The sequence below is a fragment of the Pseudoduganella sp. HUAS MS19 genome, from assembly GCF_053615455.1.
In genome coordinates, this window is record NZ_CM132133.1 from 2,210,014 (window position 1) to 2,324,694 (window position 114,681).

At 62.8% G+C, this 114,681-nt stretch carries 98 protein-coding genes, 2 tRNA genes, 3 rRNA genes and 2 riboswitches (2 of these 105 cut by a window edge); of the genes, 36 read left to right on the forward strand and 67 right to left on the reverse strand.

All coding sequences use genetic code 11. The annotated features are described in order from the left end of the window. The 6 genes from ACWBU6_RS10120 to ACWBU6_RS10145 form a co-directional block, all read left to right on the forward strand. A 16S ribosomal RNA gene (locus ACWBU6_RS10120) occupies positions 1–898 on the forward strand; it begins 633 nt to the left of the window's first position. A 67-nt stretch (positions 899–965) separates the two neighbouring features. Further along, positions 966–1,042: transfer RNA gene (locus ACWBU6_RS10125), tRNA-Ile, on the forward strand. A 3-nt stretch (positions 1,043–1,045) separates the two neighbouring features. Continuing rightward, positions 1,046–1,121, forward strand: a tRNA-Ala gene (locus ACWBU6_RS10130). A gap of 174 nt (positions 1,122–1,295) precedes the next feature. Further along, positions 1,296–4,167, forward strand: a 23S ribosomal RNA gene (locus tag ACWBU6_RS10135). 81 nt (positions 4,168–4,248) lie between these two features. Further along, positions 4,249–4,361, forward strand: a 5S ribosomal RNA gene (gene rrf / locus ACWBU6_RS10140). The 16S, 23S and 5S rRNA genes sit together here with 2 tRNA genes alongside, the layout of an rRNA operon. A gap of 246 nt (positions 4,362–4,607) precedes the next feature. Further along, complete coding sequence (locus tag ACWBU6_RS10145; protein ID WP_452648671.1) at positions 4,608–5,690, forward strand: SEL1-like repeat protein; 1,083 nt, start codon at positions 4,608–4,610, stop codon at positions 5,688–5,690. A gap of 46 nt (positions 5,691–5,736) precedes the next feature. On the opposite strand, the gene ACWBU6_RS10150 is transcribed toward ACWBU6_RS10145, so the two are convergent. Further along, entirely contained in the window at positions 5,737–6,318 is a 582-nt protein-coding gene (locus ACWBU6_RS10150; RefSeq protein WP_452648672.1) for a C39 family peptidase, read from the reverse strand. Positions 6,319–6,331: 13 nt separating this feature from the next. Then, on the reverse strand, positions 6,332–6,976 hold the full coding sequence (locus ACWBU6_RS10155) for a hypothetical protein (protein WP_452648673.1): 645 nt from the start codon (positions 6,974–6,976) through the stop codon (positions 6,332–6,334). Between the two features lie 154 nt (positions 6,977–7,130). Further along, positions 7,131–7,225, reverse strand: a riboswitch (glycine riboswitch). 170 nt (positions 7,226–7,395) lie between these two features. Here ACWBU6_RS10155 and ACWBU6_RS10160 point away from each other — a divergent pair. The 8 genes from ACWBU6_RS10160 to ACWBU6_RS10195 all read left to right on the forward strand — a co-directional run bounded on the left by ACWBU6_RS10160 (position 7,396) and on the right by ACWBU6_RS10195 (position 17,651). Then, a complete protein-coding gene (locus ACWBU6_RS10160; protein ID WP_452648674.1) occupies positions 7,396–8,619 on the forward strand; it encodes an ABC transporter substrate-binding protein in 1,224 nt (407 codons plus the stop codon). A 16-nt stretch (positions 8,620–8,635) separates the two neighbouring features. Then, positions 8,636–9,454, forward strand: a complete 819-nt coding sequence (locus ACWBU6_RS10165; RefSeq protein ID WP_452649549.1) for a carbohydrate ABC transporter permease — start codon at positions 8,636–8,638, stop codon at positions 9,452–9,454. After that, positions 9,451–10,296 (forward strand): carbohydrate ABC transporter permease, encoded by an 846-nt coding sequence (locus tag ACWBU6_RS10170; protein WP_452648675.1) that lies wholly within the window; start codon positions 9,451–9,453, stop codon positions 10,294–10,296. Before ACWBU6_RS10165 ends, ACWBU6_RS10170 begins: the two co-directional genes overlap by 4 nt. Positions 10,297–10,300: 4 nt before the next feature. Beyond that, positions 10,301–11,395 carry an ABC transporter ATP-binding protein gene (locus ACWBU6_RS10175; RefSeq protein WP_452648676.1) on the forward strand — a complete coding sequence of 365 codons (1,095 nt, stop codon included), beginning with the start codon at positions 10,301–10,303 and terminating at the stop codon, positions 11,393–11,395. 16 nt (positions 11,396–11,411) lie between these two features. Continuing rightward, positions 11,412–12,443: a LacI family DNA-binding transcriptional regulator gene (locus ACWBU6_RS10180; protein WP_452648677.1), complete on the forward strand. Its 1,032-nt coding sequence runs from the start codon at positions 11,412–11,414 to the stop codon at positions 12,441–12,443. Between the two features lie 76 nt (positions 12,444–12,519). Next, positions 12,520–13,893 carry a GH1 family beta-glucosidase gene (locus tag ACWBU6_RS10185; protein ID WP_452648678.1) on the forward strand — a complete coding sequence of 458 codons (1,374 nt, stop codon included), beginning with the start codon at positions 12,520–12,522 and terminating at the stop codon, positions 13,891–13,893. Between the two features lie 11 nt (positions 13,894–13,904). Next, entirely contained in the window at positions 13,905–16,385 is a 2,481-nt protein-coding gene (locus ACWBU6_RS10190; protein ID WP_452648679.1) for a glycoside hydrolase family 3 N-terminal domain-containing protein, read from the forward strand. Further along, positions 16,386–17,651: a sugar MFS transporter gene (locus tag ACWBU6_RS10195; protein ID WP_452648680.1), complete on the forward strand. Its 1,266-nt coding sequence runs from the start codon at positions 16,386–16,388 to the stop codon at positions 17,649–17,651. On the opposite strand, the gene ACWBU6_RS10200 is transcribed toward ACWBU6_RS10195, so the two are convergent. From ACWBU6_RS10200 to ACWBU6_RS10215, 4 genes are all read right to left on the reverse strand, one after another. After that, positions 17,609–19,132 (reverse strand): tryptophan halogenase family protein, encoded by a 1,524-nt coding sequence (locus ACWBU6_RS10200; RefSeq protein ID WP_452648681.1) that lies wholly within the window; start codon positions 19,130–19,132, stop codon positions 17,609–17,611. The two genes, ACWBU6_RS10195 and ACWBU6_RS10200, sit on opposite strands and share 43 nt — an antisense overlap. 12 nt (positions 19,133–19,144) lie before the next feature. Continuing rightward, positions 19,145–20,176, reverse strand: a complete 1,032-nt coding sequence (locus ACWBU6_RS10205; protein ID WP_452648682.1) for a cupin-like domain-containing protein — start codon at positions 20,174–20,176, stop codon at positions 19,145–19,147. After that, positions 20,160–20,867 carry a SapC family protein gene (locus ACWBU6_RS10210; RefSeq protein ID WP_452648683.1) on the reverse strand — a complete coding sequence of 236 codons (708 nt, stop codon included), beginning with the start codon at positions 20,865–20,867 and terminating at the stop codon, positions 20,160–20,162. Before ACWBU6_RS10210 ends, ACWBU6_RS10205 begins: the two co-directional genes overlap by 17 nt. 66 nt (positions 20,868–20,933) lie before the next feature. Next, on the reverse strand, positions 20,934–23,852 hold the full coding sequence (locus tag ACWBU6_RS10215; RefSeq protein WP_452648684.1) for a TonB-dependent receptor: 2,919 nt from the start codon (positions 23,850–23,852) through the stop codon (positions 20,934–20,936). Between the two features lie 402 nt (positions 23,853–24,254). Here ACWBU6_RS10215 and ACWBU6_RS10220 point away from each other — a divergent pair, with 402 nt between their 5' ends. Genes ACWBU6_RS10220 through ACWBU6_RS10235 form a run of 4 tightly spaced genes read left to right on the forward strand, consistent with a single transcriptional unit; the run spans position 24,255 to position 28,074 of the window. Further along, on the forward strand, positions 24,255–24,674 hold the full coding sequence (locus tag ACWBU6_RS10220) for a glycoside hydrolase family 16 protein (protein WP_452649550.1): 420 nt from the start codon (positions 24,255–24,257) through the stop codon (positions 24,672–24,674). 15 nt (positions 24,675–24,689) lie between these two features. After that, positions 24,690–25,178: a hypothetical protein gene (locus ACWBU6_RS10225; RefSeq protein WP_452648685.1), complete on the forward strand. Its 489-nt coding sequence runs from the start codon at positions 24,690–24,692 to the stop codon at positions 25,176–25,178. Next, complete coding sequence (locus ACWBU6_RS10230; RefSeq protein WP_452648686.1) at positions 25,178–26,584, forward strand: DUF2868 domain-containing protein; 1,407 nt, start codon at positions 25,178–25,180, stop codon at positions 26,582–26,584. Before ACWBU6_RS10225 ends, ACWBU6_RS10230 begins: the two co-directional genes overlap by 1 nt. Further along, positions 26,581–28,074 carry a DUF3482 domain-containing protein gene (locus tag ACWBU6_RS10235; RefSeq protein WP_452648687.1) on the forward strand — a complete coding sequence of 498 codons (1,494 nt, stop codon included), beginning with the start codon at positions 26,581–26,583 and terminating at the stop codon, positions 28,072–28,074. The genes ACWBU6_RS10230 and ACWBU6_RS10235 overlap by 4 nt, the downstream gene beginning before the upstream one ends. Here the strand turns inward: ACWBU6_RS10235 and ACWBU6_RS10240 are convergent. Next, positions 28,026–28,754, reverse strand: coding sequence for an SDR family oxidoreductase (locus tag ACWBU6_RS10240; protein WP_452648688.1), 729 nt, complete (start codon positions 28,752–28,754; stop codon positions 28,026–28,028). The genes ACWBU6_RS10235 and ACWBU6_RS10240 overlap by 49 nt on opposite strands. 102 nt (positions 28,755–28,856) lie before the next feature. Here ACWBU6_RS10240 and ACWBU6_RS10245 point away from each other — a divergent pair, with 102 nt between their 5' ends. Together ACWBU6_RS10245 and ACWBU6_RS10250 are read left to right on the forward strand one after the other, a co-directional pair. Beyond that, positions 28,857–29,780, forward strand: coding sequence for a LysR substrate-binding domain-containing protein (locus ACWBU6_RS10245; protein WP_452648689.1), 924 nt, complete (start codon positions 28,857–28,859; stop codon positions 29,778–29,780). A 51-nt stretch (positions 29,781–29,831) separates the two neighbouring features. Beyond that, complete coding sequence (locus ACWBU6_RS10250; RefSeq protein ID WP_452648690.1) at positions 29,832–30,755, forward strand: exopolyphosphatase; 924 nt, start codon at positions 29,832–29,834, stop codon at positions 30,753–30,755. Between the two features lie 59 nt (positions 30,756–30,814). Here ACWBU6_RS10250 and ACWBU6_RS10255 read toward each other — a convergent pair whose 3' ends face one another. Together ACWBU6_RS10255 and ACWBU6_RS10260 are read right to left on the reverse strand one after the other, a co-directional pair. Then, positions 30,815–32,074, reverse strand: a complete 1,260-nt coding sequence (locus ACWBU6_RS10255) for a nitronate monooxygenase (RefSeq protein ID WP_452648691.1) — start codon at positions 32,072–32,074, stop codon at positions 30,815–30,817. A gap of 13 nt (positions 32,075–32,087) precedes the next feature. Beyond that, positions 32,088–32,573 (reverse strand): YajQ family cyclic di-GMP-binding protein, encoded by a 486-nt coding sequence (locus ACWBU6_RS10260; protein WP_452648692.1) that lies wholly within the window; start codon positions 32,571–32,573, stop codon positions 32,088–32,090. Positions 32,574–32,707: 134 nt separating this feature from the next. Here ACWBU6_RS10260 and murB point away from each other — a divergent pair, with 134 nt between their 5' ends. Further along, complete coding sequence (gene murB, locus ACWBU6_RS10265; protein WP_452648693.1) at positions 32,708–33,733, forward strand: UDP-N-acetylmuramate dehydrogenase; 1,026 nt, start codon at positions 32,708–32,710, stop codon at positions 33,731–33,733. Between the two features lie 84 nt (positions 33,734–33,817). Here murB and ACWBU6_RS10270 read toward each other — a convergent pair whose 3' ends face one another. From ACWBU6_RS10270 to ACWBU6_RS10330, 13 genes are all read right to left on the reverse strand, one after another. Next, positions 33,818–34,834, reverse strand: coding sequence for a diguanylate cyclase (locus tag ACWBU6_RS10270; RefSeq protein WP_452648694.1), 1,017 nt, complete (start codon positions 34,832–34,834; stop codon positions 33,818–33,820). Positions 34,835–34,843: 9 nt separating this feature from the next. Beyond that, positions 34,844–35,872: a chemotaxis-specific protein-glutamate methyltransferase CheB gene (cheB, locus tag ACWBU6_RS10275; RefSeq protein WP_452648695.1), complete on the reverse strand. Its 1,029-nt coding sequence runs from the start codon at positions 35,870–35,872 to the stop codon at positions 34,844–34,846. Further along, on the reverse strand, positions 35,869–38,154 hold the full coding sequence (locus ACWBU6_RS10280) for a hybrid sensor histidine kinase/response regulator (protein ID WP_452648696.1): 2,286 nt from the start codon (positions 38,152–38,154) through the stop codon (positions 35,869–35,871). The genes cheB (ACWBU6_RS10275) and ACWBU6_RS10280 overlap by 4 nt, the downstream gene beginning before the upstream one ends. Continuing rightward, on the reverse strand, positions 38,151–38,822 hold the full coding sequence (locus ACWBU6_RS10285) for a chemotaxis protein CheW (protein WP_452648697.1): 672 nt from the start codon (positions 38,820–38,822) through the stop codon (positions 38,151–38,153). Before ACWBU6_RS10285 ends, ACWBU6_RS10280 begins: the two co-directional genes overlap by 4 nt. Before the next feature lie 15 nt (positions 38,823–38,837). After that, positions 38,838–40,196: a CheR family methyltransferase gene (locus tag ACWBU6_RS10290; protein ID WP_452648698.1), complete on the reverse strand. Its 1,359-nt coding sequence runs from the start codon at positions 40,194–40,196 to the stop codon at positions 38,838–38,840. Beyond that, positions 40,193–40,651 carry a chemotaxis protein CheW gene (locus tag ACWBU6_RS10295; RefSeq protein WP_452648699.1) on the reverse strand — a complete coding sequence of 153 codons (459 nt, stop codon included), beginning with the start codon at positions 40,649–40,651 and terminating at the stop codon, positions 40,193–40,195. The genes ACWBU6_RS10290 and ACWBU6_RS10295 overlap by 4 nt, the downstream gene beginning before the upstream one ends. Then, the gene (locus tag ACWBU6_RS10300) at positions 40,648–42,459 is read right to left on the reverse strand and encodes a methyl-accepting chemotaxis protein (protein ID WP_452648700.1); all 1,812 of its coding nucleotides are present in this window, start codon (positions 42,457–42,459) and stop codon (positions 40,648–40,650) included. The genes ACWBU6_RS10295 and ACWBU6_RS10300 overlap by 4 nt, the downstream gene beginning before the upstream one ends. Before the next feature lie 96 nt (positions 42,460–42,555). Next, positions 42,556–43,788 (reverse strand): argininosuccinate synthase, encoded by a 1,233-nt coding sequence (locus tag ACWBU6_RS10305; protein WP_452648701.1) that lies wholly within the window; start codon positions 43,786–43,788, stop codon positions 42,556–42,558. A gap of 7 nt (positions 43,789–43,795) precedes the next feature. Next, on the reverse strand, positions 43,796–44,737 hold the full coding sequence (gene argF, locus ACWBU6_RS10310; RefSeq protein WP_452648702.1) for an ornithine carbamoyltransferase: 942 nt from the start codon (positions 44,735–44,737) through the stop codon (positions 43,796–43,798). Positions 44,738–44,782: 45 nt separating this feature from the next. Then, entirely contained in the window at positions 44,783–47,617 is a 2,835-nt protein-coding gene (locus ACWBU6_RS10315) for an ATP-binding protein (protein ID WP_452648703.1), read from the reverse strand. A gap of 10 nt (positions 47,618–47,627) precedes the next feature. Next, on the reverse strand, positions 47,628–48,527 hold the full coding sequence (gene rsgA / locus ACWBU6_RS10320; RefSeq protein ID WP_452648704.1) for a ribosome small subunit-dependent GTPase A: 900 nt from the start codon (positions 48,525–48,527) through the stop codon (positions 47,628–47,630). Next, entirely contained in the window at positions 48,524–48,865 is a 342-nt protein-coding gene (locus ACWBU6_RS10325; protein ID WP_452648705.1) for a 4a-hydroxytetrahydrobiopterin dehydratase, read from the reverse strand. The genes rsgA and ACWBU6_RS10325 overlap by 4 nt, the downstream gene beginning before the upstream one ends. Next, complete coding sequence (locus ACWBU6_RS10330) at positions 48,862–50,133, reverse strand: M48 family metallopeptidase (RefSeq protein WP_452648706.1); 1,272 nt, start codon at positions 50,131–50,133, stop codon at positions 48,862–48,864. The genes ACWBU6_RS10325 and ACWBU6_RS10330 overlap by 4 nt, the downstream gene beginning before the upstream one ends. Before the next feature lie 58 nt (positions 50,134–50,191). On the opposite strand from ACWBU6_RS10330, the gene orn reads away from it, so the two are divergent. After that, complete coding sequence (gene orn / locus ACWBU6_RS10335; protein ID WP_207232874.1) at positions 50,192–50,779, forward strand: oligoribonuclease; 588 nt, start codon at positions 50,192–50,194, stop codon at positions 50,777–50,779. Between the two features lie 105 nt (positions 50,780–50,884). Here the strand turns inward: orn and ACWBU6_RS10340 are convergent, their stop codons facing one another. The 6 genes from ACWBU6_RS10340 to ACWBU6_RS10365 all read right to left on the reverse strand — a co-directional run bounded on the left by ACWBU6_RS10340 (position 50,885) and on the right by ACWBU6_RS10365 (position 57,317). Continuing rightward, positions 50,885–52,240: a DUF3526 domain-containing protein gene (locus tag ACWBU6_RS10340; RefSeq protein WP_452648707.1), complete on the reverse strand. Its 1,356-nt coding sequence runs from the start codon at positions 52,238–52,240 to the stop codon at positions 50,885–50,887. Continuing rightward, a complete protein-coding gene (locus ACWBU6_RS10345; RefSeq protein ID WP_452648708.1) occupies positions 52,241–53,674 on the reverse strand; it encodes a DUF3526 domain-containing protein in 1,434 nt (477 codons plus the stop codon). After that, positions 53,671–54,396 (reverse strand): ABC transporter ATP-binding protein, encoded by a 726-nt coding sequence (locus ACWBU6_RS10350; protein WP_452648709.1) that lies wholly within the window; start codon positions 54,394–54,396, stop codon positions 53,671–53,673. The genes ACWBU6_RS10345 and ACWBU6_RS10350 overlap by 4 nt, the downstream gene beginning before the upstream one ends. Before the next feature lie 17 nt (positions 54,397–54,413). Beyond that, positions 54,414–56,519: a TonB-dependent siderophore receptor gene (locus ACWBU6_RS10355; RefSeq protein WP_452648710.1), complete on the reverse strand. Its 2,106-nt coding sequence runs from the start codon at positions 56,517–56,519 to the stop codon at positions 54,414–54,416. Between the two features lie 59 nt (positions 56,520–56,578). Further along, entirely contained in the window at positions 56,579–56,917 is a 339-nt protein-coding gene (locus ACWBU6_RS10360; RefSeq protein WP_452648711.1) for a hypothetical protein, read from the reverse strand. A 67-nt stretch (positions 56,918–56,984) separates the two neighbouring features. After that, on the reverse strand, positions 56,985–57,317 hold the full coding sequence (locus ACWBU6_RS10365; RefSeq protein ID WP_452648712.1) for a hypothetical protein: 333 nt from the start codon (positions 57,315–57,317) through the stop codon (positions 56,985–56,987). Positions 57,318–57,464: 147 nt separating this feature from the next. On the opposite strand from ACWBU6_RS10365, the gene ACWBU6_RS10370 reads away from it, so the two are divergent. Further along, positions 57,465–59,021: a hypothetical protein gene (locus tag ACWBU6_RS10370; protein ID WP_452648713.1), complete on the forward strand. Its 1,557-nt coding sequence runs from the start codon at positions 57,465–57,467 to the stop codon at positions 59,019–59,021. Between the two features lie 29 nt (positions 59,022–59,050). On the opposite strand, the gene ACWBU6_RS10375 is transcribed toward ACWBU6_RS10370, so the two are convergent. The 10 genes from ACWBU6_RS10375 to ACWBU6_RS10420 all read right to left on the reverse strand — a co-directional run bounded on the left by ACWBU6_RS10375 (position 59,051) and on the right by ACWBU6_RS10420 (position 71,193). Continuing rightward, the gene (locus ACWBU6_RS10375) at positions 59,051–59,416 is read right to left on the reverse strand and encodes a response regulator (protein WP_452648714.1); all 366 of its coding nucleotides are present in this window, start codon (positions 59,414–59,416) and stop codon (positions 59,051–59,053) included. Continuing rightward, a complete protein-coding gene (locus tag ACWBU6_RS10380) occupies positions 59,401–62,292 on the reverse strand; it encodes a response regulator (RefSeq protein ID WP_452648715.1) in 2,892 nt (963 codons plus the stop codon). Before ACWBU6_RS10380 ends, ACWBU6_RS10375 begins: the two co-directional genes overlap by 16 nt. Further along, positions 62,289–63,374: a chemotaxis-specific protein-glutamate methyltransferase CheB gene (cheB, locus tag ACWBU6_RS10385; RefSeq protein ID WP_452648716.1), complete on the reverse strand. Its 1,086-nt coding sequence runs from the start codon at positions 63,372–63,374 to the stop codon at positions 62,289–62,291. Before cheB (ACWBU6_RS10385) ends, ACWBU6_RS10380 begins: the two co-directional genes overlap by 4 nt. Then, positions 63,371–65,431, reverse strand: coding sequence for a hybrid sensor histidine kinase/response regulator (locus tag ACWBU6_RS10390; RefSeq protein ID WP_452648717.1), 2,061 nt, complete (start codon positions 65,429–65,431; stop codon positions 63,371–63,373). Before ACWBU6_RS10390 ends, cheB (ACWBU6_RS10385) begins: the two co-directional genes overlap by 4 nt. A gap of 5 nt (positions 65,432–65,436) precedes the next feature. Next, positions 65,437–66,912, reverse strand: a complete 1,476-nt coding sequence (locus ACWBU6_RS10395) for a methyl-accepting chemotaxis protein (protein WP_452648718.1) — start codon at positions 66,910–66,912, stop codon at positions 65,437–65,439. Between the two features lies 1 nt (position 66,913). Then, positions 66,914–67,429, reverse strand: a complete 516-nt coding sequence (locus ACWBU6_RS10400) for a chemotaxis protein CheW (protein ID WP_452648719.1) — start codon at positions 67,427–67,429, stop codon at positions 66,914–66,916. Next, positions 67,426–68,925 carry a CheR family methyltransferase gene (locus tag ACWBU6_RS10405; protein ID WP_452648720.1) on the reverse strand — a complete coding sequence of 500 codons (1,500 nt, stop codon included), beginning with the start codon at positions 68,923–68,925 and terminating at the stop codon, positions 67,426–67,428. Before ACWBU6_RS10405 ends, ACWBU6_RS10400 begins: the two co-directional genes overlap by 4 nt. Next, on the reverse strand, positions 68,922–69,395 hold the full coding sequence (locus tag ACWBU6_RS10410; protein WP_452648721.1) for a chemotaxis protein CheW: 474 nt from the start codon (positions 69,393–69,395) through the stop codon (positions 68,922–68,924). The genes ACWBU6_RS10405 and ACWBU6_RS10410 overlap by 4 nt, the downstream gene beginning before the upstream one ends. 177 nt (positions 69,396–69,572) lie before the next feature. After that, positions 69,573–70,394 carry a crotonase/enoyl-CoA hydratase family protein gene (locus ACWBU6_RS10415; protein WP_452648722.1) on the reverse strand — a complete coding sequence of 274 codons (822 nt, stop codon included), beginning with the start codon at positions 70,392–70,394 and terminating at the stop codon, positions 69,573–69,575. A gap of 109 nt (positions 70,395–70,503) precedes the next feature. Then, on the reverse strand, positions 70,504–71,193 hold the full coding sequence (locus ACWBU6_RS10420) for a UPF0149 family protein (protein WP_452648723.1): 690 nt from the start codon (positions 71,191–71,193) through the stop codon (positions 70,504–70,506). Between the two features lie 66 nt (positions 71,194–71,259). Here ACWBU6_RS10420 and ACWBU6_RS10425 point away from each other — a divergent pair, with 66 nt between their 5' ends. Together ACWBU6_RS10425 and ACWBU6_RS10430 are read left to right on the forward strand one after the other, a co-directional pair. Further along, a complete protein-coding gene (locus ACWBU6_RS10425; protein WP_452648724.1) occupies positions 71,260–72,237 on the forward strand; it encodes a serine/threonine protein kinase in 978 nt (325 codons plus the stop codon). A gap of 165 nt (positions 72,238–72,402) precedes the next feature. Continuing rightward, complete coding sequence (locus ACWBU6_RS10430; protein ID WP_452648725.1) at positions 72,403–74,691, forward strand: hypothetical protein; 2,289 nt, start codon at positions 72,403–72,405, stop codon at positions 74,689–74,691. Positions 74,692–74,758: 67 nt separating this feature from the next. On the opposite strand, the gene ACWBU6_RS10435 is transcribed toward ACWBU6_RS10430, so the two are convergent. The 3 genes from ACWBU6_RS10435 to ACWBU6_RS10445 all read right to left on the reverse strand — a co-directional run bounded on the left by ACWBU6_RS10435 (position 74,759) and on the right by ACWBU6_RS10445 (position 77,918). Beyond that, a complete protein-coding gene (locus tag ACWBU6_RS10435) occupies positions 74,759–76,435 on the reverse strand; it encodes a response regulator (RefSeq protein ID WP_452648726.1) in 1,677 nt (558 codons plus the stop codon). Positions 76,436–76,524: 89 nt separating this feature from the next. Then, positions 76,525–76,887 (reverse strand): hypothetical protein, encoded by a 363-nt coding sequence (locus tag ACWBU6_RS10440; protein ID WP_452648727.1) that lies wholly within the window; start codon positions 76,885–76,887, stop codon positions 76,525–76,527. Next, positions 76,887–77,918, reverse strand: coding sequence for a DUF475 domain-containing protein (locus tag ACWBU6_RS10445; protein WP_452648728.1), 1,032 nt, complete (start codon positions 77,916–77,918; stop codon positions 76,887–76,889). Before ACWBU6_RS10445 ends, ACWBU6_RS10440 begins: the two co-directional genes overlap by 1 nt. 66 nt (positions 77,919–77,984) lie before the next feature. Here ACWBU6_RS10445 and ACWBU6_RS10450 point away from each other — a divergent pair, with 66 nt between their 5' ends. The 5 genes from ACWBU6_RS10450 to ACWBU6_RS10470 all read left to right on the forward strand — a co-directional run bounded on the left by ACWBU6_RS10450 (position 77,985) and on the right by ACWBU6_RS10470 (position 87,963). Then, positions 77,985–78,407, forward strand: coding sequence for a divergent PAP2 family protein (locus tag ACWBU6_RS10450; protein ID WP_452648729.1), 423 nt, complete (start codon positions 77,985–77,987; stop codon positions 78,405–78,407). Between the two features lie 224 nt (positions 78,408–78,631). Continuing rightward, positions 78,632–79,816 (forward strand): efflux RND transporter periplasmic adaptor subunit, encoded by a 1,185-nt coding sequence (locus ACWBU6_RS10455; RefSeq protein WP_452648730.1) that lies wholly within the window; start codon positions 78,632–78,634, stop codon positions 79,814–79,816. Between the two features lie 33 nt (positions 79,817–79,849). Next, positions 79,850–83,065, forward strand: a complete 3,216-nt coding sequence (locus ACWBU6_RS10460) for an efflux RND transporter permease subunit (protein WP_452648731.1) — start codon at positions 79,850–79,852, stop codon at positions 83,063–83,065. A 70-nt stretch (positions 83,066–83,135) separates the two neighbouring features. Continuing rightward, positions 83,136–86,348 carry an efflux RND transporter permease subunit gene (locus ACWBU6_RS10465; protein WP_452648732.1) on the forward strand — a complete coding sequence of 1,071 codons (3,213 nt, stop codon included), beginning with the start codon at positions 83,136–83,138 and terminating at the stop codon, positions 86,346–86,348. Positions 86,349–86,511: 163 nt separating this feature from the next. Continuing rightward, entirely contained in the window at positions 86,512–87,963 is a 1,452-nt protein-coding gene (locus ACWBU6_RS10470; protein WP_452648733.1) for an OmpP1/FadL family transporter, read from the forward strand. Between the two features lie 51 nt (positions 87,964–88,014). Here ACWBU6_RS10470 and ACWBU6_RS10475 read toward each other — a convergent pair whose 3' ends face one another. Together ACWBU6_RS10475 and ACWBU6_RS10480 are read right to left on the reverse strand one after the other, a co-directional pair. After that, positions 88,015–88,341: a hypothetical protein gene (locus ACWBU6_RS10475; protein ID WP_452648734.1), complete on the reverse strand. Its 327-nt coding sequence runs from the start codon at positions 88,339–88,341 to the stop codon at positions 88,015–88,017. A gap of 41 nt (positions 88,342–88,382) precedes the next feature. Beyond that, positions 88,383–88,487: riboswitch (SAM-I-IV-variant riboswitch) on the reverse strand. Positions 88,488–88,642: 155 nt separating this feature from the next. Beyond that, positions 88,643–89,284: a GNAT family N-acetyltransferase gene (locus ACWBU6_RS10480; RefSeq protein WP_452648735.1), complete on the reverse strand. Its 642-nt coding sequence runs from the start codon at positions 89,282–89,284 to the stop codon at positions 88,643–88,645. Positions 89,285–89,468: 184 nt separating this feature from the next. Here ACWBU6_RS10480 and ACWBU6_RS10485 point away from each other — a divergent pair, with 184 nt between their 5' ends. Beyond that, positions 89,469–91,769, forward strand: coding sequence for a glycogen debranching protein (locus ACWBU6_RS10485; protein ID WP_452648736.1), 2,301 nt, complete (start codon positions 89,469–89,471; stop codon positions 91,767–91,769). Positions 91,770–91,817: 48 nt separating this feature from the next. Here ACWBU6_RS10485 and ACWBU6_RS10490 read toward each other — a convergent pair whose 3' ends face one another. The 16 genes from ACWBU6_RS10490 to ACWBU6_RS10565 form a co-directional block, all read right to left on the reverse strand. After that, on the reverse strand, positions 91,818–92,165 hold the full coding sequence (locus ACWBU6_RS10490; protein WP_452648737.1) for a hypothetical protein: 348 nt from the start codon (positions 92,163–92,165) through the stop codon (positions 91,818–91,820). Positions 92,166–92,180: 15 nt separating this feature from the next. Further along, positions 92,181–92,540 carry a hypothetical protein gene (locus tag ACWBU6_RS10495; protein ID WP_452648738.1) on the reverse strand — a complete coding sequence of 120 codons (360 nt, stop codon included), beginning with the start codon at positions 92,538–92,540 and terminating at the stop codon, positions 92,181–92,183. Positions 92,541–92,554: 14 nt separating this feature from the next. Beyond that, a complete protein-coding gene (locus tag ACWBU6_RS10500) occupies positions 92,555–93,481 on the reverse strand; it encodes an NAD(P)H-hydrate dehydratase (protein ID WP_452648739.1) in 927 nt (308 codons plus the stop codon). After that, entirely contained in the window at positions 93,478–94,242 is a 765-nt protein-coding gene (locus tag ACWBU6_RS10505; RefSeq protein WP_452648740.1) for a histidine phosphatase family protein, read from the reverse strand. Before ACWBU6_RS10505 ends, ACWBU6_RS10500 begins: the two co-directional genes overlap by 4 nt. 153 nt (positions 94,243–94,395) lie before the next feature. Then, a complete protein-coding gene (locus ACWBU6_RS10510; RefSeq protein ID WP_452648741.1) occupies positions 94,396–94,578 on the reverse strand; it encodes a hypothetical protein in 183 nt (60 codons plus the stop codon). A 172-nt stretch (positions 94,579–94,750) separates the two neighbouring features. Then, positions 94,751–95,104 (reverse strand): hypothetical protein, encoded by a 354-nt coding sequence (locus ACWBU6_RS10515; protein WP_452648742.1) that lies wholly within the window; start codon positions 95,102–95,104, stop codon positions 94,751–94,753. Continuing rightward, the gene (locus ACWBU6_RS10520; protein WP_452648743.1) at positions 95,101–95,394 is read right to left on the reverse strand and encodes a hypothetical protein; all 294 of its coding nucleotides are present in this window, start codon (positions 95,392–95,394) and stop codon (positions 95,101–95,103) included. The genes ACWBU6_RS10515 and ACWBU6_RS10520 overlap by 4 nt, the downstream gene beginning before the upstream one ends. Before the next feature lie 200 nt (positions 95,395–95,594). Then, positions 95,595–96,032 carry a hypothetical protein gene (locus ACWBU6_RS10525; RefSeq protein WP_452648744.1) on the reverse strand — a complete coding sequence of 146 codons (438 nt, stop codon included), beginning with the start codon at positions 96,030–96,032 and terminating at the stop codon, positions 95,595–95,597. Beyond that, complete coding sequence (locus ACWBU6_RS10530; protein ID WP_452648745.1) at positions 96,020–96,364, reverse strand: DUF440 family protein; 345 nt, start codon at positions 96,362–96,364, stop codon at positions 96,020–96,022. The genes ACWBU6_RS10525 and ACWBU6_RS10530 overlap by 13 nt, the downstream gene beginning before the upstream one ends. 53 nt (positions 96,365–96,417) lie before the next feature. Then, positions 96,418–97,065, reverse strand: a complete 648-nt coding sequence (locus ACWBU6_RS10535; RefSeq protein ID WP_452648746.1) for a hypothetical protein — start codon at positions 97,063–97,065, stop codon at positions 96,418–96,420. A gap of 728 nt (positions 97,066–97,793) precedes the next feature. Beyond that, on the reverse strand, positions 97,794–98,282 hold the full coding sequence (locus ACWBU6_RS10540) for a hypothetical protein (protein ID WP_452648747.1): 489 nt from the start codon (positions 98,280–98,282) through the stop codon (positions 97,794–97,796). Positions 98,283–98,605: 323 nt separating this feature from the next. Next, complete coding sequence (locus tag ACWBU6_RS10545; protein WP_452649551.1) at positions 98,606–98,833, reverse strand: DUF5958 family protein; 228 nt, start codon at positions 98,831–98,833, stop codon at positions 98,606–98,608. Positions 98,834–98,848: 15 nt separating this feature from the next. After that, positions 98,849–99,310 (reverse strand): hypothetical protein, encoded by a 462-nt coding sequence (locus ACWBU6_RS10550; RefSeq protein ID WP_452648748.1) that lies wholly within the window; start codon positions 99,308–99,310, stop codon positions 98,849–98,851. A gap of 227 nt (positions 99,311–99,537) precedes the next feature. Then, entirely contained in the window at positions 99,538–99,987 is a 450-nt protein-coding gene (locus tag ACWBU6_RS10555; protein ID WP_452648749.1) for a type II toxin-antitoxin system RatA family toxin, read from the reverse strand. A gap of 36 nt (positions 99,988–100,023) precedes the next feature. Next, positions 100,024–100,509, reverse strand: coding sequence for a GNAT family N-acetyltransferase (locus ACWBU6_RS10560; RefSeq protein WP_452648750.1), 486 nt, complete (start codon positions 100,507–100,509; stop codon positions 100,024–100,026). Positions 100,510–100,604: 95 nt separating this feature from the next. Continuing rightward, positions 100,605–102,002: an L-cystine transporter gene (locus ACWBU6_RS10565; RefSeq protein WP_452648751.1), complete on the reverse strand. Its 1,398-nt coding sequence runs from the start codon at positions 102,000–102,002 to the stop codon at positions 100,605–100,607. 108 nt (positions 102,003–102,110) lie between these two features. Here ACWBU6_RS10565 and ACWBU6_RS10570 point away from each other — a divergent pair, with 108 nt between their 5' ends. Then, positions 102,111–103,742 carry a methyl-accepting chemotaxis protein gene (locus ACWBU6_RS10570; protein WP_452648752.1) on the forward strand — a complete coding sequence of 544 codons (1,632 nt, stop codon included), beginning with the start codon at positions 102,111–102,113 and terminating at the stop codon, positions 103,740–103,742. Here ACWBU6_RS10570 and ACWBU6_RS10575 read toward each other — a convergent pair. From ACWBU6_RS10575 to ACWBU6_RS10590, 4 genes are all read right to left on the reverse strand, one after another. Continuing rightward, positions 103,661–103,858: a DUF2970 domain-containing protein gene (locus ACWBU6_RS10575; protein ID WP_452648753.1), complete on the reverse strand. Its 198-nt coding sequence runs from the start codon at positions 103,856–103,858 to the stop codon at positions 103,661–103,663. The two genes, ACWBU6_RS10570 and ACWBU6_RS10575, sit on opposite strands and share 82 nt — an antisense overlap. 82 nt (positions 103,859–103,940) lie before the next feature. After that, positions 103,941–104,693 carry a hypothetical protein gene (locus ACWBU6_RS10580; protein WP_452648754.1) on the reverse strand — a complete coding sequence of 251 codons (753 nt, stop codon included), beginning with the start codon at positions 104,691–104,693 and terminating at the stop codon, positions 103,941–103,943. Between the two features lie 58 nt (positions 104,694–104,751). Beyond that, a complete protein-coding gene (locus tag ACWBU6_RS10585; protein ID WP_452648755.1) occupies positions 104,752–105,627 on the reverse strand; it encodes a GGDEF domain-containing protein in 876 nt (291 codons plus the stop codon). A gap of 121 nt (positions 105,628–105,748) precedes the next feature. Beyond that, the gene (locus tag ACWBU6_RS10590) at positions 105,749–106,345 is read right to left on the reverse strand and encodes an IMPACT family protein (RefSeq protein WP_452648756.1); all 597 of its coding nucleotides are present in this window, start codon (positions 106,343–106,345) and stop codon (positions 105,749–105,751) included. A 96-nt stretch (positions 106,346–106,441) separates the two neighbouring features. Between ACWBU6_RS10590 and ACWBU6_RS10595 the strand changes: the two genes are divergently transcribed. Beyond that, positions 106,442–108,055 (forward strand): hypothetical protein, encoded by a 1,614-nt coding sequence (locus tag ACWBU6_RS10595; protein WP_452648757.1) that lies wholly within the window; start codon positions 106,442–106,444, stop codon positions 108,053–108,055. After that, positions 108,045–109,160, forward strand: coding sequence for a sterol desaturase family protein (locus tag ACWBU6_RS10600; protein WP_452648758.1), 1,116 nt, complete (start codon positions 108,045–108,047; stop codon positions 109,158–109,160). The genes ACWBU6_RS10595 and ACWBU6_RS10600 overlap by 11 nt, the downstream gene beginning before the upstream one ends. Here the strand turns inward: ACWBU6_RS10600 and ACWBU6_RS10605 are convergent. Both ACWBU6_RS10605 and ACWBU6_RS10610 read right to left on the reverse strand, forming a co-directional pair. Then, positions 109,072–110,403 carry an APC family permease gene (locus tag ACWBU6_RS10605; protein ID WP_452648759.1) on the reverse strand — a complete coding sequence of 444 codons (1,332 nt, stop codon included), beginning with the start codon at positions 110,401–110,403 and terminating at the stop codon, positions 109,072–109,074. The genes ACWBU6_RS10600 and ACWBU6_RS10605 overlap by 89 nt on opposite strands. Beyond that, a complete protein-coding gene (locus tag ACWBU6_RS10610) occupies positions 110,387–111,451 on the reverse strand; it encodes an aromatic ring-hydroxylating oxygenase subunit alpha (RefSeq protein ID WP_452648760.1) in 1,065 nt (354 codons plus the stop codon). The genes ACWBU6_RS10605 and ACWBU6_RS10610 overlap by 17 nt, the downstream gene beginning before the upstream one ends. A 71-nt stretch (positions 111,452–111,522) precedes the next feature. On the opposite strand from ACWBU6_RS10610, the gene ACWBU6_RS10615 reads away from it, so the two are divergent. Then, positions 111,523–111,912: a hypothetical protein gene (locus tag ACWBU6_RS10615; RefSeq protein WP_452648761.1), complete on the forward strand. Its 390-nt coding sequence runs from the start codon at positions 111,523–111,525 to the stop codon at positions 111,910–111,912. Positions 111,913–111,946: 34 nt separating this feature from the next. Here ACWBU6_RS10615 and ACWBU6_RS10620 read toward each other — a convergent pair whose 3' ends face one another. Further along, complete coding sequence (locus ACWBU6_RS10620) at positions 111,947–112,522, reverse strand: hypothetical protein (protein ID WP_452648762.1); 576 nt, start codon at positions 112,520–112,522, stop codon at positions 111,947–111,949. A 25-nt stretch (positions 112,523–112,547) separates the two neighbouring features. Then, entirely contained in the window at positions 112,548–113,114 is a 567-nt protein-coding gene (locus ACWBU6_RS10625; protein ID WP_452648763.1) for a hypothetical protein, read from the reverse strand. A 213-nt stretch (positions 113,115–113,327) separates the two neighbouring features. Between ACWBU6_RS10625 and ACWBU6_RS10630 the strand changes: the two genes are divergently transcribed. Beyond that, a protein-coding gene (locus ACWBU6_RS10630) for a TonB-dependent receptor (RefSeq protein ID WP_452648764.1) crosses the window boundary here: on the forward strand, positions 113,328–114,681 show its start. Its footprint extends 1,385 nt past the window's final position; the window shows 1,354 of its 2,739 coding nt (coding positions 1–1,354); the start codon lies at positions 113,328–113,330; its stop codon lies beyond the right edge, outside the window.

The window sequence follows — 114,681 nt, forward strand, 5'->3', positions numbered from 1 at the left end:
AGACTGCGAGGCTAGAGTTTGGCAGAGGGGGGTAGAATTCCACGTGTAGCAGTGAAATGCGTAGAGATGTGGAGGAACACCGATGGCGAAGGCAGCCCCCTGGGTCAAAACTGACGCTCATGCACGAAAGCGTGGGGAGCAAACAGGATTAGATACCCTGGTAGTCCACGCCCTAAACGATGTCTACTAGTTGTTGGGTCTTAATTGACTTAGTAACGCAGCTAACGCGTGAAGTAGACCGCCTGGGGAGTACGGTCGCAAGATTAAAACTCAAAGGAATTGACGGGGACCCGCACAAGCGGTGGATGATGTGGATTAATTCGATGCAACGCGAAAAACCTTACCTACCCTTGACATGGCAGGAATCCTGGAGAGATCTGGGAGTGCTCGAAAGAGAACCTGCACACAGGTGCTGCATGGCTGTCGTCAGCTCGTGTCGTGAGATGTTGGGTTAAGTCCCGCAACGAGCGCAACCCTTGTCATTAGTTGCTACGCAAGAGCACTCTAATGAGACTGCCGGTGACAAACCGGAGGAAGGTGGGGATGACGTCAAGTCCTCATGGCCCTTATGGGTAGGGCTTCACACGTCATACAATGGTACATACAGAGGGCCGCCAACCCGCGAGGGGGAGCTAATCCCAGAAAGTGTATCGTAGTCCGGATTGTAGTCTGCAACTCGACTACATGAAGTTGGAATCGCTAGTAATCGCGGATCAGCATGTCGCGGTGAATACGTTCCCGGGTCTTGTACACACCGCCCGTCACACCATGGGAGCGGGTTTTACCAGAAGTAGGTAGCTTAACCGTAAGGAGGGCGCTTACCACGGTAGGATTCGTGACTGGGGTGAAGTCGTAACAAGGTAGCCGTATCGGAAGGTGCGGCTGGATCACCTCCTTTCTAGAGTCGGCATCAGACTCAAACGTTCACACTTATCGGCTGTTGGCATATAAAGAACAGCAATGTTGGGGCTGTAGCTCAGCTGGTTAGAGCACCGTGTTGATAACGCGGGGGTCGTTGGTTCGAGCCCAACCAGCCCTACCAAATGGGGGATTAGCTCAGCTGGGAGAGCACCTGCTTTGCAAGCAGGGGGTCGTCGGTTCGATCCCGTCATCCTCCACCAATTACTGTTCAAACGTAAGCGAATAGACGTTTAGGTTTGAGTAGTACCGTTCTTTAACAATCTGGAAGAAGTAAAAGTTTTATTAAGCGATATCGAAAGATATTACTTAGGGTAGTAGTAAAACTCATCAAACACAGTAGTAAGTGCTTGAACTTATAGCCGTCAAGGTTATAGGGACAAGTGAATAAGTGCACATGGCGGATGCCTTGGCGATTACAGGCGATGAAGGACGTAGAAGTCTGCGATAAGCTTCGGGGAGCTGACAAACAAGCTTTGATCCGAAGATTTCCGAATGGGGAAACCCGGCCTTTTAGGTCATCACTCACTGAATACATAGGTGTGTGAAGCGAACGCGGCGAACTGAAACATCTAAGTAGCTGCAGGAAAAGAAATCAACCGAGATTCCCAAAGTAGTGGCGAGCGAAATGGGAAGAGCCTGTACGTGATAGTCGTTTGGATAGTGGAAGCCTCTGGAAATAGGCGCCATAGCGGGTGATAGCCCCGTACACGAAATCCAAGCGGTGGTACTAAGCGTACGACAAGTAGGGCGGGACACGAGAAATCCTGTCTGAACATGGGGGGACCATCCTCCAAGGCTAAATACTCGTAATCGACCGATAGTGAACCAGTACCGTGAGGGAAAGGCGAAAAGAACCCCGGGAGGGGAGTGAAATAGATCCTGAAACCGTGTGCATACAAACAGTCGGAGCCTCGTAAGGGGTGACGGCGTACCTTTTGTATAATGGGTCAGCGACTTACATTCAGTGGCGAGGTTAACCAGATAGGGGAGCCGTAGAGAAATCGAGTCCGAACAGGGCGCCAGTCGCTGGGTGTAGACCCGAAACCAAGTGATCTATCCATGGCCAGGTTGAAGGTGCGGTAACACGCACTGGAGGACCGAACCCACTAATGTTGAAAAATTAGGGGATGAGCTGTGGATAGGGGTGAAAGGCTAAACAAACTTGGAAATAGCTGGTTCTCTCCGAAAACTATTTAGGTAGTGCCTCAAGTATCACCGACGGGGGTAGAGCACTGTTATGGCTAGGGGGTCATCGCGACTTACCAAACCATTGCAAACTCCGAATACCGTTGAGTGCGAGCTTGGGAGACAGACATCGGGTGCTAACGTCCGGTGTCAAGAGGGAAACAACCCAGACCGCCAGCTAAGGTCCCAAAGATTGGCTAAGTGGAAAACGAAGTGGGAAGGCTAAAACAGTCAGGATGTTGGCTTAGAAGCAGCCATCATTTAAAGAAAGCGTAATAGCTCACTGATCGAGTCGTCCTGCGCGGAAGATGTAACGGGGCTAAGCCAGTCACCGAAGCTGCGGATATCCGCAAGGATATGGTAGGAGAGCGTTCTGTAAGCCTGCGAAGGTGTCTTGTAAAGGATGCTGGAGGTATCAGAAGTGCGAATGCTGACATGAGTAGCGATAATGCGGGTGAAAAGCCCGCACGCCGTAAGCCCAAGGTTTCCTGTTCAACGTTCATCGGAGCAGGGTGAGTCGGCCCCTAAGGCGAGGCAGAGATGCGTAGCTGATGGGAAGCAGGTTAATATTCCTGCACCGTCGTATGATGCGATGGGGGGACGGATCGCGGAAGGTTGTCTGCCTGTTGGAATAGGCAGTTCCTGGTTCATAGAAGGCGCTTAGGCAAATCCGGGCGCGTAATTCAAGGGACTGGGACGAGCGGGCTTGCCCGTGAAGCAATCGGAAGTGGTTCCAAGAAAAGCCTCTAAGCTTCAGTCATACGAGACCGTACCGCAAACCGACACAGGTGGGCGAGATGAGTATTCTAAGGCGCTTGAGAGAACTCGGGAGAAGGAACTCGGCAAATTGGTACCGTAACTTCGGGATAAGGTACGCCTCGGTAGCTTGACCACTTTACTGTGGAAGGGCGAAAAGGTTGCAATAAACTGGTGGCTGCGACTGTTTAATAAAAACACAGCACTCTGCAAACACGAAAGTGGACGTATAGGGTGTGACGCCTGCCCGGTGCTGGAAGATTAAATGATGGGGTGCAAGCTCTTGATTGAAGTCCCAGTAAACGGCGGCCGTAACTATAACGGTCCTAAGGTAGCGAAATTCCTTGTCGGGTAAGTTCCGACCTGCACGAATGGCGTAACGATGGCCACACTGTCTCCTCCCGAGACTCAGCGAAGTTGAAGTGTTTGTGATGATGCAATCTACCCGCGGCTAGACGGAAAGACCCCATGAACCTTTACTGTAGCTTTGCATTGGACTTTGAACCAATCTGTGTAGGATAGGTGGGAGGCTTTGAAGTGAGGACGCCAGTTCTCATGGAGCCATCCTTGAAATACCACCCTGGTTTGTTTGAGGTTCTAACCTTGGTCCGTGATCCGGATCGGGGACAGTGCATGGTAGGCAGTTTGACTGGGGCGGTCTCCTCCCAAACGGTAACGGAGGAGTTCGAAGGTACGCTAGGTACGGTCGGACATCGTGCTAATAGTGCAATGGCATAAGCGTGCTTAACTGCGAGACCGACAAGTCGAGCAGGTACGAAAGTAGGACATAGTGATCCGGTGGTTCTGTATGGAAGGGCCATCGCTCAACGGATAAAAGGTACTCTGGGGATAACAGGCTGATTCCTCCCAAGAGTTCATATCGACGGGGGAGTTTGGCACCTCGATGTCGGCTCATCACATCCTGGGGCTGTAGCCGGTCCCAAGGGTATGGCTGTTCGCCATTTAAAGTGGTACGTGAGCTGGGTTTAAAACGTCGTGAGACAGTTTGGTCCCTATCTGCCGTGGGCGTTGGAAATTTGAAGGGGGCTGCTCCTAGTACGAGAGGACCGGAGTGGACGAACCTCTGGTGTACCGGTTGTCACGCCAGTGGCATTGCCGGGTAGCTAAGTTCGGAAGAGATAACCGCTGAAAGCATCTAAGCGGGAAACTTGCCTTAAGATGAGATTTCCCGGAGCCTTGAGCTCCTTGAAGGGTCGTTCGAGACCAGGACGTTGATAGGTCAGGTGTGGAAGTGCAGTAATGCATTAAGCTAACTGATACTAATTGCCCGTACGGCTTGTCCCTATAACCTTGACGGTTATATAGCACTTACCGTGTTTGAGAACACTACCCACTTTACTTCTTCCCGATTGTTAACAAGTCATGCCTGATGACCATAGCAAGTCGGTCCCACCCCTTCCCATCCCGAACAGGACCGTGAAACGACTCTGCGCCGATGATAGTGCTGCAACCAGTGTGAAAGTAGGTTATCGTCAGGCTCTTATTAGAAAAGCCCGCTAGGCATGTGCCAGCGGGCTTTTTGCTTTGAGCGGGTCTGACCCTGCGGGTCAGACCCTGGTTTGCCGGTTTTAGAGCCCCTTCCTGTTGCGCAAACGCATCAATGTTTTCATTTATATTATGTTGCTTAATAGAAAATTCATATAATTTGTATTTTCCACCTAGCAAAACATAATATGGCGTCGAAGTTTCGGTACGTAGCACTTTTAGCTTGTCTGCACTTCCCCGTGCAAATCGCACATGCGCAGGCTTTTTCCCGCACCCCTAACGAAGAGTACGCAAAAGGCAATTATGCGCGCGCCTTCCGTGGCTTCTTTGAACAGGCAACCCGCAGCAACGATCCTAATGTGCAGTTCAACCTGGGCATGATGTATGAGCGTGGCCAGGGCACTGACCAGAACGACACAGAGGCCGTGAAATGGTACACGCGCGCGGTCGACCAGGGACATGTCCCTGCGATGCGCCAGCTGGCAGGCCTGATGGCAGCCGGCCGGGGCACCAGGCAGGATGGTGCTGGCGCCCTGGGCCTGTTGCGCAAGGCTGTCGAGCAGAACGATGTCGGTGCGATCGAGCAAGTGGCCGGCATGTATCTCGAAGGCCGGGGCGTGCCGGCGGACCAGGCGCAGGCCAAGCAGTGGTACCAGAAGGCACTCGCCGCGGGCAGCAAAAATGCGCAGGAGGCTCTGAACCTGATTGCTGCGATGGAGCGCCAGGCCGCCGGCCCGCTCGCGCCGATACGCAAGCGTGCAGTGGCCGGCGATGCCAACGCCCAATACGACCTGGCTGTGGCCTACCACACCGGCAATACGGTGCCGAAGGATGCGGCCCAGGCGCTGGAGTGGTACCTGAAGGCGGCCGAACAAGGGCATGCAATGGCGCAGTTCTACGCGGGCCTGCTGTATTCCAGCGGCGATGGCGTTGCGGAGGACCAGGCACTTGCCCGCGCATGGTTCACCAAGGCTGCGGCGCAGGATAACAAGGATGCCGCCACCAACCTCGCCGTGATGCTGGACCTGGGCAAGGGCGGTCCGGTTGACCTGGCGCAGGCTGCGGTCGTGTACCAGCAGGCGGCAAAGCTGGGCAGCGCGCAGGCGCAGGTAAGGCTGGCCGGCATGTACTGGATGGGCCAAGGCGTCAAGAAAGATTACAGCCAGGCTGCAAGCTATTATCGCCAGGCGGCGGAGCAGGGCGATGCGACTGCGATCCGCAAGCTGGTCTACCTGCTTGAAAACGGCGTCGGCACCGCCCGCAATGTCGAGGAGTCGAAGAAATGGGCCGCCCGGCTTGAGCAATTGGGTGGCAGCAACTAAGCAATGACAAGAAGCCCGCCAGCCCAGTGCCGGCGGGCTTTTATGCTCAAGGGCTGACGTTCATGCGCTGCGTATGTGTCCAATTGTGGTCGTATGCACTGACGGCAGAAGCAAAGGTGCGGTACGTCTGGCCTTCGCCTGGCCACGGGTTCATGATGTAAATGTAGTTGGTTCCGTTATAGGTCTCATAGCCGCGTCCGACCATGATATGGCCGCCTCCATTGGTCCAGCCGTAGCGGATCACGAAGGGACGGTTGCCGTTGATCTCATTTACCACCGAATTCCACGACAGGTAGTTATTGACCGCAGTATTTGGCACCCCCCAGTTGTACAGGATGTTCTGCACACTGCCGGAAGTGCCGTACATATTGTTCGGGCGATTGGCGTAGCTGTTCCAGTTGAAGGTGCTGTTGCCGCAAGCGTAGTTGATGCCGTAGGCCCAGTTCACGATCTGGCACTGGCTTGGCGTCCGGTTGTAAAAATTGAGGACCGCTTTGCTGGACGCGGACCAGCACCACTGGCTGTGCTCCTGGATGGTCAACGGAACATTCAAGGTGCGCCATTGCGCAAAGGCGGAGGGAAGGGCCAGCACCAGCGCTGCACCGGCCACGATTTTTGCGATTTTCATAGTCGGTTTCTCCTTAGCGGAATGCTTCGATATTGGCTTTGACCGCGGCGCGCAATGGCTCCAGCAAATCCGCGCCTTCCACCAGCTGGTTGCCGTTCTTTTGAAGCAGCAGCGATTCCCGAGCCGAATGCAGGGGAGCGAACTTGGCACGATCCACCTCCAGCAAGTCGGCGCGCGCTTGGTAGATTCGGATGAAGCGCAGGTTGGAACGCGCACTGTTGCCGTGAACGCTCATGGCAGCGTCCACGTCCTTCGCCAGCACGGAGGCGCCATAGGCGACGGTTTCATAGCGGCCATTTACTTGTTGCACAGTTGCCAGTCCGATCGGCTTGCCGTGCAAGGAAATGACGAAGCGCCACTCGCCCGTTGGCTTGGCCAGCGACGCCAGATCGCCGCGTGCCAGCAGCTCTTTTGGATTCACGGAATATACTTCGAAGCCATGGCTTACCTTTGCCTGCTTCAAATCGCTGACGTCAGTGACATCGAGCGGGAAGTCGACCGGTGCGCTGCCGGGACGGATCGCCTGCTGATGCTCGGCGAATTGTGCGAGTCCGCGTTTGGCGGCCTGCAGTGCCGCGCCGTTGTCTGCTTGTGCCAGGAACGGGGCGGCCATCATCGCTGCGCAGGCAATGCGCAGCCAGAGTCGATGCGTATGCATGTGACTACTCCTCTGAAGGTTGATCAGATTTTCTTTGAGGTGCGAGGTGATTGCCCCCTCTGTGCTGGACCTGAGAGTTTCACAGGCGTTGGCGGCCTGCTTGCTCCTTCGGTGCGCCAGCGATACTTTGCCGGCGGCTCTTCAGAGTTTTGAAAACGCGCGACCGGTCCTTTGGCCTGAGAGATTCCGGGGGCGGCTTGCTCCTTCGGCGTTGTCCATGGGTGGGACAAACTCTCCCGATCACGCGACCGGTGTGCACCGGCAGCGAATTCAGGATATCCCAGGGATTTATACGATTTCAATCGTTTTCCGATACACGTTGCGTTTTCGCCAAGGGGACCTTTCCTGTTATTCTGTTGACACCCGCCCGGGAAATTGGTAACGTTTCCAAAAATAAGCGGCACACGACAGGAGACGGGATGTTTAAGCAGTTATTGGCTGGCGCAATAGCGCTTGGCGCCGCGTCCGCGCAGGCGGCCGGGCCGAGCGCAGAAGTGATTCACTGGTGGACTTCGGGGGGCGAATCGGCGGCCGTCAAACAGCTCGCGAATGCCTACCGCGCGGCTGGCGGCACTTGGATTGATACGGCGATCGCCGGTGGCGAGCAGGCCCGCGCGGTAACGCTCAACCGCATGGTTGGAGGCAAGGCGCCAACTGCGGCGCAGTTCAATATCTCCAAGCAGTTCCTCGACATCGTGGACCAGGAAATGCTGGTGCAACTGGATGATGTTGCGCGCCAGGAGCGCTGGGAATCCACGCTGCCGGAACCCATCGTCAACACCATCCGTATCGACGGCCATTATTACGCAATGCCGATGAACATCCACATGCAGACCTGGATCTGGTATTCCAAACTTGCATTCAAGAAGGCCGGCATCGTAAAAGAACCCGCAACAGTCGATGAACTGTTTGCTGCGCTGGACAAGCTGAAGGCCGCCGGACTGGTTCCGTTGGCGCACGGCGGGCAAGCCTGGCAGGAGCACATCCTGTTTGCATCGCTGCTGGCCAATATGGGCGGGCGCCAGCTCTACCTGCAGGTGATGCGCGACCGTGACCAGCGTGCCATCACCTCCGAGCCGGTGCGCAAGGTGCTGCTCGCATACAAGCGCCTGCAAACGTACGTCGATCCAGCATCGCCTGGCCGCAACTGGAATGATGCCACTGCGATGCTGGTCAGCGGCAAGGCTGGCGTGCAGATTATGGGTGACTGGGCCAAGGCGGAATTCAGCAATGCGAGAATGGCGCCTGGTGTCGATTACGGTTGCATCCCGGGCCTTGGTGCAAACTCGCCGTACCTGATCCAGGGCGACGCGTTCGTTTTTCCTCGCTCGGATCGCGCGGAGGTGCAGCAGGCACAGAAGCTGATGACGAAAGTGCTCCTGGCACCTTCGACCCAGGTGAGCTTCAATAAGCTGAAAGGCTCGGTGCCGCCGCGCGCCGATGCCGATACAAGCCAGCTCGATGCCTGTGCCCGGGCCGGCGCCGACATCATGCGCGATCGCAATCGCCAGGTCGGCGCGCCGGAGATTTACCTGACACCTGACCAGAACGGTGCCGTGCAGGATGCGCTGACCGCTTACTGGAACACGCCAATGCCGGTTGAAAAGGCGCAGAAGTCGCTGGCCGCGGCGCTGAGGAATTAAAACGGTGGGTCGAGCCATGTCCTATGCGGCGCTGGTGCCGATGCTGCTGACGGTCTGCGTGGGCTACCTTGGTTCATTCGCCTGGACGTTCTACGTTTCCCTCACCAGTTCGCGCAGCATCGCGACCAACAGGCTGGTCGGCTTGGCGCAGTATGAACGCCTGTTCGACAATGAGCGCTGGCTGTTGTCGCTGCATAACCTGGCGCTGTTCGGCGTATTGTTTGTGCTGGCATGCATGCTGATCGGCTTCCTGCTGGCGGCGGCGATCGATCGCCAGGTGGCGGGCGAAGGGGCGTTGCGCACGGTCTTCCTCTATCCCTATGCGATGTCGTTCGTCGCAACGGGGCTGGTGTGGCAGTGGATCCTGACACCCGGCGGCATTCCAGGCGTGGAAATCGACTGGCTTGTCGACCAGGACATGGTGCTCTACACGGTCGTGCTGGCCTCGGTCTGGCAGGCATCGGGTTTCGTGATGGCGCTGATGCTGGCCGACCTGCGCGGCGTCGACCCGGAAATCTGGAAGGCTGCACGCCTGGATGGCATTCCGGCGTGGCGGGTTTACGTCTCCATCGTGTTGCCGATGCTGGCGCCGACGCTGGCGACGGTTTTCATCCTGCTGGCGACCATGGTGGTGAAGCTGTACGACGCCGTTGTGTCGATGACCCAGGGCGGACCTGGCACGGCAAGCGAGGTACCGGCGAAGTTCATCATGGATCATTTGTTCCTGCGTGCGAATATCGGACTGGCTTCGGCCGGTGCCGTGGTATTGCTGCTGACGGTGCTGGCGTTGCTGGCACCCTGGGCCTATGCCCGCAGCCGGAAGGGCGCGGCATGAAGGCTCCACGTATCGGCCTGTACGCCTTTTTGGCCAGCGCGGCGCTGTTCTTCCTGCTGCCGCTCTACGTGATGCTGGTGACGTCGTTGAAACCGATGGATGAAATCCGGTCGGGAAATATCTTTGCGCTGCCGCTGGCGCCAACGCTGGAAGCCTGGCGTGCTGCCTGGAGCGAGGCTTGCACTGGTGCTGCCTGCGAGGGCGTGCAGGGCGGGTTCTGGAATTCCGTACGGATTGCCATACCAAGTACCGTGCTGCCCATTGCGCTGGGCGCGCTCAATGGATACGCCTTGTCGTTCTGGCGGCCGCGCGGCGCCAACCTGTTGTTCGGCATCCTGCTGCTGGGCGCCTTCGTGCCGGTGCAAGTGATGATCTACCCGCTGGTGCGCATGATGGCCGGGCTGGGTGTTTTTGGTTCGCTTCCGGCAATCGTGCTCGTGCACCTGGTATTCGGCATGCCGGTATTGACGCTCCTGTTCCGCAATTACTATGCCGCGCTGCCGCGGGAGCTGTTCCATGCGGCGCGTATCGATGGCGGCGGTTTTTGGCGCATCTTCTGGCATGTGATGCTGCCTTTGTCGGTGCCGATGCTGGTGGTGGCGGCCATCATGCAGCTTACCGGCGTATGGAACGACTATATTCTTGGCCTGGTTTTTGCGGGGCGAGAAAACCTGCCAATGACCGTTCAGCTGAATAATGTGATCAATACGACGACGGGCACCCGTCTTTACAACGTCAATATGGCAGCCACGATCCTGACGGCGCTGGTGCCGTTGGCGATCTATTTCCTGTCTGGCCGCTGGTTCGTGCGCGGCATCGCCGCAGGTGCCGTGAAAGGTTGAACCGATGTCGAATGTAAGCCTGAAGAAGCTGGACATTACCCTGGGCGGCAACGCCATCATCCGCGGCCTCGACCTCGAGGTGGAAGAGGGGGAATTCCTCGTCCTGCTGGGGCCTTCCGGTTGCGGCAAGTCGACCCTGTTGCACAGTATCGCGGGATTGGCGGAAACCAGCGGCGGATCCATCGAGATCGGCGGCAAGGACATGTCGCGCACCGATCCGAGCGAGCGCGGAATAGGCATGGTATTCCAGTCTTATGCGCTGTATCCGACCATGACGGTCGAAATGAATATGTCATTCGGCCTGCGCATTGCTGGCGTGGCGAAGGCGGAGATCAGGTGCCGCGTGGAGCGCGTGGCCGAAATGCTGCACCTGGGCGAACTGCTTGGCCGCAAGCCAGCCGCGCTGTCAGGCGGCCAGCGGCAACGGGTGGCGATCGGCCGTGCGCTGGTGCGCGAAGCCGGCGTCTACCTGTTCGACGAGCCGCTCTCCAACCTCGATGCAAAGCTGCGTACGGATTTGCGGCGCGAGCTCAAGCTGCTGCACCAGCGCCTTGGCGCGACCATGATTTACGTGACGCATGACCAGGTAGAGGCGATGACGCTTGCCAGCCGCATTGTCGTGATGCGGGCGGGACAGGTACAGCAGGTCGGCACCCCCGGCGAGGTATATGAGCGGCCTGCGAACCTGTTCGTTGCCGGTTTCCTGGGGGCGCCAGCCATGAACTTCATCGAAGGCGAAGTCGATGCCGCCGGCATGTTCTCCGGTGGCTGCCTGCGTCTGGCGATGGGCGACGCCGCGTCGGCTGGCGGCGGGCGCAAGGCCGTGCTGGGCGTGCGTCCGGAACACATTTCGCTGGCGCCTGGCGGTTCGATGCAGGGCAGGGTAACGCTGGTGGAACCGATGGGCGCCCACCGCGTGGTGTGGCTGGATTGCGCCGGCAAGCAGCTTTCCTGCATTGTGCAAGGCAGCCGTGCGATTGCGCCGGATGATACGGTCGCATTCGAGATTGATGCACAACGCGTTTCGCTGTTCGATCCGGGCAGCGGCAAGCGCTTTGAATTGGCGGGCGCTTCAAGTATGCTCGCGATGACGTTATAAGAAGAAAAGGATTCCAGTGGCCACTATCAAAGACGTAGCCCGCCTGGCGGGCGTAGGACTGGGCACCGCCTCCCGCGTAGTCAGCGGCAAAGGTTCGGTGTCGCCGGCCACGCTTGAAAAGGTAAAGAAGGCGATCGACGAACTGGGATTCCGGCCGTCGCATGCTGCGCGTACGCTGCTGACCGGCACCAGCCAGATGATCGGCGTTTATATCCCGGTCCTGAGCGGCACTTTCTACACGCCTATCCTGCAGATTATCGACACCGAACTGCGCGCCGCCGGCCTGCATATGGTGGTTGCCTTCGGTGTCGGCCTGGGCGATGAGCGCAAGCAGGCCAAGGACGGCATCCAGTTCCTGATGGAACGCGGCTGCGACGGCCTGATCGTCATGACCAGCGCCTTGCTGGATGAAGACATCGCGGCGCTGGGCACGCAGCAGGGCAGGATCGTGGTGCTGAACCACAGCCTGGCCAGCATTCCGGACCAGTGCTTCACCGTGGACCACAAGCTGGGCGGCCGTCTGGCGGCGCGCGCGCTGCTGGACCACAAGCACCGCGATATCGCCGTGGTGGCCGGTCCGTCGCGCCTCGCCGACAACGTGGCGCGCATCGAAGGCTTCATGGAGGAACTGCAGGATGGCGGCGTCGACACCAGCCGCATGTGGGTTGCCGAAAGCGATTTCTCGCCGGCCGGCGGCTGGGCTGCGGCCAAGGAGCTGGTGGAGTCGGGACATCGCTGCACGGCCCTGTTTTGCGCCAACGATGAAATGGCAGTTGGTGCGCTGTCCTATTTCCAGGAGGCGGGCATCCGCGTGCCGAACGACCTGTCCGTTATCGCTTACGACGATACGCCCAGTGCGGAATTTTCGGCGCCGCGCCTGACTACCGTCCATATGCCATGGCGAGAAATGACGATGAATGGCTTGAGTGCGCTGTTGAACCGCTGTTATGACCTGCGGCGCACGGTGACGCGCAGCTTCCCGGTGACGGTAACGCTGCGGGCGTCCCTGGCCAAGGCGGCAAGCGCGAAGCGCAAGGCCGCTGCATGAACTGAACCGGGAAAGAGGGCGCTTGCGCCCTTTTTTTCGGCTGAATGTGGAAACCTTTCCAAATCCTGTACACTTAATGACTATGACTATTCCAGACCAGACTGAACCAGGCGCCCCGGTGCGCAGCGACTTTGCCCGCGATTTCCTGTGGGGCTGCGCCACCTCGTCATACCAGATCGAAGGAGCCGGACGCGAAGACGGGCGGGCGGAATCGATCTGGGACCGCTTTGCCGCCACACCAGGCAAGGTGCGCGACGGTTCCAGCGGCTTGGTGGCGTGCGACCATTACCACCGCTGGCCGGAGGATCTGGATATCGCCCGCGACATGGGTTTGAATGCCTACCGCTTTTCCATTGCCTGGCCGCGCATTGTGTCCCAGTGCGGAGCGGTGCCCAACAGGAAAGGCCTGGATTTCTATTCGCGCCTGGTGGACGGCATGCTGGAACGAGGCATCCAGCCATGGGCTACCTTGTACCACTGGGATCTGCCGCAATACCTGCAGGACCGGGGCGGCTGGGCCGAGCGCGATACGGTGCAGCGCTACCTCGAGTTCGTGGATGCCGTAACGCGCCGGCTGGGCGATCGGGTCCAGCATTGGATCACGCACAACGAACCGTGGTGCACCGCCATCCTGGGCAACTTCGAAGGCCTGCACGCACCAGGCCTGACCGATTTCGGCACCGCGCTGCAGGTGTGCCATCACGTCTTGCTCTCGCACGGCAAGGCCGTGCCGCTGATCCGCGAAAATGTGCCCGGCGCAAGGGTCGGCATTTCCCTCAGCCTGCACCCGCTGCGCGCCGCCAGCCCGAACGAAGCGGATCGTGCTGCATGCGAGCGCCACGACGGCCTGCGTTACCGCTGGTTCCTCGATCCGCTGCATGGCCGGGGTTATCCGGCGGCGACCCTGGGTCAGGTTGGGGCAGCGGCGCCGGTGGTGCACGAGGGCGATATGGAGGCGATCGCGGCAGCGACCGATTTCATGGGCGTGAACTACTATTTCCCCGAAACGGTTGCGGACGCGCCCGGCCACGTGCCGCTGGATGCGCGCGTGCTGCCGCCGCCGGCCGGCGCGGAAACGACCGCGATGGGCTGGGAAGTGGCGCCGGAAGGCATGAGCGAGCTGCTTGTCCGCATTCATGCCGACTACGCGCCGAAGGAGTTGTACATCACCGAGAACGGCTCCTGCTACGACGATGAAGTGCTGGCTGACGGCTGCGTGGCCGATGCAGGCCGCCGCCGCTACCTCGCGCGCCACCTGGGAGCGATGAGGGATGCGATCGCAGCCGGCGTGCCGGTGAAGGGCTACTTCGCCTGGAGCCTGGTCGACAACTTTGAATGGGCGGAGGGCTACCTGCGCCGCTTCGGCCTGGTCCACATCGATTACACAACGCAAGAACGGCGGCTGAAGGAAAGCGGAAAGTGGTACCGCGCTTTCCTGCGACAGCCATAAAAGGAGACAGGATGAAACAGTATTCCCTGCTGATTGCGGCAGTTGCGATGGCGCTTCCCGCCGCGGCGGCGCCGCTGGCCGACTGGCCCCGCGTAAGCAGCGCAATCAAGACCGACCCGGCGCTTGAGAAGCGCGTTGCCGACATCGTCGGCAAAATGACCCTGGAGCAGAAAATCGGGCAAATGACCCAGCCCGAGATCAAGACCACCACGCCGGATGACGTGCGGCGCTATTACCTTGGCTCGGTGCTGAACGGAGGAGGCAGTTGGCCGAATGGGAACAAGCGCGCCAATGCGGCGGAGTGGCTGGCCTTGGCGCAGAGATACCACGATGCTTCGATGGCGACCGATATGGCGGTCAAGGTGCCTGTGGTGTGGGGCATCGACGCTATCCACGGCAACAGCAATGTCTTCGGCGCTACCCTGTACCCGCATAATATCGGCCTCGGTGCGGCGCACAACCCGAAGCTCGCCTACGAGATCGGCGCGGCGACCGGCAAGGCCGTGCGCGCGACCGGCATCGCTTGGGTCTTTGGCCCGACCATCGCAGTGGTACGTGACGACCGCTGGGGACGGACTTATGAAAGCTTCTCGGAGGACGGCAGGCTGGTGGCGCAGTATGCAGGCGAATACGTGAAAGGCCTGCAGGGGTTCTTCAGGACTGACGCCAATGTGCTGGCCAGCGCCAAGCATTTTGTCGGCGACGGCGGCACCGAGCAGGGCAAGGACCGGGGCAACAACAAAGCTTCGCCGGCGGACATGGTCAACATCCACGGCATCGGCTATGTGCCGGCGCTGGCGGAGGGGGCGCAGACGGTCATGGCTTCGTTCAACAGCTGGAACGGGGTGAAGGTACACGGCAGCCGAGAGTTGCTGACCGATGTCCTGAAGGCCAGGATGGGCTTCGACGGTTTCGTCGTCAGCGATTGGAACGGCATCGCCGAAGTGCCGGGCTGCCGCAACGACAGCTGCCCGCAGGCCATCAATGCCGGCATCGACATGGTCATGGTGCCTGACGACTGGAAAAGCTTTATCGCCAACACCATCGCCCAGGTGAAAGCGGGAGAAATCCCGATGTCGCGCATCGACGATGCAGTCACCCGCATCCTGCGCGTCAAGCTGCGCGCAGGCCTGTTCGGCAAGAGCCCATCGCAGAACACCTACGCCGGCAAGGATGCAGCCTTGCAGGATCGAGAACTGGCGCGCCGCGCCGTGCGTGAATCGCTGGTGCTGCTTAAAAACGAGGGGCCGGCGCTGCCGCTGGCGCGCGGCAAAAAGATCCTGGTGGTAGGCAAGAGCGCCGACAATATCCCGAACCAGACCGGGGGCTGGTCGCTGACCTGGCAGGGCACCGACAATACCAATGCCGATTTTCCGAACGCCGACAGCATCCTGGCCGGCATCGGCGCGGCGGCGGGAGCAGGCAATGTGGAATTCAGCCTCGACGCGAAAGGTGTTGACCTGGCCCGTTTCGATGCCGTGATCGCGGTCGTCGGCGAGCGCCCCTATGCGGAAGGCGATGGCGATATCGGCCCTTCGGGAACGTTGCGCCACAGCAGCCGCTACCCGGAAGACCTGGCGGTTCTGGAAGCGGTGGCCGGCAAGGGCAAACCCGTGATTACCGTATTCGTTGCGGGCCGTCCGCTGTTCGTGAACGACCTGCTCAACCTGTCCGACACCTTTGTTGCCGCATGGCTGCCGGGCACCGAGGGCAAGGGCGTGTCGGACCTGCTGGTGGCCGGCCCGCGCAGCTATGACTTTCGCGGCAAGCTGTCCTTCTCCTGGCCCAAGTCGGCCTGCCAGACGCCTTTGAACGTTGGCGATGCCGGCTATGCGCCGCTGTTTGCGCTGAACTACGGCTTGCGCAAGGAACAGCGCACGAAGCTGGGCCGGCTGGACACTTCATACGCTCCCGGCGGCTGTGGCGCCAGCAATACCGTGCCCGTGCACGGCCAGGCCGACCGCGCCAGCTTCCCTCTTGTGATCCGCAGCGGCAGCGAACAGTTGGCGCTTGGCGCGGACCTGAACGCGACGTTCCGCCTGCCAGGCATCACCGTGCAGACGGCGCAGGTGAATACGCAGCAAGATGCAAAGTTGTTGACCTGGTCGGCCGATGCACCGCCGGCCGCCGGCCTTGTTGCTCGCGGCGCCAAGCCTATCGTGTTGCCTGCTGCCGCCGTACGTGATGGGGCCCTGCAATTTGATGCGATCGTCGCTGCTGCGCCACAAGGGAAGGTCACGCTGGCTATGCAGGACACCCAGTTGGATGGAACCCGGCTGTTCACGCGCCTCGCCGGCCAGGGCAAGCGGAGCATCAAGCTGCCTTTGGCCTGTTTCACGGCGCGCGGCCTGCAGCTTGAGCGCATGGACGCCCCCTTCGCGATCAGTGCCAGCGCTCCGTTTGCAGTCGCTATCGCCAACATCGAAGTCGCAGGCGGTGCCGCTTCGGCACCTGACGCGGTTAATTGCCAGGAACTGGCTCAGGAGAATTAAATGGCAAGCATCGCACCGAACTCCCCGATGGCCTCCAAGCAGGATGCGGCAGGCACCGCGCATGGCGCTACCAACACCAGCGCATTGGTGATTGTCACCATCCTGTTCTTCATGTGGGGCTTGATCACTTCGCTGAACGACGTCCTGATTCCGCACCTGAAATCGATCTATGCGCTGACTTACCTGCAGGCCATGCTGGTGCAGTTCTGCTTCTTTGGCGCGTATTTCATCATATCGTTGCCGGCGGGGGCGCTGATTCGGCGCATCGGCTACCAGAAAGGCGCGGTGGCCGGCTTGCTGATTGCCGCCGGCGGCTGTGCGCTGTTCTATCCCGCATCATTCGGCGGTTATGGCTTGTTCCTGTTGGCTCTCTTCGTGCTGGCTTCGGGCATCACTGTCCTGCAGGTGGCTGCCAATCCCTATGTAACCGTGCTTGGGCCGGCGCGCACCGCGTCGAGCCGGCTGACGCTGACCCAGGCCTTCAACTCGCTCGGCACGACCATTGGGCCTGCCGTTGGCGGCTTGCTGATCTTGTCGGCTGCCGGCGCAGGTGCCGGCGCGGCGGCCGATGCCGCAACCGTCCGCGGACCGTACCTGGGATTGGCCGCTGCGCTGGCGCTGCTGGCTGTGCTGTTCCTCGCCGCCAGGCTGCCGCAGATAGCGGATAGCGAAGATACCGTGCTGCCGGGCGAGGGCCAAGGTTCGGCGTGGGCACACCGTCACCTGGTGCTGGGCGCCATCGGCATCTTCCTGTACGTCGGCGCGGAAGTGAGCATCGGCAGCTTCCTGATCAACTTCCTCGGCGAATCGCATATTGCCGGACTGTCGCATGCCGATGCTGCGCACTATGTCAGCATCTATTGGGGCGGCGCCATGGTGGGGCGCTTCATCGGTTTCGCCGTGATGCGTGTGGTAAGCCCGGGAAAAACGCTGGCCTTCAATTCCATGCTGGCGATCGCGCTGGTGCTGGCGGCAGTATTCGGCAAGGGCAGCGTGGCAATGTGGGCAATCCTGGCGGTCGGCTTGTGCAACTCGATCATGTTCCCGACCATTTTCAGCATGGCCCTGAATGGACTGGGAAAGTACACCGGGCAGGGCTCGGGCATCCTGTGCATGGCAATCGTCGGCGGTGCACTGGTGCCGTTTGCGCAGGGAGCGCTGGCTGATTGGACCGGCGTACAGGCTTCCTTCGTGTTGCCGGCCGCCTGCTACGGCTTCATTCTCTACTTTGGCGCCAAGTACTCTTCCATGTATGCGGCGCAGTAGTTCTCAACGTACTGCTGGTGCGGCGGCAGCTGCGCCACGGTGCGCGCTACGTTATCGCGGATGCTGTCGAGGAAGTAAGACAGCTCCGCGTCCCCCATCAGGTCCGCGGAAGGATGGTGCTGCAGCGGTGTGATGCCCTGGCCCAGCATGACCTGGACCCAGGAGTTCTCCGCAAACAGTTCGTTCGACAGGCGGAACACGCGGCCTGTCTCGCGGAACATATCAATTCGGTGCCGCAGCGATGCCGGCACCTCCATTTCGGCGCAGTGGCGCCAAAAGGGGGCGTCGCGGCGCTTGGTGACCTTGTAGTGCAGGATGATGAAGTCCCGGATATGCTCAAGCTCTGTCCAGGCCTGCCTGTTGTATTCGTCGATCTCGGACTGGAAAATGCCGGCGGAAGGGAACATCTGCATCAGGCGGATGATGCCGCGCTGGATCAGGTGGATGCTGGTCGACTCAATCGGTTCCAGAAAGCCGCTGGCGAGACCGATCGCCACGCAGTTCTTGCTCCACACCTTGCGGCGCTGGCCGGGCTTGAAGCGGATCACGCGCGGTTGCACGAGCTGCTCGCCGGTGATATTCGACAACAGCCTGGCGCGGGCGGTATCGTCATCGATGAACTTGCTGGAGAAGACCATGCCGTTGCCGACGCGATGCTGCAATGGAATGCGCCATTGCCAGCCCCATTCATGGGCAATGGCTCGCGTGTAGGGCAGGGCCGGTCCGGTGGAAGAGGTCTGTACTGCGATCGCGCTGTCGTTGTGCAGCCATTGCGACCAGTCTTCGAAGCTTTCGCCCAGTGTTTCGCCGATCAGCAGGGCGCGGAATCCCGTGCAGTCGATGAACAGGTCGCCTTCGAGCATGGCCCCTGAGTCGAGCTGCAATCCTGTGATATGCCCGCCGGCGCGGTCGGTGTGGACCTTTGCGATCTTGCCCTCGATACGTCTGGCTCCGTAGCCCTCCGAATACTTGCGCAGGAAGCGGGCGTAGGCGCCGGCGTCGAGGTGGTAGGCGTAGTTGATCCCTTCGCGCGGCAGGTGGCCGAAGCGGTTCAGCTGGGCTGCTTTCAGCTCCAGGCAGTAGTCGCCATAGTCGCCGGCCAGTTTGCGTTCACGGCCCTTACGCCAGAAGTGGTTGAAGCCGGCGGTCCAGTGGTCGGTGCCGGTCATTCCGAAGGAGTGGATATAGTCTTCGTTGATGTTGCGCCAGTTCTCGAAGCTGATACCCAGCTTGAAGGTGGCTTTGGTCGCGGCCATGAAATCCTGTTCATTGATCTCCAGCAGCCGGTGGAAGTTCAACAGACTCGGGATGGTTGCCTCGCCAACGCCGACGGTGCCGATCTCGTCCGACTCCACCAGCCTGATGTCGAGGACTTTGCCAAGGCTGCGGGAAATCGCTGCCGCAACCATCCAGCCTGCGGTGCCGCCACCTGCAATGACAACGCGCCGCACAGGGCGGCGCTGGGACTGTTCATCTCTCACTTCGGTCTCCGTTTAGCGGTTGAACTTCTTGAGAACCAGGGCGCGCAGCATGCGCGCTGCATTGTCGTCGATGGGGCCGAGCACGCGCCTTGCACTTGCGGGAATGTGGCCTGCCGTCTGCTCGTCGGCCTCGAATACGTAATGGCGGAAGATATTCTGCCACGCGCGGCGCTGCGCGGGAGGCAGGTCGCGGATAGAAAGCAGCGACAGCATCAGTGCATTGGCTGGCGCGTCCATGTAGGCGGGCGACTGGCGCCACCAGTAATTGACCAGTACATTGAAACACTCCAGTGCTTCGACATGATGCCACCACATGCTGGGGATGAAGATCGCGTCGCCCGGCCCCAGTTCGGCTGCTTGCGCATGGCGTATCGCTTCGCTGAAGCGGGGAAAGCGCTCAAGATCCGGCTGGTGCAAGTCGACCAGGCTGATTGGCTGGCCGGCTGGCGTAAAGTCCAGTGGGCCGACGTACAGGTTTTCCAGCTGATCCGGGGGGAATAGCGTGAACCTGCGCCTGCCAGTGGTCACGCAGGCCAGGTTGTCGGGCAGGTCGTAATGGGCGGGAATGCGGACCCGGTTGCCGATCCAGACGCTTGCTAGTGCGTCGCGCGGGCCCAGGTCAAGCGGATTCTCCTCGATGTATCCGGGCAGGGCCGTTTCTGCCGTCGTGGCGCCGACGTAAATGGCGGGCGGGCGCGGATTGTCGCGGTGCGCAGCCAGCTCCATCAGCACATGGTCGAGGCGCGTCTGGACGGAGGCGAAATTGAAGCCGCTGAGGTCTTCGTTATAGAAGAGGCGGCCGCCGATGTCCGGGTTGCCCAGCATGGCGATTACGGTGGCATCGCGGCAGAAGCGGTACAGGTAAGCATGGGCGCTGGCTGCGCGTGCAATAGCGTCGGCGCCGTTGCGGCCGGCCTGCACGGCAGGCCAGCCTGCGACCAGTCCGCGCAGTACCATCGGCTCAGTGGACGCCAGGATTTGGTCGCAAAGGCCAGACGGCGTTACGCCGTGCAGCTCCCGGATCGGCTCAGCACTGGCCAGCATGGACACGGTTCTTGCGATCGATCAGGGTGCGGAAGTTGGACATGGATGCGATCACCATGTAGACGGGGTGCAGGTACCCGGCCCGGTTAAGGCGTTCCAGCACGCTGCCCGGCAGCGTGGACAGGCGTTCCTCATTGATGGTGTAAAAGCCGGCCAGGCGGTACTGCGAGCCGTCATCGAGCCCGATATCGAATGTAAAGGACTCGAGAAGCTGGTGTTCCAGCAGCGCCGCCACGAAGCCGCGCGCCTGCTGCATCCCATGGTGGATGGCAAGCAGGGTGGAGTTGACGCGTTCCAGGTACGCGGAGGTCCCGCCGTGCTGCAGGAAGACGCGTTCACCGTTCGTATTGCTGACGCGCGGATTTTCCAGGTCCACATGTACGGTCAATTCGTCGCCGTTGACGCCGATCAGGAAAGGCTGGCGCTCAATTGCCAGCGGAATATACGGCGCCTCCCAGCCGTGCAAACCGAGGAAAAGGTTCTCACCTTCCTGGAAACCGAACAGCGCGTGCGCCTCGAAGCCGCCGTCGATCGCCCTGCGGAACACGATCGGGTAGCAGGACTGTACGTCGCGGAATTCGGACGGGAAGGTGAGGGCCGACATGACGTTGTCGCCGAAGTGCGCGCCGCGTCCGGTCTGCACGTACAGGTCCTTGTGGTCGATATTATTGAGAAGTACTGGTCTGGCCATAGCGATCCTTGTATGGGCGGCAGGCCGGGCCGGCAGTGCGCCGCCCGGCCGGGCCGCCGCCGGTCATCAGAACTTGTAGCGCGCACCCAGCATGTAACGCGGCCCGGATTGGGTAACGAAGAGGGCCATCGATTCGGCGCGTCCGTGCACGCGCTGGATCTCGTTGGTCAGGTTGATCGCTTCAAACTGCACGCTGAGCTTTTCGTTAAAGGCATAGCCGATGCTCACGTCAAGCTGGCCGTAGGCCTCGGTATAGTTCGGGTTGGGCCCTGCACCATCGAAGGTCGAAGACAGGAATTTGTCGCGCCAATTGTAGGCTGCGCGGATCGACCAGTTCTTGTCCTCGTAGATGCCGACCAGGTTGGCCGAGTTGCTCAGGCCGACCAGCGCGAACTGCTCGCCGATCTTGAAGTTGTCGTACTTCAGGCCTGAATCCACCCAGGTGTAGTTGGCCGAAAGTCCGAAACCGGAATTGCCGAACATATGCTGCACATTGATCTCGGCGCCTTTCAGCTTTTCGTTCTTCTGATTGGCGAAGGAATTGATTTCGAACGACATGACCGGATCGTTCGGCTGGCCGACGATAGTGCCGGTTGCGTTGCCGCTTGCATCGTCCGGACCGCGCGTCACACCAGGGGCTGTGGGGTGGTTGCGGAAGATGTAGTTGCGGATGCAAACCCGGTCGGTGCCGCAGTTGCCTTGCTGGACTGCTTCGTTCCACAGCGCGCCGCCAACCGGCGTGTGCAGGTTGAACGGAGTGGCCGTGATCTTCGACTGGCCGGCGTAGTTGCTCAGGTCCTTGTGGAACAGGCCGACGGAGGCGAAGCTTTGCTGACCGTAGTACCACTCCCACGACAGGTCCAGGTTCTTCGACTTGACAGGCTTGAGCTGCGGGTTGCCCTGGCTGCCGGTGCCGCCGAAATCGCGCGCCAGGCGGTCCAGCGTCGTGCCGCCCTGGATCTGGTCATAGCGCGGCCGACCGATGGTCTCGCCATAGCTGGCGCGCAGCTTCATGTCTGAACGGATGTCGGCATCCCAGTCCACGCTGGGCAGCCAGTGATTGTATTTGCCGGTGAGCGTAGTGAATGTCGGCGCACCGAAGCTGAGCGGGAACTCGTTGGCCGATACCCAGCTGACGCCTGTCGCAGCAGGCACCAGGGCGGTCGACATGACGTCGGTTTTTTCGTAGCGCACGCCGATATTGGTATGCATCGGAATTGCCGTATCCCAGTCGGTGCCGAACTGGATGTAGGCGCTCTTCGATTTTTCCTGGGTGCGCTGGTCGGTGTCGAAGGTACTCTTCGGCATGTACATCTCCGGCAGGCCGGTAACCCTGGCCGTCAGGTCGCGCACCTCGGCGAAATTGAAGGTGTAGAACTGGTTGAAAAGGGCCGGGTTGCCGCTGCCGTCGATCTTGTCGTAGTACTGGCGCAGCGACTCGCGGTGGAACAGGCTGGCCGGGTAGTCAGATGCCGTCGACGCGCCGCCCCACGAGTCGCGCTGCTGGGTGGACATGGCGGAGCGGTTCTTCACTTCGATCGCGCCGACGCCGAAGTTCAGGTTCGACGCTTCCAGCAGTTTGAGGCGCCCCTTGAACTGCGCCTGTTCGATCTCGCCTTTCATATAGCCGTTCTGGAACACGGAGCCGGTCACTTGCTGCGGTGCCCTGTTGAAATCGGCGCCCTGGATGCTCAGGACCGGAAAGTCTTCGCGGAAGTCGACCGTGGTGTCGCCCCGGCTGAAGCTCGCGGTGCCGATCACGTTGCTGGAACCGAAGGGGCTGTCGGCCTTGGATTCGGCGCTGGATTTATGCACGTCCAGTTCCAGCTTCAGGCCATCGGTCTTCCAGGCCGCATTGAAGCCGAGGGACTGGTTCTGGGTCTTGGTGGCAAAGTCGGCGCCGCCCATGGCGATATCGCTGTTAGCCGCCGGCAGCAGTTCGGTGTAGACCAGCGGGGCGGCGACCGGGCCATTGCTCCAGGTCGAGCTGGATGCGCCGAAATTGAACCAGGCCGACAGGTCCTGGCGGCGGGTCTGGATCTTGTTCTCCGAGTAGGTGTAGTCCAGTGTGGTGGTGAGTTCCTTGACCGGTGCCCACTGCAAGGTCAACTGGCCATTGGTGCGCTGGCGCTGCACGCCGTTCATGTTGTAGTTCAGGTTTTGCGGCAGCGAATAGATGTCGCCGTCCTGGGGGCGGTTGGCGGCGCCGGTTTGCGGAAGCGGGCCAGCGCTGCCAAGGAAAGGTCCACGCCAGCCGTTCGAGACCGAAGCCTGGTTGAAACCCAGGTTGCGTTCCTGGTAGCTGGCGCTCAGCGCCACGCCAAAGCGGTTGTCGTCGAAGGTGTTGCTGTAGATGCCCGAGACTTCCGGTGTGGTGGCGCTGCCTTGCTTGACGTCGCCCGGCAGGTTGTTGTGGGAGGTGTCGTGTACCGCCTTGACGCCGACGCTGGCCACCATGCCCGGACGCTCCAGCGGACGCGCCGTCAGCACATTGACGGTGGCGCCGATGCCGCCGGTCGGCGTCTCGGCGCGGCCGGTTTTGTAGACCTGGATCTGCGAGATCGCCTCCGATGCCAGGTTGGCGAAATCGAAGGCGCGGCCATTCAGGTCGCCCAGGTTGGAGGTGGGCATCTGGCGGCCATTTAGCAGCACCAGATTGAAGTCGGGCCCGACGCCGCGTACTGTGATCTTGGAGCCTTCGCCGATGGAGCGGTCGATCGACACGCCGCTGATGCGCTGCAACGACTCGGCCAGGTTAGTATCCGGGAATTTGCCGATATCGGCCGCGACAATGCCGTCCACGATACCGTCGGCATTGCGTTTCAGGTTCATCGAAGAACCCAGGCTGGCCCGCAGGCCGGTAACAATCACGGTTGCTACTTCGCCGGTACCGGAAGGGGCGGGCGCCACGCCTGCCTGGTCCGATTCCTGCGCCTGGGCCGGTGGGATGAGCGCCGCGCAGGCGGTGGCTACTGCAAGGCTCATCAATGTCTGCTTCGCCTTTGGATAGTGCATTTGGTCTCCTTGGTTCTTATAGTCTGGCCGCCTCCCCAACCAGCATGGAAACGTTTCCATGTCATGCTTAAAAATACTAGGGGCAGCAAAATCGATTGTCAATAAAATACGCCGGGGGTCGGCAGGAAGTGTGGGGTTTCCGTCATTAAACTGGAAACGTTTCCATTCTGGTCAGCGCAATATAGCACCGTTCAAATTTTGAAGTCAACAGCATTGCCGTGCTATATTTGCAACGAAAATGGTAACGTTTCCACACGAGGCAATGTTAGCGGTGCTTTTACTCGTATCGCCGGGGCTTCCGGCCGCGCAGGCAGTGGCAACGCGGCCGCAGCGCGATGACTGCCGCAGTTCTATACGGCGCGCAAGGAGAACCTGCGCGTGGAGGACGGCAACCTGGTGACCGAAGCGCGCAGGGAGGCCTACCGGGGAAAACACTACACATCGGCGCGCCTGAAAACCGCAGGCCTGATGGAACGCCGCTACGGGCGCTTTGAGGCGCGCATCAGGGTGCCGCACGGGCAGGGCATCTGGCCGGCATTCTGGATGCAGGGCGCCGATATCGGCAAGGCCGGCTGGCCGCGCAGCGGCGAGATCGACATCATGGAAAACATCGGCAAGGAACCAGATATCGTTTACGGCACGGTGCACGGTAAATGGCCGTTCGATCGTCCGTTTTTCGTGCTGCTTAACCTGGCCGTGGGCGTTCATCGGCCTGCTTATTCCGATGCAACTACGACTTTCCCGCAAGTGATGCTAGTTGACTACGTTCGCGTTTATCGCCGGGGGGACTGATGGTACACTCAGTACATGAATGCAATCATTGTTGCTGCCGCATTGCTGGCCGCCCCGGCTACGCCGGAACAGGCGGTTGCCACCCTGTGGCGCTCCCTTAGTCATGACGCCGGCCAGGCCGGCGACGAAGCGGCGCTGCGCGCCATCCTGCATCCCGACGCCATGGTTTACGGCGCCCGCTACCGCGATGGCGCTGCCGCCCTGTCCGTGGCGCGCGGCGCTGATTTCGCTGCCGGCATTGGCCGCGTCGGCGAAAAAGGCTTCTATGAATGCGAAGTGGCGCGCGAGGTGCGCCAGTACGACCGTTTCGCCACTGTCTACAGCGTGGTCGAGTCGCGCAATGAGCGCAACGCGCCGAAAGCGAGTTTCACGGGAGTTAACAGTATCCAGTTGTACCGCGCCGACGAAGGCTGGCGCATCATCGGCCTGTACTACCAGGTCGAACGGCCTGGCCAACCGATCTCGCTACAGGGCGGCAAGACGGGCGCCTGCCTGGAGGGATAATGAACGAGAAGACTGCCCGCGCCATCATGCTGGTCAAGGCGATCGAAGAAGCCGACCAGCACAAAGAGGTGCTGACAGAGGATGACCGTAGATTTGCCAGCCGTACCGCGCGCGAGCTGGCGCACTGGCAGGCTGCCGAGCAGCGTTCGGCAGCCACGCTGCCCGACTTCCTTTACCATCGCGCCGAACAACTGCTCAAGCGCCTTGCCGCGCGCCATAAACTGTTCGCCTCCGTCACGCAGGGCCATAGCGGCATGTGGGGCGCAAGCTGGCTGCTGCCGCTGGCGGCGCTGCTGGCAGGAGGCATGGCCGAACGCTTCGGCGACCCGCACCGCGTCGATGTGCTGTCCTTGCCCCTGCTGGGGATCATTGCCTGGAACCTGCTGGCTTACGTGCTGCTCATGTTGTGGGCGCTGCTCCCGGCGCGCCGTGCCGGCTTGCGGCGCGGCCTGGCCAACCGCATGGCGCTGGGCAGCGGACACATTCCGCGCCGCTTGCCGCACGCGCTGGCGAGCGGTGTACTGCAATTCATGGTGGACTGGGCGCGCCAGGGCTCCCGCCTGAACCTGGCCCGCATTGCACGTATCCTGCACTGGTCGGCTGCCGCCTTTGCCATCGGCGCCATACTGTCCCTGTATGCGCGCGGTATTGTCGAACGCTATGCGACGGGCTGGGAAAGCACCTTCCTCGACCCGTGGCAGGTGCATCGCCTGCTGTCTGTGCTGTTTGCGCCGGCGGAGTACATCTTCGGCCTGGATGGCTTCACGATGGAGGAGGTGATGGGCCTGCAGAACTGGAGCGAATCGCGCCCCGGCAATGGCGCGCGCTGGGTGCATTTGTATGCCGCCAGCCTGGTGCTGTATGTCGTGCTGCCGCGCCTTGTGCTGGGCTGCATGGCAGCGCTGCGCGCCATGTGGCTGCGCCGGCGTTTTCCGCTCGACCTGCAGCAGCCTTACTTCCAGCAGCTGTCGGTGGCGGGGGGCGGTGAACCGGGCCTGCTGCGCGTTGTGCCTTACAGCTTGACGGTGGATGAAGCGCGCAGCAAGGGCCTCGACTCCGTAGCCCATGAGATGCTGGGGGAGCAGGCCCGGGTGCGCCTGCTGCCGCCTGCGCCCTACGGCAGCGAAGCGCCGGCCCTCGATCCTGGCGAGGGTGTGACCAACGCTGTCCTGTTCGGGCTCGCTGCCACGCCGGAGCAGGAGAACCACGGTGTCTTTCTGGCTGCGCTGGGCAAGGGCCGCAAGCTGTTTGCGCTGCTTGACCAGTCGGCGTTGGCCGCGCGCACGGATGCGGGGCGCCTGAGCGAGCGCATCGAGTTGTGGCGCGAGTTCTGTATCCTGCACGGCGCCGAACCCCGGGTAGTCGATTTGCTGGCCCCAGTGTCGCCGGGCGGAACCCCGGCATGAGCGGCGCACCTGTCACCATCCAGCTTGCGCTGGTTTCCCATACCAACAACGGCAAGACAACGCTGGCCCGCACGCTGCTGGGCGTTGACGTGGGCCAGGTGCGCGATGCTGCCCACGTCACCACGTTCGCCGAATCGCATGCGCTGATGGCGACCCAGAACGGCGACCGCCTGCTGTTGTGGGATACGCCGGGTTTCGGCGACTCACTGCGCCTGATGAAGCGCCTGGCGCTGGCCGGCAACCCGATCGGCTGGTTCCTGCGCGAAGTGGTGGACCGCTACCGCGACCGACCGTTCTGGCTTAGCCAGCAGGCCGTGCGCGCCGCGCGCGATGAAGCGGACGTCGTCCTGTACCTGGTGAACTCGACCGAAAACCCGGGCGATGCCGGCTATATTCCCGCTGAAATGCGCATTCTTGACTGGCTGGGCAAGCCGGTGCTGGTGCTGCTGAACCAGATGGGGCCTCCACGGCCGCTGCCGGAAGAACAGGCCGAACTGCTGCGCTGGAAAGACTTCATGCTGCAATTTGGCCAGGTGCGCGAAGTGCTGCCGCTGGATGCCTTTGCCCGTTGCTGGGTGCACGAGCGCGTATTTTACGATGCGCTGGGCGCGCTGGTCGGACCGGAAAAGCAGCCAGGCTACGAGCGCCTGTTCTCGGTCTGGGAAGAAACCAATGCGCGCCGCTTCAAGCAATCGATGGCGGTGATGGCGCAGCAGTTGGCCGATGCCGCGCATGACAGGCAGATCGTGGAGACGGTCGAGCGTGGCGTGATCGCGTCGGCGCTGAAAATCATCGGTATCGGAAAGGGCGAGGACCGCAAGCGCCAGGACCGCGCCATGAATACGCTGGTAGCGCGGCTCAATCTGGCTATCGGCCAGGCGACCGTCAACCTGCTGGCGCTGCACAAGCTCGATCCGAGCGAGGCGCCCAAGATCAACGCGCGCGTCAGCAACAACTTTGTGGTGCTGGCGCCGGTGGACAAGGGGCAGGCAGCGCTGCTGGGCGCCATCGTCTCGGGCGCTGCGACCGGGCTGTCGGCCGACCTGGCCGCCGGCGGCCTGACGCTTGGCACGGGCGCATTGCTGGGCGGCGTCATCGGTGCGCTGACCTTTGGTGGGGCAGCCTGGGGCTTCAACATCGGCATGGACCGCGAAGTGCCGACCATGTCGCTGTCCGACGACTTCCTGCGCACGCTGCTGGTTTCCAGCGTGCTGCGCTACCTCGCTGTCGCGCATTTCGGACGCGGGCGCGGCAACTTCGTCGAAGGCGAAGCGCCGCCGTTCTGGCAGGAGGAGGTAGAGCAGGCCGTGGCGCTGCATGAGGCGGAAGTCAAGGCGCTATGGCAAACCCTGCGCGAGCAGGACGATCGCGATCTGGCGCCAGCCAGCGCCGTGCTGACCGCGATCACGGCGCACGTGCTGGCGCGGCTTTACCCCGAAGGTCAGGCTGCGAACCCGCCATCGATATTGAGGCCGGCACCGGTTACGTAGCCGGCTTCGTCGCTGGCGATATAGGCCACCATTCCAGCAATTTCCTCGCCGCGCGCGTGGCGCTTGATCGGCATCAGGTCGTGCAATGCCTTGGCGAAGTCGCTGTGCGCCGGGTTCATGTCGGTGTCGACCGGCCCTGGCTGCACATTATTGACGGTGATGCCGCGCGGGCCGAGGTCGCGCGCCAGGCCCTGCACCAGGCCGGTCAGGGCCGATTTGCTCATCGCATAGATCGAACCGCCGGGGAAAGGCATGCGCTCGGCATTGGTGCTGCCGATATTGATCACGCGGCCGCCGGCCTGCATATGCGCCACGGCTGCCTGCGTGGCGGCAAACACGGCGCGCACGTTGACGGCGATGGTGTGGTCGAAGTCTTCCAGCGTCAGTTCGGACACGTCGCCCAGGTGCAGCACGCCGGCATTGTTGACGAGAATGTCCAGGCGCCCGAAGCGCCTGGCGATATCGTCGATGGCGGCACGGGTGGCGGCGGCATCGGCGGCATCCACTTTCAGCGCGATGGCCTTGCCGCCGGCTGCGGCGATTTCACCGGCCAGCGCATCGGCCGCGGCGCCGGAGTTCTGGTAAGTGAAGGCAACGGTGGCGCCGTCTTTGGCCAGGCGGCGCACGATGGCGGCGCCGATGCCGCGCGAACCGCCGGTAACGAAAGCGATCTTGCTCATGATTTGCTCCTCAGGATTGGTTGGGATGGGAGCAGTATGGCCGCAGCATTGCTAGTCGACTAGCTGGTAATATTGCGTATCACTTTCAACTGGATGTATCAAATGCAGCCACTCAACCTGCTTGAATCCTTCCTGCAGAGCGCCGAAGGCGGCGGTTTTTCGGAAGCCGCGCGCCGCCTGGGACTGACCCCGGCCGCCGTCAGCAAGAACGTGGCACGGCTGGAAGGGCGGCTCGGCGTGCGCCTGTTCCAGCGCAGCACGCGCCGCCTGGCGCTGACCGAGGCCGGCGAACGCTTGCTGCAACAGGTGCGCGCTCCGTTGGCCGAGTTGCAGGGCGCCATTGCCGGCGCCGCGCAGGATGCCGGCGAACCGGCCGGCATCCTCAAGGTGGCGGTCGCGCACGGGGTAGGGCGCCTGTATATCCTGCCGCTGCTGAAAGGCTTCCTGCAGCGCTACCCGGGCGTGCAGCATGACTGGCGCTTCGACAACCGTTCGGTAGACCTGATCGGCGAAGGCTACGACGTTGCCATTGGCGGCGGCATCGAACTGGCGCCCGGCGTGGTGGCGCGCGAGCTGGGGCGGCCGCGCATCCTCGTCACGGCGGCGCCGTCCTGGCTCGCAGGACGCAAGCTGCCGCGCCATCCGTCCGAACTGGCCGGCTGGGAGGGGATCGCGCGCCGTTCTGCCGAAAGCGGGCGCCTGCGCGACTACCTGCTGCGCAATGCGGCCGGGGAGGAAGCGGTGGCCGAATTCCGGGCCGTTGCCACCTTCGACGACCCGGAAGCGATGGCGCAGGCGGCCTGCATGGGCCTGGGCGTGGCGCTGTTGCCCGGGCCGCACGCCGCGCCCCTGCTCGAATCAGGCCAGCTGGTGCGGTTGCTGCCCGAATGGCATGCGGAGGTCGGGGCGCTTTCGATCTACTATTCCAGCAAGAAGCTGTTGCCGGCCAAAACGCGCGCCTTCGTCGAATACGTGATTGGTCAAATGCGCGCGGACGACTTTGCGGGGCGGCTCGACAGGCTTTGAAATATCACGGTAAGATGGGCCTCCAATTCATCAGCGATAGGGGTGCCTTCCATGAAGTTCCGCCTTGTTACCCGCAGTGATTTTGATGGCCTGGTGTGCGCGGTGCTGCTCAAGCACCTGGACTTGATCGACGAGATCCTGTTCGTGCACCCCAAGGATATGCAGGACGGGAAAATCGCGATCACCAGCCGCGATATCACCACCAACCTTCCTTACGTGTCGGGCGCGCACCTGGCGTTCGACCACCATTTATCCGAAACCATCCGCAATACGGGCGACCGGCAGAACCACGTCATCGATCCCGGTGCGCCTTCGGCGGCGCGCGTGGTGTATGACTACTACGGCGGCGGCAACAAGTTCCCTTCGGCGTGGAACGACATGATGCTGGCCGTGGACAAGGGCGATTCGGCGCAATTTAACCGTGACGAGATCCTCAACCCGAAGGGCTGGGACTTGCTGAACTTCCTGATGGATGCGCGCACGGGCCTGGGGCGGTTCCGCGATTTCCGCATCTCGAACTACAACCTGATGATGGATCTGATCGATTACTGCCGTTCGCACACGATCAGTGAAATCATGGCGCTGCCGGATGTGAAGGAGCGCAGCGACCTGTATTTCGACCATGCGGAAAAGTGCAAGGAGCAGATCCGCCGCTGCGCAACCGTGCATAAGAACCTGGTGGTGCTGGACTTGCGCAATGAAGAGACGATTTACGCGGGTAACCGCTTTGTCATTTATGCCCTGTATCCTGAACAGAATATCTCGATCCACGTGCTGTGGGGGCTGAAGAACCAGAACACGGTGTTCGCCACGGGGAAATCGATCCTGAACCGGACCTCGAAGACCAATATCGGGGCGCTGATGCTGGAATACGGTGGCGGCGGGCATGAGAATGCCGGCACTTGCCAGGTTGAAAATGAAATGGCGGAAGACGTGCTGGGGGCACTGATTGTCCGCATCAACAAGGAAGGCTAGCCCCGGAAAATGTCCACCTTGGGGTCAGGAACAAAGGTGGACATTTTCCGTCCAGCGAATTAGAAGTCTTTTTCAGGTAAAGCTATAGAATTATCGGTCGAGAACTGGTAGTCCTTGAACACGTGTTCCGCCGTCAGCAGCTGGTAGGAACCATCCGGCTTCTTGAAAGAAGTGTCCTTCAGGCGATAGGTGTAGTGGCCGCACGTCCAGCAATTGAAGTTGCGCATGTGGGTGCACAGGCAGGTCTTGTCCATCACCTTGATGCCCTTGTCGCTGCCGCCGTTGGCCACCACTTCGCGGTTGTACGAATTGATGTAGGCGCAATTGCCGGTTGCATCGAGCAGGTAGCCGTAGGATTCGCAGCCCGGACGAATGCCGGCGCCGATCGCAGGGGTCTGCTTCAGCATGCGCATCGGGTAGCCCGTCGGCGACACGCCGTTGACGATGATGTCGTCTTCGCTGGCTTTGAAGTACTCCTGCTTCACGTCCTCAGGCAGGCCGCACTCCTTGGTCACGGTAAAGCGGGTTGCAACCTGCACGCCGGCCGCGCCCATTTCCAGGAAGGACACCGCATCGCTGCCGGTGAACACGCCGCCCGCGGCGATCACTGGAACGTCCAGGTTCTCCGCCTTCATGTAATCCAGGATTTCCTGCACGATCTGGTGCAGGTCGAAATCCTTCCAGTCCTCCAGGCCGAAGCCCAGGTGGCCGCCGGCCAGCGGGCCTTCCACGATCACGTAGTCGGGCAGGCGGTTCAGCTTCTGGTTCTTGCGCAGGAAGATCTGCAGTGCGCGCACGGACGAGACGATGATGCCCAGCTTCGCTTCGCGGAAGCGCGGGTGGTCGGCCATCAGGGCGAAAGAGCCGAAGTGCAGGCCGGCCGACAGCGTGATGCCGTCGATGCCCGCGTCCAGCGCCGCGTTCAGGCGGGTGCGCAAGGTTTCCTTCGGGCCGTTCATGGTCAGCTTTTCCATGCAGTTCACGAAGATCAGGCCGGGGCCTTCCTTGCGCTGCATGGTGTCGCCGATGTGGCGGCGCTGGGCTTCGGCCAGGCGGCCGAGGTCGAACTGCACCTCGGACTTGTCCATGTTATTGATATTGTGCTTGTACAGGCGGGTCTTGTCCTTGACGAAGGTGGTATCGAACTTGCGGTCCGAAACATCCTCCACCATGGCATCGGAAATATGCCCGATGCCGCCAAGGCGCGCTGCCTCCAGCGCCAGTTCGGTCGTGGAAATATCCACGCCCATCCCGCCGATCATGATTGGCACATACTCTTTGTCGCCAAACTTGAGGCGGAAATCGTCAACACGTTTCATTACAGTCCTTCGATCAATCGCGGAAATTGTTGAACTCCAGTGGCGTGTCCGGCACGTCCTTGCGCAGCAGCTGCATCGCAGCCTGCAGGTCGTCGCGCTTGGCACCGCTCACACGTACCGACTCGCCCTGGATGCTGGCCTGGACCTTCATCTTGCTTTCCTTGATTACCTTGGTGATCTTCTTCGCGGTCTCGGAATCGAGACCGTTCTTCACCTTGATGACCTGCTTGACTTTGTCCCCACCAATCTTCTCTACCTTGCCTTCGTCGAGGAAGCGCACGTCGACCTTGCGTTTGGCCAGCTTGTTGGTCAGTACATCGCGTACCTGGCCAAGCTGGAACTCCGAATCGGCATATGCCGTCAGGTCGTTTTCTTTTTGTTCTACGCGCGCATCGCTGCCTTTGAAGTCGAAGCGGGTCGAGATTTCCTTGTTGCTCTGGTCGACGGCGTTGCGCACCTCGATCATGTCCGCTTCGGATACTACGTCAAACGATGGCATATTCTTTCCTTTACAATGAAGCACCCGCCCAAAGGGCGGATTCAAAAGAAGCGACATTTTAACGGACAAACAAGCGAACGCTCGGTCGTTTTTGTCATAATTGCACTATAATCGAGCAAAAACTTGATCTGCCCATGCCTTTCCCCGATTTTCTCCAGCACGAATACCCACTGAAGCATTTAAATACGTTCAGTATTGATGTACGCGCCAAACATTACCTGCGCGTGACATCGCTGGAGCTGTTGCGCGCTGCCCTGGCCGACCCGCAACTGGCCGCCATGCCGCGCCTGGTGCTGGGCGGCGGCAGCAACCTGCTGCTGACACGCGATTTTCCGGGCCTGGTGCTGCATATTGCGCTGGAAGGCCGCGAAATCCTGGCCGGCACGCCGACCCACCACCACGTCCGCGCTGCCGCCGGCGAGACCTGGCACGACTTCGTGCAATGGACGCTGGCGCAAGGCATCGGCGGGCTGGAAAACCTGTCGCTGATCCCGGGTACCGTGGGCGCAGCTCCAATTCAGAACATTGGGGCTTATGGGGCGGAAACCAAGGACAGTTTCCTGTCCCTGGCCGCGTTTGACCCGGCCAGCGGCGAAGTGCGGGTGATGGACGGCGCCGCATGCCGCTTCGCCTACCGCGACAGCGTATTCAAGCACGAAGGCCGTGACCTGGTCATCCTGGACGTGAGTTTTGCGCTGCCGCGCGCGTGGCAGCCCAACCTGCGCTACGCCGAGCTGGCGAATGCGGTGGCCGAGCAGGGCTTGGCAGCGCCGACGCCGCAACAGGTAGCCGATACCGTGATCGCCATCCGCCGCCGCAAGCTTCCCGACCCGGCGCAAATCGGCAATGCCGGCAGCTTCTTCAAGAATCCCGTGGTCAGCGCCGGGCATTGCGCCCGGTTGCTGGAGGAATTCCCGGCCCTGGTCCACCACCGCCAGCCGGACGGCAGCGAAAAACTGGCTGCGGGCTGGCTGATCGACCAGTGCGGCTGGAAAGGCAAGTCGCTGGGCGCCGCCGGCGTCTATCCGAAGCAGGCCCTGGTGCTGGTGAACAACGGTGGCGCCACCGGCGCCGAAGTGCAGGCCCTGGCGGCCGCCATCCAGGCCGACGTCGCCGCCCGCTACGGCGTAACCCTCGAGCCCGAGCCAGTCTTCATCTGAAAATGTCCACTTCGGGGTCAGGAACCAAAGTGGACATTTCCTTGAGAAATGTCCACTTCCGTTCCTGACCCCGAAGTGGACATTTCACTGGGCATTGACGACGCGGTTGCGGCCGCCGGCTTTGGCGGCATAGAGCGCGCGGTCGGCTGCGGCGACCAGCGCGTCCCATGACGATTGCTTGCTCGGCACGATCGTCTTCACCCCAATCGACATGGTCAGCACGCCGTAGGGCAGGGCGTTGGTGTTTTCGATTTCCAGCTTCTCGAGCTGGCGCAGGCAGGCGTTGGCGACGTTCATGGCGCCGGCATTGTCGGTTTCCGGCAGGATGATGGCAAATTCTTCGCCGCCGTAGCGGGTGACCAGGTCGGCCGGGCGCTTCAGGTTTTCCGTCATTACCGCTGCCACCTTCTTCAGCGCCAGGTCGCCGGCCGGGTGGCCGTAGCTGTCGTTGTATTGCTTGAAGTAGTCGACGTCCACCATCAGCAAGGACAGGGGTGTCTTGTCGCGCTGGCCGCGCTGCCATTCCAGCACCAGGGTTTCATCGAAGCGGCGGCGGTTGGAAATGCCGGTCAGCGGGTCCAGTGCGGCCAGCTTTTGCAGCTCCACATTGGCTGCCGCCAGTTTTTGCTGGCTCTCGCGCAGGAAGCGGAAGGCCTGGTCGCGCTGCAGGCGGTGAATGTGCGAGTTCGAATGATGGCGCACGCGCGCCAGCAGTTCCAGCTTGTCGGGCAGCTTGACCAGGTAGTCGTTGGCGCCGACGGCAAAGCCGTGCGCTTTCAGCTTGGGGTCTTCGCGGGCGGAAAGCACGATGATGGGTACGTGCGCCAGCGATTCCTCGGCGCGGAAACGGCGGATCAGCTCAAAGCCGTCCACTTCGGGCATCACCAGGTCCTGCAGGATCACGGTTGGCTGCATCGCATTGGCGCAGGTAATGGCTTCACGCGCATCGGTGGTGAAGTGGAATTCGATATCGTCCTGGTCGGCCAGCATGCGCCGCACCGCTTCCGCAATGATCAACTGGTCGTCAACCAGCAGCACGCGTACCTTGAAATGGGTCAGGCTTGGCTCGGTTTCCAGGTTCAAGGTGAGTACGTCAGGCATCGCTTTCCTTTAAATCAGTTTGCCTCCGATCGTGCTTCGCAGGAATGGGCCGATCTTATTGAGAGGCAGGATGGTTTGCGCCGCATCCAGTTCTATCGCGGCGCGCGGCATGCCGTAAACCGCGCAGCTGGCCTGGTCCTGGGCAATGGTGTGCTTGCCCGCGCGGCGCAGTGCCAGCATGCCTTCGGCGCCATCGCGCCCCATGCCGGTCAGCAGTACGCCGACTGCGTCGCCTTTCCAGTGCTGTGCCACGCAGTTGAAAAACACATCGACCGAAGGCCGGTATGCGTAATCCTTCGGGTTGGCATCGTAACCCAGTTGGTACTTTTCATCCAGTACCAGATGGTCGTTGCTTTTGGCGATCATGACAATACCACCCTGCAGGGGCGTGCGGTTTTCGATTGCGCGCACCGGCACCGCCAGTTGTTCCGCCAGCCACTTGGCAAAATGGTCGGCAAAATTTTCGTCGATGTGTTGTACCACGACGACGGCGCAGTTGGCCGGCGGCGTCCAGCCGGCAAGGATGCGCGCCACGGCCAGCGGTCCGCCGGTCGAGGCGCCAATGGCCACCAGGGTATCGAGCGCCGTTTCGCGCGGCTCCGGCACTGTTGCGTTGCGCCGCGGCTGCATGGACTGGTTGCCGCCGCTGTGGCGGATCAACTTGTCCATGGTCTTGATCTTGTGCAGCAGCTCGGCATCGCCGCCCTGCATCCCCTGCAGCACCGGGGTGGCTGTCACGTCGAGTGCGCCGGCGCCCAGGGCGCGGAACACCTGGTTGACGTTGTCCTGCGGGCGTCCGGTCACCACCAGAATCGCGCACGGGCTCTCTTCCATGATGCGGCGCGTCGCTTCGACCCCGTCCAGTTCCGGCATATTGAGGTCCATCAGGACCAGGTCGGGACGGTCGACGGCGCACTTATGCACTGCTTCGAGCCCGGTGCGGGCGATCCAGGCCACCTGGTGTTCCTGCGTGCTGGCGACCACGCGCCGCAGCGCTTCTGCCGCCATTGGAACATCGTTGGCGATGGCGATCCTCATCGGTAAGCGTCGCCTATCAGGTCGGACACCGCATCGAGCAGCGTCTCGTCATGGAAACTGCCCTTGGTCAGGTAATAGTCGGCTCCCGCAGCCAGGCCGCGTGCCCGGTCTTCCGGCCGGTCTTTGTAGGAGACGATCATCACGGGCAGCTTATGCAAGTGCAGGTCCTTCTTGATCAGGGTGACCAGTTCAATACCATCCATGCGCGGCATGTCGACGTCGGTGATGACCAGGTCATAATCGCCGCTGCGCACCACGTTCCAGCCATCGATGCCGTCAACGGCGATGTCCACCTCAAAACCGCGCCCTGCAAGCAGTTTCCGCTCCATTTCGCGCACGGTGAGCGAATCGTCCACGACAAGAATGCGTTTCATTCTACGCCGTCCGGCGTGGTCTGCGCGCGTGAGTTGATGCAGGCCGCCTTCTTCCAGCAGCTTTTCGACGGAAAGCAACAGGTCCGGCACGTCCAGGATCAGCACCGGCTCGCCATCGTCCAGCATTGCGGCTGCTGAAATGTCGCGCATCTTGCCGAAAATCGGGTCGATGGCCTGTACGGCCAGGCTTTCTTCGCCGCGGATTTTGTCCACCACCAGGGCGTAGCGGCGGGTGCCGCCGCCGATCACCACCACCGGCATTTCCTCGGCATGTTCCATATCGCCCAGTTCCAGTACCTGGGCAGCTGCCACCAGGCCAAGGTGCTCGCCTTCATGGTCGAAGAACTGTTTGTTTTCCAGGGTGTGCACGGCGCTCTGCGGCACCATGATCACGCGTTCCACCTTGACGATGGGGATAGCATAGGCTTCCCCTTTGATGTCCATCACCAGCGCGCGAACGATCGATTGCGTGAGCGGCAGGGTGATCGAAGTGCGGAAGCCTTTTCCCAGCTCGGATTCGATGCGCACCGTGCCGTTTTGCTGGCGGATGGTGTCATGCACGATGTCCAGCCCCACGCCCCGGCCCGAAATCTCGGTAATGCCGCCTTTCAGGCTGAAGGCGGGCAGGAACAAAAATTCCATCAGCTCGGCCTGGGACATGGCTGCAACCATCTGTTCGGTGGCCATCTTGCGTTCGATGATGGTGCGGCGGATCTTTTCCGGATCGACGCCGCGGCCGTCATCGCTGATCTCGATATTCAGCATGCCTGCGCGGTGGCGTGCCTCCATCACGATGGTGCCGGTTGCCACCTTGCCTGCAGCAAGGCGCTCCGGCGCGCTCTCCATGCCGTGGTCGACGGCGTTGCGCAGCATGTGGTTCAGCGGGCTTTCTATGCGCAGCAGGATGTCGCGGTCGACCAGGGTGTCTTCGCCGTCGACCTGCAGCACCACGTCCTTGCCCAGGTTGCGGGCCAGGTCGCGTACCATGCGCGGGAAGTGCTGGATGCCGTCGCGGAATGGGCGCATGCGCAGGGACAGCACTTCGTCGACCATGTTTTCGGAACCCGTCAGCAGACGGCGTTCGTAGTTTTCCATGTCGGTGATGTGCTCCAGCATGAATTGCTTGAGGGGCTGGCTTTTCTGGATCGCCAGCAGGGCCTTCTCCTTCAGCGCCGGGTCGCTGGTGCGGGAGGCAGCTTCCATTACGTCTTCCAGCACCGCGAACAGGGCGGCCTGGTTGCGCTTGTAGCGTTGCATGCCCTGGATCAGGGGATGCAACTGGTGGGCGTTGATGCGCGCTTCGCTTGCCAGCGCGAGCAGGCGGTCGAAGTTCTGTGCGGTTTTCATCGGCGGCAGGCTGCGCCCGGGGATGGCCGGTTCCGCGCTGCCGTCCGCAGGCGCATCGATGGCCGGGCCGGCCGCCGGCGTGGCGGATTCGGACGCCGGCGCATCGGCGGCGGGAGCCGGCGAGGGCGGCATGGGCAGCTCCACCGGCTCCGGCAGGAAGGCAATCCCTTGCACGTCGTTCATGGTCTTGCTGACCTGCGCGCCATTGGCCGCCATCCAGGCGTCCAGGTCGTCGTTGACGCGCGAGCATTGCACGATCAGGTCCACCGCGGCCAGCAGCGCATCGACCCGGTTCGGCGTCAGTTTCAGCTTGCCCGTCTGGGCGGCGATGAACGCATCCTCCATGCCGTGCGCGAGCTGCACGATCATTTCCAGCCCGACGATGGACGCGGCGCCCTTGATCGAATGCGCTGCCCGCATCATCGACTCCACGGCGGCCGGGTCGTTGCGGCGCTCGAATGCCAGCAGGCCGTCGGTCAGGATCTGGGTCTGGCTGTCCGCTTCCATGCGGAACAGGTCCAACATGGAGAACTGGCTCAGGTCATCCTTCTTGTCGCTCATCGCAGCGTCCTCGCGAGTTGATAGCCGAGCAGGCTGTCATCCAGGCAGCCGACTTGCAGCTGCTGGTGCGGCAACACCCCGGCCAGGTAACGCTCGATGCCCTTGTTGATGGTGGCTGCCGGCGGTTTCAGCTCGCTCCTGGCATAGCGGATGATGCCGTGCAGTTCGGCCACCGGCAGGGCATAGATTTGCGCTTCCCATTGCACCAGCAGCATGCGGGCGAACGTATGGCGGCCGGCGCTCGCCTCGCCGGCCGCTTCGTCGATGCCCAGCAGCTCGGCCAGCGAGATGCAGGGGTAAAGCTTGCCGCCCGCATTCACCACCCCGCGCAGCCCGCGTGCATTGCGGTGCGGCAGGCGATGCGGGATGGCTTTCGGGGCGATCTGATGGAACATATGGGTTGGCAGCGCGAGCCACTCACGGCCGATGCGGAAGGCGACGCAGGAGCTGTCGTGGCGCGCGCCCTCGTCGTGCGGAGCGCGGAAGTGTTCGGCCCATTCGCGCAGGTAGCCGGGATCGACGGGACGCTGCAGGTTGCGCGTTGCGGCGCCGGCATACACTTCGCAGTTGCGGCAATGGACTGCCTTGTCGAGGATCTCGCAGCTATGGTCGCCGGCGACACCGATACGGTTCCAGCAGGCGTCCAGGTCTTGGATTTGATCAGTCATTGTTCTCGTCGGCTATCACTGTGGCTGCTGGCGCTGGAAGGCGCGCGCCGCACGTGCTTTCAGCGTGGCGGCGGCGCCGCTGTTGCCGCCTTGCTCTTGCAGCAGGGCCAGGTGGCACAGGGCTTCGTAATGGTCGGGCTGCAGGTAGAGGCAGCGTTTCAGGTGCGTTTCGGCATCGGCTGGCTTGTTGGCGGTTTCGGCCAGCAAGCCAAGGATGAACCAGGCTTCGGCCGTTTCGGGCTGCCGGGCGAGGAATTCGCGGCAGGCGGAATCGGCTTGCGCCACCTTGCCGGCATCGGCCAGCTTGCGTGCGTGCGTCAGCAGTGTTTCGTCGTTGGCCGCGGCTGCGGGGGGGCTTGGGACTGGCGCGGTGCCTGGGCGGCCGCCGGGAGGCGAACGTGGAGCGCCACCTTTCGCCGCGGGCGGCGCGCCGCCGGGACGCACCCTGGAACCAGGGGGTGTGGCACCTTGGGCAATATGGCTGCCGCGCACGGCTTCGGGCGCGAGGGCGGGGCGTTGCGCCAGTTCCGCACGGCCCTCCCGGCCTGGCCGGGGGGCAAAGTTGGGTGCGGCGGGCAGCGCGGCGCGTGCGGGAGCGCCGTGGCGCTTGATATCCTTGCGCAGGGCGAATGCCTGGCGGTGAGGCAGCGGAGAAAAACCATGGCGAACGAAGGAGGGCACTTCTGCGTATCCCGCCAGGATCATGCCGTCATTGGCCAGGCGCTCCGACAGCCGTGCGATGGCGGCGGCGGTGGTCGGCTCGTCGAAGTAGATCAGCAGGTTGCGGCAAAAGATCACATCGTATTGCCGTGCCGATCCCAGTTCGCCCTCCAGGATGCTGCCCTGGCTGAAACGGATGCGCGAACGCAATGCGTCATTGATGCGGTATTGCTCGTCTTCGCCGGCCCTTGTGAAGTAGCGCTCGCGAAACGACAACTCCTGCCCGCGAAAAGCATTGCGCCCGAACACCCCCGATTCGGCGCGTGCAATGCTGGCCGCGCTGATATCCACGGCATCGATCACGAATGCTTGCGGCTTCACGCCCGCATCGCACAAGGCCATCGCCATGGAATAGGGTTCCTCGCCGCCGGCGCAGGGAACGGACAGGATCCGCACCACCTTGGCACCTTCGGCCAGCCGCTGGCGGACAAAGCCGACCGCAGCCGCAAACGCTTGCGGATCGCGGAACAGCCAGGATTCCGGCACCACCACCAGCTCGACCAGCTCGCGCAGCTCCGCCTCACCGAGCTTGTCGGCGTAAGCCTTGCGCACCGTTTCGCCAGTCGCCTCCATGCGCCGCTTCACTGCCTGTTCGACCGTGTTGCGGGCCAGGTTCATGCCGGTCAGGCGGCGCAATGCGGAGAGCACATTCATCCCGCTTCAGCCCCTGCCGGGAACAGGCGCGCCCGCAGCTCGGCCGGCAGCAGGGCGTTGACCTCGACCAGTTGCACCATGCCGGCCGCATCGCCTGCCACAGCCCCCAGGAACGGCGCCGCCTGCACGCCGCTTGGCGCCAGGTCCTGCGGCGCCACATCCTGCACGCCCTGTACGCGCTCCGCCATCAAGCCCAGCGCATGCACCATGCCGTTTGGCGCCGTGTAGTCGGCTATTACGATGCGCGTATCGAAATGCTGGCGCGCCGGCGCGCCGCCGCTGATGCGCGACAGGTCGATCACCGGCAGCGGATCGCCGTGCAGGTTCAGCAAGCCCGCCACACTGTCCGGCGCCAGCGGAATGCCCTTCAGTTCGAGCAAGGGCAGCACGCGCCGCACCTGTCGCAGCGGCAGACCGTAGCGGTCGGGGCCAATGTGGAAGACTAAGACCTTCATGCGTTGACGGCGAAAGTGGAGACGCTCGATTGCAGGTCGCCGGCCGCGTACTGGAGCTGGTGCACCGCTTCGCTGGTCGCCTTCAGCGATTCAACGGTCTGCTGGGTCGCATCGTTCAGCTGCATTATGGTCTCGGTGATCTGCTGCGCGCCGACAGCTTGTGCCTGCATGCCTTGCAGCACGGCGTCGAACTGTGGCGCCAGCTTCTGCACTTGGTCCATCACACCCGACAACTGGTCGGTTACCTGGCGTACCTCGCCCACGCTGCGGCGGATCTCTTCGGAGAACTTGTCCATGCCCATGACGCTGGCGGATACGGCCGACTGCATTTCCTTGAGCATCTGCTCGATGTCCCATGTCGACACCGAAGTCTGGTCGGCCAGGCGGCGGATTTCCGTTGCCACCACCGAGAAGCCGCGGCCCGCTTCGCCCGCCTTCTCGGCTTCGATGGCGGCGTTCAGCGACAGGATATTGGTCTGGTCCGCCACCTTGGTAATGGTGGTCAGCACGGAATTGATGTTGGACGCCTTTTCCGACAAGGCTGCCAGCTTGGCATTGATCGAGTCGGTCGCATTGACCATGTTCTGCATGGTCTGGTCCATGCGGCGCAGGTTGCCCTGTGCTTCCGACGTGGCGCTGGTCGTGTAGTCGGCCACGGCGGTGGCATCTTCCATGGTCTTGAGAAGCTGCGAAGTATTGGAGGAAATCTCTTTCGTGGTGCTGAGCACCTCCACCGAAGTCTGCGCCTGCTCGACGCCGGTCGCTTCCTGCTGTTTGGCCGAAGCGGCAATCTCGGTTGCCGAGGTGGTGACCTGGATGCCGGCCTTCTGGACATTGGTCAGCAGCTGGCGCAGGTTGTCGAACATGCGCTGCAAGCCTTCGCCCAACTGGCCGATAGCGTCTTCACCGGCGACGCTGATCTTGCCGGTCATGTCGCCGCCCGCTGCCCTTGACACGACTTCCAGCAGCGAGTCCACTTTTGCGCGCAGCTGGTTGGTAAGCTCCAGTTCGCGCTGGGTCGCGTCCTGCAGCTGCTGCGCCATGTTGTTGAAGTCTGCGCTGACCTTGCCCAGTTCATCGGCCGACGTGACCTCGATGCGGGCAGTTCGCTCGCCGCCGCCCAGGCGGGTCAGCGCGGCGGTCAGGTTGCCAAGCGGTCCCAGGATGGCACGGCCAAGCGTATAGGCGATGAGGAGGGAAAGCACGATCACGGCCAGGCCGCCGCCGATCAGCAGCTTATTCTGGCTTGCATGAAGTTCAACGGCGTTGCTGCTGCGCTCGGCCAGCAGGCGACGCTCTTCGTTCGCCGCCTGCTCCAGCAGCTCGCGTGCGCTGTTGACGACGGCGCCGCCTTGCTTCAGCTCCGCCGACTGCCCGAGCGCATCGGCTGCGCCCTTGCTGTCGCCCAGGGCGCGGCGCTTCTCGATCAGCCCGCGAATATTGTCGTTGACCCAGCCAAGCAGCAATGCCTGCGTGCGTTTCAGCCGCTCGTTCTGCTGCGCGTTGTCGGCCGTCAGCTGGATGGCCTTTGTCAGCGCCTGCTTCATTTTCTCGACGTTTTCACGTTCGCTGCCGATCAAGACCTCGTTACCGGTCAACATATACCCGCGCGCATCGACCTGGATGTCCAGCGAGGCATTGTTGACGCGATTGAGCTCAAGCAGCACTTCCATCGTGTGCCTATCCCACCTGTTGGCATCGGTCAGGCTGGCAAAATTGTTGTAGGCCATGATCAGCAGTAGCAAGATGATTGCCACTATGCTGCCGAAGCCGATGTACAGTTTATTCTTGATGCTCAGATTATTCATGCGCTGGTCTCCGGGGACAGGTGGCTTTCTTTCAAGGCAATGTAGCAAAAAAAACGGGCCGCGCAAAGCGGCCCGTCTTAGGGAGCGGGGAGGGTATTACTGGCCGCGCTTATTCCTTGCGTTGGCAGCGATGCGCATGCGCAGCGCGTTCAGCTTGATGAAGCCGCCGGCATCGGCCTGGTTGTAGGCGCCGCCGTCTTCATCGAAAGTGGCGATGGTCTGGTCGAACAGCGAATCGGTCTTCGAATCGCGGGCCACCACGATCACATTGCCCTTGTACAGCTTGACGCGTACCCAGCCGTTCACGGTGGCTTGGGTGTGGTCGATCAGGGTTTGCAGGGCAACACGCTCCGGCGCCCACCAGTAGCCGTTGTAAATCAGCGAAGCGTAGCGTGGCATCAGGTCGTCCTTCAGGTGCGCCACTTCGCGGTCCAGGGTGATCGACTCGATGGCGCGGTGCGCCTTCAGCATGATGGTGCCGCCAGGGGTTTCGTAGCAGCCGCGCGACTTCATGCCGACGTAGCGGTTCTCCACCAGGTCCAGGCGGCCGATGCCGTGCTTGCCGCCCAGGCGGTTCAGTTCAGTCAGGACGGCGGCAGGCGACAGTCGCTTGCCGTTCAGGGCCACGATGTCGCCCTTTTCGAATTCGATGTCCAGGTATTCCGGCTGGTCAGGCGCCGCTTCCGGGCTGACGGTCCAGCGCCACATCGATTCTTCTGCTTCGGCGCTTGGATTTTCCAGGTGGCGGCCTTCAAAGGAGATGTGCAGCAGGTTGGCGTCCATCGAGTATGGTGCACCGCCGTTCTTGTGCTTCATGTCGATTTCGATGCCGGCGTCTTCCGCGTATTTCAGCAGCTTCTCGCGCGACAGCAGGTCCCACTCGCGCCATGGAGCGATCACGCGTACGCCTGGCTTCAGTGCATAGGCGCCCAGCTCGAAACGAACCTGGTCGTTGCCCTTGCCGGTGGCGCCGTGCGAAATGGCGTCGGCGCCGGTCTGGTTGGCGATTTCGATCAGGCGCTTGGCGATCAGCGGACGTGCGATCGAGGTGCCCAGCAGGTATTCGCCTTCGTACACGGTGTTGGCGCGGAACATCGGGAATACGAAGTCGCGCACGAATTCTTCGCGCACGTCGTCGATGAAAATGTTTTCAGGCTTGATGCCGAACTTCAGCGCCTTGGCGCGTGCCGGTTCCAGTTCCTCACCCTGGCCCAGGTCGGCGGTGAAGGTCACGATCTCGCAGTTGTAGTTATCCTGCAGCCACTTCAGGATCACGGAGGTGTCCAGGCCGCCGGAATAGGCGAGGACTACTTTTTTTACGTCGCTCATGGTTTTCTCAGTCAGTTGGGTGTTCGGTGTTGATTTTTCCGAGCAGCAGGTACTCGATCAAGGCCTTCTGCACGTGCAGGCGGTTCTCCGCTTCGTCCCAGACCACGGATTGCGGGCCGTCGATGACTTCAGCGGCCACTTCCTCGCCGCGGTGGGCCGGCAGGCAGTGCATGAACAGGGCGTCCGGCTTGGCGCGGGCCATCTTGGCGGAATCGACGATCCAGCCGTCAAAGGCCTTCAGGCGGGCGGCATTTTCCTCTTCGTAGCCCATCGAAGTCCACACGTCGGTGTTGACCAGGTCGGCGCCTTCGCAGGCGTCGGACGGGTTGGCGAAGAAGGTGTAGCGGTCGGTCGATACCAGCGACATGTCCATGTCGTAGCCGTGCGGCGTGGAGACATTGACGTGGAAGCCGAAGACTTCGGCCGCTTGCAGCCAGGAGTACAGCATGTTGTTGGCGTCGCCCACCCAGGCCACGACCTTGCCCTTGATCGAGCCGCGATGCTCGATGTAGGTGAAGATGTCGGCAAATACCTGGCATGGATGGTGTTCGTTGGTCAGGCCGTTAATCACCGGCACGCGCGAATGTGCAGCGAAACGCTCGATGATGTCCTGGCCGAAGGTGCGCACCATGATGATGTCGCACATGCGGGACATGACCTGGCCCGCGTCTTCCACCGGCTCGCCGCGGCCCAGCTGGGAATCGCGGGTATTGAGGTAGATCGCAGCGCCGCCCAGCTGGTGCATGCCGGCCTCGAAGGACAGGCGGGTGCGGGTCGAGTTCTTGTCGAACACCATGACCAGGGTGCGGTCGATCAGCGGGTGGTAGATCTCGTAGGCTTTGAACTTGCGCTTGATTTCCGCTGCGCGGGCGATCACATATTCGTACTCCTCCAGGGTCAGGTCATTGAACTGGAGGTAGTGCTTGATGCTTTTAGGTGGTATAGACATCTTTGCAAAGTTTTGCTGCGGTGGGCTAAAGATTATACGGGCATTTCAATAAATCGTGGCCGGCCGTTCGGGGTCGTGGCGCGGCGCCGATATCGGCAGGTCCAGCGTGAAGATGGTGCCTGCGTCGCTGCTGTCGACGGCGATCTGGCCGCCCAGCAGGGAAGTGACGATGTTGTAACTGATTGATAACCCCAGCCCCGAGCCGCCTTGCCCCAGTTTCGTCGTGAAAAACGGGTCGAAGATGCGGGTCAGGTTTTCCGGCGCGATGCCGCTGCCGTCGTCACTGAATGATATTAGCACGCGGCCTTCCGCCGGCGTTGCCGCCACCAGCCGCAGGCAGCCGCCTTCACGGCCGTCGAAGGCATGCAGCAGGGCATTGTTGATCAGGTTCGTGATGACCTGGCCGAAAGGACCGGGGTAGCTGTCCAGCATGACCATGTCCGGCACTTCGAATTCCATCGTGTGGCCGTCCTTGCGGATGCGGTTCATCACCGTGGCCACCACTTCATGCGTCACCTGGTGCAGGTTGAAAATGCGCCGCTGCTCGGTGGTGCGGTCGACAGCCACCTGCTTGAAGCTCGATACCAGGTCGGCCGCGCTGTGCAGGCCGCGCATCACCAGGGTCGACGCCTTGCGCGCATCGTCGATGAAGGCCAGCAGCTCCGACTTGCGCAGCCCCGGGCCGTTGATGGCCGCTTCCAGTTCGGTGGTTTTCTGCTCCAAAGTGCTGGCAATCAGCAGGCTGTTGCCGATCGGGGTGTTCAGTTCATGCGCCACACCGGCCATCAGCGCGCCCAGGGCGGCCAGTTTTTGTTGCGACACCAGCTGCGACTGGGTTTCCTGGAGCTGCCTGTAGGCCAGGGCGTTATCCAGCGCGATGGCGCCATACGCGCACAGGGTGCGGAAAATCAGGCGCTCCCGCTCGCCATAGGCATTGGCATGCATGGCCTGCGCCGTCATCACGCCAAGCGCGCGTTCACCCACCAGCAGCGGTACGTACAGCGCGCTGCGGCTGGCTGCGGTACCGGGCGTGACCGTGCTGTCACGTTCGGACGGGATCTGGTCAATGTAGACCTCGCGCCGCTCGCGCAGGCATTGCGCGGTGTAGGCGCCAGGGTGGTCGAGCGGGATGGCGTTGCGGGGCAGGGGCTGGCCCGCCTCCACGCCGAAGGCGCGCTCCAGCTGGCGGCCCGCCGGATCGACCAGGTAGACCGCGAAGGTATTGGCCGACAGCAGGGCGTGGGTGTGGCGGTCCAAGGCCTGGAATACGGCGTTGGCATCGAGGTGGGTGGTGATTTCCTGGCCGATGGCGGACAGGCGTTCCAGCAGCTTGCTGGTCTGCTGCAGCACTTCGGCGCGGCGCGCTTCGGACATGGCCAGCTCGCGGTGATGCAAGCCTTCCGCGCGCGCCTGCTCGGTCTGGTGGTGCACTTGCATGGCGATGGCGCGGCTGGTTGCTTCCAGCGTGTTGGTTTTTTCGCGCGCGGTACTGGCGGCGGTGGCCATCTCATAGGCGCGGGCAAAATCGCCCAGGCGCGCGTACTCGGCTCCCAGCGCGTCGTACAGGTCGCCCGGAACCGTATAGCCCTTGATGGTTTGCGCCGCCTCCAGCGCCTGGTGCAGGTAATGCAGGCGGGCGTTGGGAGCCTGCATGCCGGGCGGCGCCGACAACTGCAGCTGGCCGTGGATCAGGGCCAGCACGCGCAGCGCTGCCACATGGTGGAAGGCATTGTGGTGGCGCGCCGCGCTATCGACCGCCAGCAGCGCCATGTCCAGCGCTTCCAGCGAACGATTGAGGAAACACAGGGCATGCGCCTGGCCGCGCAGCGCGACAATTTTGAAGTCGCCCTGTTGCAGCGCTTGCGCGCGTTCGGCCAGGCGCTGGAAGGCATCCAGCGCTTCGCCGTAATCCTTCTTGTCCAGGCATAGTTCACCCAGGTGCTGCAGGGCGATTGCATAAGTGCGGCCGTTCGCCTGCGGCGCAAGGATCACCAGCGCCTCGCGCAACAGGTCCTCGGCGGCGTCGAGCCGGCCCAGGCGGCGCACGATATCGGCCGTGTGCACCAGGCAGGAACCGATGCTGCGCGGCCAGCCGGTGGGCCTGGCCAGTTCCATGGCGCGCTGCATCCAGTCCAGGCCCGAATGATGGTCGTTCAGCTGGGAGAATTTTTCCGCGATATTGGTTGCGGCGGTGGCGGCGGCGCGGATCTGGCCGGTCTCCAGCGCTGCTTCATAGCTACGGATGTAGAAGCCGGCCGAATTGCCGATGTCGCCGGCCTGGCTGGCGGCAATGGCGAAAAAGTCGTTGATCCAGCAATCTACGCTGGGCGGCACCTCCCCGGACAGCTCGAAACGCTGGCCCCAGCGCTCGGTAGCGGCCTGCAGGTCGCGCAGCGCCGCCCAGCGCGCCTGGACCGCATCGGCGATGGTTGCCCGCTGCTGGTCGCCGGCCTTGTGTGCCCAGAGCGAGCAGGCCTCCAGCTCAGCGTCGCGCTGGCCGTGGTTGCCGCGGTCAACGGAGATCCAGGCTTTCAGCCAATGAACATCGGCGCGGCCGATGCAATCGTTCCAGGTTTCGAAAGCCTCCATGGCGCGGGTGGCCAGGGTCCAGGCGAGATCGAGTTCACCTTGCAGCCAGCGGACTTCGCCATCGATCAGGAGCAGGCGGGCATCGACGCAGGCGCGTCCAATGTCCGGCAGCTGGGCCGCGGACACCAGGGCAGCCGCTTCGTGCGCCAGTTCCTGCGCGCGCTTGCCGTCGCGCTGGCGCAAATGCCAGGCCAGTGGCAGCAGCACTGGAAGCCGCACAACGCCGCGCAAGGGCAGGAGTTCAAGCTCCCACTGCGCAACGGCATCGTCATCGGCAAACAGAAGCTGCATTGGCGTCCTGTCAGTAAAGCGTTTGCGAGGACTCGTGCAACAGCTGGCCGTAAAGCGTATGCCGCATTTTCGCGATCTTGCCTTCGTTGACCGCTTCCAGTACCGCGCATTGCGGCTCGCTCAAGTGCCGGCAGTTGTAGAACCGGCAGCCGCCGAGATAGGGCTGGAAGTCGCGGAAGGCCCTTTCCAGCATGCCTTCGCTCAGGTGATACAGGCCGAATTCCTGGAAGCCTGGCGAGTCGATCACGCTTGAATCGGGGCCAACGTGGTACAGGCGGGTGAAGGTGGTGGTGTGCTTGCCGGTATCGAGCGCCTCGCTGATCTCGCGCGTAGCGATATCGGCGTCCGGCACCAGGATGTTGATCAGCGAAGACTTGCCCATGCCGGACTGGCCGATCAGGATCGAGGAATGCCCTTGCAGCAGCGGCGCCAGGGTGGCGCCGGTCTGTTCCGGCTGCCCGGTGGCCGATACTTCGATCACCTCATAGCCCATGGCCGAATACACCTGCAGGCGCTTGCGCGCGTGCTCCAGCATACCGGTCACGTCCACCTTGTTCAGCAGCAGCCGCACATGGATGCCGGCCGCCTCCGCCGCCACCAGGGCGCGCGATACCAGGTCGTCAGAAAAGCTTGGTTCGGTCGCGACCACGATGAACAGTTGGTCCACATTGGCGGCCAACAGCTTGGATTTGTACTGGTCGGAACGGTACAGCAGCGTCTTGCGCTCCTGGATCTTGTCGATCACCGCCTGGTCGGGCGAGGTCAGGGTCAGGTCGACGATGTCGCCGACCGCCACATTGGTCTTCTTGCCGCGCGTGACGCATTGCAGGCGCTGGCCTTCCGATTCCGCCAGGTAGTGGCGCCCATGGGCTGCGATGATGGTGCCGGTGCGCTTTGTTCCCTTGCTCATGCCTGGCCCAGTGCATCGGCCTTGGCGGCGCAAATGAAATCGTTGATCGACAAGCCGTTCACCGAGTGGGTGTCATAGCGCACCTGGCAGGTCTTGTAGCCCACCACCAGCTCGGGGTGATGGTCTTCGCGGTGGGAGATATAGGCCAGCGCATTGACGAAGGCCATCGTCTCATAGTAGTTGTTGAAGCCGAAGGTGTTCACCAGCTTGCCGCTGGCCATGCTCCAGCCATCGAGCAACTGGACCAGGCGCAGCGCTTCGGCCGCGTCCATGGCCTGCGTCTGGTGGCTGCAGCGCAGGGCGCGCAAATCGGCCGCGGTATGGATATCTGCTGTCATTGTGCTGCCGCCAGGTTGAGTTGGCGAATCCGCACGCTGGCGGGCGGGTGCGAATCGTAGAAGGCCGAATGCAGCGGATCGGGCGTCAGGGTCGACGCATTGTCCTCATACATCTTGACCAGCGCCGACACCAGATCGCGCGCATCGGTATGCTTGGCGGCGAAGGCGTCGGCCTCGAATTCGTGCTTGCGCGAGCTGAGCGAGGTCAGCGGACCAAACAGGAAGGTAAATACCGGCAGCACCAGCATGAACAGCAGCAGCGCCAGTGCGTCGTTGGACTGGCCGGGCACGATGATCGGGTTTACGCCCAGGCCGGTGTAGAACCAAAGCTGGCCTTTCAGGTAGCCAAGCAAGGCGAGGAAAGCAAGCGACAGGCCGAACATCACCACGATGCGCTTGATGATGTGCTTCAGCTTGAAGTGGCCCAGTTCATGGGCCAGCACCGCCTCGACTTCCTGCGGCGACAGGCTGGATACCAGGGTATCGTAGAACACGATGCGCTTGGCCGCGCCAAAGCCGGAAAAGTAAGCATTGCCGTGCGCGCTGCGCTTGGACCCGTCCATCACAAACAGGCCCTTGGACGCAAAGCCTACGCGCGCCATCAAGCCTTCGATGCGCTGCTTCAGCGATTCGTCTGCCAAAGGAGTGAATTTATTGAACAGCGGCGCAATCAGGTTAGGGTAAAGCGCCATCACCAGCAGCTGGAAGCCGCACCACACGAACCATGCATACAGCCACCACAGGCTGCCCGCTTTTTCCATCAGCACCAGGATCACCCATACCAGCGGCAGGCCGATTACGGCGGCGACGCCGATACCTTTGACCAGGTCGAGGAAGAACAGACGCTTGCTCATCTTGTTGAAGCCGAAGCGTTCCTCCAGCGTGAATTGGCGGTAGTAATCGAGCGGCAGGTCGATCAGGCCGGACACCAGCGCGAAGGCAACGACCAGACCAAGCTGGTATGCCATGCCGCCGCCAGTGACGTTGAAGACGGTAGCCGACAGCCATTGCAGGCCGCCGAGGAAGGTAAAGCCGACCAGCGCATTACTGGAAATGAGCACGTTCACCAGGCCAAGCTTGGTGCGCGCGATGGTGTAGTCAGCGGCCTTCTGGTGGGCTTCGAGGGGAATCTTCTCCGCGAAATCAGCCGGTACGGCGGCGCGGTGCTGCAGCACGTGGCGGATGTGGCGCGAGGCGAGCCAGAAGCGCACCGCTACGGTCAATGTTAAAAATGCAACGAACAAAAACGAAAACGCGTGTGAATACATTCTGTGCCTGTGAGAAAATGGCGGATTAATCCTGCCTTATATTGTCTTAGAGAGAATTATGTCACAAGCGAACGACACCCCAGCAACCCCGGCCACCCCACAGCGCCCGAATGAAATGAACCTGGTGTGGGTCGACATGGAGATGACCGGCCTGGAGCCTGAGACCGACCGCATTATCGAAGTGGCAATGGTGGTCACCGACATGCACCTGAACGTGCTGGCCGAAGGCCCGGTGCTGGCGATCCACCAGTCGGACGAGACGCTGGACAAGATGGACGCCTGGAACAAGGGCACCCACGGCCGCTCCGGCCTGATCGACCGCGTCAAAGCGTCGACCGTGAGCGAGGCCCAGGCCGAAGCGGAACTGATCGCCTTCATGCGCCAATGGGTCCCGAACGGCAAATCGCCAATGTGCGGCAACACCATTGGCCAGGACCGCCGCTTCATGGTCAAGTACATGCCGAAGCTGGAGGCGTTCTTCCATTACCGCAATATCGACGTCTCGACCCTGAAGGAACTGGGCCGCCGCTGGAAGCCGGAAATGGTGGCCGGCTTCAAGAAAGCGCAAAAGCACACCGCGCTGGCCGACATCATCGAATCGATCGAAGAACTGAAGTACTACCGCGAAAACTTCATCAAGCTGTAATTGCCGCAGGAAATGTCCACCTTGGGGTCAGGAACGAAAGTGGACATTTGCGGGAAATGTCCACTTTCGTTCCTGACCCCGAGGTGGACATTTTGCCTTGCCGGACTAGCCGGCGATGCGGGCGCTGCGGCGCAGGCCGAGCAGCAGGGCTGCCGCTGCCAGCACGGCCAGTGCCGCAAGCAGCAGCCAGGGCGGGTTGCCGGCACCGCTCACTGGCACATAGACCGGCAGGCGCGCAAAGTCCGCAGGGGCAAAGACCTTTTCATTGAAGACGTAAGGATAGAAGTGGCGCCGCACGCGTTCGTGATAGACCGCTACGCGATCCAGGTAGGCCAGGCGCGCTTCCATGTCGGTGCCGGCCAGCCGGTGCAGCAGCACCTGCACGTTCACTCCCGCCAACACCAATCCTGCGTTACGCGTCCATTCCTCGCGCGACCATAGCGCACGGCGGTATTGCGCCGCTTGTACCGATACCGCGTCGTCGCCGGCCTGGTGCATGGCGTAATACCATTTCCAGTGGAAGCCTTGCGGCAGGGGCGGGGTATCTTTCCACTCCGGATGCGTGCGCAAGAAGCGCTGCATCGTCTCCTCCCGTGGCTTGTCCCATGCGGTATGCACAGCCTGGCGCTGCGCCAATGCCAGTTCCGCGCCTTGCGCGACCGGCAATGCGCGTTCCAGCACAGCGTTGACTGTCGTCGGCAGCACCAGCGCAAGCAGCACGAAGGCGGCCAGCAGCAGCGCTGCGCCCGCCGCTGCGCTGCGCGCCAGGGCCGCACCCCAGGCGGCCAGGCCGCACCAGAAAGCCACATACAGCATGGCGGCTCCCGCCAGCAGGGCCGTTTCGCCTGCGGCAGCCCCGGACAACAGCGCACCCGCCGCCAGCGGCAGCAGCTGGGCGGCAGCAACCAGCGCAAGGCGCAATACGACGCGCCGCCGCCACAGCGCGCCAGGCTCGCCGGGCAGGGAAGAGAGCAGGCGCAACCGTCCTGCCTCGCGCTCGCCGCTGACCAGGTCGTGCATCAGGGCGATGATGAACAGGGGCGCGAGGTAAACCAGCACGAACGCAAAGTCGAAACGGCCCGGCGCGGCCAGTTCGGGATTGAATGCCTCTGACTCGTAGAGCTGCGCCTGCAAGCCCAGGGCGCGCACCTGCAGCGCGTAAGGCTGCACGTCGCGCTGTCCGATGGCGGCAAAGGCCAAAGGTGCAGGCGGGTCGAAAGTCAGGTGCGGCGTGTAATAAGCCGCCAGACCTGCCTCGCCATCGGCCGCCTGGCGCGCGGCACGCTCCCCGATGTCGGCAGCGTGGACGCCGGCAATCCGTTCCAGCGCGACGCGCTGCGCGGCCACCGTGTGCATGCCGCTCCACACGGCCAGCGAAGACAAGAGTGCCAGCACGGCAAGCACCGCCAGCGCCGGTCGTGAGCGCAGCAACAGCACCAGTTCAAATTTCCAGTTCTTCATTCAGATTCTCCTTTCCAGACTTCGCGCGGCCCAGGCGGCAGCCAAGACCGCCGCGGCCAGCCAGCCGGCGAGAATGGCCAGTGCCGGCCATACGCGCTGTGCGACCGTGCGCTCCAACGGGGATGACGGGTGCCGGTAGCGCGGCAGGGCGCGCCAGTAGTCGGCCGAAATGCGCTGGGCGCGGTCATCGTGGTACTTCACTTTCTCGGCATGCAGCCGGTTCAGCGCCTGGATCAGGCGATAGCGATAGTCTTCGCCGGCCAGCAGGAAGCGCTCATGCGCGGCGCGGTCGGTATCGGCCAGGGCCGCCGACATGCTGCGCAGGGCCAGCAACGGCACCGCCAGCGCCGCCATATCCAGCACGCCGCCCTGCGCGGCCTGACGCCCGAAGTCGCGTTGCATGCTGGCCAGGAACAATTCGCTGGTCAGGCGCTCGCCTTCCTCGATCACCAGTCCCTTGTAGTTGACGGGCAGGTCTTCGACCTTGCTGACGCCATAGCGTTTCAGGACACTGTCGCGGAAACTGCGGAAGTAGGGATCGTCCGGGTTATGGCTGTCGCCGATACGCGCCAGCTCGGCGTGGACGGCGGCTTCCATTTCGATGCGGGTCGGGCGCGGCACCAGGCCTGCGGCCATGTCGGGCAGCACCCGCGGCAGCAGCACAGCCATCAGGGCCCAGGCGCCGACCAGCAGGAGCAGGGCGTCGCGCGCCCGCCGCACCAGCGCCGACAGCAGGACCGCGGCGGCCGACCATAGCAGCAGGTAGGCGGCGTAGCCCAGGGCGAGCCAGGCGGCCGGTGCGGCCAGCTGAGGATCTGCCGCCGCAATCGCCAGCAGGGCTGCCAGCGCCGGCGCCGCCAGCACCAGGGCCAGGATGCCGTGCGCCGCCAGCTTGCCGGCCACCAGCACGCTGCCGCTGACGCCGTGCGCCAGCATCAGGCGCAGTTGTCCGCGTTCGCGCTCGCGCGCCAGGGCGCCGAACGCCAGGAACACCAGCAGGAGGGGCGCCAGCACCTGCAGCACGAAGGCCGGCGTCAACTGGCCGAAGCGCAGCAACAGCGAGGACTGGCCCGCGTCGCTGAAGTTGGCGCTGTTCTGGCGGTGGCCTTCCAGGTACAGCGTGCTGCCGGTGAAAGGCGCCACGCCGAAGTCGAAGAATGCGAGGGCGGTCAGCGGGCGGAACACGTAGTGCCCGTAATGCACCACGCGGTGCGGATGGCGGTCCGGCTGGCTGTTCCACTGCTCGTCGGCGTGCTGCTGCAGCCGCGCGCGTTGCTCCTCGACGCTGTGCGAACGCTCAAGGCTGACCATGATGGCGGCCAGCGTCAAAACCAGCAGCAGGCCTGCCGCCGCGACGGCGACCTTGCTGCGCCGCAGTGCGCGCCATTCTTCGCGGGCCACGCGCCAGGCGGTGGCGGCAAACGCCGGCCTCATGCCGCCCTCCGCGCGTCGGCATAGCGCTGGAACAGCTGCTGCACGTCAAAGCGCTGCGGCCCGTGCGCTGCCAGTTCGTGGGCGATCCGGCCCCGGTCCAGGAAGCCGATACGGTCCGCCACTTCGGCCGCGCCCAGCAGGTCGTGGGTCACCATGAAAACCGTCACCTTGTGTTCACGCAGCTTGATCAGCAAGGCGTTGAATTCGCTGGTGGCATGCGGATCGAGGCCGGAGGTCGGTTCGTCCAGCAACAGCACCGGCACCAGGCGCGCCACTGCCAGCGCAATGGCGACCTTCTGGCGCATGCCCTTGGAGTAGCCGCCCAGGCGGCGGTCCCATGCTTCCGGCGCCAAGCCGACATCGTCCAGCGCCGCCTCGATGATGGCCGGCGCCGCATCTGCCCCGCCCATGCGCAGCAGGTACTCAAGGTTCTCGCGCGCCGACAGGTGTTCGTACAGCGCCACGTTTTCCGGCACATAGGCCAGGCTGGCGCGTGCCGCCAGCGGATCGAGCGCAGGGTCGATGCCGCACACGCGCGCATAGCCGTCCGCCGGGCGGGCGAAGCCGAGGAAGGCGTTCAAGGTGGTGGACTTGCCGGCGCCGTTGCCGCCCAACAGGGCGTAGATTTCGCCCCGCCTTACCTGCAGGTCAAGGCAGTCAAGCACGGTAGCCGTTCCATAGCGGACCGTCAGGCCCACAGTTTCGAGTGCAATATTGTTCATGCGTGTTCTCCTTTATGTCAGTAGGAAGCCTGCAGTCCGAGCGAGACTGCGCGCGGCGATCCTGGCGCCACCCAGGTGCGTTGGTAGGAACTGGTGTAGTACGTCTTGTCGAACAGGTTGTCGATGTCCAGCGACAGGCGCAGGCCGCGTGCGATATGCCAGTGCGCGACCAGGCGCGCCACGGTATAGGCGGGCAGCTCGAAGGCCGAGGCACCGGAGAGGGCCTGCGCCTGCGTGCGGGCTTCGCCCAGGCGGCGGCCGGTATGGGTCACACCGCCGCCGATCCCGTAGCGCTGCCCGGCCAGCATGCCTTCGTACACCAGCATCAGGCTGCCGTTGGTGCGCGGCACATTGAGCAGGCGGCCGCCGCGCTCGAGCACGTTGTCGCGGGCGACTTCAGCGTCGATCAGCGACAGGCTGGCATTGGCGCGCCAGCTGCTGCCAAGCTGGCCGGCCAGGTCGAAATCCACGCCCCGGCTGCGCACCTCGCCGGCCGCCACCGAATACGTGGGCTGCGCCGGATCGGCAGTCAGGGCATTGCGCTTGCGGATATCGAAAACGGCCAGCGTCGCGCCAAGGCGGCCGCCGGCCTGCTCCCATTTCAGGCCCGCTTCGCTGGCCTTGCCGCGTTCCGGAGCGAAGGCGCTGCCGCGTGCATCGCTGCCGGTATTGGGCCGGAACGAACTGCCCCAGTTGGCGAACAGCGTCCACTCGGGCGCGGCCAGGAAGCTGGCGCCGATGCGGGGCGAGCTGGCATGCGGCTGTTGTTCGGCCAAGCTGCCGTTGCGACGGTTGGCCAGGGTTTGCTCATGGCGGTCGTGCCGCAAGCCCGCCACCATGCGCCATCGTTCGCCAAGGTGCACCGTGTCTTGCACGTAAAGCGCGACATTGCGCTGCTTCTCCAGCGTGTCGGTGAACGGCAGCGGCACCGGCTGGCGCTGGCCATACACGGGCTGCAAGACGTCGAGCGCATACGGCGCCGCTGCGCTCGGGCTGGCGCGCGCCATGCGCAGGTCGTAATCGAAGCGGAAACCTTCCACGCCGAGCAGCAATTCGTGGCCGGGCGCCGCGCGGCCCGCCAGTTCGGCATGTGCACCCAGGTCGTCGGATGCGTAGTCGCGCAGGCGGCGCTGGCGGCGCAGGGTGCGCTGGTCGGCATCCAGCGCGGCGGCCGGCTCCGTTGCGTAACCGTCCAGCGTGCCGCGCTTCCACAGCAGGCCGGCGCGCAGTTGCCATTGGCCAGGCAGCGCGTGCTCCAGCATCAACTGCTGGGTGCTGTTGAAGATGCGGATATCGCCATCGGCCGGCTCGCCAAGGAAGCGTTCGCGCGGCACGGCTCCCAGCACGCCATTGACGGCAGCGATGCCGCGATCCAGTGTGCCCACGTGGCGCAGCAGTTCGCCACGATATTCGAGACGGGTGTCCGGGCCGGCCCTGAAGGTCAGCGCCGGCGCCAGCAGCGTGCGGCGCGACTGCACATGGTCGCGGAAGCTGCCGCGCTTTTCGCTGGCGGCATTCAGGCGCCAGGCCAGCCCGTCGCCCAGCGGGCCGGTCGCATCGAGTGCCGCGCGGCGCAGGCCGAAGCTGCCGATGACCGCGTCCAGCGCGTAAGCGGGGCGCCACAAGGGCCGCTTGCTGACAATGTTCAGCGTGCCGCCCGGCTCGCTGGCGCCGTAGAGCGCCGCCACCGGCCCTTTCAGGAATTCGATGCGTTCGACCGCCGCCGTGTCGCGCGGCGCATTGATGCCGCCGCGGTTGGCGGCGAAGCCGTTCAGCAGGAGGGCCATGCCGTTGTTCGGATCGCCGGCCAGGCCGCGGATCGCGATGTTGTCCCACAGGCCGCCAAAGCTGTTCTGGCGCGATACGCCGCCGGCGTAGTCCAGTGCATCGTCGATGCGCAGGGCGCCCAGGTCGTCCAGCACCTGGCGCGGCATGACGCGTACCGCCTGCGGCAGTTCACGCAGCGGCAAGTCAGTCTTGCTGCCCTGTGCGTCGTCGGCCAGGTAGCTGCCGGAGTCGCGGCGGCCCACGACTTCGACGGATTGCAGGTCTTCGGCGCCTGCCGGAAGGGCGAGCAGGGCCAGCGCGGCCGGAATGGCGCGCAATTGGAAATTCATCTTCATTTTTCAGTCTCGTCTTGCTTGAACAGAGCGCCGCCCAACGAAGGAGGCGCGTCGATTGGTCAGGGCAAGGCGGGTGCGGGTGGCCCGCGCGGCAGGTAGGGCGGCGCCGAAGGGCGGCCCGGTGACGGCGGCGCGGCAAGTGCCGGCGCGCGTGCCGGCTCTTGCGGCAGTGGCAGCAAGTGCGGGGCGGCCGGCAAGCGTTCGGCCAGCGTAGCTGCATCGTAAGCCAGGCAGGAATGCGCGGGCGCGACGTCGCGCACGGCTTCCTTCCATGTGTGGGCGATGCGGTGGCGCAGGCCGGCGGAGACGGCCACCAATAGCGCGGCCGCGAGCAGGGCGGTCAGCGCAATCTGGACGGCACGCCGCGACGGCACGCGGATGCGACGGAATATGGGCATATCGGTTGGCGGCAAGATGCCGCGGGCGTCACTGGGAATCCTGCGCCAGGAGGGCAGGGACGTCAGGTCACGAAGCGATATGGGGCGGCGCTTGCCGCTGGGGGATCAGGTAGCGCTGGGGAGCGATTGCCGCTGGCGCCGCAGGCTGGCGCGCCAGGAAATAGGCGACAGCCAGGAACACCGCCAACAAGGCCGGCGGCGTCGACGGGACGTCGGCCGGGTAATGGCTTGCCATCTGGCAGGCCACGCAATCGTCCAGCTTGTCGGCCAGGTCATGGCTGTGCGCGGAGGCCGCCAGCAACTGCAATGCAAACACGATGGCGCACAGCGCAAGCAGCCAGCGCCACAGGCGCTTGCCTTGGCGCAGTCCGGAACGCTGGGAATCGGGCTCGGTTTGCATAGCGAGCGAGTATAGCAACTTTTGCCGGCTGGCCGCCACAGTGATGTTGGGGCGTAAACCTTGCAAGAAAGGTATACCTGGCTCCAAGGTTCAATTATCATTTCGTTTTAGCAACATTTTTTTTCGCCGTTCAAGAATGGGGTGTTTATGCGCGTTCGTACGTCGTTCCTGAAATTGAGCCTGTGTGGGTGGCGCCTGTTGGCGCTGCCGGTCCTGGGCATAAGCTTGAGCGCGCTGCCGATGGCCGCGGCGGCCGCCGCGCAAGCGGAGCGCAGCCCCATCGCGATCAGTATTACCAGCAATACCAGCCAGATCGATACTTTTGACCGCCTGCGCCTGCAACGCGTAGGTTCGAGCCAGCATATCGAGCTGAAAAAGACCGGGAAGCTGGTCTCGCGCGGCACCAGCCTGTTCACCGGCACGCTGCCGGCCGGGGAGTACAAGCTGGCCATGCTGGCGGACACCAAAACCAAGCTGAACCTGCAATTGACGGCGCAGAGCGGATTTATCGGCAATTTCCGCGTGCACGGCGGAGGTCCGGTCGACCTTGGGCGCCTGGTCATTACGCCGATCAATCTCAAGGTGCTGGTCGGCCGTAGTGGCCGTGTGGCGTCCAATCTCCCCCTGATCAAAGCGTATGCGCCGGAGCAGGCCGCGCTCTATGAGAAGCCTGCGGCGGGCGGTTGGGCCGATGCGCGCCATCCCGATGACAAGGTGGAGGAATATGCCATCAGCAAACCCGGGGATCTTGAATGCATCACCGAGAAGGACGGCCTGATCCTGGCGGGTGGACGCATGGGGACCCTGATGCAGCGTCAGGCAAATGGCCAGTGGCGCGGCCTGAGCGGGCCGGGCATCGCTGCGCTGAACTGCGCTTCGGCTGTCAAGCTGCCCAATGCCGAGATGCTGGTGACCGGCGAGTTTGGCACGCTGCTGCGCCTTGCCAAGGGCGAGAACAGGCTGCAGGCGGTATCGACCGGCAACCTGCCCGTCGGTAACCTGCTGCGCGTCGTCGGAAGCGTCAACAGCGGCTGGTATATCGCCAACCTGCGTGGCGATCATGTGACCTTGTATTATTCGCCGACCATCGAAAACGGGAAATGGAGCGAGGTGCGCAGCGAGTCCGTCGAACGCCTGCCGGGAAGGCAGGGGTACCGCTACTGGATTTGGCCGACCCGCACCGGCCTGGCCTATACAACCGGGCGCGACGCGATCCATTCGCTGGACGTCGGCACCCGCCAGTGGAGCGCCCTGGCCCTGCCGGCGAAGCAGAAATTCTCCGGACTGGCCATCAGTCCGACTGGCATGATGGCAATCACGGGCGGCGGCAAGCACCATGTTTCGTATGACGCGGGCAAGAACTGGGAGCCCCTTAAGGTCGCCTTGCCTAAGGGTTTCACGGAAGCCGGGACGGTACAGCAAATGGCCGATGCCTCAATCGTCATGATGGGCATGAGCAAGCCACACAAGAGCGCACTGTACCGCAGTGCCGACAAAGGCCAGAACTGGCAGCTGGTGAAACAGTTCGACTGGCCTTACCACGTCAAAGTCCTGAAGGCGGTGCCTTTCCTGCAGATATCGGACGAGAGCAACTTCGGCTTTCTTTCCATGAGCACTTCGTCCGACGGCACGCAATGGCGCTCGGAATACACCAGCTACGATCTGGAATATGAGGAGCAGGAAAAGAAGCGTCAGCAGAAATAAGGCGCCGCGATCGTTTGAGTGTCGAGGTGCTAAGGCACAGTCAGCTGCGCTACCTGCAGCAGGAACTGGCGGTAGTCGATCGGCTTTTCAATGTAGGCATCGAAGCCAGCTTGCATCAGGCGCTCGCGGTCGCCCTTCATGGCCAGCGCCGTCAACGCCACCAGCGGAATGGCACGCGTGCGCGGGTCGGCGCGCAGGATGCCGGCAGCCTGGATGCCATCCATTTCCGGCATCTGGATATCCATCAGGATCAGATCCAGCGCCTGCCGCTGCGCGATCTCGATGCCGGGCCGGGCGCGCTCGGCGCGGAACAGCTCGTGGCCCGCGCTCGACAGCAGCACCGTGGCCAGCTCCATATTGGCCGGCGAATCTTCGATGATCAGGATGCGTGCCATGGGGTAGCCTCCCGGGAGCGCAACGCGCGTCCCACTTCATGCAGGAATTGGCGGGTATCGAGCCCGCCTTGCGGCAGGTCCGGCTTGGCATAGGCGCCAGGCTGGCGATCGGACAGCACCAGCACCGGCGGCGGCGGCCGCATGTCCGAGCGCAGGACTTCGAGCAGGGCCATGCCGCTGGCTTCGTCGCGCATCGGGCCCAGCACCAGCAGGTCGACAGCATCGGCGTGGGCCGCCGCCATCGCCTGCGGTCCGTCGGCATAGTAGCTGACCTGGTAATTCAGCCCTGCCAGCGCGGCACGCAAGGCCAGGCTGTTGGCGCTTTCGTCGACGATCATCACATGCGGCGCCTGCTGGCGGTCGGCGCCCAGGCCCAGCGCATACAGCGCGCGGTCCAGGTCATCCTTCAGCACCGGCTTGGGCAGGAAATGGGCGGCGCCCAACAGGCAGCTGTGCATCTCCTCGGCCAGGATCGAGACCACCACCACCGGCACGCTTTCCAGGCCCGGCTCGGCGCGCAGCTGCTGCAGCACCGACCAGCCGCTGCTGTCGGGCAGCAGCAGGTCGAGCGTGATCAGGTCGGGTCGCGCCGCGCGCGCCTGTTCCAGCGCGCCTGCAGCATTGGCGGCGCAACCGACGGTAAAACCGGCGCCTTCCAGTTGTAGGCGCAGCAGGTCGGCGGCGGCCGGGTCGTCTTCCACCACCAGCGCGCGGCGACCGTCCGGCGCGTGCGCCGGCGGCGCGTCCTGCGGGCTGCTGCGCAGCGGCAGCCAGATGGCGAAATGGGCGCCCTGGCCCGGTGCGCTGGACACACCCACCGTGCCGCCGTGCAGGGCCGCCAGCCGGCTCACCAGCGACAGTCCCAGCCCTGTGCCCTCGTGGTTGCGCGACATCGATGAATCGATCTGGCGGAAGGCCTGGAACAGCACTTCCAGGTCGGCGGCGGCGATGCCGTCGCCATCGTCGCTGACCAGCACTTCCAGCCATTGCCGGAAGGGACCGGGCGGCGGCGGCAGCACGCGCGTGGGCAGCGCGGGGCGCGGTCCGGCGGCCAAGGCGGAGCGCTCCACCACGCGCGCCGCCAGCCGCACGCTGCCGCCGTCGCGGCAGAACTTGACCGCATTCGACAGCAGGTTGTAGACCATCTGCTTGAATTTGCGCAGGTCCAGCAGCTGTTGCCCGATGCCGGGCGCAGCCTCGCAGGACAAGGCGAGCTGGCGCTTGGCAGCCGCCTCGCGCACGATGTCGAGCGCGCTTTCCAGAACTTCGTTGGCGGGCACCGCTTCCAGGTGCAGTTCCATCTTGCCCGCTTCCACCTTGGACAAGTCGAGGATATCGTTGATCAGCGACAGCAGGTGCTTGCCACTGGTGGACACATGGTTGATGCAGTTTTGCTGGTTGGGCGTCAGGGGGCCGACGATGCCGCCGGCCAGCAGGTCGGAGAAGCCGATGATGGCATTTAGCGGCGTGCGCAGCTCGTGCGACATATTCGACAGGAATTCGGACTTCAGGCGGTCGGCGTGCTCCAGCTGGCGGTTCTTTTCCGCGATCTCGCGTTCGTGCTCGCGCAGTTCGGCCACCATCAGTTCCAGCTCGCGGTTGCGCAGCTCCAGTTGGCTGAGCAGTTCGGCGCGGCTTTCCATCAATTCGCGCGCGGCCCGCATCTCGGCCGCTTCCAGTTCCTGGCGCGCCAGCTCGGCGCGGATGCGCCGGCTCTCGTCCTCGAACTGCTTGCGCCGCAGTTGTGCGCGCACGCGCGCCTTCAGCACGTCGAATTCGCTGGACTTGAGCACGTAGTCGTCGGCGCCGGTGGCCAGGCCTTCGATCATGGCGGCGCGGTCCTCGGCGGCCGTCAGCATGATCAGGGGCAGGTCGCGCGTGGCCGGGTCCTGCTTCAGGCGGCGGCAGGTCTCCGTGCCGCTCAGGCCCGGCATCAGGCGGTCCAGCAGGATGCAGTCGACCGATTGCACCGCCAGCATGGCCAGCGCTTCTTCGCCGGAATGGGCCAGTACCACGTCGTAGCCTTCGCCGGTCAGGGTCTGCGCCAGCTGGTCGAGGAAGGTCGGGCTGTCATCCACTGCCAGGATGCGCTTGGCGCCCAGCAGGCTGTCGTGCTGCCCGCGCGCGGCGTCGGCCGCCTTGCGCAGCACGGCCTGCACGCGCGCCAGGATCAGTTCGATGTCCTCGTCCTTGCGGACGAAGGCGTCGGCGCCGGAATCGAGGGCGCGCAGTTCGGCGCGCTCGTCGGAGGAACCGGTCAGGAGCACGCAGGGCAGGCTGCGCAGGGCGGCGTCCAGGCGCAGCCTGCGTACCACTTCGGCGCCGTCGATGCCGGGCAGCACGCCGTCCACCACCACTGCGGCCGGGCGCCGCAGCGCCATGCTGCGCAAGCCCTCCTCGCCGGAGCCGGCCACTTCGACGCCGACGCCTGATTCGCGCAGCTGTGCCGCCAGGTGTTCGCGGAAGGTCAGGCTGTCGTCGATCAGCAGCACGGCCGCTTCGCCCGGCGCCGGCTGCTGGCCCAGCAGGCTGGCGGCGCGCGCCAGCAGGGCGTCGCGGTCATAGGGCTTGCCCACGTAATCGGAGGAGCCGGTGGCCAGTCCGCGCACCCGGTCGCCCACCTGGGCCTCGGTTGACAGCACCAGCACCGGCAGTGTGGCGCCGCCCATGCGCAGTTCGCGCAGCAGGTCGATGCCGTCGCCGTCGGGCAGCAGCACGTCCAGGATCAGCAGGCCGATGCCGGGCTGCGCCAGCGCCGCGCGCGCGGCGGCCAGCGTGTCGCAGCAGGCGGACTCGATGCCGCGTTCGGCAAAGGCTTCCTGCAGGTCGGCCCGCACCGTCAGGCTGTCGTCGACGATCAGCACGCGCGCATTCATGCCGGCTCCAGGGCCGCCATCGCAGCCAGTGCCGGACCGATCGCATCGAGCGGCAAGATGCGCTGGGCCGCGTCCAGGCGCGCCGCTTCGCGCGGCATGCCGTACACCACGCTGGTCGCTTCGTCTTGGGCCATGGTGATGCCGCCGGCGGCGCGGATGGCGGCCAGGCCGCGCGCGCCGTCGGCGCCCATGCCCGTCAGCAGCGCGGCGGCGCAGGCCGCGCCGCATTCCTGTGCCAGCGATTCGAACAGCACGTCCACCGAGGGTTTGCAGGAGTGCCGTTCCGGCCCGTCGTCGATCACCAGGCGGCGTCCGCGCAGGCGTAAATGGCGGCCCGGCGGCGCCAGGCGGACAGCGTGCGCATCGAGCGGTTCGCCGTCCAGTGCCAGGCGCACGCGGTGCGCCGTCTGGCCGTCCAGCCAGTCGGCGAAAGCGCTGCCGAAGGGCTCGCCGATATGCACCACCATCAGCAGCGGCAGCGGCAAGCCGGGCGGGATTCCGTGCAGTACCTGCACCACGGCGCGCGGCCCGCCGGTGGATGCGCCAATGGCCGCCACCAGCGGCCTTGCGCCATCGCGCGGCGCGGCACCGGGGGCCGGCGCCGGGACCGCAGGCAGACCAGGCTGGCCGGACAGGGCAGCGGCGTCGGCGCTGCGCAGCCGGCCGCGCACATGGGTCAGCACGCGCACGCGCGCCACCAGTCGCAGCGCCGCGAGATAGCGCGCACACCAGGCCGCGCTGTCCTCCTCGGCACGCGGCTTTTCAAAGGCATCGACGGCGCCTGCCGCCAGCGCTTCGTAGGTCTTAAACAATTCGCCACGATTGGTGGAGGCCGACACCACCAGGATCGGGGTCGGCACATAGGCCATGATGAATTCGGTGGCAGCCATGCCGCTCATCACCGGCAGCATCATGTCGAGCGAGATGACGTCCGGCCGCAGCTGCTGGCACAGCTCGATGGCCTGCTTGCCGTCCTGCGCCTCGCCCACCAGCTCGCAGCCCGGATCGGCCGCCACCGCTTCGCACAGGAAACGGCGCATGGTCAGCGAGTCCTCCACCACCAGCACGCGCAGGCGGCTCATGGCTGCACCAGTTCCCCGACCTGGCGCAGGAATTGCGCCTGGTCGAATTCGCCCTTGACGATGTGGCCGCGCGCGCCTGCCTGCACGGCGCGTGCGCGGTCCTGCGGGCTGTCGCGCGAGGTGACCAGGATGCAGGGCAGGTGGCGCAACGCCGGGTCGGCGCCCGCCTTTTCGATGAAGGTGAAGCCGTCCATGCCCGGCATTTCCACATCCACCAGCACCATGCTGTAATCGCCCTGCAGCGCCATCGCCAGTCCTTCCTCTGCGCTGGCTGCCATCGCTACAGTGTAGCCGGCCGCTTCCAGGATCGAGCTTTCCAGCATGCGCGTGGTCAGCGAGTCGTCCACCACCAGGACCGGCTTGGCCGGCGCCGCTGCGCTGCTGCCGCGCCGGGCGCGTGCGGCCAGCGTCTGCGCCAGGTGTTCCGGGTCGAGCACGATGCCCGGGTCGCCGGCGTCGTCCAGGTACAGTCCCAGCACACTGGCGTCGGCGGCGGCCAGCGGCGGCGGCGCCTGCAGCACCACGCTTTCCACCCCGGCCAGGCGCGTGACGCCCACCGCGCTCGGCATGCCTTGGGCGGGCGCCAGCGCCACCGCGCTGAAGGCGCGCCGGCCGGCACTGCCGTTCGCGTTTGCGGCCAGGCCGAGTTCCAGCGGGCGGAAGGGCAGCACCTGGCCGCCGTATTCGATGGCGGCACCTTCCGTGGCCGCCAACACCTGGCCGGGCGCTATGCGTGCCGCACCGCGCACCGCGTCCAGGGGCAGGGCCAGCAGGCGGCCCTCGGCTTCCACCATCAGCACTTCCAGTGCTGCCAATGACATCGGCACCTGCAGTTCGACCGCCGTGCCCTGCGCGCCGCTGCTGGCCTGCAGCGTACCGCCAAGGCGCGCCATGGCATCGCGTACCACGTCCAGTCCGATCCCGCGCCCGGCCAGCTCCGACACTGTGTCGCGCGTGCTGATGCCGCCTTCGAACAGGCGCGCCAGCAAGGCGCCGTCATCCAGGCCGGCCAGGTCGAGGGCAGGCTGGCCGCGTTTGGCCAGCGCCGCCCGCACTGCCATCAGGTCGACGCCGCGCCCGTCGTCGCTGCAGCGGAACCAGGCGCGCGTGCCGCGCCTGCCGGCTGCCAGCGTGATGCGCCCCGACGGCGGTTTGCCGGCTGCACGCCGTTCGGCCGGCAGTTCGATGCCGTGCGCAACGGCATTGCGTACCAGCTGCATCATGCCGCCCAACACCAGTTCCAGCACTTCGCCTTCCAGCCGCAGGTTGCCGGCCGAAGCCTCGAACGCAACCTGCTTGCCCTGGCCCTGCGCGGCGTCGCGCACGGCGCGTTCCAGCACGCCGAACATGCTGGCCGCTGGCACCAGGCGCAGCCGCTCGGCCGCGTCGCGCGCCTGGCGCAATTCGCGGTCGATGCGTTCGATGCCGCCGGCCAGGATGCGCTCCATTTGCGCCAGGCGTTGGCGCGCCAGGCCGGGCGCCTGCTGTACCGTGCTGCGCGCCGCTGCATCGAGCTGGCCGGCCAGGCGGCGCAAGCCCTCCAGCTCGCCGCCGATTTCGCCCAGGCCTTCCAGCAGGGCATCCACTTCTATCAGGTCGGCGCGGGCCAGGCGCGGCGGCAAGGGCGGCGGCATCTCGCCGTGCGGCACAGCCGCTTGCTGCGGTGCGCCGGCACTGGCACCCGTTGCGGTGGGGCCGGGCTGCGCAGCGGCCGCCGGTGCGGCTGGCGCCTGTGGCGCCGCGTCCGGACGCGGCAACTGCCCGAGCAGGGCAGCGATGCGGTCGAGCGCGGCCAGGAGCTGGTCCGCAACGCCGCGTTCTAGCGCGACGCCACCTTCGCGCAAGGGCGCCAGCAAGCCTTCCACGCCGTGCGTCAAGTCCGCGATCTCCGCTTGCCGCACCACCCGTGCCGCACCTTTCAGTGTATGAGCCAGCCGCAGCAGGCGTGCCACCGCGGCGGCATCGGCGGCGCTCTCCAGTGCCAATATGCCGGCGCTGAGCTGGTCAAGCAGTTCCCGCCCCTCGATGCGGAAATAGCGGTAGGGATCGGCGGCCATGGCGTTCAGGCGGCACTGGCCTGCGGCTGCACCAGGCGGCGCAGGTCAAGCGACAGGCTGGCCAGTTGCGAGGCGGTTTGCAACGTCTGCGCCGAACTGGCCTCGGTTTCCTGCGTGGCCTGGGCCACGTCGGTGACGGCGATGCGCACCTGTTCTGCGGCGCTGGCCTGCTGCTTGGTCGACAGCTCGATCTCGCGCGCCGCTTCCGTGGTGGTCACTACCAGGTCGGCGATCTGACGGAAGGCCGCCGCCACGTCGGCAAACTGGCGCGCGCCAGCGTCGACCGCCTTGGCGCCACCTTCGGTCGCCATCACGGTGGTGTTGACGGCGCCGCGCACGTCTTCGATCTGGCTGCGGATGCCTTTGGTGGAAGCTGCCACGCGGTCGGCCAGCTTGCGGATTTCTTCCGCCACCACGGCAAAGCGCTTGCCTGATTCACCGGCGCCGGAAGCTTCGATGGTGGCGTTGATGGCCAGGATGTTGGTCTGCTCGGCCAGTTCGGAGACGATGTCGAGCACGGCGCCGATTTCCTGCGATTTGCGCCCCAGGTCCAGCATGTGGCTGACCACCGTATCGATCTGGCGGCGGATGCCGGCGATCGCCTCCTGCCCCTTGCCGACGATGCCGTCGCCCGCCCTGGCGCCCTGTGCGGTCTGTTCCGCGATCTGCGCCACGCGCTGCGCGCTTTCGGCGATCTGGCGCGAGGTTGCCACCAGTTCGCTGATGGTGGTGCTGATTTCGCTCATGGCACCGGCCTGTTCCTTGGCGCCGGAAGCCTGCTGGCTGGCCGCCGCCTGCAGCTCGGCCGATGAGCTCTGCACATGGCCCACAGCAGCTCCGATCTGGCGCCCCAGCGTGCGCGAGAGCAGGACTGCCAGCCCGATGGCAAGCAGCAGCAGCGCCACGGCCAGCACCGTCACGCCCATGGCCGCGCTGGCGGCCAGGTCGGCGGCCTCGCGCTTGGCCGCCTCCAGCTGCTGCTCCTGCTGGGCGTCCAGCACGGCCAGCGCCTTGGCCAGCGTTTCGCGTGCAGGCAGCACGCGGTCGTCGAAAGCGCGCACCAGGTCGGCGGCGCCAGGGCGGCTGTCCGCCAGGGCCAGCACTCGTTCGGCTGCTTCGCGGTAGCCGTTGGCGCTGCGTTCAGCTTCGGCCAGCGCCTGCTGCTCGCCGGCGCTGCTCAGCAGGCTGCGGATGCGGCCAGTGGTTTTGAAGAATTCGCTGCGCGCATCGTTGTAGTTGTCGAAGAAGCGGCGCTCGGGCGACAGCAGGTAGCCGCGCACGTTGGCCGACATGCGCTCGGCCAGGCCGTTGCAGCGCTCCACGTCAAGCATGACCTGGGCGTTGACGTTGATGACGCGCTCCTGCCCGGCGACGGCAGTGCGCAGCGCCACGATGGCCACCACGCTGATAAGCAGCGCCAGCAAGGCCATGGCGGCGTAGCCGGCGGCCAGTTTGCGTCCGAAGGTCCACGTTCCAATCATGTCATGCTCCCAGGCGCTGGCAGCGCCGTTCCAGGTCGTCGATCAAGGATTGCAGGCTGAGCAGGGGCCGTGGCGTAGCGTCCATGCGCACCGCCGCTTCCACGAATGCATGTTCGGGCGCCGGCAGAAAATCGTCCGCGTGCACCGCATGGTGGGCGTCGAACTGCTCGAAGGCGAAAGCTGCGCTATGCCGGCCGGAGGCCAGCGCCAGCCAGCGCGGCGCGCGCTGGGCCGGCAGGCCAAGCAGGGCGGCCAGGTCGAACACGGGCACGGCTTGGCCGCGCACCCCGGTCAGGCCGAGCAGCTCGGGCAGGCGCGAAGGCAGCGCCTGCACGCGCCGGTCGACGTACAGGCCGCGGATGGCCGACAGGCGCAGCGCATAGGGCTGGCCGCCGGCGCGGATCGCCAGCAATTGCTGGTCGCCAGCATCGGGCAAGGCGGGCGGCATAGCAAAGGCGCGGTCAAACTCATCGCGCAGCGCCAGCGCACTGGCTGCCAGCGTACTCTGCCCGCTCATGGCGCAGCTCCCAGCGCCGACAGCTCGGCATGGCACAGCGCCAGCAGGGCGGCGCGCGGAAAGCCGCCGCCAAACAGCAGCAGGCGCGCCGCGTCTTCGCCTGCCAGCAATTGCGCGGCCAGCGCCAAGTCGCGCCGCGCCGCCTCGCGCTGGCCGAGGCGGCGCAGCAGGCGGCCCGCCTGCAGGCGGGCCATGGCGAATCCCGGCGCCAGGTAGGCCGCGCCTTGGTAGTGATCGAGCGCACCTTCCAGTTCGCCTTCCATTTCCTCGCATAGCGCCAGCACGTAATGGGCACCTGCATGCAGTGCGTCGCACGCCAGCAGCTGGCCGCAGGTTTCGCGCGCCTGCGCCACGGCCCCGGATTGCACCAGCGTGACCGCTTTCAGCAGCAGTACGTCGGCGTCGCCGGCTTGCTCGGCTGGCAGCTTCCCGATATGTTCCAGCGCCTGGCCGAAGCGTTCTTCGTGCAAGCTGGCGAGCGCCATTTGCAGGCCGTTCGCTTCAGGTGCCAGCGTCGCAGCGGGCCGTGTGCTGCTGGCCAGCGCGTCGATACGGCGACTGGCGCGTTCGATCTGCTCGGCCCACAGCGGGTCCGGCGCGGGAGCCGCGCACAGTGGCGAGGCCGGAACGGCAGGCGGCGCCGGCAGGGCGGGTTCGGCCCACGGCAGCAGTTCGTGCTGCTCCTGCGGCGGACCGTCCTTGCGCTGGTAGTAAAAGGTGTTGTGGCTGTGGCACAGGTGGAAATCGTTGGACAGGCCGCGCAGCGTTTCCGCATGTCCGAGGAACAGGTAGCCGCCGGGCGCCAGCGCGCGGGCAATGCGCGCCACGGCCGCCTGCGCCTGCTGCGGCGTAAAGTACATCAGCACGTTGCGGCAGAACACGATATCGAAGCGGCCCGGCTGCCAGAACGCCGGATCGTCCAGCGCCAGGTTGCGCTGCTCGAAATGCACGGCGCGCCGGATCTCCTGGGCCAGCTGGAAATGCTCGTCGTCATGGCGCAGCCAGGCTGCGCGCAAGTCCGCCGGCAGTTCCCGCATCGACCAGGTCGAATAGCGCCCGCGCGCCGCGCGCGCCAGCATGGAAGGATTGGCGTCGAAGGCATGCAGCGAGACTTCCGCCTCGCGCCCGCAACTGCGCGCCAGCATGGCCAGCGTGAACGGCTCCTCGCCGGATGCGCAGCCTGCCGATAGCACTTGCACATGGCCGCGCAATTGCTGGCGTTGGGGCAGGGCCACTTCCATGAAGGCGCGCAGCTGGTCGCCATTGCGGTAAAAGTAAGTCTCCGTGACGGTCAGTTCGGAGGCCAGGCGCGCCAGCAGGCTGTCGACCGGCGCGCTGCCGGCCAGGTCGGCCAGGATGCGCTGGCGGTCGCCGCCGCAACTGTCGAGTACGCGTGCCAGCGTCGCCAGCTTGTGCTCATCGAAGGCGAGCCCCAGCCGGTCGGCCAGCAAGGCACGGAATCGCGCTACTTCCAGCGTCGCGGCGGGCGCGTTCATTTCACTTCCGCGGGCGCGTCCAATGCTTGCCAGACCGACTCCGGCACGCTGCGCGCTGCGCGCAGCACCAGCAGGAGTTCGGCGTCGCGCGCGCCGATGCCGGCCAGTTGCGCATCGGCGCCACCGTTGAGTAAGGGCGGGGTTTCGTCCAGCAAGGCCGTGGGCATGGCGCGCACGCCAATCACTTCGTCCACCGCCAGCGCGGCCGTGCGGCTGCCCAGGCGCAAGCTGACAAAACGCTGCGGGGCGCCGACCGGCGCGCCGAGCAGGGCGGACAAGGACACTACGGGCACGGCCTGCCCGCGCAAGGTTGCGGCGCCCAGCACACAACCGTCGACGCCGGGCAAGGGAGTGACAGGCAAGGGGCGCAGGGTTTCGCCGACATGGGACAAAGGCAGGGCGCACAGGAGTCCGCCGCTGTTACAAAGGAGGACTGGGATTGCAGGCAGTGCGCTAGGGACTATTTGCATATTCGGTTCACCGCTCCAGGATGGAATCGACGCATGAACTGACTTACGAGTGCCATCCCAGTCTAACGCGGGAAGAACACCGGCGCAAAGAATTTACTTCATAGCAATTTGCTAGCTGTGGAGAAAATTGGATGGGCGCCAATAACAGCCGAGCCCATGTCACGCCATGTGGCCGCGCTAGTCCCTGAACGCCGGCGTGCGCTTGGCCATGCCGGACATCATGGCCTCCTGCAGGTCGGTCGACATCAGCATGGCCGCATTCCAGGTGGCGTTGTAATTGAGGCCGTCGGCGATCGAATGGTCGCGCGCGTAGGTGATCATTTCTTTCACGCCGCGCACGGCCAGCGGGGCTTTGGCGGCGATGTCGGCGGCAATCGCGCGTACGCCTTCGCGCAGCGCTTCCGGCGTTTCGAACATGCGGTTGACCAGGCGGATTTCCTTGGCTTCCGCCGCATCCACCTTGCGTGCCGTATAAGCCAGCTCGCGCGCCATGCCTTCGCCGATCAGGCGCGGCAAGCGCTGCAAGGTGCCCACGTCGGCCGTCATGCCGATATCGATTTCCTTGATGGAGAACCAGGCGTCCGCCGAACAGTAGCGCATGTCGGCGCAGGTGACCAGGTCGATGCCGCCGCCCACGCAGGCGCCGTGCACCGCCGCCAGGACCGGCTTGCGGCAGCGTTCCAGGCTGGTCAAGGTGTCCTGCAGGTCCAGGATGATACGGCGCAGCGACTCGCGCATGCGGCCGTCGCAGTCGTTCTGGATCTGCTGGCCAAGGCCCATCATCATTTGCAGGTCGATGCCCGCCGTGAAGGCTTTGCCTTCTCCTTCCAGCACCGCGACGCGGATGTCGGGCGTGTCGTCCACGTAGCGGAAGGCGCTGCGGATGTCGTGCCACATGGCCAGGTTCATGGCGTTCATCTTCTCTGGCCGGTTCAGCCGCACGGTGGCGATGTGGTCTTCGACGCTGATGGTGACTGTTTCCAGCACAGGGATGCTCATGGTTCTCTCCTCGTTGGTAAGGAGTGCAATTATGGCAGCCGTATCGCGTCCGGATTAGAGGAAAGACGTAAAAAAGCCCGCGCTGGGCGGGCTGTCGGCAGCTTGGCGCTTACTGATCGGCGCCGTGGCACTTCTTGTACTTCTTGCCGCTGCCGCATGGGCAGTCGTCGTTGCGGCCGACCTTCGGCTCCTCGTGCTTGACGGTGGTCACGCCGGTCTTGCGGCGCGGTACCCACCATTTGTGGATGGCAGGCAGGTTGGCTTCGATGTCCAGTGCCAGCTGGTGCGCTTTGACCGGGTCTTCGACTTCCGGCAGTTCCTCCGGCTTGATTTCGTCGGCGCCCAGAAGGTAGATCGGACGCATCAGCGGGGCCGCTTCGGAGTCCCAGATCTCGTCCCACGAACCTTCGCGCAGTTCCATGCCCTCCCAGAAGCCCCAGCACCAGGCTTCGGCGTTCAGCAGGACCTTGCCTTCGTGCTCGTGCTCGACGAACAGCGGCTCGAATTCTTTCGGCGCCACCTCAAAGGTCACCAGCACTTCGTTCATGAAGCGGGTGATCAGGTTGTAGATGCGCTCTTCCTGCTTCGGGTTCTTGAACTTCGGGCCATCCTTGCGGTCTTCACCCCAGATGCTTGGCAGCCATTCGGCCGGGGTGATCGGCTCCGGGCCGATGGCGATGGCGGTCAGGTAGCCATGCAGGTGGTCCATCGTCATGGAGTCCTCCGGGCTCTGGTCGCCCAGCAGGAAGTTGTCGAGTTCGTCGAATTCTTTGTCGGTCAATGGCTGGTCGAGTTGCATGGCTTGGCGCTCTATATATTGGGTCGAAGGGCGACAGTATACGCCCTGGCCCTTACAATAGCGAGAATGACGCATCCATTCTTCGAACTGAGCCCGGACCGGGTACTCGACGCCCTGGCCAGCATCGGCCTGTATGGCGATGGCCGCCTGCTGGCGCTGAATTCCTACGAAAACCGTGTCTACCAGGTAGGCATGGAGGAGGGGCCGCCGGTGGTGGCCAAGTTTTACCGTCCCGGACGCTGGAGCGACGAGCAGATCCTGGAGGAACATGCCTTCGTGCAGGAGCTGCAGCAAGCCGAGGTGCCGGCCGTGCCGGCGCTGGTCCGCGATGGCCGCAGCCTGCATGCATTCGAAGGTTTCCGTTTTGCCGTCTTCCCGCGCCACGGCGGGCGGGCGCCGGAGATGGACGACCCCAGGGTGCTGGAATGGACGGGCCGCTTTATCGGCCGTATCCACGCCGCCGGCGCGGCGCGGCCGTTTGCCGCGCGTCCCACGCTGGACCTGGCATCTTTCGGCGAAGAGCCGCGCGACTGGCTGCTGGCCAACGATTTCCTGCCGCCGGAGCTGGTCACCCCGTGGCGCTCGGTAGTCGACCAGGCCCTGGATGGCGTGCGGCGCTGCTATGAGCGGGCAGGGCAGCTTGAATTGATCCGCCTGCACGGGGATTGTCATGGGGGCAATGTTTTGTGGACGGATGCCGGCCCCCATTTCGTCGACTTCGACGATGCGCGCATGGGCCCGGCAGTGCAGGACCTGTGGATGATGCTGTCCGGCGAACGGAGCGACATGGTGCGCCAGATGGGCGATATCCTGGCCGGGTATGAGGACATGCGCGAATTCGACCCGGGCGAGCTGTACCTGGTGGAAGCCTTGCGCACGTTGCGCCTTATCCACTACTCGGCCTGGCTGGCGCGGCGTTGGGACGATCCTGCATTCCCGGTGGCTTTTCCGTGGTTTAATACACAACGATACTGGCAAGATCGTATCCTCGAATTGCGCGAGCAGATCGCGCTGATGGACGAGCCTCCCCTCTGGCCGGTTTGAAATCGCGCGGCTGCCGCGCAAGCGGATCTGGCCCTGCGGGTCAGATCCGGGTTTGCCGGTTTTAAAAGGAGAATTGCCGGGAATTCCCCGCTTTCCTCAAGAGCTTCGCCCCAGCTGGGCTCATCGATAATGGCAACATCACCCCAAACGCCGAGCGAGATCCTCATGCAAGCACAACAGCCGCCAACTACCGACACCGTCGCCAGCGACCGTGCTGAGCATGAAAAAGCCGAACTGAAGGCCATCACCGAAGCGATCGCCCGCGTCGAGGCCGAAGCGAAAGCCCAGTGCGCCGCCGAATCGCGCGCCGTGGCCGAAGCCCGCGCCCGCGCCTTGGCGGAAGACCGCGCCGCCCTGGAATCGGCCGCCGCCGCCGCCGCGGTGCAAAATGCCGAAGCCGCCGAAGAGGCGATCAAACTCAACAAGGAGCGCCTGGAAACCCTGCGCGCCGCCGCATCGGCCAGCGTGGCCCGCCTGGAAGCGGTCAAGCAGGAAACCGCCGAGCTGCGCGCCCGCGTCGACGCCGATATCCAGGTGCGCCTGGCTGCCGAACAGCGCGCCAGGGCCGAAGAAGAAAGCCGCCGCCGCGCCGCCGAACAGGTCGCGGAAGAAGCCAAATTGGCCGAACTGGCCAGCAAGGCCGCCGAAGAACTGGCCGCCCAGGCCGAGCAAGCCCGCTTGCAAGCTGCCGAACGCGCTGCGGCCGTACAGGCAGCCCGCGATGAAGTGGTGGGCGTGGCGTCCGCCGATGCCCGCATGACCACGATTGCGCGCGAACGCGAGCGCCAGGCCCACGCCGCCCGCCTGACCGCCGAACAACTGGCCAATACCGAAGCCGAAGCGCTGGAAGCGACGCGCCAGCGCGAGCGCGCCGACCAGGTGGCGCTGGAAGCGGCCTTCAAGCGCGCTGCCGCCGAAGTGCGCGCGCTGGAAGAAGCCCGCGCCCTGGCCCATCTGGAGCAGGAGCGCGAACAGATTGCCCTGGCCAAGGCCGAATCCGACCGCAGCGCCGCCCAGTCGCTGCACCTGCGCCTGCAGACCGAGAAAGAAATCCGCGACGCTGCCCAGCACCGCGAGCGCGTCGAAGCCATGGCCGCCACGACTGCCCAGGCGCGCCGCGATGCCGACCAGCAGATCATCGCGGCCACCGAGCGCCGCGTCGAGAGCGACCGCCAATTGCACGCCATCGCCATGGCGCGCGTGGAAGCCGAGCAGCAGGCCGACTTCGAAACCCGGGCCCGCCTGGAAGCGGAAGCCGTGGCGCTGGAGCAGGCCAAACTGCGCGAGAAAGCCGAGCAGGCCGCCGCCGAGCAGGCCCGCATCGAATCGGAAGAACACCAGCGCGCAGCCGCCATCGCGGCCGAGCGCCAGCAGCTGTCAGCGCGTTCGGCCGCCGTAGCGGCCGAACAGGCCTCGGCAGAAAAGATCGAACGCGATGCCGTGGCTGCCCAACTGGCTGCTGCCGAGGAAGCCAATGCCCTGGCCCAGGAAAAGGCCGCCGCTGCCGTGCGCCTGGCCGATGCCGAGCGTGCCCGCGCCGAAGCGGAGCAGGCGGCACTGGATGCCATCAATGCCCGCCTGGCGGAAGCTGAACGTGGCCGCGCGGAAGCCGAGCAGGCCGCGCTGGCCGCAATGAAGGACCGTATCGCCGCCGAAGAAGTGGCTACCGCGGCCGCCAGGGCACGTGTCGATGCCGAACGTGCCGGCGCTGCCGAAGCGCGCCGCAAGGCTGCTGCCGATGCTCGCCTGCAGGTGGCGGCCGAACAGGAAACTGCTGCCGTGCGTGCGATGGCCGAACAGGTTGAATACGATGCGGCCAACAAGGCCGCCGCCGCCGAGGCGGCCGCCGCCCAGGCGCGCCTGGCAGGTGAGCTGGTCAGGGCGCAGGCTGAGCGCACCAAGGCTGAGCAGGCCCGCGTTGCGGCCGAGGAGTCGCTGCTCAAGTCCGAGCTCGAGTTCGTGGCCAAAGAGCGCGAGACCCTGGCGCTGATCGACCAGAAACTGGTGCAGCAGCGTGCGGCCAATGCCGCCGAGGCGCGTGCGGCGAAGGCGATCGAGGTGCGCGTGGAGCTGGAGAAAAAGGCTGCTGCCGCTGCCAAGGCGCGTGCGGATGCCGAGGAACAGCTGGTTGAAGTTGCGCGCCAGCGCGAGGCGGCGGAGGTGGCGGCCAACGAGGCGGAATGGGCCAAGCTGGCGGAGCAGAAGACCCTGGTCGATACCGTGCATGCCCATGCCGAGCTGCAGCGCCGGGTGACGGCGACCACCGCGGCAATGGTGGAGTCGAAGAAGAAGCTGCTGGAGCAGGAGACCCGCCGCCAGCATGCGGCGCAGAATATGTTGACCGCGATGGAGGATAAGGCGGCGCATCCGGCCGATGAGCATTCCGAAACCATGGCGCGGGATGTGATCGGGCGGCTGAAGGAAACTGCCGGCGCCGTGTGGCGCGGCCGCTGATCCTGGGCGGGTGAGTCGGCGCAGAGAGGGCAGATCCTGCGTTACCGCACTATTCGCGGCCCAGGCATCATGGCCGGGTCTCTGGCGCAACCCTCGCCAGCACTACGCCTGGCGGCAGCCAGTTGGCAATGGTCTGGCACATCAGGGCAGGCCGGATCGGCTTCGAGATGAAATCGTTCATGCCGGCATCAATACAGCGCATCCGGGCTTCGGTGGTGGCGGTGGCCGTCATCGCCAATACGGGCATGCCTGCCAGCTCGGGGATGGTGCGGATGCGGCGGGTTGCTTCCAACCCATCCATTTGTGGCATTTGCAAGTCCATCAGGACGCAGTCAAAGCCGGTCTGCTGTAGCAACTGCAAGGCCTCGACGCCGTTGTTGGCGATGCTGACCGTGGCTCCGGTTTCTTCCAGCATTTCCTGCGCAATTTGTTGATTGAAGGTGTTGTCCTCAACCAGCAGGATGCGCGCCGCCCGCGCCCCGGTCGGCACTGCAGCAGCATGGCCGCCGGCCAGCAACTCGGCGGCGGCAACGTTGAGCTGGTCAAGCAGCGTAGCGGCGGGGCTGGCGGGAAGATCGAGCCGGGCCGTGAACCAGAATGTACTCCCGGCACCATATTGGCTATGAACCCCGACCTCGCCCCCCATCAGATGGGCCAGTTCCTTGCAGATTGCCAAACCGAGGCCGGTGCCGCCGTATTCCCGCGTGGTCGAGGTGTCCGCTTGCTGGAAGGAGACAAACAACCTGGCAATTTCTGCTTCGGTGAGGCCAATACCCTGGTCGCTTACTTCGAAGCGCACGAGGCAGTGGTGGGCGTCGCCGGCCACCATGCGCGCGCGGACCTCGATCCGGCCGCGTTCGCTGAACTTGATGGCATTGTTGGCATAGTTGATGAGCACCTGTCCCAGCCTGAGCGGGTCGCCAGCCAGCATGGGCGGCAAGGCGGGGTCAAGGTCGAACGCCAGCTCGAGGTTACGGCTGGCAGCCTTCTGTGCCACCACCGCCTTCAGCGTCTGCACCACGTGGTCGAGTGAAAATTCGATATGCTGGAGTTCCATCTTGCCAGCCTCGATCTTGGAAATATCGAGGATGTCGTCGATGATGCGCAGCACGTGTTCGCTGGCGAAGCGGATTTTTTCCAAGTAGTCCCGTTGGCGCGGGTCCAGCTCGGTTTTCAGGGCCAGGTAAGCCATGCCGATGACGCAGTTCAGCGGTGTGCGGATCTCGTGGCTCATATTGGACAGGAACTGCCCCTTGGCCAGGCTTGCGGCTTCGGCCAGCTGTTTGGCCTGCTGCAGCTCGTTGTTCTTGGCTTCCAGCTCTTTCTCGTGTCGCCGCTCGGCGGTGACATCGTGGTATATGGTCACAAAACCACTGACTGCACCATCTGTGCCATAGATCGGGCGGCCGATGATGTTCAGCTCTGCGCCATTCGCCATGGACCGTATGAAATTATGCGGCTGGAATTTCAGGCAAAGTTCGACCCGGGCGGCCACCAGCTCGTCAATGGCGCCGGGCCCGTAATCGCCGCGCAAGGCAATGTAACGGAACACTTCTGCCATGGTGACGCCAGGATGCATTACGTCGTCCGGAAATCGTTGCACCTGGCAAAAGGCCGGATTCCAGAACCGGATCGTCAAATCGCGATCGACAATGGTAACTCCGACCGGCATGTACTCCAGCGCCGCCGCCAGCCGGGGGAAATTCAACCTGATGAATTCTTCACTCTGAACTGTCGGTTCCATCGTTCACTCACCCCGTAGCCAGCTCTGCCATCCAGCAACAGTGTACCCTGCTGTGGCGGTATTGCGCTCATCGGCGTGAGCTAGCCCGGTTAAGGCTGGACGATTACTGACTCGGCAAAGTACTGCGTATCGCCAAAGCACGAAGTCGGGATTCCCTTATGCTGGGCATAATGCACCACCACGCGCTTGCCCGTCGCGGCCGATAGCTGCGCTGCCAGGGCCTCATCCCGGACCGTAAATTCGAACTTCTCGGGAATCGCACCGGGCATCGAAGTCAATAGCATTTCTGCCTCGACAGTCTTGCAAATCCATCCGCGCGTGGACACCTTCTGCAAGTACCCGGCACGCTCACCTTCCGAATACGAATAGCTCAACGCTAGCCACACATAAGCTGCAAACAGCAGCGCCACGGCGGCCAGCAGGCCGCCAACAATCACCAACACACGGCTCATCAAGACTCCTGGGGATTCAATTTCTTATATTTGAGGGAAGACCACAACGAAACACCAATAAACGCCACCCCGGACAGGCCTGTGAACCATTCCGGAATGTGATACTTCACGCTGGCAAACATGATCAGGGCCAGGATGCCGATCGCATAGTGCGCCCCATGTTCCAGGTAAATGAATTCGTCCAGCGTGCCCTTGTGCACCAGGTAGACCGTCAGCGAACGCACATACATGGCGCCGATCGCCAGGCCCAGCATGATGATCACCACATCGCTGGTGATGGCAAAGGCGCCGATCACGCCGTCGAAGGAGAAGGAGGCGTCCAGTACTTCCAGGTAGAGGAAGCCGCCCAGGCTGCCGCCTGCGACCACCTTGCCGGTCTCGTCGTGCCCCTCTTTTTCCAGTATGTTGCTGAGCCAGCCCACGCCGACGTAGATGGCGGTGCCGATCACGCCGGCATACAGGACGGAGTAGCGCTTGGCTTCCGGCACCATTTGCACGCACAGCACAATGGCCATCAGGGTCAGCAGCACGGCCAGGCTCTCGGTACCGTATTTGCCGACTTTTTCTTCGAACCAGTGGATCCAGTGCACATCCTTTTCTTCGTCGAACAGGAAGTTCAGGAACACCAAAAGCAGGAAGGCGCCGCCGAAGGCCGCCACTTCTTCATGCACGCTCATCAGGTGGCGCGAATATTCCTGCGGCGTGGTGGTTGCCATATTCCAGACCTCGAACATGTCGAGGCCGGTCGCCACCGCCACGATCGCCAGCGGAAAGACCAGGCGCATGCCGAACACGGCCACCAGGATACCGACTGTCAGGAACAGCTTCTGCCAGAAGTCATTCCAATCCTTCAGCACGGAGGCGTTGACCACTGCATTGTCGAAGGAAAGGGAAACTTCCATCACGCCCAGCACACCGGTGATCCACAGCGCCGTCAATGCCGCGCCCCAGCCGCCATGGTTGTAGCCCCACCAGCCCGCCAGCCCCATCAAAACGATGGTGACGATAATCGAAATCCGGAAATGCTTCATTTTGCTTGCTATTAATATTGTTAGTGCGCCGATTATAATGGGGGATTGCACCTTAGGACGCTATAAATGGATCTCGCTTACCTGCTGACGCCTCTTTTAACCTGGATTACTGTCGGTCCGATCAAATTCCTGATTAACAGTATCAAAGCCCGCAAATGGGCATTCAACCTGGTCGGTAATGGCGGCTTCCCGTCCAACCACAGTGCCGTGGTCTCGAGCATGGCCACCCTGATTGCCCTGCGCGAAGGCATGAACCACCCGGCCTTTGGCGTTGCCGTCGCCCTGTGCTTCATCGTGATCATCGACGCCAACAGCCTGCGCCAGCACGTCGGCCGCCAGGCAGCGGCGATCAACCGCCTGGCCAAGGATGCCACGGACCACAAATGGCTGCGCGAACGGATGGGCCATACCGTGATCGAGATCACCGGCGGCCTGGCGACCGGCATCGCCATGGGCCACATCGTTTTCGCCCTGTTCCCCCGCGTATAACCCCTCCAGCCAGCCCCGGGATTGCTACACTAATGTAGCAATCCGTCTCTGCCGTTCAGTCACCATTTTTGCGGTTCATCCGCGAATCCTGCAGTCCAGCCCTAAAAAGCCGCAGTCTGGCCCGCGGTGAATTGACACTCCCCCTCTGTAAAAGGATACTTTTGCACGCTGCAGAAGTATGCATTCCATATTCAAATAAGCCGTCCACCAAACTGGAGATTCACATGTTGCGTAAAACCCTATTAGCTCTCGCCGTTGCATCCGCGCTGGTCGCTTGCGGCAAGTCCGACAAGGCGCCGGAAGCCGGCAAGGCCAGCGCCTCGGCGACTGCCGACGCGAAAGGCAAGGGCGATGACAAGAAGCTTGCAACGCTGCAGGTTGCATCTGAAGATCTGGTGACGGTGGAAAGCAATGCTCTGTCTTCCGGCCCGGTGATCACCGGCTCGATCCAGCCTGAACGCAAGGCCGACCTGCGCGCCGAAGTCGGCGCCGTCGTCATGCAAGTGCTGAAAGAGAACGGCGAAGCGGTCAAGAAGGGCGACCTGCTGGTGCGCCTGGACGATACCGCGCTGCGCGACAACCTGGCGTCGGCCCAGGAAGCGGTGCGTGCCTCGACCCAGTCGATGGACCAGGCCGAGCGCGTGCTGGCCCGCCAGAAAACCCTGAAAGCGTCCGGCATGGTGTCCTCGCAGGTGCTGGAAGATGCCGAAGTGCGACGCAACAATGCGCAGTCCGACCTGTCGGCCGCCAAGGCGCGCCTGGTCGCCGCCAACCAGCAGCTGACCCGCACCCTGGTGCGTGCGCCGTTCGACGGCATCGTCTCCGAGCGCAAGGTCTCGGCCGGCGATACGGCGCAGATCGGCAAGGAACTGGTAAAAGTGGTGGACCCGGCCTCGATGCGCTTTGAAGGCCGCGTTTCCGCCGACTCGGTGGGCGTGGTCAAGGCAGGGCAGGGCGTGGTGTTCTCCATTAACGGCTACCCCGGCCAGAACTTCCTGGGCAAGGTCAAGCGCGTCGACCCGGCCGCCAACCCGGTCACACGCCAGGTTGAAGTGCTGGTGGACTTCGCCGACAGGAACCTGCCGCGCGTAGCGGGCCTGTTCGCCGAAGGCCGCATCGAGGCCGAAACCACTTCGGCCCTGATGGTGCCGGAATCGGCCCTGGTCAAGCAAGGCGATACCACCTACGTCTGGAAGATCAAGGACAAGGCCCTGGCCAAAGCCCAGCTCCAGATGGGCGCCCGCGACGCGCGCAGCGGCAATTGGCAGGTGCAGACCGGCCTGTCCAAAGGCGATATCGTAATGCGTACCCCGGCCTCCAGCTTCCGCGATGGCCAGAAAGTCGACCTGCAGATGAACAAGGCGGTCGCTTCCGCCTCCGTGCCGGCCGGCGCTGTCAAAGGCAACTAAAAAGAAGTCCAGGGAAACCGGGGAAACTAAACCATGTTCCTTTCCAATTTCAGTATCAAGCGCCCCGTCGCCATGATCGTGTTGATCGTGGCGATGATGGCCATGGGCCTGCTGGCCCTGTCCAAGCTGCGCGTCAACCAGAATCCGGACGTCGAGATTCCGCTGTTGATCGTCAACATCCCGTATCCGGGCGCTTCGCCGGAGACGGTCGAGCGCGAGGTGGTCAACCGCCTTGAAAAGTCGCTGCAGTCGATTGCCGGCGTGACCGACCTGTACTCGACCTCGCGCGAGGGCAGCGCCACCATCGAAATGCGCTTCACGTTCGAGAAGAACCTGATCGAAGCGTCCGACGAGGTGCGCAATGCCATCGCCGCGGTGCGCTACAAGCTGCCGACCGAGATGCGCGAGCCGATGATCCAGCGTATCGACACTTCGGCCGACCCGATCATGCAGATGTCGCTGTCGTCCAAGACACAGTCGCACGCCGTGCTGTCGCGCCTGGCCGAGGACAAGCTGGCTGACCGCTACCGGGCGCTGGATGGCGTGGCCGTGGTCAACGTCAACGGTTCGCTGCGGCGCGAGCTGTCGGTGCTGCTGCGTGCCGACAAGCTGCGCGAATTCAACGTCTCGGTGGCCGAAGTGGCCAACGCGGTGCGCATGCAAAACACCAATGCCCCGGTGGGCAAGGTGCGCGGCGACCTGGAAGAGAAGGCGATCCGCCTGGTGGGCCGCATCGAGCGTCCGGAGGAATTCAAGGACATCGTGGTCAAGCGCAACGGCGACCAGTTGATCCGCCTGGGCCAGGTGGCAACCATTGAAGACGGCTTTGCCGAGATCAATAATGTCAGCCTGCGTTCCGGCAAGCCGAACGTCGGCCTGGCAGTGATCCGCGCCCGCGACGCTTCCACCGTGTCGGTGGCCAAGGCGGTGCGCAAGCTGACCGACGACATCAACAAGGAGTTCAAGGAAGAAGGCCAGGGCACCTCGCTGGAAGTGACCCGCGACGGCGGCGAAGACGCGCAGGATTCCCTGAACAACGTGATCGAGGCGCTGGTGTTCGGCGCCGTGCTGACCATCTTCGTGGTGTACGCCTTCCTGAACTCCTGGCGCTCGACCCTGATTACCGCATTGTCGCTGCCGACCTCCGTAATCGCGGCCTTCATCGCGGTCTGGCTGTGCGGCTTCACACTGAACTTCATGACGCTGCTCGGCCTGTCGCTGGCGATCGGCGTGCTGATCGACGACGCCATCGTGGTGCGCGAAAACATCGTGCGCCATATGCAGAACGGTTCCGACCGCCGCAAGGCGGCGCTGGAAGGCACGGCCGAAATCGGCCTGGCCGTGGCCGCGACCACCTTCTCCATCATGGCGGTGTTCATCCCGGTCGCCTTCATGGGTGGCATGCCGGGCGAATGGTTCCGTCCCTTCGCACTGACCGTGACCTGCTCGGTGGCCGTATCGCTGTTCATCTCCTTCACCCTGGATCCGATGCTGTCGGCTTATTGGGGCGACCCGGCCGACCACCACAGCGCGCCGAAGAAGGGCATCGGCAAGGTGCTGGACAAGTTCAACCACTGGTTCGACCACCAGGCCGACCGCTACGGCAAAGTGATCGCCTGGGCCCTGCACCACCGCCGCTGGATGGCCGTGATTGCCGTGGCCAGTTTCATTGGCGCGCTGGTCTTGCAGGCAACCGTCGGCGGTTCCAGCTTCCTGCCGAAAGTGGACTTCGGCACCATCGCGATCGAAGTGCGTACGCCTTCCTCGTCGAGCCTGGAGTACACCAGGACCAAGATGGACAAGGCCGCGCAGATTGCCCACACCATCAAGGAGGTGAAGGCGACCAGCACCTACGTCAACCTGTCGGGCGGCCGTATCTGGGTCGACATCGGCAAGCGCGGCGAGCGCAAACGCGATGCGACCGAAATCGGCGTCGAACTGCGCCAGAAGCTGGCCGGCCTGGTGGGCGGCGAGTTCGTGGTGCTGGAAGACATCAACAACGGCGCCCGCAAGCCGGTGCAGATCGACTTCGTCGGCCCGGACTCGCGCAAGCTGATGGAGATCACCAACCAGTACATGGAGAAGCTGCGCCAGGTCAAGGGCGCGGTCGATGTCGGCCTGTCCGAGCAGGACCCGAAGGACGAGCTGCAAATTGAACTGAACCGCGGCCTGGCCAACTCGATGGGCATTTCCGCCGGCGATGCGGCACAGTCGCTGCGTGTGGCCTTCGCCGGTATCGAAGTGGGCGACTGGGTCGACCCGACCGGCGAGACGCGTGACGTGGCCGTGCGCCTGCACCCGGAAGACCGGGTCAGCCCGGACAATATCGAACGCCTGCCGATCGCCGTCACCGGCACCAACCAGATGGTGCCGCTGGACCAGATCGCCAAGATCACCATGGGCAAAGGCCCGGCCACCATCCGCCACAAGAACGGCAAGCGCATGGTGTCGGTCTCGGCCAACGTGGAAGGCCGCTCCAATGGCGAAGTGATTGAAGAAGCCAGGAAGCTGGCAGCGCAAATGGACTACCCGCCTGGCTTCGGCATGGACGTTGGCGGCTCCGGCAAGGACCAGGAGGAAGTGTTCGGCGCCATGGCCATCTCCCTGTTTGCTGGCATTGGCCTGATGTACCTGGTGCTGGTGATGCAGTTTGGTTCATTCACGGCGCCATTGCCGGTGATGCTGTCCTTGCCGCTGTCGCTGATTGGCGTGGTGCTGGGCCTGCTGCTGACCGGTGGCACCTTGAACCTGATGAGCTTTATCGGGGTCATCATGCTGATGGGCCTGGTGGCCAAGAACGCCATCCTGCTGCTCGACGCTGCGCGCAAGCGCGAGGAAGAGGGCTATGGGCGCGAAGATGCGCTGATGTATGCGGGCCGCATGCGACTGCGCCCGATCCTGATGACGACCTTCGCCCTGATCGCCGGCATGATGCCGGTGGCGATCGGCATGGGCGACGGCGGGGAGTTCTACCGTCCGATGGCGGTGGCCATTATTGGCGGGACCATCACCTCGACCCTGCTGACCCTGCTGGTGGTGCCAACTTTCTACGACAGCATCGAGATCAAGAAGGACAGCATGATCGCCAAGTTCCACGCCCGTTCCGCGCGTTGGAACAGCGCCGTTGCCATCCTGATGACCTATGTGGAATTCCTCTTGTTCCTGACGCTGGTCCGTTTGGTTTACCGTCTGCTCAAGAAGCTGTTCAGCCTGGTTACCGGCCGCGGCCGCCAGCCAAAGATGGCTTGAGTCCGACAGGATCAAGGAAGGGCCCCCGGGCCCTTTTTTGTTACTTCACAAATTAACAAAAAGTTAATCAATGTTCTTATCCAACTTCAGTGTGAAACGGCCGGTCGCCATGATCGTGCTGATCGTGGCAATGATGGCGATGGGCTTGCTGGCCCTGTCCAAGTTGCGCGTCAACCAGAATCCGGATGTCGAAATCCCGATGCTGTTTATTAACATCCCGTATCCGGGCGCCTCGCCGGAAACGGTGGAACGCGAAGTGGTCAACCGCCTGGAAAAATCGCTGCAGTCGGTTGCCGGCGTCACCCAGATCGAGTCCGCTTCGCGTGAAGGCAGCGCCACTTTCGAAATCGAGTTCGCCTTCGACAAGAACCTGATCGAAGCTTCCGACGAGATGCGCAATGCCATCGCCGCTGTGCGCTACAAGCTGCCGACCGAGATGCGCGAACCGATGATCCAGCGCTTCGACACCAGCCAGGAACCGGTGATGCAGCTGTCGCTATCGTCCAAAACCCAGTCGCACGCCGCGATTTCGCGCATGGCGGAAGACAAGCTGGCCGACCGCTATCGCGGTCTGGACGGCGTGGCGGTGGTCAACGTCAATGGCGCCCTGCGTCGCGAACTGTCGGTGCTGCTGCGCGCCGACAAGCTGCGCGAATTCAATGTCTCGGTGGCCGAAGTGGCTAATGCGCTGCGCATGCAGAACACCAATGCACCGGTGGGCAAGGTGCGCGGCGAGCTGGAAGAGCAGGCGATCCGCCTGGTCGGCCGCATCGAGCGTCCGGAAGAATTCAAGGACGTGGTGGTCAAGCGTAGCGGCGACCAGCTGATCCGCCTGGGGCAGGTCGCCACCATCGAAGATGGCTTTGCCGAAGTCAATAACGTCAGCCTGCGCTCGAATATGGACAACGTCGGCCTGAGCATCTTGCGCGCACGCGATGCTTCGGCGGTATCGGTAGCCAAGAAGATCCGCGAGCTGACCGAAGTCATCAACAAGGAACTGGAAGCCGAAGGACTGGGCACCAGGCTGGAAGTCACGCGTGACGGCGGCGAGCAGGCGCAGCGCTCACTGAACAATGTCATCGAAGCGCTGGTGTTCGGCGCCGTGCTGACCATCTTCGTGGTGTACGCCTTCCTGAATTCCTGGCGCTCGACACTGATTACCGCATTGTCGCTGCCGACCTCCGTGATCGCGGCCTTCATCGCGGTCTGGCTATGCGGCTTCACGCTGAACTTCATGACGCTGCTCGGCCTGTCGCTGGCAATCGGCGTACTGATTGACGACGCCATCGTGGTGCGCGAAAACATCGTGCGCCATATGCAAAACGGCTCCGACCGCCGCACGGCGGCCCTGAACGGCACGGCGGAAATCGGCCTGGCCGTGGCGGCCACCACTTTCTCGATCATGGCCGTGTTCATTCCGGTGGCCTTCATGTCGGGCATGGCTGGCCAGTGGTTCCGCCCCTTCGCGCTGACCGTGACCTGCTCGGTGGCGGTATCGCTGTTCATTTCCTTTACGCTGGACCCGATGCTGTCGGCCTTCTGGGGCGATCCGCCGGGCCACCACGATGCGCCGAAAAAGGGCATCGGCAAGATGCTGGACCGGTTTAACCACTGGTTCGACCACCAGGCCGACCGCTACGGCAAAGTGATCGCGTGGGCGCTGCATCACCGCCGCTGGATGGCCGTGATTGCGTTTGCCTCCTTCGTCGGCGCCATCGTGCTGCAGGCGACCATGGGCGGCTCCAGCTTCCTGCCGAAGCAGGATATCGGCATGATCAAGGTCGAAGTGCGTACCCCGTCCTCCTCCAGCCTGGCTTACACCCGCAGCAAGATGTCCAAAGTGTCCGAGATCGCGCTGGGCGTGAAGGATGTGAAGGCCACCAATGTGTATGTCAACCTGTCCGGCGGCTCGATCTATGTGGACATTGGCAAGCGCAGCGAGCGTAAGCGCAATGCGCAGGACATCGGCAGCGAACTGCGCCAGAAATTGTCCGGTATGGTGGGCGGCGAGTTCACCGTGATCGATGACTTCTCCAATAATGGCCGCAAGCCGGTGCAGATCGACTTCGTCGGACCCGACTCGCGCAAGCTGATGGAGATTACCAACCAGTTCATGGAAAAGCTGCGCCAGGTGCCTGGCGCGGTGGACGTCGGCCTGTCCGAACAGGATCCGAAAGCCGAACTGCAGATCGAACTGAATCGCGGCCTGGCCAACTCCATGGGCATTTCCGCCGGTGACGCGGCGCAATCGCTGCGCGTGGCCTTCGCCGGTATCGAAGTAGGCGACTGGGTCGACCCGACCGGCGAAACCCGCGACGTGGCCGTGCGCCTGCATCCGCTGGACCGCCTCAGCCTGGAAAACATCGAGCGCCTGCCAATCAGCGTGCCGGGCACCGGCCAGATGGTGCCGCTGGACCAGATCGCCCGCATCACCATGGGCAAGGGCCCCGCTGCCATCCGCCACCTGAACGGCATGCGCACGATTTCCGTGAGTGCCAATGTGGAAGGCCGCTCGGCCGGTGAAGTCAACAAGGATGCCAAGAAGATCGCCGAGGAAATGAGCTACCCGCCAGGCTTCGGCATGGACGTCGGCGGCGCCGGCAAGGACCAGAACGAAGTGTTCGGCGCCATGGGCATTGCCCTGTTGTCGGGCATCGGCCTGATGTACCTGGTGCTGGTGATGCAGTTCGGTTCCTTCACGGCACCGGGCGCAGTGATGCTGTCGCTGCCGCTGTCGCTGATCGGCGTGGTGGTGGGCCTGCTGATCACCGGCAGTACGCTGAACCTGATGTCGCTGATCGGGGTGATCATGCTGATGGGCCTGGTGGCCAAGAACGCCATCCTGCTGCTCGATGCCGCCCGCAAGCAGGAAGAGGAGGGCGTCGGCCGCGAAGAAGCCTTGATGAACGCCGGCCGCATGCGCCTGCGCCCGATCCTGATGACGACCTTCGCCCTGATCGCCGGCATGATGCCGGTGGCCATCGGCTGGGGCGACGGCGGGCAGTTCTATGCGCCGATGGCGGTGGCGATCATTGGCGGCACCATCACTTCAACCTTGCTGACCCTGCTGGTCGTACCGACCTTCTACGACAGCATCGAGATTGCCAAGGACCGCATGATCGCCAAGTTCCATCGCCGTGATGAACGTTGGGGATCGGCACTGGCCTTCGGCCTGACCTTCGTCGAAGCGATCCTGGCCCTAATATTCGTGCGCCTTGCTTTCCGACTGGTAATGAAGGTGGTGGGGCTTGTAACTGGGAAGCGACAATCGGTCACTGCCTGATGCAAGCTTTTCGCTGGGGAAAGGGCCTTCGGGCCCTTCTTTATTAAACTATTTTCAATTAAAAAGCACCGTCGTACGGTTTTAGTGTAGACTGCGGTGCCCTCGCGCATTTCTTATGACGCAAGGTTAAACATATATCAATAACGAACAGCCGAGACCTACCTTGAACCCAAAATACCTCTCCCTGATGGTTGCCGCCGCCCTGTCGGCCGCCGCAATGAACGCTAACGCATCCGGTTACCGCTTCGGTTCCCAGTCCGTGTCCAGCCAGGGCACTGCGGAAGCCAACACCGCTGAAGCCGCCGACGCTTCGACCATTTTCGCCAATCCAGCCGGCCTGTCCCGCCTGGAAGGTACCCAATTCTCCGGCGGCATCACCGCCGTTGTACCGCACTCGACCTATGACGACCAGGGTTCGCAGCGCTACGGCAACGTCGGTTCGACCGGCGGTGCAGCGCACCAGGATGAATACGCCCCGAACGCGGTGGCAGCTCCTTCCCTGTACATCTCCCACAAGCTGAACGACCAATGGGCCATCGGCTTCGGCACCTTCGTGCCTTACGGCGCCAAGCTGGACTATGACAGCAACTGGGCCGGCCGCTATGCGCTGACCAACATCGACCTGAAGTCGGTCACCCTGAACCCATCCGTATCGTTCAAGCTGAACGAGCGCCACTCCTTCGGCTTCGGTATCGATGCCGAGTTCATGAAGGCCAAGCTGGGCCAGGGCGTTGACGTGCCTGGCTCCATTATGTACTTGAACGCCAATGCGTCGAACCCTGCGATTGCTGCGCGCCGCGCCGCGCTGCTGCAGGAAATTGCCCGTCATGGAGGCAACCCAGCAGCCGTGCTGGCCGCCAAAGATGCGCACGCCACCATGGACGGTAAGGATTGGGGCGTAGGCTTCAACCTGGGCTACATGTTCAACCTGACCAAGGACACCCGTTTCGGCCTGGCCTACCGTTCGTCTATCCACCACAAGCTGAAGGGCGACGCGGTATGGGATTTCTCCACCGTGACCACCGACCAGGTTGCCAACACCGTGCTGCAAGCTTCCTCGCGCAAGAGGAACTCGCCTGCGCTGGTTGACATCAAGACTCCGGAAACCCTGTCGGCCAACGTGTTCTCCCAGGTTGACGACAAGCTGGCTGTGATGGCTGACCTGACCTGGTCCCGTCATTCCCGCATGGAAGACCTGCACATCCAGTTCGTCGGCACCGGCGAAGGCGACGAAGTGATCCGCCAGCAATGGAAAAACACTATCCGCGGCTCGCTGGGCATGAACTACAAGCTGAACGACGCTTGGCTGCTGCGCGCCGGTGTGGCAATCGACGAGTCCCCAGTGGACAAGGCGTCCCTGCGCCACCCAGCGCTGCCTGATTCGGATCGCAAGCAGATCTCCTTCGGTGCTAACTGGAAGGTCACCGCTAACTCGTCGATCGACCTGGCGTACAGCTACCTGAAGTTCGATGACGCATCGTCCACCTACCAAAACCAGTGCAACACCCTGGCACCTGCCGGCGCCGCTTCCTGCACCGGCAACGGCGAAACCACCATCGGCACCTGGCGTACCCACATGTCCCTGATTGGCGTGGCGTACAACTACAAGTTCTAATCCTTCCCCGGGATGAACCGAGAAGCCGGCGTTCGCGCCGGCTTTTTTCATTCAGCGCTGCGTCGCTTCGCTGTCGAAGTGGAGCATGTGTTCGACGTGCACCTTGATCTCGCCATTCAGGCTGGCCAGTTCGGAGCGCAGCTCGCGCGCCGATTCGTCGCCAATGCCTTTGACCGTAATACAGTGATCGTAACAGCCTGCCCGACGCGAGATCACCCACTTCTCGATCTGAGCGTTTGAGTTTTTCAGTGTCGATTCAAGTTGTCCGGCGACCGGTTCGTTCGTCCCAAGCGAGAGATGGAACGTATGGGTCATGCGGAACTGGTTGCGCCATGCGCTGATGTCGATGGACGGGGCGTGGGAGGTATGATTTGTCATGATTTCTCCTGAGAGCTTGGCCCGATTCGGAGCAAACCATGTCGCGCCCGCTTCGTTGCCGTTAATAGGCCGCATCGCCGTAATGGCTTCCACCTTGCCCGGGAGAGGCAGGTTGGCGTCGGATAGACCGACTCTTGATGCTAAATAGCTGATGACAAAACTCGTTGAACGAATTTCGTTATACAGAACATGTGTTCAATATAGCGGAATTTGTTGGGCTCGGCAACTGGTCGCCTGAATGGTGGCCTGATCGGCAACATTTCGTGTGCTTAGGGCTTGGTCTTGGTCAAGTGGTGGTGTTTCAGGCACTTGCAGGAAGTACAGCGGTGGACCACGGCGAAATGACGCTCCAGCCCAAGCGGGTGTAGAGTGCGCGGCCATCTTCGGTTGCTACGAGCAATCGCTCATTCACGCCAGCTTCGGTGGCGAGAGCGTCGAGTGTTTGCATGACGATGCTGCCCAGGCCGCGGCGCCGATGGGGTTCTGCGGTTTCGATCTGGTCGAAGATAGCGGTTTGGCCGTGCAGCGCAATGCGTCCCGATGCGGCCAGTTCCTGGCTGTCGTGAATCACGCGCACCACCTGGGCGCCGTGCTGGCTCTCCAGGACGGCCCGGTATCCTTGGGGCATCACCGTTTCACTACGGGCTTGCGCGGGGCCCGCCATGAGGTAGCCCGGACTTTCGATATTCCAGCGCGCGGGCAGCGCTTGCCGCAAGGCCTGAGGCTCCACAGCTGCCTTGAGGAAGATATGCGGTGCGTGGATGCGATCGGCGCAGGCCTGGAGGGCTTGCCCGGCGTCGAGAAAGACGTGGCGCCGCAACTGTTCCGGCTTCCCGACTTCGACGACAAGGCCGCCGTCCGATGCAAACGGCAAGGGTACGCCGCGCGACAAGCTCCATCCTGTGAGCCAGCGCTCGATAAGTGCGAAATCTACAGTCTTCAATCAGTGCTCTCCGCCTTAGCCGTCCTATGTTGCACGGGAGTGTAGCAGCGGCGAAAGGAATGTGCTGCCTGTAGTGCAATTACATCGTCGAGAGCGGAATGTAGTTGAGTAAACACCAGGTAAGGAGCAGAATCGATTCGCTACCAAGTAGCAAAAATACATAAATCAAGAATAGGGAGACATTATGAAAGTTCGCCGTGCCCTCCGGGTGGCGATGCTGGGCTGCGCCTTGCTTGGCAGCCCGGTTGTCGACGCCGCAATCAACGCCAACAACCTCGGCGCTGCCTATGACGCCACCAAATCCAGCATTAACTTCAAGATTTACTCCGGCCGCGCCACTCGCATCGAGCTGTACCTGTATAGCGCCGCCACCGGTCAGCAGGAGAAAGCCAGGCTGCCGATGACACTCGGCACTGGCGGAATCTGGAGCCTGAACGTCACCAGCAGCCAGTTGGCCAGCTACGGCATCGCCGGCACGGTCTACTACGGCTACCGCGCCTGGGGGCCAAACTGGCCTTACAACCCAGCCTGGAGCAAAGGGACGTCGACCGGGTTTATCACCGACGTTGACGCCAGCGGCAACCGCTTCAACCCCAATAAGCTGCTGACCGATCCGTATGCGCTGGAGATCAGCCACGACCCGACCACCGCCACCATGAGCAATGGAACGATCTACGCCAGCGGTGCCCTGTACCGCAACATAGACAGCGGCAGCAGCGCGCCGAAAGGCATCGTGCTGCAAGGTGACACCCAGTCGATCGGCGTCAAGCCGACCCGCGCCTTCAAGGACGACATCGTGTATGAAGCCCATGTGCGCGGTTTGACCAGGAACGACAGCAGCATTGCAGCCGCCTACCGCGGAACGTACAAAGGCGCCGGGCTGAAAGCGCCTTACCTCGCCAGCCTGGGCGTAACCGCGGTCGAATTCCTGCCGGTGCAGGAAACCCAGAACGACACCAACGATGCCGACCCGAACTCCAATACGGGCGACAACTACTGGGGATACATGACGCTGAACTACTTCGCGCCAGATCGCCGCTACAGCTACGACAAGACCGCTGGCGGCCCGACGCGCGAGTTCAAGGAGATGGTGAAAGCCTTCCACGACAATGGCATCAAGGTGTACATCGACGTGGTCTACAACCATACAGGCGAGGGCGGCCAGTGGAATGCCGGCGACAAGACTACCTACAACATATATGGCATGCGCGGGCTGGATAACCCGACCTATTACTCGCTGACCAGCGACTTCCAGAATTCCTGGGATAACACCGGGGTGGGCGGCAACTACAACACCCGCAACACGGTTGCGCAAAACCTGATCGTCGATTCGCTGGCCTACTGGCGCGACAAGCTGGGCGTGGATGGCTTCCGCTATGACCTGGCCTCGGTACTGGGCAACACCTGCCAGCATGGCTGCTTCAACTTCGACAAAATGGACAGTGGCAACGCGCTGAACCGTATCGTGGCTGAATTGCCGGCGCGCGCGGCGACTGGAGGCAGCGGCGTAGACCATATCGCCGAACCGTGGGCGATCGGCGGCAACTCCTATCAGGTCGGAGGCTTCCCGGCCGGCTGGGCGGAATGGAACGGCATTTACCGCGACGTGATTCGCCAGGACCAGAACAAGATGGGACAGGCGGCAATCACACCGGGCACACTGGCCACACGGTTTGCAGGCTCCAGCGACTTGTACGGCGACGATGGGCGCAAGCCATGGCACTCCGTGAATTTCGTCACCGCGCATGATGGCTTCACGCTAAAGGACCTGTATAGCTGCAATTCAAAGAACAACAACCAGGCCTGGCCTTACGGGCCAAGCGATGGCGGCGAAGACAACAACAATAGCTGGGACCAGGGCGGCGTGGCGAGCGACCAGCGCAAGGCGGCGCGCAACGGCATGGCGCTGATGCTGTTGTCGGGCGGCGTGCCGATGATGGTGGGTGGCGACGAATCGCTGCGCAGCATTAACTGCAACAACAATCCCTACAACCTCGATTCGAGCGCCAACTGGCAGGGCTGGAGCTGGACTGCCGACCAGTCCAACTTCCACGCCTTCACCAAAGGCCTGGCCGCCTTCCGCAGGGCCCACCCCGCGCTGCGCCCTGCGAACTTTTACTCATCGACGGACGGCAACGGCAACGTGATGGAACAGTTGCGCTGGTTCAAGCCCGACGGCGCGGTCGCAGATGCAAGCTATTTCAACGACAGCAATAATCACGCGATTGCCTGGCGCATCGACGGCAGCGAGTTCGGCGACAGCGCTTCTTCAATCTACGTTGCCTACAACGGCTGGAGCGGCAATGTGAACTTCACGTTGCCGTGGCCGGGTACGGGCAAGAGCTGGTACCGCGTGACCGACACCTGCACCTGGGCCGAAGGCGCAGGCCAGGTCCGCACACCAGGTGCGGAAGACTTCATTGGCGGCGAAAACTACGGCTACGGCGTATGCGGTCGAGGCCTTCTACTCCTGATTGCAAAGTAGAAAAGTGAAATGTCCACCTTGGGGTCAGGAACAAAGGTGGACATTTTCTTAGCGGCTGGGCTGCTGGCCGGAGGGTGGAGTAGAAGTACCCGGCGTGGTGGCCGGGTTGTCGGCTGGTGCAGTGCTGCTGGGGGCCGTTGGCTGGCCACCTTGCGTGGCGGCAGTGCCGCCGCTGGCGCCGCTGGTTGAATTGCCGGCGCCCGTGGCAGTCGATTCCGAAAGCGCAGCTGCCGGAGCCGGTGCAGTACCGGTGCCGCCGGTATCCGGCGTGGTCTTGGTCGCGATACCGGTTGGCGGATTGGCCGGGCTTTCGGCGTTCTGTTTGCTGCAGGCCGGCAGTGCGGCTGCAAGCAAGGCGCCCAGCATCAGGGCGCCCGCGTAGCGGAAGGTTGGCATGACTGTGCCCCCGCTTTAATATGTTGGACGGCGGTCGCGCTGCATGTCTTTCTGGTCGGTCCGGTCGGGCGCAGTGGATGGCGGCTGACCGGCACCGGCAGTGCCTTGCGTACCGCTGGTTCCACTGGTGCCGGGTGTGGTGCCGGTCGCCGGCGTCGTCGTCGTGTCAGGCGGTGGTGTCGTACTGTCAGCAGGCGGCGTGGTTGGCGTGATCGGTGCGGGTTCAGGCGTAGCGGGCGGCGGCGTGGGGGCCGTGGTTTCGGGGGCGGTGACCGGTGCAGGCACCGTGTCTTCCGTACGGTTTTTGCAACCGGCGATGCCGGCGGCCAAGGCTGCGCCCAGCAACAGGGCGCCTGCTTTGCTCATGGTGTTCATCTTGAAAGCTCCTTTTATTGGGCAGCCAGCACCCGCAACAACGCCGGTACTTCGGCTGCAATTTCACGCGCCAGGTAGCCCAGCGGGCCGCAACGCAGCGCCAGTTGTTCGCCGGCCGCCCCGTGCAGCACCACGCCCCAGGCCGCAGCCTGTTCCAGCGAAGCGCCACGAGCCAGCAACCCGGCGATGAGGCCGGCCAGGGTATCCCCCGAACCGGAAATTGCCAGGCCGGCATTGCCGCCCTGGTGTTGCCACAGCTTGCCGTCCGGCGTTGCCAACACCGTGGTGGCGCCTTTCAGCGCGACCACGGCATTCCAACGGTCGGCGGCAGTTTGCGCTGCGCCATGCGGTTCATGTTCAATGCTGCCGCGCTGGCTGCCAGTCAGGCGCGCCAGTTCTCCAGCGTGCGGTGTCAGCAAAACTGGCGTGGAAAAACGGAACTGCTCCCAATCGACTGCTTCGTCCAGCAAATGGGGTTCGCCACGCGGATGAACCGCGCACATGGCGGTGGCATCGAGCAGGATCGGCATCGCGCTGAAGCGCGCCAGCAGGTGATGCACCAGTTCCACGCAACTGGCCTCATCCTGCATGCCCGGGCCGACTAGCAAGGCATCGGCCTTGCCAGCCAGTTCCGCAAGGCGGCGACCACTATCGGACTGGAAACCGTGGGCAGGAGTTTCTCCAAGGCTGATTACGCGCGCCTCGGGAATGGCCGCACCGACTTGCGGCGCGATGCTGGCGGCGGTGGCGATGGTCAGCTTGCCGGCGCCGGCACGCAAGGCGGCTTCGCCGGCCAGGATGGCAGCGCCGGGCATTTCCGCCGAGCCGGCCACCACGAGCACGTGGCCGCGTGCTTCCTTGTCGCCGTCGAAGCCGGGTTGCGGCAAGGGCCAGTCGCGCAGCAGGGCAGGACTGAGTTCGATCGGTGCGGCGTGGCTCATGGTTTGGGTGCGGCCGGGATGTCCGGCTTGTCGGTGATGGGCGTGCCGCTTTCTTTCAGCGGTGCGACGAAGTTTTCCAGTTCCAGCACCAGCTTGCCGCGCTTGCCCGCCTCGGGATCGAACTGGTAGGAGGTAACGCCGCAATTCGGTACATCGGCCGCACGGTCGATGGCCAGGATGGTTTCCTCATCCAGCCGCTCGACCAGGTAGCGGAAGCAATTCACGATGACCTGGTGGCCGATGATCAGCACGCGCTCGCGGCGGTATTCGCGGGTGATGGTGTCAAGCACGCTGCGCAGGCGCAGGATCACATCGCACCAGCTCTCGCCGCCCGGTGGGCGGAAATAGAACTTGCCGACGTGCTTGCGCTGCGCCGCCAGGTCCGGGTATTTATCGGCGATGCCCAAGGCGGTCAGCCGGTCGGTGATGCCGAATTCCTTTTCGCGCAGGCGCTCATCGGAGACAACGGCCAGCATGTCTTCAGGGCCGAGGCATTGCAGCACCGCCTGTGCGGTGGAACGCGCACGCAGGTAAGGGGAGTACAGCACGACATTAGGCTGCTGCCCGGGCGGCAGCGCGGCGAACCATTGCGCCAAGGCGTCGGCCTGACGCATGCCCAGTTCGGAAAGGGGAACATCGACATCGCGCTCGGCAATATCGATCAGCAACTCATTGGCAGCCGTGGCAGCATCGCGCGCCACGTTGCCGGCACTCTGGCCATGCCGCACGAGCCAGATCTGTTGCGGCCATTTTTGCTCCATCGCATACCTTTCGGTGGATAGCCAAAAGCTTATGGTAAGCGAAGCGATGACAGGGCGGCACACAATCCCCGCCAGCAAGATTTACGGCCGAGCCCGTGTCACCCCGTGGGGTCTGACCCCACGGGGTGACACGGGCTCGGCTGGTGCGGGCGGCTATACGCATACGGCGGCGTCCACGCCACATTGTTGTTGATGGTGCAGCCACCCAGCAGCGTTCCGTTCAGCGGCGAACCGGTGGCACTGTTTAAGCTGCCCGTTTTCGGTCGGCGGCAGGTTGTCGGTCATCGCCTTGTTCGCATAAGGCACGCCTTCGGTCATGTCGACGGTGCCAGTCACCTTGATTTTTTTGGATTGGTGCCACCGTTATTGATCGCGTTGACCAGTTGGGTGCGGTTGGCGATATATTTCTCCTTGGAGGTAAGGGGGCTGTGCTAGTTGCGTCGTGTGCGGCGGCGGCTCGCTGCCAGCGCGGCAAAGCCGCCCAGCATCAGCGGTGCGCTGCATCGCCTCAATCTCGAATCTCAACCAGCGTTTCCTTCCCATTCTCGATCGCAAGAAAAATGTCAGAGTACGGACTGATTTCGGGGAAAGTCGCGCCAGGATCGCACAGAATTTTTCCGCCAACCTCTTTCGCCAGGAAACGGGCGAACTCTACATCCGTTCTCCACCAATCGCATCCGCACAGGTAGTAGCTTGTGGAGTCCCCGTAACTCGGTTGGACAGTCAACACGTATTCCCCCGCCTTGTAGAAGCGCATGTCTTCAATACTGTCGACAGCGGTAAAGGCCCCAACAACAGATTCTATTGCGGCGATAACCGTGTCCCGTGTAGGGCCCCAAACATAAACTTCCAGATCATTCATTTTTTGGGGTAATCGTAGCGCAATGCCTCACGTGCTCTGAATGCGGCCTCGGAGTCGGGAAGTTGGGCCATCTCATCAAGAATCTGCCTTTCGATCTCGGATGTTCCTTCTCCCAGGATATAAGCCAAATGCTCCTGCCTCATTTCGGGCCACGATCGCCATTGCGCAAGAATCTGAGGGAGCAAGACCTGACTATCGACATCAAGAATGGAGCGAGCTTCGCTGCACGCGACGTCATACCAGTAATCCGCGTCAGGGAGATCAAGATGTTGTATCAGTTTATTTAGCATATCCATTTCCGTGCCCATGTCACTAGACGCCAGTCCCACCAAAAGTACCAGAAGTCGAACCGAGCAGACTCGCCCCCAGCTTGCTGACCTAGCCAACTCCTTGCTCTACGATGTCGTGGCAATAGGCGTTCTGCTCACGAGCCAGCGCCAAAGCATCTGCTTTCTCCTTCGGCGGCGCCAGAAGCGGATAGGGAGATGCTTCAACCCAATGATCGCGGGTTTCGCCCGGTCTGCGCCGAAGGCTTCGGCCGCAGGCCTCTTGCCGCCTGAACGACAGAAATCGCAGCAACCGCGAAGTTTTTCGCCCCCAGGATCGTATAGACCCAAGCCTTTTGCCAACGATGCTGTACTACGAATACATGCAGGTGCCAGTTAGGCCGTTTACGAATCGAGGTGCCACTGTGAATGAGCATGAAGGCCTGCGGATCACCGACGGCCTCCGTCGCCAGCCGTTCTGCTTGCAATAGAAAGAAGGACATGAGTTCAGCCGAAGAAACAGCCGGCCCTTCGCCGCTCGCTTCGTGGCACAGGACGTAACAGTGACGCAGCCAAGGCAAGCTGTATCTGACCAGCAAACAAGAGCGTTCTGCATACCCGGGAGGAAGCAGGACCTGTCGGTCAAGCATCAAATGTCGCATGGCGCCCCCTGTATAAGGCAGAAGTCTTCTTCCACGTCCCTGCTGATAAGGACTTTAGCCAGAATGTTTGGCGGTTCTCCCGGATCGACTCCAATTCCAATGGTCACTTCATAGTGGAATTCATTGTCCGGGGCAAAACCCGCAATCTTCTCCCAGTTCTGGGATGGGAAATTTCCCGCGACAAACAGGCTGGAGCCAGCGGCGTCCCGCATTTCAGTAAACCGCTCGGGAGAAAGCGCATTCTCGGCCTGCTCGTAAACATGTTGTTCCGCAAGCCGCGTGACAGCCTGAATTCCGCGTCGCTTGGATCGATCTCGCATGATGCCGTGCATATCCGCTTAACGTTAATTTAATATTGTAACCCGCTGCTCAGGTTCGATCGCTTCTAACAGTCCAGCCGTAGAACTGGTTGAACGCGCTTGTCGAGGTGGTGGAGTAGCCAATCGCTGTGCGCCTCGAGCGTTGCAAGTGGAATGTCGTCGCCAAGCCAAAGCGATCGCGTTCCGGCTCCTTTTTCGCGCGTGACGATATCGAAGTGTCCGGATGTGGCATACGTCGTCATCAATGTTGGAACTACTTCAACGATCGATTCGAAGGGAATCCGCCTGGTCGCAGGCGGCAGCAAGCATCGCTTCTCGACATATTCGAAGTAATTGGTCCCAGCGTCGAACGTGAAGGCAACGACGTTGCTTTTGGTCGCAAGCAGCAGGATCAGTAGGCCAGCCAGTATGCTTGGCCCCATCAGGGGAATCCACAAGACAGGATTAGAGAGGATCGTTGAGGGAACGGGGTTCAATCCCTTTGCAAATGCGGTGAGGCCCGCTATGCCTAAGCCCAGGAAATATACAGGCGCGACAAGCGCCAGGGTGAGAAGCGCGGCGGCAGCGGCGACGAAGAGCACATTCGCTGCATTGGAAGCATCGGGAACATTCTTCCGCCAAATACAAGCAGTTGCGGTCAACGTACCGTGCCATTGTCCGGTGGCGGAAACCTCATTGTTGTCCCTTGGCGGTCTCGGGGATACTCGTTTCATTACTGGGATCACTCAAAGAACTACTGGTGCATTCGGCGCGACGTGATCATGAGTTGTCAGGTGGCAGAGTGTAACGCTTGGAAGTCCATGGATTGCTTGGCGCGTGTACAACCATCACCGCCTCTTGCTGTGAAGCGAAAAGAATGCCGGGATCAATTTCCCAGCCTAGTGCGGCGCAATAGCTCCTAAGCATGTCGGGTGTGAAGCGATCTCTTATGCGGCGCCTCTCATACGCACTGGAGTCTTCGAAATGCATTGGCTCACCTTGCTGATAGAATTCCCATCTTGAGTCGTCGCGGAGTGTTCGAATAAGACGACGCAATGTACCGTTCTCGTGGAGTACAAGCTCACAAACCGGCCACTCGTCTGATGAGGACGAGACGCGGATATCTATAACGCGGCGCGCGAACCTGACTGCCAAGTTGTATGCGATGGAGCAGTTTGCGACAATCGCTGTGCAGTCCGGGTGGCTTGATGGTGCCCAGAAGTAGCCACAAGGCAGCATCGATGCATCGGGCCGTGATGCCGGCGGGTAGAAAGGAAGGCACTCAACAGTGGAGGGACGCAGCCATCGCTGGGCGTCTGAAACCGCCACGTTCAATGGTGCATTCACAAGGGAGATGATGATTTCTCTGTCAGGAAACGACATATTAGGATAAACCTCGTCGGCGCGAGTTTGCGTGGACTATCGTGATTTTTGTCAGCAGCTCAGTTAGTTTAATTTTTTATTATTTCGCCTGCTTGTTTCTGTACGGCTTCCATTCGATCGCGTTTCCTTCAAGAGAGACTGTGTCATTGTTGATCGAAAGCGCGCTCAAAGACTGAATAAAAAATTCGAACTCGTCGCGCGATACATTATCTTTGGATGCAGCTACCAGGTAGCCGACAAATTCGGACTGCAAGTAGAACAGTACGTATCGGCAGAACAAGGATCCATGCTCATTGAGCATCTCTGCAAGGCGCGGATAACGCGCGTCGTGCAGTTCGGCGTCCAGACCTTCGAGATTCTCCCCGCCATCCAATTCAGGGTCCTGCTCGCGTTCGATTACGTCATCCCAGTAGCTGCCAAAAGCATGGATAACCTCAGCGAACGGCGCGACGATACGGTACGGAACAAGCGTATATCCGGTTATTCGCCAACCCGTCCAATGAGTGAATACCCGGTCAATTGGAACGGGACTTCCGTTCACCTCACATGCAATCATCTTGTAGTCCAACTTTTAGATCAGCAACAGGGCGGGCTGCATATGTACCAAGCCGGCGATCACTCTGATGCATTTGGAAGTTCAAAGTCAACGAGGCCGAGATCTGCAAGGGAGACGCCAAATTGGTCCGCTTTCTTCTTCAGTAAGCGGAATACCAAACTATACGCGTGCCGCCTCGATTCGGCCTCGATGGGGTTCAGCCTCTCCCACGCGCGAAGGTTCTCGCGGACCTCTTTCTTGAGCTCGCGAACGAACTCGAGCAAGCATTGTTCGTGGGTCGATATGCGGCGTCTGGTCATCCTGGACTTGGACTCTCGATTTCGTCTGTTGTCATGTCAAAGGGGCGCCGCAAGTAGAGGTTCATAAAGTCTCTCGTATAACGTGGAGTTGAGAATTGCTTGAGGTGCCTCCTCAGCAAGGGGGGAGGCCTGCCAGCAGAGCTTTGCAAGCACGCGAAGTATTTGCACTTGCTTTTCTGGCTTCTGCGAATCGAACCATGAGCAGCAGTCAGCTTTTGATACTTGGTCTTGGGTAATTCGGTTGATTTGGAGTTCAAAGGGCAGTAAGCATCGGTGCTCTCACGTTTCTGGTTCAGGGTCTGTCGCCAGTCCGCCGGGGTGCATTGTTGGGTCCTTACAAGATGGAGTATTCAAAGCATCGCCTAATAGATTCTTCTCCGATGGATCGTCAGGTGCAAAGCCTGCGAACTTGTTGGACTCCGAGGTCTCGATAAGCAAGCGGCCGCAATTCGTGCATTGAAATAAGTCGCGACTGTACTCAATGTATTGCGAATGAATGTGGTCGTGCAGAATATGGCCGTAGGGTAGGTTCAAGGAGACGTAGTCAGGCCCATATCCTCTTTCCAAGAGCCAGGCGTCGATAGCCCCGCGCTGCACCGCTTCGACGAAACTCTGAGTCTCATCACTCAACCAATCGAAAAACGGATTATAGTCGACGTCCCGCAGGAGCGATGCTTTGTAAGGAATCGAATCTGTCTGGTCGCGGATTACATGTCCGCAAGTGCATCCCAGTTTGGCCATGGTATTTCGGTGTGCAGGTTTGGATTTGTCATAGACGGATTCTTCCGTACATGTCATGTCCAGTCAATGCATTTACCGTCGAGAAGGACTTAAATCCCAGAACTGCGCGATCAATGCATTCCGGCCAAAGTCGGGATGGCTGCTATCGCAGCGCAGCGATCAGCCGTTCCCAATTGAAATTGCACGAATAATTCCTGATGCTCCGGCGCCAGGCCCAGGGACGCGGGTTAATGTCGGAAGTTGGCTGCGCTGTACTGCTGAAGCGCCGCGATTCGCTTCCGCGTCTCTCGCTTGAAAAAGAACACTACCACTGGAGTTAGCAGCCACGATAGCCAGCGCGGCTTGGTCGTGATGTTGTATGAGAAAAGGACGCGAGTTCTGTCGCAGCCGAGTTCCTTGAAATTCCAGCCTCCGGCAAACTTGTCGAAGATGTAGGGGCCCTTGACCAGTTTCACCGCTGCGACCTTGTTGGGCTGATAGGACACATACACCGTATCCATGCTAAGGCCATTGGCCGCCGTGCAGCGAACCAGTTCGCCTGGAGCAGCGTCGGTGGCGTTGACCAGGAAGGCCTCGGTTGTCAGCGGGTCCCACTTCGCGCGCAGCTTATAGTCCTGGGTGAGATTGAACAGGTATTCAGCGCTTGCACTGACTTCGAATTCGTAGCGTATCAGCATAGAACCTTTATTTGAGCGATGAGGTACTCTGGAATACTAGCGGAGTGAGCGCACATAGAATTTAGTATCCACGGCCATTACCGGGAAGGCAGGAGGCAATTCGTCCCGGACTATTTCCATGAAGCCGTTTTTCTCGTAGAAGCGATGGGCTGCGAGGAATGCCTCAGTCGTGCCAAGGTAGATGTCGTCGATCCCTTGGTGGCGGGACCATTCAAGCAGGGTTGCGAGAAGGTCCCTGGCGACGCCATGCTCAGCGCCTCGATGGGAGTGCGAGACGAACATTTTGCGCAAGGCGGCCTGGCGGTTACCGATATCCAACAGGGCAATGGTGCCTACGACGGATCCTCCCTTTTCAGCTACCCAGAAGCCACCGGTACCGTGCTGGTAGAACGCCGGAATGTTCTGCAAGTCGGGTTGAGCTTCCAGCGTGATCGGAATGCCGAACTCGGATTGCTGGATCGGGAGGATCACATCGACGACGGCCTGAGCGTCAGCGGCTGTGTATTGGCGAATCAGCGTCATGATAATTACCTCAAGTTTCAACTTCCGCTATCTGTATGGTTGACCACTCAATGGCCAAGAGCTGAAGGGCCTGGAGCGCCACAAGTCACGATGTTTTATGCGGCGGACTGAGAATCAACCTGCAACTCCTGGTCGCTGGCGAAGGCCGCCATATTGGTCTCGCCCATCACGCGGCTGGTGACGGTGCCGGCGGCAATTGAACCGCTCACGTTCAGTGCGGTACGGCCCATGTCGATCAGCGGTTCGATCGAAATCAGCAGGCCGGCCAATGCCACCGGCAGGTTCATGGAAGACAACACGATCAGGGCGGCAAAGGTCGCACCGCCGCCCACGCCGGCCACGCCGACGGAGCCGATGGTGATAATCGCCAGCAGCGGCACCAGGAATGATGCGGTGAACGGATCGATGCCGACCGTCGGCGCAATCATTACCGCCAGCATGGCGGGATAAATGCCGGCGCAGCCGTTCTGGCCAATGGTGGCGCCGAACGAGGCGGCAAAGTTCGCGATTCCTTCCGGCGTGCCCAGGCGCTGGGTCTGGGTTTGCACGCTCATTGGAATGGAGCCTGCGCTGGTACGGGACGTGAATGCGAAGGTCAGCACGGGCAGGATCTTCTTCGTATAGCGCAGCGGATTGAGGCCGCTGGCGCTGACCATCGCCAGGTGCACGCAAAACATCAGCAGCAGGGCGCAGTAGGATGCCACCACAAAGCCGATCAGGTTCAGGATGTCGGCATAACTGGAGCTTGACACCACCTGCGCCATCAGCGCGAACACGCCGTAAGGCGTCAGCCGCAGAACCAGCGTTACCATGCGCATCACGATGGTGTGCGCCACATGCACAGCGTAGTCGAAGGACGTGAAGTGCTCAGGTTTCTTTTCCGCGATGCCGATGGCGGCTATGCCGACAAACACCGCGAACACCACCACCGCAATGGTGGAAGTCTTGCGTGCGCCCGTCATGTCGAGGAAGGGATTGCTCGGGATGAAGGACAGCAGCATGTTCGGCAGCGAAATCGACTGCGCGTCGGCCAGCTTGCCTTCCAGGTAGGCGCCGCGCGCCACTTCCGCCGCATTGGAAGCCAAGCCTGCTGCGCTCAGTCCAAACAGCTTGGCCATCAGGATGCCGATCGCCGCCGCCACGGTGGTGGTCAGCATCAGGGTGCCGATGGTGAGCGCGCTGATCTTGCCCAGCGAGCTGGCATTGCGCAGCTTGAGAATGGCGGAAACGATGGACACCATAATCAGCGGCATCACAATCATCTGCAGCAGTTTGACGTAGCCGCTGCCGACAATATCAAGGTACTGCCCGGTCACTTTGGTCACCTCGCTGCCGGCACCGTACAGGGCTTGCAGTCCGGCGCCGAGCGCCACGCCCAGGCCCAGTGCGCTGAACACGCGCACGGTGAAGCTGGCATGGCGTTTTTGCTGCACGACGAGGAAGGCCAGCACGATGGCGGCGACGGCCAGGTTGAGGATCACTTGCAGGTTCATGTGGGGGGCGGCTGCTGATATTTTGGAATCGACAGATTCTAATTGAATTGGTGTAGTCTTGCCTATTTGCAGTACCGAGGTTGCAGAGTCGATACGAAAGGAGGAGCTATGTCGAAGCAATCGATGAAGGTAGGCACCCGGCTGGCGCTGGGTTTTGGCCTGGTACTGGCGCTGATGGCTGGCGTTTCAGGCCTCGGCATCTATAACATGCACCGTATCCATGCCCAGCTTGAAAAGGTGGTGCAGCTTAACGTCGTGAAGCTGGCATATGTGCAGGATATGTCGGAGGCGGTACACATCGTCGCGCGCGTCACGCGCACCGTGGTGCTGCTGTCTGATGAAGCTGCCATGCAGCGCGAACTGACCAAGATCCAGGCAGCGAGGGCCCAGTACGACAAGGCGCAGGCGGCGCTGGAGGCCATGCCTGCCACGGAGGAGGGCAAGGCGATTCGCGCGCGCATCCGCGCATTGCAGCAGGAGGCCCGTCCGCTGACCGACCGGTTGCTGCAACTGTCCCTGCAGCATAAGGATGAAGAAGCGATGGCCCTGCTGATGCAGAAGGCCGGCCCGGCCACCCAGCGCTGGCAGGATGTGATGGATGAAGACGTCCAGCTTCAGCGCCAGCATAACGCCAAGGATGCCGCTGCGGCGGCCGAAGCCTATGCCTCGGCCCGCGGCATGATGCTGGCAATGAGCAGCCTGGCGCTGGTGGCAGGTGTGGTCGCTTCCATCCTGATCGCGCGCCGCCTGCTTGGCCAATTGGGCGGAGAGCCGGACGTGGCGGCCGAAATTGCCGGCCGTATCGCTGCCGGCGACCTGACCGTGCAGGTGGAAACCCGCCACGACGATGAGGCAAGCATGATGAAGGCCATGAGCGTGATGCGCGAGAGCCTGTTGCGCATCGTGTCCGAGGTAAGGCAGGGGACGGAGACCATCAACACCGCCGCTACCCAGATTGCCGCAGGTAACCTGGACCTGTCCTCGCGCACCGAGCAACAGGCCAGTGCGCTGGAGGAGACCGCATCGTCGATGGAGGAGCTCACCAGCGCCGTGCGCGAGAACGGTAATAATGCGCGCCAGGCCAATGAACTTGCCGCCGCGGCTACCGTGGTGGCGCAGCAGGGCGGCGCCGTGGTGGGACAGGTGGTGCAGACCATGGGTTCGATCAGCAATTCATCGCGCAAGATTTCGGACATTATCGGCGTGATTGACGGTATCGCATTCCAGACCAATATTCTCGCCCTGAATGCGGCGGTGGAGGCGGCGCGCGCTGGGGAACAGGGGCGCGGCTTTGCCGTGGTCGCCACCGAAGTGCGCCAGCTTGCGCAGCGTTCCGCGGCGGCCGCCAAGGAAATCAAGGATCTGATTGTCAACTCGGTCGAGCAGGTGGACCAGGGCAGCGCCCTGGTGGCCCGCGCCGGCAGCACCATGGACGAAGTGGTGGCCTCGGTGCAGCGCGTGTCGCAGATCATGCGGCAGATCACGGCCGCCGGCGATGAGCAAAGCGCCGGCATCGAGCAGATCAACCGGGCGGTGACGGAGATGGATGCGGTGACGCAGCAGAATGCCGCATTGGTGGAGGAAGCGGCATCAGCGGCGGATGCGCTCAAGCAGCAGGCTGCCCACCTCGATACCCTGGTGGGCGTGTTCAAGCTGCATCACGATGTGGCCATGCTCACCGCGAACAGAAGGATTCCGGCCAAACAGCTCGCCGCAATCAGTCCGCCAGCAATCACATAGCCGGGGCGCAGGGCGCCGACGTCGCGTTCAAAGTCGCTGCGCCGGCGCAGTCCGATGAAGGACCAGGCGATGGCCAGCATGGTTTCGCCGAAGCTGCGGGGTTTGGTGTCGTCCATGTCGTTTCCTTTCGAGGCTGGGCCTATTGTGCGCCGGTCCGGCCTCGAAAAACAGGCGCAGAAGCGCCTGGAAACGACCGTATCAGCTGGCCATCGGTGGCTGGGCGCGCAGCCGCGCCAACGCCTTCTGTAGCCGGGTGCGCTGGCCTCCGGCCCAGTCGAGACGCGGAAGGTCGGCGTCGCCCAGCGATTCCAGGCTGGCGGCCGCCTCATCGCTGCCGCCGCCGGCTGCTTCCAGCATTTCCTCGTAGAGCTCCGGGTAGGCCTGGATGCGCAGCATCACTTCGTCGGCCACTTCATCTTCCACCAGGGTGTCGCCCCAGGCGATCAGGCGTTCGGCCAGCTCGTATAGCGCGGCACGGCGTTGCGGCGAATTTGCTTGCTGCAGCAGTGCCTCGAATCCGGCCACCGCCTGCTGCAGCTGGCGGGTGCAGGCCGAGACGTGGCAGGCATAGGTGGCGAATTCGCGAGCCAGCGGGCCGCCATCGGCCATCTTGTGCCAGCTTGCCAGCATGGCGTCACCGCCCAGCACCGGCCCTGCGCCGGGCACTTGCCAGGCCTGGGGCGCAGCCAGTTGGCGCAGCTGTACTTCGGCGCGTGCCACACAAACTTGCAGGTCTTCCAGCCGGCGCGCATAAGCGCTGTTGGCGCGCGACTCGCGCAGCTTGTCCAGCAGGTGGATGGGAAGGGACTCGCGGCTGCGCCATCGGCCAATGACCGGCAAGGGGGCGGCACGCGGCGCGGAGGCCGGTGCCAGCAGGTGGTTCATGGCGCGCGCACCGCGGCTGCGCAGCAGCCAGGCATCGCCAGGTTTGAACTGTAGTAAAGAGTCCATCGCTACCTCCCTCGGGCTTTGAGGGAATTCTGAACCTTTTATCAAGCCCTAGCAAGCCTCAGTCGGCACCGACAATACGGTTGCGGCCGGCCCGCTTGGCCTGGTACAGGGCATCGTCGCCGCGTTTCAGCACGTCTTCGCAGGAGCCGTCTCCGGCGCGGAAACAGGCCAAGCCGCCGCTGATGGTGACAGCGTCGCCGATGCTGCCCAGCGCTTGCAGGGTTTCCGCGATGCGCAGGCGCAGGCGTTCGGCAATCGGCGCCGCTTGCTCGCAGCTAGTGTGTGGCATCAGGACCACGAATTCGTCGCCTCCCAGGCGGGCCGGCGCATCGGTGGCACGCAGTTCGCGCTGGCACACGTCGGCGGTGGTCTTGATCACCACGTCGCCAGCCAGGTGGCCATGTTCGTCGTTGACCCGCTTGAAGTGGTCGATGTCGAAGATCAGCATGGCCATCGGCGTGCCGTAGCGCTCGAACGTATCGAAATGCTCGGCCAGTACGCTCATCAGTTTGCGGCGGTTTAGCAGGCCGGACAGGGAGTCCACCTCGCTCAGCATGCGCAACTGGTCCTCCATCTCCTTGCGCGCCGTGATGTTGCTGGCCACCCACAGCGCCGCATCTTCACCGTCGACCTGGAAGTCCAGTGCCTGGATGCGGCCTTCGAACCAGAGACGGTAGCTGGGACCGCTGCTTGGCAAGTCTTTGATGTCGCCGCGGACCAGGCTGTACTCGACGATGTGCAGGGCGCGCCAGGCCAGGGCGGTTTCGATTTCCTTGAGGAACCAGCTTGCCTTGTCCGGCGTCAGCACGTCATGCACTGTTTTGCCGATCAGGTGCGAGCCGTCGTGGTAATAGCGCACGTCGATGCCGCCAAAAATGGCAATGTAGCGGCCGCTGCGCGTCAGGATGAACGCAGGGTCGGGCAGGGCATTCAACAGCGCTGATAGTTGATTGCCAGAAAATAGTGTTTCATCGCGCATGATCACGACAGTAGCCAGACCGGAACAATAACGCAAAAATTGTTAATAGAGAATTATTTATTTGTAACTATTTGAATTATGCAGGGAACTGCGGCGGCCATTCGAGCTGGCCGCTGGCCGCCTCGTTCAGCTCGGCCACCAGGGCCGGCGCGGCGCTCTCTGCGATACGGAAAGCCAGCGTGACGCGCTGCTCGTGGCTGACCTCCAGCAGGGGGGCACCGGCAGCCGCCAGTGCGCGGCGCAACGTGCCTTCCAAGGCGTAGGGCAGGGTGCACCGCAGTTCGGTATAGCGCACGATGGCGACTTTTTCCACCTTGAGCAGGGCCTGGGCAACGGCATCGGTGTAGGCCCGCACCAGGCCGCCGGCACCCAGTTTGATGCCGCCGTAATAGCGCACCACGGCGGCCAGCACGCCTTCCAGGTCCTGGTGGCGCAGCACGTCCAGCATGGGGCGGCCTGCGGTGCCGCCCGGCTCGCCATCGTCCACTGCGGCCGACTGGCCGCCGGCCAGCAGCGCCCAGCACACATGGGCCGCGTCGGGATGCGCGGCGCGCAGTCTGGCCACGATGGCTTGGGCTTCGGCGCGATCTGCCACCGGGTGGACAAAACCGAGAAATCGGCTTTTCTTTACAATTAAATCGCTAGTCGCGAGAGATATAATGGTTTGTGGCATGGGGCCAACATGATACAGGTTTGCTTGCCTGTTAACGTCCGGCTTCCCTTACAATGCTGTTGCAATTTGTTCAACTTGGTCTTCGTGGCGGACTGCGTGGCGACTTATCGGATCAAAACCCTTGGTGTGCAAGCCGGCTTCCAGCGGGAGCGGGTCGAGGCACGCCTGATGCTTTTGTTCCGCCGCCCGCTGGAAGCGGTGCGCCCGATCACGGCCGGCAATGGGGCGATCGTGAAAAAAGGCGTGGACTGGGCCATGGCCGAGCGCTTTCGCGACGCCTTGGTGACCTGCGGTATCCGCTGCGAAGTCGAAGAGGAAAAGGCGCCCGCTGCCCGTGCCAGCCTGGCCGAATATGCGGCGCAGTTGCAGGGGCACCTGGAGTTGCTGGACCCTGGCCGGCGCTGGACTTTCCTGGCCGATGAAGGTGAGCTGTTTGGCGTGCCTGGCCCCGAGTCGCCATATCCGCTGGAGCTGCTGGTGCCGCTGGAGAGCATGTACCAGGAATGGCTTGCCGTTTCGCTGGCTGCCAGCGAAGACCTGCTGCGCCACACTGCCGGCATGGTCCTGATGGGCAATACGCCGGGCATGGTGGAAGAGGCCAAGCGCCACCTGCTGCCGATCGTGCGCAACAGCGCCGAACGCGGGCAAGCCATGCTGGCTGCCGCCCGCGGCTATTCGCCGCTGCTGTTCCGGCCTATCTGCGAAGGGCTGGAAATGGGGTTGGCCTTCCACCGGGGCACCGTAGTGCACCGCGTGGCGCGCGCCCATCTCGAAGCCTGGGACATGACTGAAGACGAGGCTTTCGAAGCGGCCTTCGCCAACCTGCGCGCGCGTTCCACCGCGCCGCTGCTGCCTTCGCCCCAGGGCGTCTTCGGCGGCGGCTGGGACGATGGCTACGATTCCTCGCGCATGCTGCTGCCCGAACTGATCGAAGCCGCCGTCCCCGAAGGCCGGCCGGTGGTGATGGTGCCAACGCGCGGCATGCTGATGGTATGCAGCGAGAAGAACGAAGCGGCGATGGACGCGATGCTGAAAATGGCCATTTCAGCCATGCGCGAGGAAAAGATGGTTATGCCACGCCTGCTGCGCCTGGTGGACGGACGCTGGCAGCTCTTCGTGCCGCCAAGCCTGACGCGGCGCCTTAACAGCCTGGCCAAATACGTTGAAGGCAATGATTACCGCCTGCAGAAAGAGCTTTTGAAAGCGCACGAATGGGCCAGCGGGCGCAATCGCTGCGTGGTCACCTACCTGGTGGGCAAGCTCGGTCCGGACCAGGTCCGCACCAGCGCCTGCACCTGGACGCGCGATATGCCAAGCCTGCTGCCGAAGACCGATTTGCTGTACTTCGCCGATCCCTCCAGCCTCGACCCGCCGATCACCGTGACCTGGGAAGCCGCCATGCCGGTCGTGGGCGCGCTGATGCAGCGCACAGACGACTACCCGCCGCGCTATTTTGTCGAGGGCTTCCCGAATGAGGTGCAGCTGGCGCAACTGGCCGATATCGCGGCTGCGGCACGCCGCGAGGCGAAAGCGAAAGCTTTGGCGGCGGCCCAGGCAGCGCAGGCTGCCATGGCGGCACAGAATTCCCGTCCGATGCTGGACTCCCGGCGCATGCAGACTGTTGCTGCGGTGCTGAATCGCCCCGTCGGCGAAGTGCTGCGCAGTGCCCTGGGCCGCAAGGCCGGAGCCAAGCCGGCGCATGCTCGATAACAACGCCCTGGTGGCCGCGGCCACTCCTGCCTTCCTCGCCATGATTGCGGCCGAAGCCTGGCTGGCCCATCGCCGCCGGATCTGGGCCTACTCGTTGGCCGACAGCCTGACCAGCATGGCTTGCGGCATATGGACCGTGACGCTGGAAGTGTTCACCAAGTCCGCCATGCTGCTGGCCTATGCCTGGGTGTTCAGCCATTGGTCGCTGTGGCAGTCGGCGCCCGGTTCGCTGTGGACCTGGATTTGGTCGTTTGTGGCATTTGACTTCGTCTATTACTGGGCGCACCGCTGGTCGCACGAGATCAACTTGCTGTGGGCGGTGCATTCGCCGCATCACCAGAGCGAAGAATTCAACCTGACCACCGCACTGCGCCAGGGCGCCTTCCAGGACCTGTTCCACGCGCCGCTTTTCATGGTACTGGCGTTGCTTGGCTGCCCGCCCGGCGTGTTCATCATCCAGCTTACGTTGAGCAAGTTCTACCAGTTCTGGATTCATACCCGGCTGGTTGGCCGCGTGCCGCTGATCGAAGGTATCCTCAACACGCCCAGCGCTCACCGCGTGCACCATGCCGTCAATGAAGTCTACCTCGACCGCAACTACGCAGCCACGCTGATGATCTGGGACCGCCTGTTCGGCACCTATATCGAGGAAGGCGAGCAATGCGTGTACGGCGTGCGCAAGGGGGCGCCCGGCTGGAATGCGGTGTGGGCGCAATTCGCCTGGCCAGCCGTGATGTGGCACGACGCCGTGCGCACCTCGCGCTGGCGCGACAAGCTCTCGCTGTGGTTCCGCCGCACCGGCTGGCGTCCCGCCGATGTCGCTGCCGCCGATCCGTGGCCGGCCTTCACGCTGCCGGCGGGCCGGCTGTACATCGCCACCCGTGCGACGGCCGGCGGTGCGCGCTGGACCTTCGCCGCATTACTGATGTTTGTCGTCGCCGTCGTAATGCAGAACCAGCTGATTACGCATGCCGTAGTGCTGTCGCTGTCTGCCAGGCTGGCCCTGGTCGGCGCCGTTACTGCGGCGCTGCTGCTGGTGGCGTACTGCCTTCAGCCCCCTGTGTCTTCTGCCGCCAGCGCACCAGCCAGAACACCGGCAGGCTGACCGCGCCCAGCGCGATGCCCCACCAGAAGGCCTCCTTGCCCATGCCGTAAAAGGCCCAGAGTGAAAAGGCGCAGGTCATCACCGCGCTGAATGCCAGCATGGCGCCTGGCTGGCGCAGCTTGAACACGGCGGCGCCGCCGACCAGGTAAAGCGGCATGCTGGCAGCCGTCACCACAAGCGTCAGGAAAGTGAAGGCCTCGGCCATCGAGCGGCTGTAGTTCATCGCGATCATCACGCTGGCCAGGACGCCAACCAGCAGGAGTGACCAGGCTGGCGCACCGTGCCGGTTGGGCGCCTTCAGCACGGCGGGAAAGATGCCGTGGCGGGCCATAGACGCCGTTACTTCGCCTGCGAGCATGGTCCAGCCATTCAGCGCCCCGAGGCCGCTGAAGATGACGGCCACCGCCAGCCATCGGCCGCTTCCGGCGTCCCAGTAGCGGCGGAACAGGTCGACAAAGGGCGCGCTGGACGCCGCCAGTTCCGCCTGCGGCAGCAGTAGCATCGGGATGGTGCAGACCAGGATGTACACTACCGCCGCTACCAGCGTGCCGGCAATGGTGGCGCGCGGGATGGTGCGCTGCGGTTCGTGCACCTTGGTCGCCGGCAGCGATGCGCATTCCACGCCCAGCATCGCGAACAGGGCGATGGTTCCGGCGGCAGCGGTGCCGTCCAGCGTGAACGGTGTGGGCGGAAGGTGCGCCGTGTAAGCAGCGCTCCTGCTGGTGAGGATCCACGCTCCAAGCAGCACGATGGCGCCCATCGGCAGCAGCTTGAGTGAGGCCGACACCAGTTGCACCCGCCCCGAAGTGAGCGCGCCGCGCAGGCTGACCAGCACGAATAACCAGATAATGCCCATGGCCGCCAGCGGCGGCAGCGCAGGATGGGCGGACAGCGGTACCAGCGTTGCCAGGTAACCCACGATGCCGATCGCCAGCGCCGCATTGGTGACCCAGATCGACACCCAGTAGCACCACATGGTGAAGAAGGCGACGCCATTGCCGAAGGCGCGCCGGCAGTAGCCGTACGGTCCGTCCTCGGCTGGCATGGCGCGCGCCAGGCGGGCGAAGACGTGGGCGATGAACAGGCAACCGGTCACGGTAATGGCCCAACCCGCAAAGGCATTCTTGCCGAACGGCGCCAGGGCGGCGGGCAGCATGAAGATGCCCATGCCGATCATGTTCCCCACGATCAGGGAGGTGCACATCCAGAAGCCGAGCGGCTTGTCCTTATCCGTGGCGTGCATAGGCGGTGCGCAGCAGGTTCTGGAAATGCCACACGCCGCTTTCTCGCTTCGGGTTCAGGCGTCCGGCACTGTACGAGCCGGACGCCAGGCCTTGCTGGACGTGCTCGCAGATGCTGATGTCTTCTGCCTGGATCTCGTCGCTGAAGGCTTGTTCGGCCTGCACGCGCGCCTGCACATCCGGGTCGGCGGTGTAGTAATAGTCAAACTCCACGATGCATTGCCGGTGGCCGGCCGGCAGGATGCGGTTGGTCTGCAGCCGCCCCGGCGTGATGTTGAGCATGATGTTCGGGTAGATGAAGTAGTACCAGGCGTTGCCCTCGCCGTAGATGCCGTCGCTGTTGCGCAGCGGCGAGTGCTGCAGCGAATGCCACTGCGCCAGTTCCGTGTCGTATACGCGGTAATCGAGCACTTTCGACAGGCCGGGATGGACGAAGGGCAGGTGATAGCCTTCCAGGAAGTTGTCGATATATACCTTCCAGTTGCATTCGAGCCTGTAGGTATCGCGCTTGGCGAAGCGCATGTGTGACAGGTCGGTTGGCGCGATGCGCTCGGCGATGCCGGCGAACACTTGTTCGAATGGCGGCGTGGCGGCACCCAGCGCCACGAACACCAGGCCTTGCCACTCGCGCACCTGGATGCGCGGCAGCCGTATCGCCGCCTTGTCGAAGCCTGCCGCGCCCTGCATTTCGGTGGCGGCGCGCAAGGTACCATCCAGCTCGTAAGTCCAGCCATGGTACTTGCAGTGCAGCGCCCGCGCGCCCCGGCCGTTGCAGGTCGCCAGCGGACCGGCGCGGTGGCGGCAGACGTTGAAGAAAGCCTGCAGGCCTCCGCCCGGCTGGCGTATGATGATGATCGGCTTGCCGGCAATGTCGCCGACCACATGGTCGCCAGGCGCGCTAAGCTCGCCGGTGTGCGCCGCCAGTTGCCAGGACGATCCGAAGATTTCCCGCTGTTCGAACTCGAGCCATTGCTGGTCGGTGTAAAAGCTGGCATGCAGCGCGTGGGCGCACTCCAGCGGTTCGGTACGGCAATGCTCCTGCAGGGTCATTTTTTACTCCGCGGCGCGAAAGATTCACTGTCTCACAAATTGCTGCGCACTGGAAGAAAGAGGTTGCAAAAATGGAGGAGCGTGCTTTCTTTGAGGGCCTGCAAGCCCTGGCCGCATCGGCCTTCCCCAAGCATTGCGGCTATTGCGGGCGGGTGTTCGCCACGGCGCAGGAGTTCATGCGGCAGACCGAGTCGGTGCGCAAGGACATCACAGGTCTCAAGCAAAGTTTCGATGACGACAGCGTTGCGATTGTCGAGGCTTACCGCAACTGCGTGTGCGGCTCCACACTGATGGATTTCTTCAGCGACCGGCGCGACATTACCGGTGCCGGGGCGCGGCGCCGCGAGCTATTCGAGAAGCTGCTGCCGCACTTGCAGGAGAAAGGTATGACAATGGCCGCCGCGCGCGGCTATTTACTGGCGCTGATGCGCGGCGAGCGCAAGCCCCCAATTGGAACATGATGCGTTGCCATATGCCACCTGGCGTCAAGGCCGGTCAATCCGTGAAGAAAATGCCCAGGATGCCCAGCGTCCAATAGGCGGCGCCCGCAACGCACCAGGCGATATTCGCAGCCGTGAATGAAGCGTTGCTGCCGGCTGCCGGATCGCCGCAGCGTGCATTGACTTCTTCCTGAATCCTTTTCAGCAGCAGGCCGGTAGGAACCAGCAAGGCGATGGAGGCGATATCGGTCATGGGCGACCCCAACCCCTTCGACGCCATTCGTTCCAGGATGTTCCCCCCGATGACCAGCAGCACCATGAAGGTAGCATACGAGCCGGCGTTCCATTCGGCGCGTTTGTGCGTCACATCATGGCTTGCGACCTCGCGGAACAGGCTGTGTGTGAAGAAGATGGAGAAGAGTGCGCGCGGCACCGGCCACACGCCTTCACCTGTCGCCCGGTTGTGCAAGGCCCAGTTCTTATAGTTCCAGTACAAGTGGTACAGGCCGATCGTCATGAAGTACAGGACCAGCAGCTTGCGTGTCGAGACGACATAGAAGCGTGCACCGGTATCGGTTGCGGATCGCTCATCCAGGTTGGACAGCGGGGCTGCGTAGATGTTTTCGGACATTTTTTAAAACGCGGAAGACGGAGTTTCAAGCATCAAACAAGATGCCGATCGCGGCGAAGAACCAGAACACGCCGCCAACCGCGCACCAGATGATATTGGCAACGGTGAAGTTGTCGTTGCTGCTGCCGTCCGGATCGCCGCTTCGCATGTTGACTTCGGCCTGGACTTGCTTCAGCAATACACCCATTGGCGCCACCAGCAGGATCGAGATCACGTTCAGGAGCGCCGAACTCTTGCCGACCCACGACAGCGCGTATCCGGCAAACATCAGGAACACCATGCCGTTTGCATAGGTTTCGCAATCCCATGTGCGGTGCTTGCCGGTGGAGTCGTAGTCAGCGATCTCCCGGTACAGGGCACGGGTGAAGAAGATGGCAAAGAGCGCGCGCGGCAGTGGCCAGACATATTCCCCGGTGGCGCGCTGGTGCAGCTGCCAGTTCTTGAAATTCCAGTAGAGGTGGGACAGGCCAAGGGTCATGAAGAACAGGATCAGCATCTTGCGCGTGGAGACCACATAAAAGCGGTCATCCGCGTCGGAATGGAATTGCTCGTCGAGGTTGGCGTTCGGCGCGGCGTAGACGTTATCGGGCACTGGGGTTCCTGCGGTGTAAAGCTGCAGATTGTAACTATAGTTTCTGCAAGCAAACTATCAGATGATCACAATGTGTATAAATCCGACATCAAATCGCCCGGCGCGGTGCCTGACGCATACGTTTTCGGAATATCAATTCTGAAAGACGCAATACTTTGTTATTGCAAGCCCTGCGTAACATTGGCTCACCAAAACCAAAATAACGGAGACAATATGCGTAAGACTGTATTGGCGGCGCTGATCGCAGAAATGCTGCTGCCGCTGGGTGCCTGTGCTCAAACGGCCGAAGACCAGGTCGATCCTTCGGCCCGGGTGGTGGTGAGCGGCGTCCGTGCTTCCCTGGCGTCCTCACTCGCGACCAAGCGCTTGCAGGAAGGCGTAGTCGACGCGGTATCGGCCGAGGACGCCGGCAAGTTCCCGGACACGAATATCGCGGAGTCGCTGCAACGTGTCACTGGCGTGCAAATCCAGCGCAATAACGGGGAAGGGCGTTACATTTCCGTGCGCGGCCTGGGCCCGGAGTTCAATAATGTGCTGGTCAACGGCCGCACCATGACCAGCGACACCGGCGGCCGCGACTTTTCGTTCGACCTGCTGTCGTCCGACCTGATCTCGAAAGCGATTGTGTACAAGACTTCCATGCCCTTCCTGCCGGAAGGCGGCATCGGTTCGACGGTGGATATCCAGACTGCGCGTCCCTTGTCCGGCAAGACGGGCCACTCGGGCGTGGTCAATGTGTTCGACTCCTATGACTCGAACTCGAAAAAGAATACGCCCAACGTCAGCGGCATGTATTCCTTTGCCAATGAAAGCAAGACCTTTGGCGTGACCGGTTCGCTGTCCTATACCGACCGTGCGTCGAAACAGAACAAGGCAATCAACGATGCCTGGAACCTGCGCGACGTCTACATGATCGACGGCGACTTGAACTCCACGGGGCTGAGCATGGCCAATGTCACCAGCAAGAAGCTGCTGATGCCGCAAAGCTTCGGCTACCAGCAGGAAAACGAAAGCCGCAAGCGCCTGGTCAGTAATGTCACCGTGCAGTACAACCCGACGCCGGACTGGAAGCTGACTGCCGATGCGCTGTACTCGCGCCTTAACCAGCGTAACGACGTGATCGCGATCAGCGACTGGAACAACCCGGTGCAACTAGGCGTAAAGTACGATTCGAACAACCAGGTCACCAGCTTCATGCGCCCGGGCGCGAACTTCTTCGCCAATAACCCGGCCCTGGTCGGCGACGGTGCCGGCATCCTGACCGATGCCAACTCGAACGACATGATCGTCAAGGGTGGCGACCGGCTGTCGATCACCAAGGCCTTCGGCCTGAACTCGAAATGGAACGTGTCGCCGGAGTGGAAGCTGGAAGGCGATATCTCGAACTCGCGCACCACCACCAAAACCCCGGACCAGTGGATCGTGGCCGGCATGGTGCCGAAAAATGGCGACACGCTGACCTTTGGCAGCATTCCGAGCCTGTCCTTCGGTGACGGCATCACCGACCCGGGTGCGGTGCGGGCCCATGCGGTGTCCAATAAGGACGTGCGTTTTGCCGACGAACTGA

Bases quoted from the DNA above. Each gene is read 5' to 3' on its own strand.
- ACWBU6_RS10150 (WP_452648672.1), bottom strand. From the start codon at position 6,318: ATGAAAATCGCAAAAATCGTGGCCGGTGCAGCGCTGGTGCTGGCCCTT.
- ACWBU6_RS10155 (WP_452648673.1), bottom strand. From the start codon at position 6,976: ATGCATACGCATCGACTCTGGCTGCGCATTGCCTGCGCAGCGATGATG.
- ACWBU6_RS10160 (WP_452648674.1), top strand. From the start codon at position 7,396: ATGTTTAAGCAGTTATTGGCTGGCGCAATAGCGCTTGGCGCCGCGTCC.
- ACWBU6_RS10165 (WP_452649549.1), top strand. From the start codon at position 8,636: ATGTCCTATGCGGCGCTGGTGCCGATGCTGCTGACGGTCTGCGTGGGC.
- ACWBU6_RS10170 (WP_452648675.1), top strand. From the start codon at position 9,451: ATGAAGGCTCCACGTATCGGCCTGTACGCCTTTTTGGCCAGCGCGGCG.
- ACWBU6_RS10175 (WP_452648676.1), top strand. From the start codon at position 10,301: ATGTCGAATGTAAGCCTGAAGAAGCTGGACATTACCCTGGGCGGCAAC.
- ACWBU6_RS10185 (WP_452648678.1), top strand. From the start codon at position 12,520: ATGACTATGACTATTCCAGACCAGACTGAACCAGGCGCCCCGGTGCGC.
- ACWBU6_RS10190 (WP_452648679.1), top strand. From the start codon at position 13,905: ATGAAACAGTATTCCCTGCTGATTGCGGCAGTTGCGATGGCGCTTCCC.
- ACWBU6_RS10195 (WP_452648680.1), top strand. From the start codon at position 16,386: ATGGCAAGCATCGCACCGAACTCCCCGATGGCCTCCAAGCAGGATGCG.
- ACWBU6_RS10205 (WP_452648682.1), bottom strand. From the start codon at position 20,176: ATGCTGGCCAGTGCTGAGCCGATCCGGGAGCTGCACGGCGTAACGCCG.
- ACWBU6_RS10210 (WP_452648683.1), bottom strand. From the start codon at position 20,867: ATGGCCAGACCAGTACTTCTCAATAATATCGACCACAAGGACCTGTAC.
- ACWBU6_RS10215 (WP_452648684.1), bottom strand. From the start codon at position 23,852: ATGAGCCTTGCAGTAGCCACCGCCTGCGCGGCGCTCATCCCACCGGCC.
- ACWBU6_RS10225 (WP_452648685.1), top strand. From the start codon at position 24,690: ATGAATGCAATCATTGTTGCTGCCGCATTGCTGGCCGCCCCGGCTACG.
- ACWBU6_RS10230 (WP_452648686.1), top strand. From the start codon at position 25,178: ATGAACGAGAAGACTGCCCGCGCCATCATGCTGGTCAAGGCGATCGAA.
- ACWBU6_RS10235 (WP_452648687.1), top strand. From the start codon at position 26,581: ATGAGCGGCGCACCTGTCACCATCCAGCTTGCGCTGGTTTCCCATACC.
- ACWBU6_RS10240 (WP_452648688.1), bottom strand. From the start codon at position 28,754: ATGAGCAAGATCGCTTTCGTTACCGGCGGTTCGCGCGGCATCGGCGCC.
- ACWBU6_RS10245 (WP_452648689.1), top strand. From the start codon at position 28,857: ATGCAGCCACTCAACCTGCTTGAATCCTTCCTGCAGAGCGCCGAAGGC.
- ACWBU6_RS10250 (WP_452648690.1), top strand. From the start codon at position 29,832: ATGAAGTTCCGCCTTGTTACCCGCAGTGATTTTGATGGCCTGGTGTGC.
- ACWBU6_RS10255 (WP_452648691.1), bottom strand. From the start codon at position 32,074: ATGAAACGTGTTGACGATTTCCGCCTCAAGTTTGGCGACAAAGAGTAT.
- ACWBU6_RS10260 (WP_452648692.1), bottom strand. From the start codon at position 32,573: ATGCCATCGTTTGACGTAGTATCCGAAGCGGACATGATCGAGGTGCGC.
- murB (WP_452648693.1), top strand. From the start codon at position 32,708: ATGCCTTTCCCCGATTTTCTCCAGCACGAATACCCACTGAAGCATTTA.
- ACWBU6_RS10270 (WP_452648694.1), bottom strand. From the start codon at position 34,834: ATGCCTGACGTACTCACCTTGAACCTGGAAACCGAGCCAAGCCTGACC.
- cheB (WP_452648695.1), bottom strand. From the start codon at position 35,872: ATGAGGATCGCCATCGCCAACGATGTTCCAATGGCGGCAGAAGCGCTG.
- ACWBU6_RS10280 (WP_452648696.1), bottom strand. From the start codon at position 38,154: ATGAGCGACAAGAAGGATGACCTGAGCCAGTTCTCCATGTTGGACCTG.
- ACWBU6_RS10285 (WP_452648697.1), bottom strand. From the start codon at position 38,822: ATGACTGATCAAATCCAAGACCTGGACGCCTGCTGGAACCGTATCGGT.
- ACWBU6_RS10290 (WP_452648698.1), bottom strand. From the start codon at position 40,196: ATGAATGTGCTCTCCGCATTGCGCCGCCTGACCGGCATGAACCTGGCC.
- ACWBU6_RS10295 (WP_452648699.1), bottom strand. From the start codon at position 40,651: ATGAAGGTCTTAGTCTTCCACATTGGCCCCGACCGCTACGGTCTGCCG.
- ACWBU6_RS10300 (WP_452648700.1), bottom strand. From the start codon at position 42,459: ATGAATAATCTGAGCATCAAGAATAAACTGTACATCGGCTTCGGCAGC.
- ACWBU6_RS10305 (WP_452648701.1), bottom strand. From the start codon at position 43,788: ATGAGCGACGTAAAAAAAGTAGTCCTCGCCTATTCCGGCGGCCTGGAC.
- argF (WP_452648702.1), bottom strand. From the start codon at position 44,737: ATGTCTATACCACCTAAAAGCATCAAGCACTACCTCCAGTTCAATGAC.
- ACWBU6_RS10315 (WP_452648703.1), bottom strand. From the start codon at position 47,617: ATGCAGCTTCTGTTTGCCGATGACGATGCCGTTGCGCAGTGGGAGCTT.
- rsgA (WP_452648704.1), bottom strand. From the start codon at position 48,527: ATGAGCAAGGGAACAAAGCGCACCGGCACCATCATCGCAGCCCATGGG.
- ACWBU6_RS10325 (WP_452648705.1), bottom strand. From the start codon at position 48,865: ATGACAGCAGATATCCATACCGCGGCCGATTTGCGCGCCCTGCGCTGC.
- ACWBU6_RS10330 (WP_452648706.1), bottom strand. From the start codon at position 50,133: ATGTATTCACACGCGTTTTCGTTTTTGTTCGTTGCATTTTTAACATTG.
- orn (WP_207232874.1), top strand. From the start codon at position 50,192: ATGTCACAAGCGAACGACACCCCAGCAACCCCGGCCACCCCACAGCGC.
- ACWBU6_RS10340 (WP_452648707.1), bottom strand. From the start codon at position 52,240: ATGAAGAACTGGAAATTTGAACTGGTGCTGTTGCTGCGCTCACGACCG.
- ACWBU6_RS10345 (WP_452648708.1), bottom strand. From the start codon at position 53,674: ATGAGGCCGGCGTTTGCCGCCACCGCCTGGCGCGTGGCCCGCGAAGAA.
- ACWBU6_RS10350 (WP_452648709.1), bottom strand. From the start codon at position 54,396: ATGAACAATATTGCACTCGAAACTGTGGGCCTGACGGTCCGCTATGGA.
- ACWBU6_RS10355 (WP_452648710.1), bottom strand. From the start codon at position 56,519: ATGAAGATGAATTTCCAATTGCGCGCCATTCCGGCCGCGCTGGCCCTG.
- ACWBU6_RS10360 (WP_452648711.1), bottom strand. From the start codon at position 56,917: ATGCCCATATTCCGTCGCATCCGCGTGCCGTCGCGGCGTGCCGTCCAG.
- ACWBU6_RS10365 (WP_452648712.1), bottom strand. From the start codon at position 57,317: ATGCAAACCGAGCCCGATTCCCAGCGTTCCGGACTGCGCCAAGGCAAG.
- ACWBU6_RS10370 (WP_452648713.1), top strand. From the start codon at position 57,465: ATGCGCGTTCGTACGTCGTTCCTGAAATTGAGCCTGTGTGGGTGGCGC.
- ACWBU6_RS10375 (WP_452648714.1), bottom strand. From the start codon at position 59,416: ATGGCACGCATCCTGATCATCGAAGATTCGCCGGCCAATATGGAGCTG.
- ACWBU6_RS10380 (WP_452648715.1), bottom strand. From the start codon at position 62,292: ATGAATGCGCGCGTGCTGATCGTCGACGACAGCCTGACGGTGCGGGCC.
- cheB (WP_452648716.1), bottom strand. From the start codon at position 63,374: ATGAGCCGCCTGCGCGTGCTGGTGGTGGAGGACTCGCTGACCATGCGC.
- ACWBU6_RS10390 (WP_452648717.1), bottom strand. From the start codon at position 65,431: ATGGCCGCCGATCCCTACCGCTATTTCCGCATCGAGGGGCGGGAACTG.
- ACWBU6_RS10395 (WP_452648718.1), bottom strand. From the start codon at position 66,912: ATGATTGGAACGTGGACCTTCGGACGCAAACTGGCCGCCGGCTACGCC.
- ACWBU6_RS10400 (WP_452648719.1), bottom strand. From the start codon at position 67,429: ATGAGCGGGCAGAGTACGCTGGCAGCCAGTGCGCTGGCGCTGCGCGAT.
- ACWBU6_RS10405 (WP_452648720.1), bottom strand. From the start codon at position 68,925: ATGAACGCGCCCGCCGCGACGCTGGAAGTAGCGCGATTCCGTGCCTTG.
- ACWBU6_RS10410 (WP_452648721.1), bottom strand. From the start codon at position 69,395: ATGCAAATAGTCCCTAGCGCACTGCCTGCAATCCCAGTCCTCCTTTGT.
- ACWBU6_RS10415 (WP_452648722.1), bottom strand. From the start codon at position 70,394: ATGAGCATCCCTGTGCTGGAAACAGTCACCATCAGCGTCGAAGACCAC.
- ACWBU6_RS10420 (WP_452648723.1), bottom strand. From the start codon at position 71,193: ATGCAACTCGACCAGCCATTGACCGACAAAGAATTCGACGAACTCGAC.
- ACWBU6_RS10425 (WP_452648724.1), top strand. From the start codon at position 71,260: ATGACGCATCCATTCTTCGAACTGAGCCCGGACCGGGTACTCGACGCC.
- ACWBU6_RS10430 (WP_452648725.1), top strand. From the start codon at position 72,403: ATGCAAGCACAACAGCCGCCAACTACCGACACCGTCGCCAGCGACCGT.
- ACWBU6_RS10435 (WP_452648726.1), bottom strand. From the start codon at position 76,435: ATGGAACCGACAGTTCAGAGTGAAGAATTCATCAGGTTGAATTTCCCC.
- ACWBU6_RS10440 (WP_452648727.1), bottom strand. From the start codon at position 76,887: ATGAGCCGTGTGTTGGTGATTGTTGGCGGCCTGCTGGCCGCCGTGGCG.
- ACWBU6_RS10445 (WP_452648728.1), bottom strand. From the start codon at position 77,918: ATGAAGCATTTCCGGATTTCGATTATCGTCACCATCGTTTTGATGGGG.
- ACWBU6_RS10450 (WP_452648729.1), top strand. From the start codon at position 77,985: ATGGATCTCGCTTACCTGCTGACGCCTCTTTTAACCTGGATTACTGTC.
- ACWBU6_RS10455 (WP_452648730.1), top strand. From the start codon at position 78,632: ATGTTGCGTAAAACCCTATTAGCTCTCGCCGTTGCATCCGCGCTGGTC.
- ACWBU6_RS10460 (WP_452648731.1), top strand. From the start codon at position 79,850: ATGTTCCTTTCCAATTTCAGTATCAAGCGCCCCGTCGCCATGATCGTG.
- ACWBU6_RS10465 (WP_452648732.1), top strand. From the start codon at position 83,136: ATGTTCTTATCCAACTTCAGTGTGAAACGGCCGGTCGCCATGATCGTG.
- ACWBU6_RS10475 (WP_452648734.1), bottom strand. From the start codon at position 88,341: ATGACAAATCATACCTCCCACGCCCCGTCCATCGACATCAGCGCATGG.
- ACWBU6_RS10485 (WP_452648736.1), top strand. From the start codon at position 89,469: ATGAAAGTTCGCCGTGCCCTCCGGGTGGCGATGCTGGGCTGCGCCTTG.
- ACWBU6_RS10490 (WP_452648737.1), bottom strand. From the start codon at position 92,165: ATGCCAACCTTCCGCTACGCGGGCGCCCTGATGCTGGGCGCCTTGCTT.
- ACWBU6_RS10495 (WP_452648738.1), bottom strand. From the start codon at position 92,540: ATGAACACCATGAGCAAAGCAGGCGCCCTGTTGCTGGGCGCAGCCTTG.
- ACWBU6_RS10500 (WP_452648739.1), bottom strand. From the start codon at position 93,481: ATGAGCCACGCCGCACCGATCGAACTCAGTCCTGCCCTGCTGCGCGAC.
- ACWBU6_RS10505 (WP_452648740.1), bottom strand. From the start codon at position 94,242: ATGGAGCAAAAATGGCCGCAACAGATCTGGCTCGTGCGGCATGGCCAG.
- ACWBU6_RS10515 (WP_452648742.1), bottom strand. From the start codon at position 95,104: ATGAATGATCTGGAAGTTTATGTTTGGGGCCCTACACGGGACACGGTT.
- ACWBU6_RS10520 (WP_452648743.1), bottom strand. From the start codon at position 95,394: ATGCTAAATAAACTGATACAACATCTTGATCTCCCTGACGCGGATTAC.
- ACWBU6_RS10525 (WP_452648744.1), bottom strand. From the start codon at position 96,032: ATGCGACATTTGATGCTTGACCGACAGGTCCTGCTTCCTCCCGGGTAT.
- ACWBU6_RS10530 (WP_452648745.1), bottom strand. From the start codon at position 96,364: ATGCACGGCATCATGCGAGATCGATCCAAGCGACGCGGAATTCAGGCT.
- ACWBU6_RS10535 (WP_452648746.1), bottom strand. From the start codon at position 97,065: ATGAAACGAGTATCCCCGAGACCGCCAAGGGACAACAATGAGGTTTCC.
- ACWBU6_RS10550 (WP_452648748.1), bottom strand. From the start codon at position 99,310: ATGGCCAAACTGGGATGCACTTGCGGACATGTAATCCGCGACCAGACA.
- ACWBU6_RS10555 (WP_452648749.1), bottom strand. From the start codon at position 99,987: ATGCTGATACGCTACGAATTCGAAGTCAGTGCAAGCGCTGAATACCTG.
- ACWBU6_RS10560 (WP_452648750.1), bottom strand. From the start codon at position 100,509: ATGACGCTGATTCGCCAATACACAGCCGCTGACGCTCAGGCCGTCGTC.
- ACWBU6_RS10565 (WP_452648751.1), bottom strand. From the start codon at position 102,002: ATGAACCTGCAAGTGATCCTCAACCTGGCCGTCGCCGCCATCGTGCTG.
- ACWBU6_RS10570 (WP_452648752.1), top strand. From the start codon at position 102,111: ATGTCGAAGCAATCGATGAAGGTAGGCACCCGGCTGGCGCTGGGTTTT.
- ACWBU6_RS10575 (WP_452648753.1), bottom strand. From the start codon at position 103,858: ATGGACGACACCAAACCCCGCAGCTTCGGCGAAACCATGCTGGCCATC.
- ACWBU6_RS10580 (WP_452648754.1), bottom strand. From the start codon at position 104,693: ATGGACTCTTTACTACAGTTCAAACCTGGCGATGCCTGGCTGCTGCGC.
- ACWBU6_RS10590 (WP_452648756.1), bottom strand. From the start codon at position 106,345: ATGCCACAAACCATTATATCTCTCGCGACTAGCGATTTAATTGTAAAG.
- ACWBU6_RS10600 (WP_452648758.1), top strand. From the start codon at position 108,045: ATGCTCGATAACAACGCCCTGGTGGCCGCGGCCACTCCTGCCTTCCTC.
- ACWBU6_RS10605 (WP_452648759.1), bottom strand. From the start codon at position 110,403: ATGCACGCCACGGATAAGGACAAGCCGCTCGGCTTCTGGATGTGCACC.
- ACWBU6_RS10610 (WP_452648760.1), bottom strand. From the start codon at position 111,451: ATGACCCTGCAGGAGCATTGCCGTACCGAACCGCTGGAGTGCGCCCAC.
- ACWBU6_RS10615 (WP_452648761.1), top strand. From the start codon at position 111,523: ATGGAGGAGCGTGCTTTCTTTGAGGGCCTGCAAGCCCTGGCCGCATCG.
- ACWBU6_RS10620 (WP_452648762.1), bottom strand. From the start codon at position 112,522: ATGTCCGAAAACATCTACGCAGCCCCGCTGTCCAACCTGGATGAGCGA.